This window comes from Clostridium swellfunianum (genome assembly GCF_023656515.1).
GTDB lineage: Bacteria > Bacillota > Clostridia > Clostridiales > Clostridiaceae > Clostridium_AT > Clostridium_AT swellfunianum.
The window spans coordinates 1,183,014-1,298,356 of sequence record NZ_JAMOFV010000006.1 but is presented as its reverse complement, the minus strand read 5'-3'; the positions used below and the strand labels follow the sequence as shown (position 1 = coordinate 1,298,356).

The 115,343-nt window shown below is 34.6% G+C and carries 97 protein-coding genes, 5 tRNA genes and 3 rRNA genes (2 of these 105 cut by a window edge); 71 read left to right on the top strand and 34 right to left on the bottom strand.

Going from position 1 to position 115,343, the window contains the following annotated elements; all coding sequences use genetic code 11:
* The 8 genes from NBE98_RS05900 to NBE98_RS05865 all read left to right on the top strand — a co-directional run.
* Positions 1 to 372, top strand: partial view of a hypothetical protein gene (locus NBE98_RS05900; RefSeq protein ID WP_250813555.1) — the 3' portion only. 15 nt of this gene lie to the left of the window's left edge; the window shows 372 of its 387 coding nt (coding positions 16-387); its start codon lies beyond the left edge, outside the window; the stop codon is at positions 370 to 372.
* A gap of 162 nt (positions 373 to 534) precedes the next feature.
* On the top strand, positions 535 to 1,437 hold the full coding sequence (locus NBE98_RS05895; protein ID WP_250813553.1) for an HD domain-containing phosphohydrolase: 903 nt from the start codon (positions 535 to 537) through the stop codon (positions 1,435 to 1,437).
* Between the two features lie 72 nt (positions 1,438 to 1,509).
* Positions 1,510 to 2,334, top strand: coding sequence for a hypothetical protein (locus tag NBE98_RS05890; RefSeq protein ID WP_250813552.1), 825 nt, complete (start codon positions 1,510 to 1,512; stop codon positions 2,332 to 2,334).
* A gap of 254 nt (positions 2,335 to 2,588) precedes the next feature.
* Positions 2,589 to 4,865: an ATP-dependent Clp protease ATP-binding subunit gene (locus NBE98_RS05885; RefSeq protein ID WP_250813550.1), complete on the top strand. Its 2,277-nt coding sequence runs from the start codon at positions 2,589 to 2,591 to the stop codon at positions 4,863 to 4,865.
* Between the two features lie 57 nt (positions 4,866 to 4,922).
* Complete coding sequence (gene speD, locus NBE98_RS05880) at positions 4,923 to 5,741, top strand: adenosylmethionine decarboxylase (RefSeq protein WP_250813548.1); 819 nt, start codon at positions 4,923 to 4,925, stop codon at positions 5,739 to 5,741.
* Between the two features lie 286 nt (positions 5,742 to 6,027).
* Entirely contained in the window at positions 6,028 to 7,125 is a 1,098-nt protein-coding gene (locus tag NBE98_RS05875; RefSeq protein WP_250813546.1) for an RNA ligase RtcB family protein, read from the top strand.
* A 154-nt stretch (positions 7,126 to 7,279) separates the two neighbouring features.
* Positions 7,280 to 8,545 (top strand): helix-turn-helix domain-containing protein, encoded by a 1,266-nt coding sequence (locus tag NBE98_RS05870; protein WP_250813544.1) that lies wholly within the window; start codon positions 7,280 to 7,282, stop codon positions 8,543 to 8,545.
* A gap of 95 nt (positions 8,546 to 8,640) precedes the next feature.
* Positions 8,641 to 8,781, top strand: coding sequence for a hypothetical protein (locus NBE98_RS05865; protein ID WP_250813542.1), 141 nt, complete (start codon positions 8,641 to 8,643; stop codon positions 8,779 to 8,781).
* 143 nt (positions 8,782 to 8,924) lie between these two features.
* Here the strand turns inward: NBE98_RS05865 and NBE98_RS05860 are convergent, their stop codons facing one another.
* From NBE98_RS05860 to NBE98_RS05845, 4 genes are all read right to left on the bottom strand, one after another.
* Positions 8,925 to 9,419: a dihydrofolate reductase gene (locus NBE98_RS05860; RefSeq protein WP_250813540.1), complete on the bottom strand. Its 495-nt coding sequence runs from the start codon at positions 9,417 to 9,419 to the stop codon at positions 8,925 to 8,927.
* Between the two features lie 20 nt (positions 9,420 to 9,439).
* On the bottom strand, positions 9,440 to 10,675 hold the full coding sequence (locus NBE98_RS05855) for a sensor histidine kinase (RefSeq protein WP_250813538.1): 1,236 nt from the start codon (positions 10,673 to 10,675) through the stop codon (positions 9,440 to 9,442).
* Positions 10,668 to 11,351: a response regulator transcription factor gene (locus NBE98_RS05850; protein ID WP_250813537.1), complete on the bottom strand. Its 684-nt coding sequence runs from the start codon at positions 11,349 to 11,351 to the stop codon at positions 10,668 to 10,670. The genes NBE98_RS05855 and NBE98_RS05850 overlap by 8 nt, the downstream gene beginning before the upstream one ends.
* A 268-nt stretch (positions 11,352 to 11,619) precedes the next feature.
* Positions 11,620 to 12,855 (bottom strand): aminopeptidase, encoded by a 1,236-nt coding sequence (locus tag NBE98_RS05845; protein WP_250813536.1) that lies wholly within the window; start codon positions 12,853 to 12,855, stop codon positions 11,620 to 11,622.
* A gap of 191 nt (positions 12,856 to 13,046) precedes the next feature.
* Here NBE98_RS05845 and NBE98_RS05840 point away from each other — a divergent pair, with 191 nt between their 5' ends.
* The 8 genes from NBE98_RS05840 (at position 13,047) to phoU (ending at position 22,198) form a co-directional block, all read left to right on the top strand.
* On the top strand, positions 13,047 to 14,819 hold the full coding sequence (locus tag NBE98_RS05840) for an ABC transporter ATP-binding protein (protein ID WP_250813535.1): 1,773 nt from the start codon (positions 13,047 to 13,049) through the stop codon (positions 14,817 to 14,819).
* A 48-nt stretch (positions 14,820 to 14,867) separates the two neighbouring features.
* Positions 14,868 to 16,595, top strand: a complete 1,728-nt coding sequence (locus tag NBE98_RS05835; protein WP_250813534.1) for an ABC transporter ATP-binding protein — start codon at positions 14,868 to 14,870, stop codon at positions 16,593 to 16,595.
* A gap of 89 nt (positions 16,596 to 16,684) precedes the next feature.
* Positions 16,685 to 17,866: a 30S ribosomal protein S1 gene (gene rpsA, locus NBE98_RS05830; protein WP_250813533.1), complete on the top strand. Its 1,182-nt coding sequence runs from the start codon at positions 16,685 to 16,687 to the stop codon at positions 17,864 to 17,866.
* A 210-nt stretch (positions 17,867 to 18,076) separates the two neighbouring features.
* On the top strand, positions 18,077 to 18,958 hold the full coding sequence (locus NBE98_RS05825; RefSeq protein WP_250813532.1) for a phosphate ABC transporter substrate-binding protein: 882 nt from the start codon (positions 18,077 to 18,079) through the stop codon (positions 18,956 to 18,958).
* A 10-nt stretch (positions 18,959 to 18,968) separates the two neighbouring features.
* Positions 18,969 to 19,871 carry a phosphate ABC transporter permease subunit PstC gene (gene pstC / locus NBE98_RS05820; RefSeq protein ID WP_250813531.1) on the top strand — a complete coding sequence of 301 codons (903 nt, stop codon included), beginning with the start codon at positions 18,969 to 18,971 and terminating at the stop codon, positions 19,869 to 19,871.
* Complete coding sequence (gene pstA, locus NBE98_RS05815; protein ID WP_250813529.1) at positions 19,871 to 20,758, top strand: phosphate ABC transporter permease PstA; 888 nt, start codon at positions 19,871 to 19,873, stop codon at positions 20,756 to 20,758. The genes pstC and pstA overlap by 1 nt, the downstream gene beginning before the upstream one ends.
* Positions 20,759 to 20,769: 11 nt before the next feature.
* On the top strand, positions 20,770 to 21,519 hold the full coding sequence (gene pstB, locus NBE98_RS05810) for a phosphate ABC transporter ATP-binding protein PstB (protein WP_250813528.1): 750 nt from the start codon (positions 20,770 to 20,772) through the stop codon (positions 21,517 to 21,519).
* Positions 21,520 to 21,541: 22 nt separating this feature from the next.
* On the top strand, positions 21,542 to 22,198 hold the full coding sequence (phoU, locus tag NBE98_RS05805) for a phosphate signaling complex protein PhoU (RefSeq protein WP_250813525.1): 657 nt from the start codon (positions 21,542 to 21,544) through the stop codon (positions 22,196 to 22,198).
* A gap of 233 nt (positions 22,199 to 22,431) precedes the next feature.
* Here phoU and NBE98_RS05800 read toward each other — a convergent pair whose 3' ends face one another.
* The 5 genes from NBE98_RS05800 to glgB form a co-directional block, all read right to left on the bottom strand.
* Entirely contained in the window at positions 22,432 to 24,873 is a 2,442-nt protein-coding gene (locus NBE98_RS05800; RefSeq protein WP_250813521.1) for a glycogen/starch/alpha-glucan phosphorylase, read from the bottom strand.
* An 88-nt stretch (positions 24,874 to 24,961) separates the two neighbouring features.
* Positions 24,962 to 26,392 carry a glycogen synthase GlgA gene (glgA, locus tag NBE98_RS05795; RefSeq protein ID WP_250813519.1) on the bottom strand — a complete coding sequence of 477 codons (1,431 nt, stop codon included), beginning with the start codon at positions 26,390 to 26,392 and terminating at the stop codon, positions 24,962 to 24,964.
* Between the two features lie 21 nt (positions 26,393 to 26,413).
* Positions 26,414 to 27,529, bottom strand: a complete 1,116-nt coding sequence (glgD, locus tag NBE98_RS05790; RefSeq protein ID WP_250813517.1) for a glucose-1-phosphate adenylyltransferase subunit GlgD — start codon at positions 27,527 to 27,529, stop codon at positions 26,414 to 26,416.
* Positions 27,530 to 27,553: 24 nt separating this feature from the next.
* On the bottom strand, positions 27,554 to 28,696 hold the full coding sequence (locus tag NBE98_RS05785; RefSeq protein ID WP_250813513.1) for a glucose-1-phosphate adenylyltransferase: 1,143 nt from the start codon (positions 28,694 to 28,696) through the stop codon (positions 27,554 to 27,556).
* A 3-nt stretch (positions 28,697 to 28,699) separates the two neighbouring features.
* Positions 28,700 to 30,613: a 1,4-alpha-glucan branching protein GlgB gene (gene glgB, locus NBE98_RS05780; protein WP_250813512.1), complete on the bottom strand. Its 1,914-nt coding sequence runs from the start codon at positions 30,611 to 30,613 to the stop codon at positions 28,700 to 28,702.
* A 332-nt stretch (positions 30,614 to 30,945) separates the two neighbouring features.
* On the opposite strand from glgB, the gene surE reads away from it, so the two are divergent.
* From surE to NBE98_RS05765, 3 genes are all read left to right on the top strand, one after another.
* Positions 30,946 to 31,698, top strand: a complete 753-nt coding sequence (surE, locus tag NBE98_RS05775) for a 5'/3'-nucleotidase SurE (RefSeq protein ID WP_250813510.1) — start codon at positions 30,946 to 30,948, stop codon at positions 31,696 to 31,698.
* 159 nt (positions 31,699 to 31,857) lie between these two features.
* Positions 31,858 to 32,019, top strand: a complete 162-nt coding sequence (gene rd / locus NBE98_RS05770; RefSeq protein WP_250813508.1) for a rubredoxin — start codon at positions 31,858 to 31,860, stop codon at positions 32,017 to 32,019.
* Positions 32,020 to 32,125: 106 nt separating this feature from the next.
* Positions 32,126 to 32,737 (top strand): glycerol-3-phosphate acyltransferase, encoded by a 612-nt coding sequence (locus tag NBE98_RS05765; RefSeq protein ID WP_250813504.1) that lies wholly within the window; start codon positions 32,126 to 32,128, stop codon positions 32,735 to 32,737.
* Between the two features lie 29 nt (positions 32,738 to 32,766).
* On the opposite strand, the gene NBE98_RS05760 is transcribed toward NBE98_RS05765, so the two are convergent.
* From NBE98_RS05760 to NBE98_RS05750, 3 genes are all read right to left on the bottom strand, one after another.
* Positions 32,767 to 33,702 (bottom strand): DMT family transporter, encoded by a 936-nt coding sequence (locus NBE98_RS05760; RefSeq protein ID WP_250813502.1) that lies wholly within the window; start codon positions 33,700 to 33,702, stop codon positions 32,767 to 32,769.
* A 69-nt stretch (positions 33,703 to 33,771) separates the two neighbouring features.
* Positions 33,772 to 34,248 (bottom strand): DsrE/DsrF/DrsH-like family protein, encoded by a 477-nt coding sequence (locus NBE98_RS05755; protein ID WP_250813500.1) that lies wholly within the window; start codon positions 34,246 to 34,248, stop codon positions 33,772 to 33,774.
* 112 nt (positions 34,249 to 34,360) lie between these two features.
* On the bottom strand, positions 34,361 to 35,692 hold the full coding sequence (locus NBE98_RS05750; RefSeq protein ID WP_250813498.1) for an aminotransferase class V-fold PLP-dependent enzyme: 1,332 nt from the start codon (positions 35,690 to 35,692) through the stop codon (positions 34,361 to 34,363).
* A gap of 397 nt (positions 35,693 to 36,089) precedes the next feature.
* Between NBE98_RS05750 and NBE98_RS05745 the strand changes: the two genes are divergently transcribed.
* The 7 genes from NBE98_RS05745 (at position 36,090) to NBE98_RS05715 (ending at position 42,178) form a co-directional block, all read left to right on the top strand.
* Positions 36,090 to 37,592, top strand: a 16S ribosomal RNA gene (locus NBE98_RS05745).
* A gap of 378 nt (positions 37,593 to 37,970) precedes the next feature.
* Positions 37,971 to 40,876: ribosomal RNA gene (locus NBE98_RS05740) — 23S ribosomal RNA — on the top strand.
* Between the two features lie 50 nt (positions 40,877 to 40,926).
* Positions 40,927 to 41,001: transfer RNA gene (locus NBE98_RS05735), tRNA-Asn, on the top strand.
* A 4-nt stretch (positions 41,002 to 41,005) separates the two neighbouring features.
* Positions 41,006 to 41,122, top strand: a 5S ribosomal RNA gene (gene rrf / locus NBE98_RS05730).
* Together the 16S, 23S and 5S rRNA genes with 3 tRNA genes alongside form the textbook arrangement of a ribosomal RNA operon.
* Before the next feature lie 9 nt (positions 41,123 to 41,131).
* Positions 41,132 to 41,207 (top strand) — tRNA-Phe (locus NBE98_RS05725).
* Between the two features lie 12 nt (positions 41,208 to 41,219).
* Positions 41,220 to 41,294, top strand: a tRNA-Cys gene (locus NBE98_RS05720).
* A gap of 179 nt (positions 41,295 to 41,473) precedes the next feature.
* Positions 41,474 to 42,178, top strand: coding sequence for a S24 family peptidase (locus NBE98_RS05715; protein ID WP_250813496.1), 705 nt, complete (start codon positions 41,474 to 41,476; stop codon positions 42,176 to 42,178).
* Positions 42,179 to 42,223: 45 nt separating this feature from the next.
* Here the strand turns inward: NBE98_RS05715 and NBE98_RS05710 are convergent, their stop codons facing one another.
* Positions 42,224 to 44,011 carry a SpoIID/LytB domain-containing protein gene (locus NBE98_RS05710; protein ID WP_250813491.1) on the bottom strand — a complete coding sequence of 596 codons (1,788 nt, stop codon included), beginning with the start codon at positions 44,009 to 44,011 and terminating at the stop codon, positions 42,224 to 42,226.
* A gap of 205 nt (positions 44,012 to 44,216) precedes the next feature.
* Between NBE98_RS05710 and NBE98_RS05705 the strand changes: the two genes are divergently transcribed.
* Genes NBE98_RS05705 through greA form a run of 3 tightly spaced genes read left to right on the top strand, consistent with a single transcriptional unit; the run spans position 44,217 to position 47,412 of the window.
* On the top strand, positions 44,217 to 46,016 hold the full coding sequence (locus NBE98_RS05705) for a heme NO-binding domain-containing protein (protein ID WP_250813481.1): 1,800 nt from the start codon (positions 44,217 to 44,219) through the stop codon (positions 46,014 to 46,016).
* Positions 46,017 to 46,021: 5 nt separating this feature from the next.
* A complete protein-coding gene (locus NBE98_RS05700; protein ID WP_432432677.1) occupies positions 46,022 to 46,921 on the top strand; it encodes a radical SAM protein in 900 nt (299 codons plus the stop codon).
* Between the two features lie 2 nt (positions 46,922 to 46,923).
* Complete coding sequence (greA, locus tag NBE98_RS05695; protein ID WP_250813472.1) at positions 46,924 to 47,412, top strand: transcription elongation factor GreA; 489 nt, start codon at positions 46,924 to 46,926, stop codon at positions 47,410 to 47,412.
* A 14-nt stretch (positions 47,413 to 47,426) separates the two neighbouring features.
* Here greA and NBE98_RS05690 read toward each other — a convergent pair whose 3' ends face one another.
* Positions 47,427 to 48,479, bottom strand: a complete 1,053-nt coding sequence (locus NBE98_RS05690; protein ID WP_250813471.1) for a YkvI family membrane protein — start codon at positions 48,477 to 48,479, stop codon at positions 47,427 to 47,429.
* Between the two features lie 140 nt (positions 48,480 to 48,619).
* Between NBE98_RS05690 and NBE98_RS05685 the strand changes: the two genes are divergently transcribed.
* The 5 genes from NBE98_RS05685 to NBE98_RS05665 all read left to right on the top strand — a co-directional run bounded on the left by NBE98_RS05685 (position 48,620) and on the right by NBE98_RS05665 (position 54,197).
* Entirely contained in the window at positions 48,620 to 49,750 is a 1,131-nt protein-coding gene (locus tag NBE98_RS05685) for a hypothetical protein (RefSeq protein WP_250813470.1), read from the top strand.
* A 102-nt stretch (positions 49,751 to 49,852) separates the two neighbouring features.
* Positions 49,853 to 50,788 carry a tRNA modification radical SAM protein MnmL/YtqA gene (mnmL, locus tag NBE98_RS05680; RefSeq protein WP_250813466.1) on the top strand — a complete coding sequence of 312 codons (936 nt, stop codon included), beginning with the start codon at positions 49,853 to 49,855 and terminating at the stop codon, positions 50,786 to 50,788.
* A gap of 107 nt (positions 50,789 to 50,895) precedes the next feature.
* A complete protein-coding gene (locus NBE98_RS05675; RefSeq protein WP_250813462.1) occupies positions 50,896 to 52,005 on the top strand; it encodes an ABC transporter ATP-binding protein in 1,110 nt (369 codons plus the stop codon).
* Between the two features lie 56 nt (positions 52,006 to 52,061).
* Complete coding sequence (locus NBE98_RS05670) at positions 52,062 to 53,009, top strand: PucR family transcriptional regulator (RefSeq protein WP_250813459.1); 948 nt, start codon at positions 52,062 to 52,064, stop codon at positions 53,007 to 53,009.
* Positions 53,010 to 53,183: 174 nt separating this feature from the next.
* Positions 53,184 to 54,197, top strand: a complete 1,014-nt coding sequence (locus NBE98_RS05665) for a LacI family DNA-binding transcriptional regulator (protein ID WP_250813457.1) — start codon at positions 53,184 to 53,186, stop codon at positions 54,195 to 54,197.
* 18 nt (positions 54,198 to 54,215) lie between these two features.
* On the opposite strand, the gene NBE98_RS05660 is transcribed toward NBE98_RS05665, so the two are convergent.
* From NBE98_RS05660 to NBE98_RS05650, 3 genes are read right to left on the bottom strand one after another with little or no spacing between them, the layout of a single operon-like run.
* Positions 54,216 to 55,322 (bottom strand): GerAB/ArcD/ProY family transporter, encoded by a 1,107-nt coding sequence (locus tag NBE98_RS05660; RefSeq protein ID WP_250813454.1) that lies wholly within the window; start codon positions 55,320 to 55,322, stop codon positions 54,216 to 54,218.
* 23 nt (positions 55,323 to 55,345) lie between these two features.
* The gene (locus NBE98_RS05655; protein WP_250813451.1) at positions 55,346 to 56,539 is read right to left on the bottom strand and encodes a Ger(x)C family spore germination protein; all 1,194 of its coding nucleotides are present in this window, start codon (positions 56,537 to 56,539) and stop codon (positions 55,346 to 55,348) included.
* Positions 56,540 to 56,594: 55 nt separating this feature from the next.
* Positions 56,595 to 58,091 carry a spore germination protein gene (locus NBE98_RS05650; RefSeq protein WP_349305980.1) on the bottom strand — a complete coding sequence of 499 codons (1,497 nt, stop codon included), beginning with the start codon at positions 58,089 to 58,091 and terminating at the stop codon, positions 56,595 to 56,597.
* 326 nt (positions 58,092 to 58,417) lie between these two features.
* Here NBE98_RS05650 and NBE98_RS05645 point away from each other — a divergent pair, with 326 nt between their 5' ends.
* The 5 genes from NBE98_RS05645 (at position 58,418) to NBE98_RS05625 (ending at position 63,177) form a co-directional block, all read left to right on the top strand.
* Positions 58,418 to 59,902 (top strand): spore germination protein, encoded by a 1,485-nt coding sequence (locus NBE98_RS05645; RefSeq protein ID WP_250813448.1) that lies wholly within the window; start codon positions 58,418 to 58,420, stop codon positions 59,900 to 59,902.
* A 14-nt stretch (positions 59,903 to 59,916) separates the two neighbouring features.
* Entirely contained in the window at positions 59,917 to 61,077 is a 1,161-nt protein-coding gene (locus tag NBE98_RS05640; RefSeq protein ID WP_250813446.1) for a Ger(x)C family spore germination protein, read from the top strand.
* Positions 61,074 to 61,298 (top strand): hypothetical protein, encoded by a 225-nt coding sequence (locus tag NBE98_RS05635; RefSeq protein WP_250813444.1) that lies wholly within the window; start codon positions 61,074 to 61,076, stop codon positions 61,296 to 61,298. The genes NBE98_RS05640 and NBE98_RS05635 overlap by 4 nt, the downstream gene beginning before the upstream one ends.
* Position 61,299: 1 nt before the next feature.
* Positions 61,300 to 62,388 (top strand): GerAB/ArcD/ProY family transporter, encoded by a 1,089-nt coding sequence (locus NBE98_RS05630; RefSeq protein ID WP_250813442.1) that lies wholly within the window; start codon positions 61,300 to 61,302, stop codon positions 62,386 to 62,388.
* An 81-nt stretch (positions 62,389 to 62,469) separates the two neighbouring features.
* Entirely contained in the window at positions 62,470 to 63,177 is a 708-nt protein-coding gene (locus NBE98_RS05625) for a 2-phosphosulfolactate phosphatase family protein (protein ID WP_250813440.1), read from the top strand.
* Positions 63,178 to 63,273: 96 nt separating this feature from the next.
* On the opposite strand, the gene NBE98_RS05620 is transcribed toward NBE98_RS05625, so the two are convergent.
* From NBE98_RS05620 to NBE98_RS05610, 3 genes are all read right to left on the bottom strand, one after another.
* Entirely contained in the window at positions 63,274 to 63,468 is a 195-nt protein-coding gene (locus NBE98_RS05620) for a cold-shock protein (RefSeq protein ID WP_250813435.1), read from the bottom strand.
* Between the two features lie 85 nt (positions 63,469 to 63,553).
* Positions 63,554 to 64,780, bottom strand: coding sequence for a hypothetical protein (locus NBE98_RS05615; protein WP_250813433.1), 1,227 nt, complete (start codon positions 64,778 to 64,780; stop codon positions 63,554 to 63,556).
* A gap of 104 nt (positions 64,781 to 64,884) precedes the next feature.
* Positions 64,885 to 66,060, bottom strand: coding sequence for a class I SAM-dependent rRNA methyltransferase (locus tag NBE98_RS05610; protein ID WP_250813431.1), 1,176 nt, complete (start codon positions 66,058 to 66,060; stop codon positions 64,885 to 64,887).
* Between the two features lie 174 nt (positions 66,061 to 66,234).
* Between NBE98_RS05610 and NBE98_RS05605 the strand changes: the two genes are divergently transcribed.
* The 4 genes from NBE98_RS05605 to NBE98_RS05590 all read left to right on the top strand — a co-directional run bounded on the left by NBE98_RS05605 (position 66,235) and on the right by NBE98_RS05590 (position 72,001).
* Complete coding sequence (locus NBE98_RS05605) at positions 66,235 to 67,791, top strand: ABC-F family ATP-binding cassette domain-containing protein (protein WP_250813428.1); 1,557 nt, start codon at positions 66,235 to 66,237, stop codon at positions 67,789 to 67,791.
* A gap of 529 nt (positions 67,792 to 68,320) precedes the next feature.
* Entirely contained in the window at positions 68,321 to 69,799 is a 1,479-nt protein-coding gene (locus NBE98_RS05600; protein ID WP_250813426.1) for an Lsa family ABC-F type ribosomal protection protein, read from the top strand.
* 88 nt (positions 69,800 to 69,887) lie between these two features.
* Positions 69,888 to 71,156, top strand: coding sequence for a GTPase HflX (gene hflX / locus NBE98_RS05595; RefSeq protein WP_250813422.1), 1,269 nt, complete (start codon positions 69,888 to 69,890; stop codon positions 71,154 to 71,156).
* A 296-nt stretch (positions 71,157 to 71,452) separates the two neighbouring features.
* Entirely contained in the window at positions 71,453 to 72,001 is a 549-nt protein-coding gene (locus tag NBE98_RS05590; protein WP_250813415.1) for a flavin reductase family protein, read from the top strand.
* Between the two features lie 86 nt (positions 72,002 to 72,087).
* Here the strand turns inward: NBE98_RS05590 and NBE98_RS05585 are convergent, their stop codons facing one another.
* Both NBE98_RS05585 and NBE98_RS05580 read right to left on the bottom strand, forming a co-directional pair.
* A complete protein-coding gene (locus NBE98_RS05585) occupies positions 72,088 to 73,161 on the bottom strand; it encodes a 2,3-butanediol dehydrogenase (protein WP_250813413.1) in 1,074 nt (357 codons plus the stop codon).
* A 291-nt stretch (positions 73,162 to 73,452) separates the two neighbouring features.
* Positions 73,453 to 75,414 carry a sigma-54-dependent Fis family transcriptional regulator gene (locus NBE98_RS05580; protein ID WP_250813408.1) on the bottom strand — a complete coding sequence of 654 codons (1,962 nt, stop codon included), beginning with the start codon at positions 75,412 to 75,414 and terminating at the stop codon, positions 73,453 to 73,455.
* Between the two features lie 289 nt (positions 75,415 to 75,703).
* Between NBE98_RS05580 and NBE98_RS05575 the strand changes: the two genes are divergently transcribed.
* The 9 genes from NBE98_RS05575 (at position 75,704) to NBE98_RS05535 (ending at position 90,144) form a co-directional block, all read left to right on the top strand.
* Positions 75,704 to 76,549 carry an AraC family transcriptional regulator gene (locus NBE98_RS05575; RefSeq protein ID WP_250813406.1) on the top strand — a complete coding sequence of 282 codons (846 nt, stop codon included), beginning with the start codon at positions 75,704 to 75,706 and terminating at the stop codon, positions 76,547 to 76,549.
* 195 nt (positions 76,550 to 76,744) lie between these two features.
* Positions 76,745 to 77,617 carry an AraC family transcriptional regulator gene (locus NBE98_RS05570; protein ID WP_250813405.1) on the top strand — a complete coding sequence of 291 codons (873 nt, stop codon included), beginning with the start codon at positions 76,745 to 76,747 and terminating at the stop codon, positions 77,615 to 77,617.
* A gap of 374 nt (positions 77,618 to 77,991) precedes the next feature.
* Entirely contained in the window at positions 77,992 to 79,281 is a 1,290-nt protein-coding gene (locus NBE98_RS05565) for an ABC transporter substrate-binding protein (RefSeq protein WP_250813403.1), read from the top strand.
* A 12-nt stretch (positions 79,282 to 79,293) separates the two neighbouring features.
* Positions 79,294 to 80,211 (top strand): carbohydrate ABC transporter permease, encoded by a 918-nt coding sequence (locus NBE98_RS05560; protein WP_250813402.1) that lies wholly within the window; start codon positions 79,294 to 79,296, stop codon positions 80,209 to 80,211.
* 13 nt (positions 80,212 to 80,224) lie between these two features.
* Positions 80,225 to 81,079 (top strand): carbohydrate ABC transporter permease, encoded by an 855-nt coding sequence (locus NBE98_RS05555; RefSeq protein ID WP_250813401.1) that lies wholly within the window; start codon positions 80,225 to 80,227, stop codon positions 81,077 to 81,079.
* A gap of 98 nt (positions 81,080 to 81,177) precedes the next feature.
* Entirely contained in the window at positions 81,178 to 82,941 is a 1,764-nt protein-coding gene (locus NBE98_RS05550) for an FAD-dependent oxidoreductase (protein ID WP_250813400.1), read from the top strand.
* Positions 82,942 to 83,081: 140 nt separating this feature from the next.
* The gene (locus NBE98_RS05545; protein WP_250813398.1) at positions 83,082 to 84,293 is read left to right on the top strand and encodes a response regulator transcription factor; all 1,212 of its coding nucleotides are present in this window, start codon (positions 83,082 to 83,084) and stop codon (positions 84,291 to 84,293) included.
* An 8-nt stretch (positions 84,294 to 84,301) separates the two neighbouring features.
* Positions 84,302 to 86,110 carry a sensor histidine kinase gene (locus NBE98_RS05540; RefSeq protein WP_250813393.1) on the top strand — a complete coding sequence of 603 codons (1,809 nt, stop codon included), beginning with the start codon at positions 84,302 to 84,304 and terminating at the stop codon, positions 86,108 to 86,110.
* Positions 86,111 to 86,175: 65 nt separating this feature from the next.
* Positions 86,176 to 90,144 (top strand): FIMAH domain-containing protein, encoded by a 3,969-nt coding sequence (locus NBE98_RS05535; RefSeq protein ID WP_250813391.1) that lies wholly within the window; start codon positions 86,176 to 86,178, stop codon positions 90,142 to 90,144.
* Between the two features lie 208 nt (positions 90,145 to 90,352).
* Here the strand turns inward: NBE98_RS05535 and NBE98_RS05530 are convergent, their stop codons facing one another.
* Together NBE98_RS05530 and NBE98_RS05525 are read right to left on the bottom strand one after the other, a co-directional pair.
* Positions 90,353 to 90,871 carry a DUF2812 domain-containing protein gene (locus NBE98_RS05530; protein ID WP_250813389.1) on the bottom strand — a complete coding sequence of 173 codons (519 nt, stop codon included), beginning with the start codon at positions 90,869 to 90,871 and terminating at the stop codon, positions 90,353 to 90,355.
* Between the two features lie 11 nt (positions 90,872 to 90,882).
* Positions 90,883 to 91,194 (bottom strand): PadR family transcriptional regulator, encoded by a 312-nt coding sequence (locus NBE98_RS05525; RefSeq protein ID WP_250813387.1) that lies wholly within the window; start codon positions 91,192 to 91,194, stop codon positions 90,883 to 90,885.
* Positions 91,195 to 91,545: 351 nt separating this feature from the next.
* On the opposite strand from NBE98_RS05525, the gene NBE98_RS05520 reads away from it, so the two are divergent.
* From NBE98_RS05520 to NBE98_RS05495, 6 genes are all read left to right on the top strand, one after another.
* Positions 91,546 to 92,577, top strand: coding sequence for a YeiH family protein (locus NBE98_RS05520; RefSeq protein WP_250817481.1), 1,032 nt, complete (start codon positions 91,546 to 91,548; stop codon positions 92,575 to 92,577).
* 520 nt (positions 92,578 to 93,097) lie between these two features.
* Positions 93,098 to 93,658 (top strand): helix-turn-helix domain-containing protein, encoded by a 561-nt coding sequence (locus tag NBE98_RS05515; RefSeq protein ID WP_250813384.1) that lies wholly within the window; start codon positions 93,098 to 93,100, stop codon positions 93,656 to 93,658.
* Positions 93,659 to 93,759: 101 nt separating this feature from the next.
* Positions 93,760 to 94,662 carry a trans-4-hydroxy-L-proline dehydratase activase gene (locus tag NBE98_RS05510; RefSeq protein WP_250813380.1) on the top strand — a complete coding sequence of 301 codons (903 nt, stop codon included), beginning with the start codon at positions 93,760 to 93,762 and terminating at the stop codon, positions 94,660 to 94,662.
* A gap of 42 nt (positions 94,663 to 94,704) precedes the next feature.
* Positions 94,705 to 97,080, top strand: a complete 2,376-nt coding sequence (gene hypD, locus NBE98_RS05505) for a trans-4-hydroxy-L-proline dehydratase (RefSeq protein WP_250813376.1) — start codon at positions 94,705 to 94,707, stop codon at positions 97,078 to 97,080.
* 14 nt (positions 97,081 to 97,094) lie between these two features.
* Entirely contained in the window at positions 97,095 to 97,901 is an 807-nt protein-coding gene (gene proC / locus NBE98_RS05500) for a pyrroline-5-carboxylate reductase (protein ID WP_250813374.1), read from the top strand.
* 37 nt (positions 97,902 to 97,938) lie between these two features.
* Positions 97,939 to 98,829, top strand: a complete 891-nt coding sequence (locus NBE98_RS05495; RefSeq protein WP_250813367.1) for a sulfite exporter TauE/SafE family protein — start codon at positions 97,939 to 97,941, stop codon at positions 98,827 to 98,829.
* 114 nt (positions 98,830 to 98,943) lie between these two features.
* Here NBE98_RS05495 and NBE98_RS05490 read toward each other — a convergent pair whose 3' ends face one another.
* The gene (locus NBE98_RS05490) at positions 98,944 to 99,648 is read right to left on the bottom strand and encodes a FadR/GntR family transcriptional regulator (RefSeq protein WP_250813365.1); all 705 of its coding nucleotides are present in this window, start codon (positions 99,646 to 99,648) and stop codon (positions 98,944 to 98,946) included.
* 326 nt (positions 99,649 to 99,974) lie between these two features.
* Between NBE98_RS05490 and hypB the strand changes: the two genes are divergently transcribed.
* From hypB to NBE98_RS05470, 4 genes are read left to right on the top strand one after another with little or no spacing between them, the layout of a single operon-like run.
* A complete protein-coding gene (hypB, locus tag NBE98_RS05485; protein ID WP_250813364.1) occupies positions 99,975 to 100,646 on the top strand; it encodes a hydrogenase nickel incorporation protein HypB in 672 nt (223 codons plus the stop codon).
* Between the two features lie 28 nt (positions 100,647 to 100,674).
* Positions 100,675 to 103,353, top strand: a complete 2,679-nt coding sequence (locus NBE98_RS05480) for an FAD-dependent oxidoreductase (RefSeq protein ID WP_250813363.1) — start codon at positions 100,675 to 100,677, stop codon at positions 103,351 to 103,353.
* Positions 103,354 to 103,392: 39 nt separating this feature from the next.
* The gene (locus NBE98_RS05475) at positions 103,393 to 103,734 is read left to right on the top strand and encodes a hydrogenase maturation nickel metallochaperone HypA/HybF (protein WP_250813360.1); all 342 of its coding nucleotides are present in this window, start codon (positions 103,393 to 103,395) and stop codon (positions 103,732 to 103,734) included.
* Positions 103,735 to 103,766: 32 nt separating this feature from the next.
* Positions 103,767 to 104,747 (top strand): DUF5692 family protein, encoded by a 981-nt coding sequence (locus tag NBE98_RS05470; protein ID WP_250813359.1) that lies wholly within the window; start codon positions 103,767 to 103,769, stop codon positions 104,745 to 104,747.
* Positions 104,748 to 104,829: 82 nt separating this feature from the next.
* Here the strand turns inward: NBE98_RS05470 and NBE98_RS05465 are convergent, their stop codons facing one another.
* The 5 genes from NBE98_RS05465 to NBE98_RS05445 all read right to left on the bottom strand — a co-directional run bounded on the left by NBE98_RS05465 (position 104,830) and on the right by NBE98_RS05445 (position 109,416).
* Positions 104,830 to 105,696 carry a PLL family lectin gene (locus NBE98_RS05465; RefSeq protein ID WP_490016182.1) on the bottom strand — a complete coding sequence of 289 codons (867 nt, stop codon included), beginning with the start codon at positions 105,694 to 105,696 and terminating at the stop codon, positions 104,830 to 104,832.
* Positions 105,697 to 106,333: 637 nt separating this feature from the next.
* Complete coding sequence (locus tag NBE98_RS05460) at positions 106,334 to 106,570, bottom strand: hypothetical protein (RefSeq protein ID WP_250813355.1); 237 nt, start codon at positions 106,568 to 106,570, stop codon at positions 106,334 to 106,336.
* 153 nt (positions 106,571 to 106,723) lie between these two features.
* Positions 106,724 to 107,377: an HAD family hydrolase gene (locus NBE98_RS05455; protein ID WP_250813353.1), complete on the bottom strand. Its 654-nt coding sequence runs from the start codon at positions 107,375 to 107,377 to the stop codon at positions 106,724 to 106,726.
* Between the two features lie 141 nt (positions 107,378 to 107,518).
* Entirely contained in the window at positions 107,519 to 108,868 is a 1,350-nt protein-coding gene (locus NBE98_RS05450) for a [Fe-Fe] hydrogenase large subunit C-terminal domain-containing protein (RefSeq protein ID WP_250813352.1), read from the bottom strand.
* A gap of 107 nt (positions 108,869 to 108,975) precedes the next feature.
* Complete coding sequence (locus tag NBE98_RS05445; RefSeq protein WP_250813351.1) at positions 108,976 to 109,416, bottom strand: 4Fe-4S dicluster domain-containing protein; 441 nt, start codon at positions 109,414 to 109,416, stop codon at positions 108,976 to 108,978.
* Positions 109,417 to 109,601: 185 nt separating this feature from the next.
* Here NBE98_RS05445 and NBE98_RS05440 point away from each other — a divergent pair, with 185 nt between their 5' ends.
* From NBE98_RS05440 to NBE98_RS05415, 6 genes are all read left to right on the top strand, one after another.
* Positions 109,602 to 109,808, top strand: a complete 207-nt coding sequence (locus NBE98_RS05440) for a DUF3789 domain-containing protein (RefSeq protein ID WP_250813350.1) — start codon at positions 109,602 to 109,604, stop codon at positions 109,806 to 109,808.
* Between the two features lie 112 nt (positions 109,809 to 109,920).
* The gene (locus tag NBE98_RS05435) at positions 109,921 to 110,106 is read left to right on the top strand and encodes an asparagine synthase (RefSeq protein WP_250813348.1); all 186 of its coding nucleotides are present in this window, start codon (positions 109,921 to 109,923) and stop codon (positions 110,104 to 110,106) included.
* A 138-nt stretch (positions 110,107 to 110,244) separates the two neighbouring features.
* Positions 110,245 to 111,021: a nitroreductase family protein gene (locus tag NBE98_RS05430; protein ID WP_250813346.1), complete on the top strand. Its 777-nt coding sequence runs from the start codon at positions 110,245 to 110,247 to the stop codon at positions 111,019 to 111,021.
* Between the two features lie 144 nt (positions 111,022 to 111,165).
* Positions 111,166 to 111,306, top strand: coding sequence for a hypothetical protein (locus NBE98_RS05425; RefSeq protein WP_250813345.1), 141 nt, complete (start codon positions 111,166 to 111,168; stop codon positions 111,304 to 111,306).
* Positions 111,307 to 111,376: 70 nt separating this feature from the next.
* Entirely contained in the window at positions 111,377 to 111,529 is a 153-nt protein-coding gene (locus NBE98_RS05420; RefSeq protein WP_250813344.1) for a hypothetical protein, read from the top strand.
* Between the two features lie 197 nt (positions 111,530 to 111,726).
* Positions 111,727 to 112,152 carry a hypothetical protein gene (locus NBE98_RS05415; protein ID WP_250813342.1) on the top strand — a complete coding sequence of 142 codons (426 nt, stop codon included), beginning with the start codon at positions 111,727 to 111,729 and terminating at the stop codon, positions 112,150 to 112,152.
* A gap of 46 nt (positions 112,153 to 112,198) precedes the next feature.
* Here the strand turns inward: NBE98_RS05415 and NBE98_RS05410 are convergent, their stop codons facing one another.
* On the bottom strand, positions 112,199 to 112,384 hold the full coding sequence (locus NBE98_RS05410; RefSeq protein ID WP_250813338.1) for a hypothetical protein: 186 nt from the start codon (positions 112,382 to 112,384) through the stop codon (positions 112,199 to 112,201).
* Positions 112,385 to 112,632: 248 nt separating this feature from the next.
* On the opposite strand from NBE98_RS05410, the gene NBE98_RS05405 reads away from it, so the two are divergent.
* Positions 112,633 to 112,821, top strand: coding sequence for a hypothetical protein (locus NBE98_RS05405; RefSeq protein WP_250813336.1), 189 nt, complete (start codon positions 112,633 to 112,635; stop codon positions 112,819 to 112,821).
* Positions 112,822 to 112,918: 97 nt separating this feature from the next.
* Positions 112,919 to 113,461 carry a GNAT family N-acetyltransferase gene (locus NBE98_RS05400; RefSeq protein ID WP_250813335.1) on the top strand — a complete coding sequence of 181 codons (543 nt, stop codon included), beginning with the start codon at positions 112,919 to 112,921 and terminating at the stop codon, positions 113,459 to 113,461.
* Between the two features lie 4 nt (positions 113,462 to 113,465).
* Here NBE98_RS05400 and NBE98_RS05395 read toward each other — a convergent pair.
* From NBE98_RS05395 to NBE98_RS05385, 3 genes are all read right to left on the bottom strand, one after another.
* A tRNA-Pro gene (locus tag NBE98_RS05395) sits at positions 113,466 to 113,541 on the bottom strand.
* A 203-nt stretch (positions 113,542 to 113,744) separates the two neighbouring features.
* Positions 113,745 to 113,820: transfer RNA gene (locus NBE98_RS05390), tRNA-Pro, on the bottom strand.
* A gap of 287 nt (positions 113,821 to 114,107) precedes the next feature.
* Positions 114,108 to 114,428 carry a hypothetical protein gene (locus tag NBE98_RS05385; RefSeq protein ID WP_250813334.1) on the bottom strand — a complete coding sequence of 107 codons (321 nt, stop codon included), beginning with the start codon at positions 114,426 to 114,428 and terminating at the stop codon, positions 114,108 to 114,110.
* Positions 114,429 to 114,756: 328 nt separating this feature from the next.
* Here NBE98_RS05385 and NBE98_RS05380 point away from each other — a divergent pair, with 328 nt between their 5' ends.
* Positions 114,757 to 115,343 carry the 5' portion of a transporter substrate-binding domain-containing protein gene (locus NBE98_RS05380; RefSeq protein WP_250813332.1) on the top strand. The gene runs 214 nt beyond the window's last position, so only the first 587 of its 801 coding nucleotides appear in the window; the start codon lies at positions 114,757 to 114,759; its stop codon lies beyond the right edge, outside the window.

Here is a 115,343-nt window from a genome sequence, read left to right as displayed (position 1 = left end):
AGTGGAATTACTACAATGATGCTGGTAATTGGTTTGTTCACAACAGGTGTACAAGCTAAGGAGCTAAACACACAAGAACTTAAACAGATGATTGAACAGACTAACAAGGAAATCTACGAATTAATTAATGAGGCAGATGATAAAGGGGATGCTCTTGTTATAAGCTATGAAGCCAACAAGATAAGTGAAAAACAGCTAAATCATAAATTGGACCAGATTATCGGGCAATTAATAGATTTCACAAGCAATAAAACAGAGAAGGTTATAAAAGAGGCTGCTAAAAATGGAGTTGAATTGGAAGCTCAATGGATTGAAGTTGAGATTGGTGGAAGAACTGTACTGGTAGATCCTTTAATTACTGGTGGATTTTAAATTAATATTATAATAGATTTTAGGAGATTATAAAAACTTAAATTAGTAGTTATAGTCTCTTTTAATTTTATAATTATGGAAAACCCTTGAAAGGAAAATTAAAAGTAGGTAGAATTAAATAAGAATATGTAATATTAGTGTTGAAATAGAGGTTGAAGCATTATGGGTTTATATTTAGGAAAAAGTGATAGTTGTATAGAAAGAGTTGAGAAAAAAGTAGAGAAACTAAGTCTCCTAGCCAGGGGTGATGGGATTGAAATAATGAAGGAAGTAGTGCAGCCTAATGTAATATTTCATGTTGCCCCAGGAATTGATGAAGGACTAATGGAGTTTTTTTATATTATTAGCGGAACAGTGGTTTGTGAAAAAGGAGAAGAAACTATAACTTTAGGTGCAGGAGAATACTTTTATGTTAAAGACTTGAAGGAATCGGTATACCTTAAGACTATAACTGAGGTGTCTATGCTTTATGTAGCAAATCAGCCAGTTTTCCATTTTCTTAGTGACGTAATAAAAAATATTACTGAAATGAGGCAACAGGTTGAAAAAAAGGATATGTATACTCATGATCACGGCTTAAGACTTGAAGGTTATGCTATAAGGATTGGGCAGAAACTAAATATGACTAAAGCAAGATTGTTAAATTTAGGCTATGCGGCAGGCTTTCACGACTTAGGAAAGATAAATGTACCAGATGAAGTCTTGAAGAAGCCAGGTAAGCTTACTAACGAAGAGTTTGAATATATTAAAAAGCATCCAGCTGATGGTGCAGTTATAATTGAAAACACTTTCATAAAGGATTGTGCTATGGCAATCCTGCAGCATCATGAGAGATTGGACGGCAGCGGATATCCTAATAAATTAAAAGGTGATGAAATTTCTTTAGAGGGAAAAATAATCGCTGTAGTTGATACCTACGATGCAATGACGTCTGATAGGCCATATAGAAAAGGTATGGATCCTAAAGTTGCCTTTGCAGAGATAAAAAGCTTAGTAGGGAAGCATTATGATGAGAAAATAGTAGCCTGCTTTGAAGAGGTTTTAAAGGAAGAAGGATTATTATAATATTTAAAGGCTTAGGTAGAATATATAATACCTAGGTCTTTATATTTTATAAGATTGTATGAGGTAAAAAATATGAAAGTAATAGAGAGCTTTATTATGTCAAAAACGGGCGTTCTTGAACAGTGCGAAGACAAGATATTTATAAGTAATGATTTTTTAGCAGTGATAGATGGCGCAACTAGCAAGTCAAGCTTTAGGTGGAATGGAAAAACCTCGGGAGCAATTGCAGGTGAGATTATAGGTGATACCTTAAAACAGTCAGAATGTGATATAACCTTGGATTTATTAATTTTCAGAATAAATAATGCCATTAAAGATATATATGAAGAATCAAAGGGAATTAATTATTTTATTAATAATCCAGTAGATAGAATTACAGCGTGTATGATTATATACAGTAAATTTCATAATCAGATTTGGATTATTGGAGATTGTAAGTGCAGCATTAATAGTGTTCAATACGAAAATGTAAAAAAAGTAGATACAATACTGGCAGAAGCAAGAGCTTTGTTTATAGAGCTTCAGTTGCTAAGGGGAAAGAGCATTGAAGAGCTTATAGCCGAAGATTTGGGAAGAGGTTTTATAATGAATTTATTGAAGGAGCAGTATATACTTCAAAACAATTCCTTAAGTCAATATTCTTATGGGGTTATAGATGGTTTTGAGATTAACTCTGAAAGCATTAAAATTATTGATGGTATAGAAAAAAGTAGTATGATAATTTTAGCATCTGATGGATATTTTTCTTTAAAGGAAGACTTATTTCAAACAGAACAACATCTAAAAGCTGTACTTGCTGAAGACCCGCTTCTTATAGGAAAGTATAAATCTACAAAGGGTTTAGTAAAGGGAAATGTTTCTTTTGACGACAGAGCTCTAATTCGATTTATAACCTAGAAACTGGATTTGGAGAATTTTTAGAAGTCTTAGTATAAGAAATTTTAAGGATTTCTTAATGGATTAAAATCTAAAACAAGAATATAATACATTTATGCCCCTGTATTGGATATGCGGGGCTTTTTATTTGAAAGAGTTTAAAAATAATAAATATTTGTTAATTTAATTTTATAGTTAATTTTGCAGTAGATAATTTGTTAAAATAAATTATAATATAGTTAACTTACTAATTTATTTATTACGGAGAGGCGATTATGAAATTATGTTCAATATGCAATAAAAATATAGCTACAATTTTTACAGCTAAAATGGTGGAAGGCAAAACAGAAACTGTTGGAGTATGCCTGCCTTGTGCAAAGAAGATGGGACTTCCTGTTATAGATCAGCTTATGCAGCAGACAGGAATGAGTCCTGAAGAAGTTGAAAATCTTACAGATCAGATGAATGATATGATGAAGGACATGAACTTTGATGAACTTGGGAAAAGCGATATGTTTATGAACCTTATGAGTGGATCTTTTCCAGAATCTATGGATTTCAACAAAGAAGAACACAAAAAAGAAGCTGCCTTTGATACTAATACAAAAGATAAGGAAAAAGATAAAGACAAAGACGGTAAGAAGAAAGCAAAGAGAAAGTATCTAGATACCTATGGCATTAATTTAACTGATAAAGCTGCAGAAAAGAGAGTGGATAAGGTTATTGGAAGACATAGGGAAATAGACAGGGTTATACAAATTTTAAATAGAAGAACTAAGAATAATCCTATATTGATAGGTGAGCCTGGTGTTGGTAAAACAGCTATTGCTGAAGGTTTAGCCGTTAGAATTGCTGAAAAGGAAGTACCTGCAAAGCTTTTTGATGCCGAAGTATATTTACTGGATTTAACTGCCGTAGTTGCTGGAACTCAATTCAGAGGACAGTTTGAAGGTAGAATGAAGTCCATAATAGATGAAGCAAAGGAAAACGGAAATATAATACTAGTTATAGATGAGGTTCATAACATAATTGGAGCTGGTGAAGCTCAAGGTGGTGCTATGAATGCTGCAAACATCCTTAAGCCAGCCTTGGCTCGAGGTGAAATTCAGGTTATAGGTGCTACAACCATTGAAGAATACAGGAAGCATATAGAAAAGGATTCAGCTCTTGAAAGGCGTTTTCAACCTGTAATTGTAGAAGAACCAACTATTGAAGATACAATTGAAATTTTAAAAGGTATAAGACACTATTACGAGGATTATCATAAGGTTCAAATATCAGATGAAGTAATAACAGCAGCTGCAACACTTTCTGAAAGATATATTACAGATAGATTTTTGCCAGATAAGGCAATAGACGTTATAGATGAAGCCAGCTCTAGAGCAAATCTTAAAAATAAGGGCTTAGTAGAACTTAAAGCTTTAAGAGAAGAATATAAAGTTTTAGAAGAAAAAATTAAAGAAGCTGCTGAAAACACTGATTATGAAAAAGCTGCTCAGTATCGAGTTGAAGAGTTCAGATTACTGGATAAGATTTCTAAGCTCGAGAAAGAAACAAGTGAAGTAAAGCTTTCAGCTGAAGATATAGCATATGTGATAGAAGCGTGGACAAAGATACCTGTAAAGAGCATAACTGAAGAAGAAGCTCAAAAGCTGTTGCAATTAGAAGAGAGACTTCACAGAAGAGTAATTGGACAGCATGAAGCTATAGTTGGTCTTTCCAGGGCTATAAGAAGAAATAGATTAGGATTTAGAAAAAAGAGAAAACCAGCATCCTTCATATTTGTTGGCCCAACAGGAGTAGGTAAGACTGAGCTTGCTAGAGCACTTGCTGATGAACTCTTCGGAAGTGAAGATGCACTTATAAGAATAGATATGTCGGAATACATGGAGAAGCATACAGTTTCCAAGCTTATTGGAGCGCCTCCAGGATATGTAGGATATGATGAGGGCGGACAATTAACAGAAAAGATTAGAAGAAGGCCATATTCGGTAATCTTAATGGACGAAATAGAAAAGGCTCATCCAGACGTATTTAATATGCTGCTTCAAATTCTTGAGGATGGAAGGCTTACTGACAGTCAAGGAAGAACTGTTTACTTTGAAAATACAGTTATAATAATGACTTCTAATGCGGGAACTAACTTTAAAGGCAATAACATTGGTTTTGCTCAGGCAAACTACAATGCTTTAGAAAATAAGGTTAAGGAAGCTTTGAAGGAATTCTTTAGACCAGAGTTTTTGAATAGGGTTGATGAAACTATAGTATTTAAGCCTTTAACTAAAGATGAACTTATTAAGATAGTAGATTTAATGCTTAAAGAAGTTCAAGAGGAAGTAAGAGAAAGAAATATTACCCTTGATATAACTGAGGAAGCTAAAGAATTTATCCTTAAGGAAGGATATGATGAAAAATACGGGGCAAGGCCACTTAGAAGAGCTATACAAAAGTATGTGGAGGATGAGATTTCTGAAGCTTACCTTCACAAGAGATTCCATGAAGGTTCAAATATAAAAATATCTTTACAGAATGGGAGCATTGTTTTAGAATAGAAAAAGCTATATACTATATGATATGGGTATTTTCATAAATAGAATCGAGGGATGAAATTGGAGCAACACAAAGAAGATAAATTAAAATTGTATGGGTTTAATAACTTAACAAAGTCATTGAGCTTTAATATCTATGATATCTGTTATACGAAGACTGAAGAGGATAGAAAAAAATATATTGATTATATCGATGAACAGTATAACTCTGAGAGACTTACGAAGATTTTATCAGATGTTACAGAAACTATTGGAGCCAGTGTGCTAAATATTGCAAAGCAGGATTATGACCCACAAGGCGCAAGTGTTACTCTTTTAATTTCTGAGGAAGAAGTGCCTCTATACGTGCTTGATCCATCCTGTAATAGAGGAATTCTAACTCCTGTTCGTGAAAATATTGTTGGACATTTGGATAAGAGTCATGTGACAGTTCATACTTACCCTGAAAGTCATCCGCAAAATGATATTAGTACTTTTAGAGTTGATATTGATGTTTCAACTTGTGGAACAATATCGCCCCTTAAGGCGTTGAATTATTTAATTGACAGCTTTGACTCAGATATTATAACAATTGATTATAGAGTTAGAGGATTTACAAGAGATATTCATGGTTATAAGCATTTTATAGATCACGATATAAATTCCATACAAAATTTTATTGATAAGAAGACTATCGAAAGATACAATCTTATCGACATGAATATATATCAGTCAAGCATCTTCCATACAAAGATGAGAGTGAAGGATATAGACCTTCCAAATTATCTTTTTGAAATAAAAGAAGAAGATTTAAGCGAAGCTGAAAGAAAAGAAATAATTAAGAAGATTGATAGAGAAATGACAGAAATATTTTTTGGTATCAATGTGCCTAATGTTTAATGATAGACCTCATGCCTAATCTTAGGTGTGAGGTTTTATTTTTATTTAGACAAAACTATACTGATAGTATATAAATTTGAAAGGTTGTGGTTATAATGTTGTTTAGTAAGGTTTCGATGAGGGAATAAATATAGAGATTAGTTTAGTTTTGCAGCGCTCCCTCGCATAGGAATATAACAATATAAAAACATAAGAATATAAGAATACAACAATATAAGAATATAACAATATAAGAATATAACAATATAACTTGTTATCTAGATAACAAGTTGAGCGAGGAGAAAATATGGAGAATAAAGTTAAGGTTATTCAGACCGAGAAGTCCTGGATGGAGAGCAACGCCATAGAGCAGCTTGAAAAAGTTTCTGAACTTAAGGGCGTTATTAAAGCTGTTGGATTTCCAGATCTTCATTTTGGAAAAACTCCTGTTGGGGCAAGTTTAGTTACAACTGATATAATATACCCTCATTTGGTTGGTAATGATGTTGGCTGTGGGATGGCATTATTTAGCACAGGTATAAATAAGGGTAAATTTAAATTTGATAAGGTTAGAGGAAAGCTTCAAAGGCTGGAAGGACTTGAAAATGTAGATATATCTCACTTGCTTGAGCAGGTAGAGCTTCCGATGAAGGAAGCGCTTGGAACAATCGGAGGAGGTAATCACTTTGCTGAGTTTCAGCAGGTAGATAAGATATATGATGAGGCTGCTCTAAAAGAGATAGGCTTAAACAAAAGTGAAATATATCTTTTAGTTCACAGCGGTTCAACAGGCTATGGAGAATATATTTTAAGAAAATATATAGATAAGTATTCTTGCCAGAATGGGCTTAGAGAAAACAGCGAAGGCTATAAGGAATACTTTGAAGAGCATGATAAGGCTGTTAATTTTGGAAAAACAAACAGAGAAATGATTGCTTACAGGCTTTTAACTACTATAGGTGCAAAAGACAGCAATAAGCTTTTAGACAGTACTCATAACAGCATAGCTATAAAAGAGCATGAGGGAAAAAGATTATATGTTCACAGAAAGGGAGCTGCTCCAGCTGATATTGGCTATATCATAATTGCTGGTACTAGAGGATCCAATTCCTATATAGTTAAGCCAAAAGCAAATAATTTAGAGTATGCTTACTCAGTTGCTCATGGAGCAGGTAGACGATGGAATCGTTTTTCCTGCAAGGAAAGACTTGAAACTGTATACCCGGATAAATCAAAAAGAGAAAAGCTTTTAGGAAGCAATTTAATTTACAATGATAGAAGAGTACTATATGAAGAGGCTCCTGAAGCCTATAAGAGCATAGATAAAGTAATTGAAGATATGCTCGGCGAGGATATGATAGAGCTTGTGGCTTCGTTAAAACCACTAATAACTTACAAAGCATAAGGTAAAGCTCGGCAGTTTTTGCCGAGCTTTAAACAATATTTTTCAAAATTCTCGTATTTTAGAGCAAAGATATGAGAATTTTTGTTTAAAAATTTAAAATATTGCAGTATAATTAGAGATAATATTTATTTTATATCAGAATCGGGTGATGTAATTGTATTTTCAAACTCCAGGCGAAAAAATTAAAGAGATAAGAAAGCTTCTTGGGATTAGACAAAGTGACCTAGAAAATATAGGTGTTACACGTAATTTCATAAGCATGGTAGAAGGTAACAGGAGGAGGCTGGGAGAAGAACAAGCTAGGGTTATGTTTCAGATATTCTTGAAAAAAGCAGATGAATTGGGATTAACGCTTGACATAGATTGCGATTATCTGTCTACAAGCCCTAAAAAAGCAGCGTTAATCTATTGCAGTAAAAAATTATTAGAGGATTTATCTAATGATGAAATTGACTATATTTTAAAAATATCCTTAGAATATAGTTTGCATCAAATTCAGGCAGAAGCTTATATTTTAAAAGCAAATAGAGTATTTGACAAGGGAATATATAAAGAAGCCTTTGTATACTACTATAACGCTCTTGATTTATATAATGAAATAAAAGAGCATGATAAGAATGCTTTTCTGTATAACAAGCTTGGAAAATGCAAGGGAAACACCTTGGATTATTTAGAAGCCTTAAAGTACTTTGAAAAGTCGTATCAAAATGCTTTAGATATAGGCGACATAAGCACTCAAAACAATTCTCTCTACAACATTGCTCTCTGTAATAAAAAGCTAGGTAATATAGAAAATGCACTTAAATCCATTAATGAAGTTATTGATGTGTTTTACAAGGAAAATGACTTTACAAATTTTATTAGCGCGATAATAATAAAAGCAAATTGTCTTCTTGCAATAAAAGAGTATCAACAGGCTATAGATTTGTATAATGAGATTATTCCTGTATTTACAGATGAAACCCATTGTCTTTTAGGTTATGTATATCATAACTTAGGGCTCATATATTTAGAAAAGGGTATGCTTGAAGAAGCTTTGCTATGCTATAATCGGGCAATTACTATAAGAGAACTATCTAATCCATCAAAGTTAGCACGTACTCAGATTGAAAAAGCAAAAGTATTTATGAAATTTAAAATGTATGAACAGGCTACTAACATGACAAAAAATGCAATAGAAACGGCCAAGCAGTATAATGATACAGAATTTATAATAGACGGATATTATCAGCTGGAGAAAATTTATGATGAGACAAATAGATTAGACTTGATGGAAGAGGTTTATCTAAATTTAATAGAGCTATTAGAAGGTATCGACAAAAAAGATGATAAGATAAAAATATATATTAAATTATCATTACTAACTAAATATGACCCCTATAAGTATGAGGAATACTTAAAAAAAGCAGTAGATTTATAATATCCTAAATATATATATTTATAAATCGTGTTTACAAAATTTATTTGTTATGGCAAAGTATAGGTATAATTTATTTTAAGTGGGGTGGGATACAAATGAAAAAAAGAGTCTATAAGTTTTTAATTTTGTTATCTGCTTTAATGGTGTTATCTGCTAGTTTTATAGCATCTACTAATAAGGATGATGATCCTCCTTTTATTGGACAAGAAACAGTAAACAACACAATAAACATTTAAAATAAACAAGTTCTAGATGACAATACAATAATCAAAAAAGGATGCCTCAAAATGATTTTTTATATCAATTTGAGGCATCTTGTTTTCATTATAAATAAGTCATAAAAACAGAGAAAAGTAGAAATAAATAGGCTAATTTATTATTAGAGCTTTTCTAGAGTCATATAAGTATGTCTGTATATATTATTTTCATCAACAAGTCCTTCGTAGGAATCAACAATCTTCCAGTCCTTCATATCAAACTGAGGCATATAAGTATCTCCTTGAAAGTGGTGATGAAGAACGGTCAGATATATTCTTTTAGTGTAAGGAAGAAGTATGCTAAAAAGTTTTCCTCCGCCTATAACAAAAAATTCTTCCTCACTATCAATATAAGGCTTTAAAGATTCAATGCTGTGAATAACCTCAACCTGTCCGTTGTCTATCTTAAAGTCTTTGTTTTGGGTTAACACTATATGTTTTCTTCCAGGAAGTATCCTTGGAAGGGATTCGAAAGTTTTTCTGCCCATTATCATTGTTTTGCTACCAGATAAGGTTATTTCCTTAAATTTTTTCAAATCCTCGGGCAAGTGCCAAGGGAGAGTTCCGTCCTTACCTATAATATGATTTTCTGACATTGCTACGACAAAGCTTAACATTTCTTATCACTCCAAATAAATTAATTTTTTAGCGGCAGCACTAGGCTTATCTTAGTTCCCCAGCCAAGCTTGCTCTGAACCTCAATATTTCCTTTGTGTTTTAAGATAATCCACTTGGCTATAGATAGGCCAAGCCCAGTCCCACCTGTTTCCTTTGTTCTCGATTTATCTGCACGATAAAATCGGTCAAAAATATGAGAAAGATCTTCTTTTGATATACCTGAGCCTGTATCTTCAATTTCAATAATAAGATTTTTATTTTTACTGAAGGAATTTATTTTTATAACTCCGCCTTCTTCAGTATATTTGATACTATTGTCTATAAATATTCTTAGAGCTTCCTTAAGCAGATTTCTGTCCCCGCTTATGGTTAGTGGTTCATTATATTTGTTAAGTATTTGATGCTTGCTGTCAATCATCTTTGTTTCTTTTACTACTTCATCAATAAGCTCATTTATGTTGAAATCTACTATTTCAACCTTTTGGGTGCTTTTATCACTTCTAGCTAGAAACAAAAGCTGCTCAACTAATTTTTTCATGCTTTCTGCTTCAGATTTTATAGCAGTAATAGATTCTTCAAGCACAGCTTTATCTTCTTTTCCCCATCTATCCAAAAGGTTTGCATAGCCTTGAATAACGGCTATAGGAGTTCTGAGCTCATGAGAAGCATCAGATACAAATTGATTTTGAAGCTCATAGGATATCTGAAGCCTATCCAGCATATCATTAAAAGTCTTTGACAGGTCTTTAAGTTCATCCTTGGAGCCGCTTACGTCTAGCCTTGTATTCAAATCCTTAGCAGATATGTTTTTGACTGTTTCGGTCATCTTCCTAACAGGCAGCAAAAGTCTTCGGCTAACTCTTGAGCCTATTGGCAGCATCATAAATAGGAGAACTATATCGGACAATATTATAAATAGGGCAATAGCAGCAATATAGTTTGTTATTTCTATTGTATTATTAGAAAATTGAAGATATAAAAGATTTTGGTCTACCCTAAAATCTACTACCTGTTGTCTTAAAAAGTATACAAATACACCTGCAACAGCTATATTTGAAAGGAGAAGTAAAGAAGAAAAAATAAAGGCATAAAAGGTTGTTATCTTAAAGCTTATAGAAAAACGCAGTCGGTCGTTAATATAGTTAAAAAGCTTTGATATTAGCCTAGGTAAAATAACAATCAGCAGCTTAATGCCTTTAAAAATTGTCATTAATAAAAAACCAACTGGATTGTTAGTTTCATTTTTTTTATTCATACTTTATCATGTATCCCACCCCTCTAATGGTGTGAATAAATTTTTTGTTATACTTGTCATCTATTTTACTTCTTAAATATCTAACATAAACATCTACTACATTAGTATCACCAAAATAGTCGAAGCCCCAAACAGTTTCTAGAATTTTATCTCTTGAAAGTACTATATTTTTATTTTCAAGCAAGTACTTTAATAAATCAAATTCTCTTTTAGTTAAATCAATAGCATTATCATCATAGCTAATAGTGTATTTTTCTAAATCTACAACAAGCTTTTCAAGCTGTAGAGTTTTTGAAGAAACAGCTTCAACTCGTTTTCTCTTTAAAGCAACTCTAATTCTAGCTAATAGTTCTTCAATTGCAAAAGGTTTTGTTACATAGTCGTCTGCACCGTTATCAAGGCCCATAACTTTATCCATAATATCATCCTTGGCTGTCAGCATAATAACTGGTATCTCGGAATGTTGTCTAAGCCTTCTTAAAACTTCCATACCGTTTAATGAAGGCAGCATTACATCAAGAATTATTAAATCAAAATTTCCTTCAAGTACTTTTTGAAGTCCTTCTCTGCCATCATGGGCTTGTTCAACCTCATAGCCTTCATATTTAAGCTCTAGCTCCACAAAGCGAGCTATCTTAACTTCATCCTCAATAATAAGTATTTTATAACCTGGCATTTCATAAATCCCCTTTGTATTTGTTATAGCTTAATTATAGCCAATATTTAATATTTTGTAATTAACTATCTGAGGAAAAGCATTAGACACTGCTTCTTGTAGCTCTGCTATAAATTTTGGTCATTGAGTAGTTGTATATTTTTTCAGTGTTTTATTTTCATTGTAACAAGGAGAAATTAGGGAACAGTTAAACAGAAATTAAAATTTGATTAGAAAACTAAAGAAGGAGTTCTATTAAAAACTCCTTCTAAAAAACTTTTTATTAGATTTAAAATACCCAATTGCCATTTCTAAATATTGGCTCTACTTTTCCATCAGCTGTTTCGCCATCAATACTTAAATCTGGTGAACCAACCATGAAATCAACATGAGTTAAACTCATATTAGCTCCATGTTCTATTAGTTCCTCACTGCTCATCTCAGCTCCGCCTTCAAGGTTTGTAGGATAAGCCTTTCCTAAAGCAAAGTGGCAGGACGCATTTTCATCAAACAAGGTGTTGAAGAAAATAATATTGGTATTTGAGATTGGTGAGTCAAATGGAACTAAAGCAACTTCACCTAAGTAATGTGAACCTTCATCAGTTTCGATAAGTTTCTTTAATGTTTCATAGCCTTGCTCTGCTGAGAAATCAACTATCTTTCCATTTTCAAACTTAAGAGTAAAGTTATCTATTAGGTTTCCACTGTAGTTTAATGGTTTTGTACTCTTAACGGTGCCGTTAACTCCATCCTTCTTAGGCATTGTAAATACTTCTTCTGTTGGCATATTAGCTACAAAATATGTACCCTTGCCTTCAACTGTTGAACCCCCGCCTGCCCAAACATGTTTCTCAACAAGTTCTACAGTTAAATCAGTTACAGCAGATTTGTAATGGAGTTTTTTAAATCTCTTTTCATTTAAGTAATCAAGCTTCTTGTTTAGATTGTCAGTATGTTCCTTCCAAGCAGCAACAGGGTCTTCTCTATCAACTCTTGTAGCCTTAAAAATGTTGTCCCAAAGCTTTTCCATGCTTTCTTCTTCGTTTAAGCCAGGGAATACTTTATCAGCCCACTCTTTAGTAGGCACTGCGATTACGCACCATGGAGCCTTATCAGCCATAACATAATTCCTATAGCCCTCTAGCGCTTTTGAAGCAGTCTTATTTGCTGTAGAGATTCTTTCAGGGTCAACTCCTTTAAATAAATCAGGGTTTGAACCTGTTATGCTTATAAAACCTGCTCCGCCCTTAGCCATTTCTTCAAGACCTTCAGCTCTCCACATTGGATATTCTGTAAAAGCTTCATCAGGAGCATTCATGTACTTAATTTTTGCAAGCTGCTCATCAGCCCATTCAACATGAACATTTTTAGCACCAGCTTCATAAGCTTTTTTAGCTGCTGCTCTAACAAATTCAGCAGCTGTAATAGGTGCATTTATTACAAGAGTCTGTCCCTTTTGAATGTTTATGCCTATTCTAACTGCCAAGTCTGCATATTTTTCTAGATTTTTATTAAAATTACTCATAAAATTAACCTCCATTTAGCAATATATATTATTTTATCATTATTCAGAAATTTAATGAAGGTAAATTTTAGCTTTATTTTTTTGGATTTTTAATATGAATACAAACTATTCTTTGCAAGTATAATAAATTGTTAAGCTGTTTTTTTAGGTGTAAAATATATGTGGGGAATTAATTTGAAAGGGGGCTGAAAATGGTTAAGAGATGGATATTCAAAGAATTTTTTAGAGACAATCTATTAAAATACATAATAGGTATAGCAGCGCTTGTATCCTCAAGCTTGCTGCAGCTTACCTTGCCAAAACTTCTAGGTTATATAACAGATAGTTTAAAGGATAAATCACATAGCTATAACACTATAATGTGGCTATCTGCTGGCATGCTTGGCATAGCTGCAATACTTTTCTGCTTAAAGTTCATGTTTAGGTATTTTCTCATGGGAAGAGCTAGAGATCTTGAGTGTTTTTTAAGAGCAAAGCTTTTTTCACATCTTCAAACACTTCCGCCAAAATTCTATAATAATAAAAAAACTGGAGAGCTTATGGCTTACGCAACTAATGACTTGAACGCTATAAGAAGAGCCTTTGCCTTTGGTCTTGTATTCTTGATTGACGGAATAATTATAAATCTAACTTCACTTGTAGTTATGGTGGAAACTATAAATCCAGTTCTTACGATAGCTGCGTTGATTCCCATAGTTATATCCATATTTATAATTTTAACACTTAAAAAAAAGATGAGAGAAAAATTTATAAAAGTTCAAGAAAGTTATTCAAATATATCTGAAAAAATTCAAGAAAACATATCTGGAATTCGCGTAATTAAGTCATACGGTCAAGAGGAAAAAGAAATAGAGAAGCTTACTGAGGCAAGCGAACATAGAAGAAAAATGCAGATGGAGTATACAAGACTTTCGGCAGCCCTCCAGCCAATAGTTCAAATCAGTTTTGGAATAAGCTTTACTTTAAGCCTGGTGCTTGGAAGCACTCTTGTTAAAAGAGGTACCATCACCCTTGGAGATTTTATTGCATTTAACACCTATCTTGGCATTTTAATAACACCAATAAACCATATAGGAAAGCTTGTGGAGGTTTGGCAGAGGGCTTTGGCTTCAATCAAGAGACTTGATGGTATTTTTGAAGTGAAGACGGACATTATTGAGGAGAATTTGAGCTTTGAAGGAAGTGAGTTTAAAGGACAAGTTGAAATTAAAAACTTGAATTTTGCTTATCCAGGAAGCAAAAAAAGAGCCTTAAAGGATATAAGTATAAGCCTTAAGCCAGGAAACACTCTTGGAATTATAGGAACTACGGGAAGCGGGAAAACAACTATAGTAAATCTTTTGCTTAGACTTTTCAAAGTTGAAAGAGGGCATATTTTTATTGATGGTGCGGATATAAATGAAGTACCTATAACAACCTTAAGAGACAGTATCGGCTGCGTGCCTCAGGACAACTTTTTGTTCTCTGCAAGTATTAAAGACAATATAGAATTTTTTAATGAAGACTATACTGATGAAGAAGTTGAAATAGCCTCTAAAATATCAAGTGTATATGAAAACATTGTGGAGTTTCCTGAAGGCTTTGAAACAGTTGTAGGGGAGAGAGGTATTACTTTATCAGGAGGGCAGAAACAAAGGATTTCTATTGCAAGAGCAATAATAAAAGATCCATCCATATTGATTTTGGATGACAGCCTTTCAGCAGTTGATACAAAGACAGAAGAAGAAATACTCGCTAATATTAAATCCATACTAAAGGGTAGGACAGGAATAATAATAGCTCATAGGATTTCAACGATAAGATACGCTGATGAAATAGTAGTTATGGATAAAGGCAGGATAATAGAAAGAGGAAATCATGAGGAGCTTTTAGCTAAAAGCGGGGAATACTACAAGCTCTTTTGTGCACAAACAACTGAAAGCAAACAGAAAGGAATGGAGGTTGAAGCTCTAAAAGGGCTTTAACGGGCAAGTTAAAACTGAACAGTGTTTCCAGTGAAAGGAGATGATAGGATGAGAAAGAGTAGTTTTTTAAGAATTCTAGGCTATTTTAAGCCACACATTCCTTTTTTGTCTTTAGGTCTGATATTTGCACTGCTTGTTAATGCTGCAGAGCTCTTAAGTCCTTATATAACTAAAATTGTAATAGATGAGTATATAATCAAAGGAAACGAAAGTATAAGAATTGAGCTTATGGGGATTTTATATTTGGCCGCTGTAGTAGGGGGTGCAGTATTTAACTTTTCTCAGGTCTACTTGCTTAATTCCGTTGGACAAAAGATAATTCATTTTATAAGAGTAGAGCTTTTTTCACATATTCAGCATATGCCAGCAAGCTTTTTTGATAAGAACTCCTCAGGAAGGATTATGACCAGAGCAACTAACGACGTAGAAGCTTTAAGTGAGCTTTACTCAGGGGTTATAGTGGACTTGTTCAAAGACCTATTTATGATTATGGGAATTGTAGCAGTAATGCTTCAGATGAATTATAAACTCGCTTTAATAAGCTTTATAATTGTTCCAATAATAGTTTTGATAACTTACTTTTATAACAAAAAGGCTAGATGGAATTTTAAAAGAGTAAGAGGACTTATAGCGCAAATAAATGGCTTTCTTGCTGAAAATATATCTGGAATGAAGCTAGTTCAGATATTTAATAGAGAAAAAGAAAAGTATAAGGAGTTTGAAAAATTAAATAATGATTACAATGAGGCCAGTATTTTTGAAGTTGTTCTAATGGCGTTTTTCAAGCCTGGCGCAGAGCTTATCAACTCCTTAAGCATATCTATTTTAATTTGGTACTGTACAAGAGGCGTTCTAAACAGTACCTTAGAGATTGGTGTTTTATATGCATTTATAAATTATGTTAAAAAATTCTTCGATCCAATAAAGGATTTAGCTGATAAGTATAACACTATTCAGTCAGGTATAGTTTCTGCAGAAAGGATATTTGAGCTGTTAGACAACAATGAAGGAATAGAGACTTTAGATGAGGGATTTAAGATAGAAGAACTAAGAGGAGATATAGAATTTAAAAATGTGTGGTTTTCCTACACAGGAGATGAGTGGGTTCTTAAAGATGTAAGCTTTAGTATAAAAGCAGGAGAAACAGCGGCTTTTGTTGGTGCCACAGGCTCTGGGAAATCAACAATAATAAGCCTAATAGGAAGGTTTTATGAAATTCAAAAGGGTAGTATTACAATAGATGGGATTGATATAAAAGATATAAGCTTAAGAACTTTAAGAAGTTTTATTGCAGTTGTCATGCAGGATGTATTTTTATTCTCCGGTGACATAAAGTCTAATATAAGCCTTCAAAATAAAAAGCTATCCTTTGAGGATATAAAAAATGCCGCCGATTATTCTAATGCCAGCGAATTTATTAATAAGCTTCCAAATAAATTTGATGAAGAAGTAAAGGAAAGAGGCTGCACACTATCTTCAGGACAAAGACAGCTTCTAGCTTTTGCACGGGCTATTGCGTTTAAACCTTCAATTTTAGTACTAGATGAGGCTACTTCAAATATAGATACTGAAAACGAAAGAATAATTCAAAAAGCTTTATCAGAAAACTCTATTAGCAGAACTACTTTAATCATAGCCCATAGATTGTCCACTATAATTGATTCCGACAAGATAATTGTAATTCATAAAGGCAGAGTGAGAGAAATTGGAAGACATGACGAACTTCTAGAGAAAAACGGCATATACAAGCGGCTTTATGAGCTCCAATATTCGTAAAGCTTGTATGTTAACATTTTCAGGTTTGTGGTAAAATAATGTTATCTAGTAAAGCACAAGTAAATTTATTGACAAAAGGAGAGAGAAACATGAGCAATTTTGAAGAAGCTTCAATGCAGGAATTGATGGATTCCTTTGATGGAGGTATCAAAACAATACACAGTGGTGATGTTGTTAAAGGAGTTGTTATTTCAGTATCAAAGGATGCTGTATTTGTTAATATTGGCTACATGGCTGACGGAGTAATAACAAGAGAAGAATTCTCACACGACCCTATGGTTAGTCTAAAGGATGAAGTTAAACCTGGGGATGAGCTTTATGTGTACATATTAGAAGTGAATGATGGAGAAGGGAACGTGGCTCTTTCAAAGATAAAGGCAGAAGAGTACAAAGTTTGGGATGAGTTTGAAGAATCTTTAAAGGAAGGAAAAACTATTGATGTAAAAATTAGCGAAGCTGTAAAAGGCGGAGTTACTGCAAATGTTAAAGGTGTAAGGGCCTTTATACCAGGTTCACAGCTATCTTTAAAATATGTTGAGGATTTAAATAGTTTTGTAGGAAAGACTTTAACAGTTAGAGTTGTAGAACTTGATAAGGATAAAAAGAAGGTTGTACTTTCAAGAAAGGGAGTTCTTAAGGCCGAAGCAGAAGCTAAGAAGAATGATGTTTGGGAATCACTTAAAAAAGGTGAAAGAAGAACTGGTACAGTTACAAGACTTGCTAAATTCGGTGCCTTCGTAGACATTGGTGGTGTGGATGGACTTTTACACAACCAAGACCTTTCCTGGAAGAGAATTTTTGATCCATCAGAAATTGTTTCTGTAGGAGATAAGGTTGAGGTTTATGTAATAGATTTTGACAAGGCTAAGGGAAGAATATCTCTAGGACTTAAGGAAGTATCTGAAAATCCATGGAACAGCGTAACAGCTAGATTTAAAGTTAATGACATAGTTGAAGGAATAGTAGTTAGAACCACAGATTTTGGAGCTTTTGTTGAGATTGCCGAAGGTGTAGAAGGACTTGTTAGAAATTCTGAAATAGCAGAAGAAAGAGTTACTAAAGCTTCAGCTGTGCTCAATATTGGAGACAAGGTAAAGGTTAAGGTTCTTGAAATAGATTCAAAAAATCAAAGGCTTGGTCTTAGTGTTAAAGAAGCTAAGAATACTCAAGAAAGAGAAGAAATTAAAGACTTCCTAGGTGATAAATCTGAAGGGGTAACCTTAGGAGATTTGTTAAAGGATAAGTTTAAGAATTTTAAGTTTGAAGAATAAGGCTATAATTTAAAGAGATTACTGATACATACTTCACTTGTATCAGTAATCTCTTTTTTATTTAGATATTCCCCTCAGAATAAAGTATGTTAATTTTAATTAACATTGGGATAATACTGCATTAACTTTGATTAATTATAATCTAAAATGTAAACACTAGATATGATTACATAGAATGGAATGTTTACGATTCGAAGGGGGAAAAAATACATGAAGTTAAAAAAATCTTCAGTAGCTGCAGTTTTTTTATCCATAGTTTTTTCCGCAGGAGTACTTACAGGCTGCGGTAGTGAGCTTAATAAAGAAAGCAGTTCAGAGCTGTCAGGAACTATAACAGCCTCAGGTTCAACGGCATTGCAGCCTCTTGCAGAACAGGTAGCTAATAAATTTGTTGATCAGCATCCTGAGGTTACTATAAATGTCCAAGGTGGAGGAAGTGGAACAGGACTGGCACAGGTGCTTCAAGGTGCAGTTGATATAGGAAATTCAGATATATTTGCGGAAGAAAAACTAAAACCGGAGCAGTCAAAAACTTTAGTAGATCATAAGGTAGCAGTTGTAGGTATTGCAGCAGTTGTTAACAATAAAGTAAACATCGATAACATAAGTAAAGAAAATTTAATTAAAATTTTTACGGGTCAAGTAACAAACTGGAAAGAAGTAGGCGGAAGTGATATGAGAATTCAGTTAATTAACAGACCTAAATCATCAGGAACTAGAGCAACCTTTAAAAAATATGGGCTGGACAATAAGGAGGAAGCTGAAGGATCACAGCTTCAGCAAGATTCCAGCGGAGCAGTAAGAAAAGCCATTGAAGCGACGGATGGCGCCATAAGTTATTTAGCTATACCTTATTTAACAGAAGAGGTTAGAAAAACTATAAAGGTAATAAACCTTGATAATGTGGAGCCTACTAATGAGAATATAGCTAACGGAAATTACCCAATTTGGTCTTATGAGCATATGTACTCGAAAGGACAAGCAACGGGGCTAGCAAAATTATTCTTGGAATATATTGTAAGCGACGAGGCAAAGCCGATTATTAAGTTCATGAAGTATGTACCAATTTCTGAAATGAAGGTTACTAGGTAGGGGGGAAAATATGCAGAATAAAAATTTGATGAGAAGGATTAAGAATGAATATTTAGGTAGAAGTTTTGCAACCTTTTGCGGATTATTTATAATCATACTTACAGCAGCTATAATTTTCTTTGTTGCATCAAAAGGTTTAAACTTGTTCACTAAAGATAAGTATTCAATACTAAGATTCTTATTTTCAAGCAATTGGAAGCCGGATTTAGCTGCAGACAAAGGTGGACCGCAGTTTGGAACCTTAGTTTTTATATTAGGCTCCATATCTGTATCAATTGGTGCAGTTATAATTAGTGCTCCAGTTGGAATAGCTTTGGCAGTTTTCATGAATCAAATTTCTCCAAGGCTTGGGAATAAGGTTTTGCAGCCAGCTATGGAAATATTCGTTGGAGTACCTTCCGTGGTTTATGGTTGGGTAGGAGTAACAGTGCTTGTGCCATTCATAAAAAATAGCTTTGGAGGGCTTGGCTTTAGTCTGCTGGCTGGTATCTTAGTTTTAAGTATCATGATACTACCTACAATAACAAGTATTGCTTCGGATGCAATAAGAACAATTCCAAGGGATTATGTAGAAGCCTCTTATGGTTTGGGTGCTACAAGATGGCAGACTATTAGCAAGGTAATAATACCAGCGTCGAAGAGTGGAATCATGACAGGTGTAGTTCTTGGTATAGCAAGAGCCTTTGGTGAGGCTTTAGCAGTACAGATGGTTATTGGAAATTCCTTAGGGATGGCAAAAGGTTTAACTAGTACCTCAACAACTCTTACAAGCATATTAACAATGGATATGGCTAATACTGTAGCGGGTTCTCAGTGGAATAACGCTCTGTGGTCTATGGCGCTGTTATTAATGATTATATCGTTTTTATTTATACTGTTAATAAGAAGAATTGGAAAGAGGGGTGAGGTATAATGAACGCTAAAGCAAAGGATAGAATTGCTACCATAGTTTTGTATATTATATCCGCTCTTGTTATAGCTTTACTAGTTTCCCTTATAGCGTACATTCTATACAGCGGAAGGAAATCCTTAAATCCAAGCTTCTTGTTTGGCAGCCCAAAGTTTGGTGAAGCAGGAGGTGGAATAGGGCGTCAATTATTCAACTCCTTCTATCTTCTCATAGTAACTCTCATTATAACTATTCCATTAGGATTAGGTGCAGGAATATATCTTGCTGAATATGCTAAGGAAGGTAAACTCCTAAATGCTATAAGGCTTAGCATTGAAACTATGGCTTCGCTTCCATCTATAGTTGTAGGGTTGTTTGGCTTGTTAGTTTTTGTTCAGCTTACAAAGTGGGGATATACACTTTTATCAGGAGCCTTTGCAATAGCTATTTTGAATCTCCCTTCCTTAACAAGAGTTAGTGAAAATGCTATTAGAGAAGCTTCGAAAAAAGTCAAGGAAGCAAGCCTTGGACTTGGAGCAACTCAGTGGCAGACGATAAGAAGAGTGATTTTACCCTCTGCAATACCCCAAATACTTACAGGTATAATACTAGCAGCCGGAAGGATTTTTGGAGAGGCAGCAGCGCTTTTATATACTGCAGGTATGAGCGCTCCAAGATTGAGATTTAATTATATAAGTTTAGTAGATAAAAAGTCACCTTTTAGTTTGTTCAGGCCTTCAGAAACCTTAGCGGTTTATATTTGGAAGATAAATTCAGAAGGAATGGTTCCTGATGCAGCTCAAATAGCTGCAGGAGCAGCAGCGGTTCTAGTAATAATGGTGTTGATTTTTAACCTGCTTGCTAGAATGCTTGGCAAATGGTTATACAACTCTTTCACAGGAAGTAAATAGGGGGAAGCGATATGAGCATAATTGAAACTAAAAATCTTAAATTATACTATGGAAATAATCAAGCCTTAAAAGGAATAAATATTCACATACCAGAAAAATCAGTTACAGCATTTATAGGACCTTCAGGCTGTGGAAAATCTACATTTTTAAGAACACTAAATAGGATGAATGATTTAATAGAAAATGTTAGAATAGAGGGAGAAGTTCTTTACGAAGGTAAGAATATATATAAGGATTATGACGTAATTGAATTAAGAAAAAAGGTAGGAATGGTGTTTCAAAGGCCAAATCCATTTCCAATGTCCATCTATGATAATGTTGCATATGGTCCTAGAATACATGGTGTAACAAATAAGAACAGGCTTGATGAAATAGTGGAAAGCAGCCTAAAAGGTGCAGCACTTTGGGATGAAGTAAAGGATAGATTAAAGAAAAGCGCTTTAGGCATGTCAGGTGGTCAGCAGCAGAGATTGTGTATAGCAAGAGTTCTAGCAGTTGAGCCTAATGTACTTTTAATGGATGAACCTACTTCGGCTCTTGATCCAATTTCTACAGCTAAGGTTGAAGAATTAGTGCATGAACTTAAAGAGAAATATACTGTTGTTATAGTTACACATAATATGCAGCAGGCAGGTAGAATATCAGATAATACAGCGTTCTTCCTAACTGGAGAGTTAGTTGAATACAATAAAACAGAGGATATTTTCTACAAGCCAAGGGATAAGAGAACCGAGGATTATATAACAGGTAGATTTGGTTAAAAAATAGAGGAAGGTGAAAGTAATGACTAGAAACTCCTTTGATACAAATTTACATGAGCTTCACAATGATTTATTAAGAATGGGAAGTGTAGTAGAAAAACAAATATATAAGTGCATTGAAGGCTTAGTAAATCAAAATTGTGATTTGGCAGAGCAGGTAATGAAAGACGATGACATAGTTGACAACATGCAAAAGGATATCGAGAATAAATGCATAAAGCTTATTGCAACGCAGCAGCCTTTAGCTCATGATTTAAGAAACATATTCACTATAATTAAAGTTGTAACGGATCTTGAAAGAATGGCAGACTATGCAGTTGACATAGCGAAAATAACTATAAGGCTTAAAGGCGAAAAATATATAAAGCAGCTAATCGATATTCCTAGAATGGGAGACATAGTTAAAGAAATGATTAACCTTGCCCTTGAGGCTTATGTTCAACGCGACGTTGAGAAGGCATACTCAACCTGCAAGATGGATGATCAAATTGATGGCATATACAGACAGATTTTCAGTGAGCTTTTAGTTCTAATGATGAGTGATTCATCAACTATAAAGCAAGCAACGCAGTTTTTATTCATTTGCAAATTCCTAGAAAGAGCAGCAGACCATATAACAAATGTTTGCGAATGGACTATTTATTTAGTAACTGGCGAACATGTTGATTTGAATGAATAAAAAGAAGGTTAAAGTCATAAATGGAGGAATGACATGTGAGTGTTTCATGTACATTCCTCTTTTACTTGTAATATATAAATATAAAAACAAATAAATAAAACAATATATAAATAAAGCAACATATAAATATGTAGGGTTAATGAGGGTTAACAGCTATTTACCCAATAGATTCCTTTAATATATTAAATGCAGAAAAGACAGCTCATCGGCTGTCTATTCTGCATTTAAGTATGCTAATCCATTTCAGGAAGAAGCTTCAATTCTCTAGTGCCCCAAATATCCTTTGAGTACTGCTTAATAGTATTATCACTGGAGAAAACACCTGAATGAGCTATATTCATTATGCACATTTCATTCCATTTAGTATTATTTCTATACAAGCTGTCAACTCTTTCATGGGCTTTAGCGTAAGCATCAAAATCTTTTAAAACAAAGTACTCATCATTAAACATTAACAGTGACTCATAAATATTTTTGAATTCTGCCCTAGAATGGCTTAGGGTTCCATCTACAAGCTGGGTTATCAGCTTGTTAACTCTCATATCATTATTATAAACATCCCAGGATGAGTAACCGCCGTATTTATTATAACTAATAACTTCATTAGCCTTTAATCCAAAGATAACTATATTGTCCTCGCCAACGGCATCCTTCATTTCAACATTAGCGCCATCAAGTGTAGCTACGGTAACAGCTCCATTCATCATGAACTTCATGTTTCCAGTGCCAGAGGCTTCTTTAGAAGCAGTAGAAATTTGTTCGCTAACATCAGCGCAGGGGATAATTTTTTCAGCAAGGGATACACTGTAATTTTCAAGAAATACAACTTTAAGCTTGTCATTTATACTTGAGTCATTGTTTATCTTCGTTGCAACACTGTTAATAAGTTTTATGGTTTGTTTAGCCAGGTGATAGCTTGGTGAAGCCTTTGCTCCAAAGAAGAAGGTTCTAGGGAGTATATCAAGGCTTGGATTTTCTTTAAGTTTATTATACAAATGCATTATATGAAGTACATTAAGTATTTGCCTTTTATATGCATGAAGCCTTTTAACCTGAACATCAAAAATTGAGTTAGGGTCTATAACTATGCCATACTTATTTTTAATTAAATTCGAAAAATTAGCTTTATTTGCTTTTTTTATAGAAGCAATTTTATTTTGGAAAGCAGGGTCGTACTTATATTTAGCAAGGCTATTTAATTCAATAGGAGCTTTAATCCAAGAACTGCCTATAGTATCGGTAATGAGATTACTAAGCTTTGGGTTACATTTCATAAGCCATCTTCTATGAGTAATTCCATTGGTCTTGTTGTTAAATTTTTCAGGATAGAACTGATAAAAATTTGAAAGCTCTTGATGTTTTAGTATTTCTGTATGAAGTTCTGCAACACCGTTTACTGAGTGGCTTCCAACTATAGCAAGGTGAGCCATCTTTACAAGTCCATCGTTTATGATGGACATGTTATTTATTCTCCCCCATTGACCAGGCCATTTTCTGTTTAAAGCTTCGCAGAAACGCCTATTTATTTCTTCAATAATCATATAAATTCTTGGCAGAAGATTCTTGAACATATCTACTGGCCACTTTTCTAAGGCCTCTGAAAGTATTGTATGGTTTGTATAAGCCATAATATCTGTAGTTATGTGCCAAGCCTCATCCCAAGAAAGCAACTCTTCATCAATTAAAATTCTCATAAGTTCAGCAACAGCTACAGAAGGATGGGTGTCATTGATGTGTACTGCAATATGTTTGTTAAGTTCATTTATTGGAAGACCGGACTTCTTATAGCTTCTTAAAATACTTTGAAGACCTGCGCTCACAAAAAAATATTGTTGCTTAAGTCTTAAAAGCTTTCCTTCCCAGTTACTGTCATCAGGATACAAAACTTGAGATATAGCTTCAACAGAGGCTCTATAGGCTTCGGCTTTAACATAATCTCCGCGGCTAAAGGTGTTAAAGTCAAATTCCCAGGCTATAGGCTCAGCGCTCCAGAGCCTTAAGGTATTTACCATGTTTTTATCATAAGCAACCACTGGAGTATCATAAGGAACGGCTCGAACTGGTTCGTAGTCTTCATGTATAAAGGTCATCCTATTGTTTATATAATCAATTCGTATCTTACCGCCAAAACGTACTTCTATAGCTTTATTCTCTTTTCTAATTTCCCAAACGTTACCGTCTCTAAGCCAGTAGTCAGGAACTTCAACCTGATAGCCATCTATAATCTTTTGTTCAAATAGTCCGTATCTATAGCGTATGCCGCAGCCATGACCAGGAATTCCTGAGGAAGCCATAGAATCTAGAAAACAAGCAGCAAGCCTTCCAAGGCCACCATTTCCAAGACCGGCATCATTTTCAATCTCTTCAAGCTCCTCTAGAGATATTCCAAGTTCAGTAAGACCGTCTTTACAAACCTGCCTAATACCTAAATTTAGAAGATTGCTTCCAAGAAGTCTTCCTATTAAAAACTCCATTGAAAAATAGTAAATCTGTTTTTCTCCGCTTTCTAAATAATATTTATTTGTGTTCACCCAATTTTCAGTAACATAATCTCTAACTAGACCACCTAAAGCAAAATACTTATGAAGCTTAGAAGCCCCTTCTATTTCTTCAGCAAAGCTGTTCATTAATTTTCTTACATAGTCTGATTTAAACTTTTCTTTATCTAAAATCATTTTACCCTCCATTTAAATTAATGTATACGTTTATATACCCTCATTAACACAATAGACAGCAAAATCTGCTGTCTATCAGTTAAAATAATTATAAGAGGGATGCATAAAGATTTTTATATTCTTCTGCTGACTTCCTCCAACTATTGTCTTCCATCATAGCTCTTGTAACAATATTGTTCCAGAGATTTTTGTCTTTATAGAAACTAAGAGCTCTCTTTATAGTAAAAAGCATATCGTGTGCATTATAGTTTGCAAAGGAGAAACCATTCCCCATATTAGTATATTCGTTATAAGCTTGAACTGTGTCTTTTAAACCTCCGGTTTCCCTAATTATTGGAAGGCTTCCATACCTAAGTGCCAATAACTGACCAATTCCACAGGGTTCGAATAGGGAAGGCATAAGAAAGAGGTCGGAAGCTGCATAAATCCTTTTAGCTAAGGTATTGTTAAAGGTTATATTAGCTGAAAGCTTATCTGGGGCAATGGCGGAATAATATCTAAACATGTCTTCATACTTTTGTTCTCCAGTTCCTAGCACTACAAGCTGAAGATCTTGTTGTAAAAGTTCTTCTATTATATGGGATATTAAATCCAGTCCCTTTTGGCTAGCTAGTCTTGTAACCATTCCTATCATAGGAATATTTTCATTAATAGGGAGGTTTAAGCTTTCCTGAAGTTCAGTCTTATTCTTAAGTTTTTCAGCTAAATTATTGTAATCATAATGATAAGATAATTCCTTATCTGAACTAGGATTAAATAATTCGGTATCAATACCATTCACGATACCACATAAATCATTTTCCCTAACTTGAAGCAAACCATGAAGTCCTTCTCCATAAAATGGAGTTTTAATTTCCTCGGAATAGCTTTGACTTACAGTAGTTATTTTGTCAGCAAAATTTAATCCGCCTTTTATAAAGGAAACGCTGTCATAATATTTAAGCTTATCCTCAGAGAAGTATTCCTCACTTAAATTTAATAAATCACCAAGTGTTTCTTTTGGAAATACTCCTTGGTATTGAAGGTTATGTATAGTAAAAATCGTCTGTATACTATTAAAACGGGGGTTATCTTTAAAGTGCTCTTTCATGAGTGGAGCAATCATTCCGCTATGCCAGTCATTCAAATGTATTACATCTGGAGTGAAATCAATCATGTGGTTTACACCCTCAAGCACTGCTCTGCAAAAGAATGAAAAGCGCTCACCATCATCTCCGTACCCATAGGAGCTAGGCCTCTTGAAGTAATATTCATTATCTATAAAGTAAAAAGGTATATTATCGTATTCTAAGTATTGCAATCCGCCGTATTGGTTTCTCCATCCCACTGGAACATTAAAGTTTGAAAGTGTTAGCATTTTACTTTTAAACTCTTCCTTGATGTCAGAGTATTTAGGAATTATAACTCTAACATCAATACCAAGTTTTCTTAGAGCTTTAGGAAGAGCATATGCAACATCACCCAGACCTCCAGTTTTTATAAAAGGATGTGCTTCCGAGGAAACAAATAGTATTTTCATTATTGTCAACTCCTTTTTTAGTTATTCAAAACTCGACTTTTTTTCAATAACCAGTGGAAAATCTAAATCTCCTTTTAGTTCCTTTCCTTCTTCAATAATTATATGTTTGTCTATTATTATGTTCGAAAGCTTTGCTCCACCCTTAATTTCACTATTTTGCATTATAATGCAGTTTTTAATTTCTGCATCCTTATGAATTTTAACTCGTCTAAAGATAATACTGTTTTCAACGTTTCCTTCAATTAGACATCCATTAGCAATTAGAGAGTTAGAAACCTTTGAATCTACTGAGTAATGAGTTGGAGCTTCATCTTGAGATTTTGTGTAGATAAGTCTGTCTTTATTAAAGAACAATTCATTCCTTATTTTCAAATCTAATAAATCCATATTTGTATCGTAATAAGAATTTATTGAGTTTATACAGCTTAGATATCCTTTAAATTCATAAGCTTTTACATATAAGCTATCAAGCTTTTTAAAGATTGCTTCTTTGATTGAGGAATAGTACCCTGTCTTAATACATTCAAGGATTAAACTTACAAGTGTTTTCTTTTTCATTATGAACATTTCCATACATATATTGTTATTATCTTCTGTGCCTATATTTCTTCCGACGCTTAAAACATTGTTGCTTTTATCTAGATTTAGCGCATTGCAGTCTATAAAATTTACTCTTCCATCTGTAATTTTTTTATAGACTACTGTTATATCAGCATCTGAACTTTCATGAAATTCTGCCGCAGCTTTATAATCAATGTTGCAAATCATATTTGAAGAAGACAGTATTGCATACTCTTCCTTGCTTTTATAGAAGTATTCTATGTTGTTTTTCAAGGTCTCTATTTCATTCATATAAATATTTGAATATCCAAAATTGAATATATATAACCCGTTTAATTTTCTTGCTAAATCCCAAGGCTTGCCTGAACCAAGATGATCCATCAAGGAACGAGTTTTTCCATCAGTAAATATTCCTATGTTTGTCATACCTGCGTTAACCATGCTTGAAAGTACAAAGTCAATTATTCTATATCTTCCACCGAAAGGTATGGAAGCTAGAGGTCTGTGTCTTGTAAGTCTCTTCAACAAATCATCATTTTCATTTAGCATTAATACTCCCATGTAGTCTTTTAACATTTTATCACCAAGCCCCCATCCGCATTAAATATTTGTAGTGGCATCAACAACTGAGCCTTCGCTAATAACTATAATGTTACTATTATCTACAACCCTGGTGTTTTCCTCTATTATAACATCACTTCCAATTATTGCCTTATCAACTAAAGCATTAGCCTTAATTTTGGTATTAGGCATTATAACAGAATCTTTAATTTTAACGCCAGCACTAACGTGTACCCCTGAAAACAATACAGAATTAGTAACTTCGCCCAGTATCTCGCAACCATCAGTGATAAGGGAGTTCTTAACAACTCCACTGCTGCCGATATATTGAGGAGGCATTGTGGGGCTGGTAGAATATATTTTCCAATTTCTATCATGTATATTAAGCTCGTTATTTTCATCTAATAGATCCATATTTGCCTGCCATAGGCTTTCTATAGTACCAACGTCCTTCCAATAGCCTTTGAAAGGATAAGCAAACATTCTCTTGCCTTTCTTAAGCATATTAGGTATTATATTTTTTCCAAAGTCATTGTCTGAATTTTCATCAGCTTCGTCAATTATTAAGAAGTGCCTTAGCACACTCCAATTAAACATATAAACCCCCATAGAAGCAAGCTGGCTTTTAGGGTGTTTTGGCTTTTCTTCAAACTCATAGATTTCATAATTTTCTCTAGTATTCATAATACCAAAACGACTTGCTTCTTCCAGTGAAACTTCAATTACGGCTATTGTAGCATCTGCATTATTCTCTTTATGAAAATCCAGTAGTTGAGAATAGTCCATTTTATATATGTGGTCTCCTGAAAGTATAAGCACATATTCAGGATCGTATTTATCTATGAAATTTATATTTTGATATATGGCATTGGCTGTACCTTTGTACCAGTCTCCGCCGGTTTCTCTCATGTAAGGAGGCAATATATTTACCCCGCCGTTATTTCTATCTAAGTCCCAGGGAGTACCTATACCAATGTGTGAGTTTAAAGCAAATGGCCTATACTGTGTTAAAACACCAACAGTATCTATTCCTGAGTTAGAGCAGTTGCTTAAAGGAAAGTCGATTATTTTGTACTTGCCTCCAAAAGGTACAGCAGGTTTAGCTATTTCTTTAGTAAGCACTCCAAGCCTGCTTCCTTGTCCACCTGCTAGTATCATCGCTATCATTTCTTTTTTCTGCATTCTTCATTCCCCCTTTTTATTGTCCAATTTGTAATTAAATTCAGGTTTTATAAAAATAGTCGCCAAAGGCGGTATTGTTATTTCTATATGGTAGGGCTGATTATGCCAATTTTCTAATTCAGGCTTAATCATACCTTTGTTTAATTGGTTTGACCCACCATAACATTCTTTATCACTATTAAAAACTTCCTTATAATGAATGAAGTTTGGAACCCCAATCTTATAGTTATGATAAACTACTGGTGTAAAATTACAAATTACAATAATAAAATCATCTTTTTTAGTCCCAATTCGCATAAAAGATATTATGCTTTGATCGTAGTTTTGATGATCTATCCATTGAAAACCCTTATAGCTATGGTCAACTTCCCATAAAGAAGAATGTTCTTTATAGAAGGAATTTAATTCTTTAACACAGGTATGAATAGCTGTATGCATTGGATAATCTAGCAAATGCCAATCTAATTGTTCATAAAATCTCCATTCAATAAACTGACCCAATTCTCCACCCATGAATAAAAGTTTCTTGCCAGGGTGAGCCATCATATACCCATAGAATAATCTGAGGTTTGCAAACTTCTGCCAGTAGTCACCGGGCATTTTGTCTAGAAGAGAACTTTTGCCGTGTACAACTTCATCGTGAGAAAGTGGAAGGATAAAATTCTCTGAAAAAGCATACATAAAAGAAAAGGTTATAAGATTATGATGCCATTTTCTATGTATAGGATCCATCTGCATATACTTTAGCATGTCATTCATCCAACCCATGTTCCACTTATAGTTAAAGCCTACACCTCCTAAGTAGGTTGGTGTTGTAATACCTGGAAAGGTACTTGAATCCTCTGCTATCATAAGTACATTAGGAAAATCTTTAAAAACATTAGAATTTAGCTTTTTAAGAAAGTCTATCGCCTCTAAATTCTCATTACCACCGAATTTATTTTGTATGTTCATTCCTTCTTTTTTTCCATAGTTAAGATAAATCATGTTTGCAACTGCATCTACCCTTAGCCCATCGATATGATATCTGTCAAACCAGAAAAGGGCATTAGCAGTTAAATATCTTCTAACTTGAGATTTGCTTAAGTCAAAATTAGCAGTACCCCAATCATAATTTTCAGCTATATCAGGATTTCCATTTTCATAGAGGGTTGTTCCATCAAATCTATAAAGACCATGTGCATCCTTGCAGAAGTGACCAGGAACCCAATCCAGTATAACTCCTATATTATTTTGATGAAGCTTATCCACAAAAAACATAAAGTCTTCAGGGGTACCATATCTGCTGGTTAGTGCGTAATATCCTGTGCTTTGATAACCCCAAGAAGCATCAAGAGGATGTTCTGAAACTGGAAGCAGTTCTATGTGGGTGTAGCCCATATCAGATATGTAAAGTAAGAGTTCCTCGGCAATATCCCTATAATTTAAAAATGTACCGTCTTTCATTCTCCATGAGCCGAGATGAACTTCGTATATATTAAGCGGCTTGTCATATAGAGAGGTATGACTTCTTTTTTGCAGCCATTCTGAGTCGCTCCAAGCATAATCATCCAATGAAGTTACTATGGATGCGGTGTTAGGCCTAAGTTCCGAATAGAAGGCATAGGGATCTGACTTAAGAGTTAGTGTGTCTTCTCTAGTCAAAATTTCATATTTGTAGATGGTTCCGAGTTTTAAACCAGGAATAAAAAGAGTCCATATACCAAGCTTTTTAGTTTTTTTCATTGAATGCTCTTTGCCAGACCAGTTATTGAAATCTCCAACTACTTGTACTGACTTTGCATTAGGCGCCCAAAGTGTAAATCTTATACCTTTTACTCCGCTAATAATAGCTTCATGACTTCCAAATATATCGTAGCTTTTAATTTTAAGTATATTTTTAAGATTAAGTTTTATTGTCTTTTTCAGCTTATGCATAGATACACTTCCTTTAGTTTTATATGAGAAAAGGCAGAACTATATTTGTTCTGCCTATTTTAAATTGAATGATCAATGCTGTAATATTGCAATAATAAGTGGAAGAAAAAGTATAAATATATAGTACATTTTTTCGAATTAAACGTCAATAAGCAATATATTTTGAATAGTATCAAAGAATTTGAATGTTGTGTAAAATAACCTAAAAAAACAAGATATCTATTCTAGATTTGTTGAAAAATGAAGAAATAATACATGGTTTTTTCATATTTATTATTGTAAAATACATATAATAAAAATTAAGAATGCTATGAGAAGGAGGAAAAGAGACAATGAAGGTACTTATAACCAATGACGATGGAATTAATGCAAAAGGTATATATGTTTTAGCAAAAGAAATTGAAAAGGAACATGAGGTTATTATTGCCGCGCCAGATAATCAAAGAAGTGCTTGTGGACATTCTATAACCTTAACAAGGCCGCTTATTATTAAAGAGGTGAAGCTTGAAGGTGTAGAATCTAAGGCTTATAGCGTGGACGGAACTCCAGCAGATTGCGTAAGAGTTGCAGTAGATAAGCTGGTAGATGGAAAAGTAGATATAGTTATATCTGGGATAAACAAGGGGGTAAATCTAGGTACGGATGTTATATATTCAGGAACTGTTTCTGCAGCTATAGAAGCTGCTATATACAAAACACCATCTATAGCAATTTCTTCTGAATTTAAAGATGAAAAGGAAAACTACGAAATTGCTGCTAAGACTGTATTAAGTGTTTTGAAAAAACTTCAGGTAAAAAAAATCAAAAAAGATGTTGTTTTGAATATAAACGTTCCTCTTGCTAAAGAAAAGGATATTAAGGGGATGAAGATATGCAAAATAGGAAGTAGAACTTATAACAACTGCTTTATAGAAAGTAAAGATGCAGAAGGGAATATAGTTTATGAAATAATCGGCACGGTAAATGATGCTTTTGATGTAGATACCGATGTAGACTACTTTAAGCAAGGATACATTACCCTAACGCCGCTTCATTATGACCTAACCAACTTTAACATTATAAAAGAAGCTGAAAGCTGGATATAATAATCTGATATTAGGAATAATAAGATTATATGTAAGGATATAATATAATCGATACAATAATTTAACATTTATATTTTATATAAAACTTTACATTTCATATGTTAGTTGATAAAATATAATTAATATTAATAAGTAATTAATTTTAGGAGGAATGAAACTATGAAAAAGTACGTATGTATAGCTTGTGGATATATATATGATCCAGAAATAGGCGATCCAGACAATGGTGTTGATGCAGGAACAGTTTGGGAAGATGTTCCTGAGGATTGGGTTTGCCCACTTTGTGGAGTAGGTAAGGATCAATTTGAAGAAGTTGAATAATAACTTTGAAAAAACAGCCTTGTAAAAGAGGCTGCTTTTTTTATGTCATAAACAGTGCATCCTATGATATAATATATTAAATACTGTAATATGGAGGATGTATTACATGGGGGTTTTAGATATAATAATCACCATTTCCATTGGATATATGCTAGGATGTTTTCAAACAGCGTATATAATTGGACGAGTTGTTAAGAAGATTGATATAAGAACACAAGGTAGTCAAAATGCTGGTGCCTCAAATGTAACTATGGTATTGGGATGGAAGTTTGGGGCTATTACTGCTTTTGCTGATATTTTTAAGGCGGCTTTGGCTGTAATACTGGTGGGAATTATCTTTCCTAACTCAAAGGAATTAGTTTTTATTGCAGGTGCTTCTACCGTACTAGGTCATATATTCCCTTTCTTTTTGAGGTTTAGAGGAGGGAAGGGAGCTGCTTCTCTTATAGGGATGCTGCTTGCCATAGATATAAAGATAGCTGCTATAGCAATTTTAACCATAGTAATAATAACTATAGCTATAGACTATATAGCATTAGGATCAATTGGAATGTTTTCAGCCTTGCCAATAACAACCTATGCATTTAACTATCCTATGATATGCACAATAATTGGTATTGGTCTTGCTTTTCTTTGTATATATAAACATATGATAAACATCAGAAGGATAATGAACAAGGAAGAGTCAGGGCTTAGAAAGGTAGTGAAAAACAAATAATAAAGATGACTTTTTTAAGCCATCTTTTATTATGCTTCATGAGTTGTAGTATCTACAACTCTTTTTATTTCGTAATTATTTGTTCCCCACACACCAACTATTATAAGTATTGATCCAACAATATGATAGTAGTAGAAGGGCTCCTTCAGGATTACTACACCTGCAATTATAGACACTATAGTAGCTAGATTTGAAACTACTGCTGACTTTGAAGCCTCAAGCTTTGAAAGTGTGAAATTTATGAGGAAATATGCAACTATAGAAGACAATATTCCTAAGTACCCTATAGATATTAAGAAATTTGCATTTTTTAGTGGTGCAAAGTAGCTCAATAAACTACCGGTCGAAATATGGTTTATTATAGATATAGCGTTGAAAAATACAGCTCCTAAAAACATCATGGAATATGTTAATTCCATGGGTGTAAAGTCTGAAGAAAGCTTTCTTGATATAATAGTGAAGAAAGCTGCCGACATTACAGCTCCTAATAAAAGAATAATTCCAAACAAATTTCCTCCAGTTGAGCTTGAACTTCCCATAACACCTATAAGCGCAACTCCAAGTACAGACATTATTATAAATATCAGCTGGACTGCTGAAGGTTTTTCTTTTAGGAAATAAGCAGACAGTATGACTACACCAATAGGGATTAGGGCTATCATAAGTCCTGCAATGGAAGAAGAAGAGTATTTAATTCCATAGGTCTCAAAAATGAAGTATATTATTGGTTCCATAAGGCCTAAGAGAAATAAACCTTTCAAGTTTTTCCCTGTGTAATCTACCTTAATAAGTTTTAAAACTATAAGTGAAGACATTATTAAAAAAGCGATTAAGAATCTAAAAGATAAAAGTTCAAAAATTCCTGCAGAATTTAAAGCCATCTTGGAAAATAAAAAACTTAAGCCAAAGATTGTTGCTGCACCTATACCAGAAAGAACTGGCAGCATATTATGTTTTTTTTTCATGAGAACCTCCACCAAATTTAATCTATGATAATTCTATAATAAATAAGGTGGTAATGCAATTGGAACTGATTAGATAAATAGCTGCATGTCTGATTCTAAGGCATCTTTAAGGTATTCTTTTGCATCTATTATTTCGAGTTCAGGTATAAGTTCTTCATTTTTAAAGCCCATCACGTCAACAGACAGTTTACAGCCGTAGAATTTAACTCCTTTCTTTCTTGCACCCTTTAGAAAATCGGTGAGTTCAGGGGCATCTTCTTCCTTCATCATAGCCTTAAGCATCTCTTTGCCTATACCACTAAAATTCATTTTAGACAGTGGAAGTTCTTCAGGACCTTTAGGTGTCATCATTCCAAACATTTTTTCATAAATGCTTTTGTCATCAGAAATTGATGTTTCTGGGTTTCTTACTAAAAGGAGCCCCCAAAAGGCAAAAAACATAGTAACATCTGCACCTAATTCTTTTGCTGAATTAGCAATTATTAAGGCTGCAAGCGCTTTATCATACTCGCCACTGAATACTAAAAGATTAATTTTTTTATTCATAAGTATTCCTCCTGCTGCTAATTGGTTTTATAAAAATCTCATCTTAGTTTGAGCATAATAAAAAGTTTTATACAAAACAAAAATGCCATCCTTAAAAGGATAGGCATTAAGTTCAAGGCTTAGCGTATTTGCGCTCAAGTCGTTTATAATCTTTTACTATATATTCTAAAGCGCTGATAAGATAGTCTATTTCATTTGTATCATTATATAAGCCAAAGCTTAAGCGTATCATTCCTGGTCGTTTATCCTTTGGAAGTTGTGAATAATTTGCTACTTGTTCATCAGTAATGTTTAAAAGTTTTTGCACATAGGGTTGGGCGCAAAAACAACCTGTTCTAACTCCTATTCCTGCTTCTCCAGATAGTATTTTGGCTACTGTATTATGATGTAACTTCTTAATATTAAATGGAACAATACCTACTCTGTTTCTAAAGCTTCTATTAGTTCCATATAGTTCAATATCTTTTATTGACATTAACCTGTTTGTTGCGTATTGGGCTAGTTTTTTTTCATACATATCTATATTGTGCATACCTAAGGATTTTAATGTTCTTATAGCAGCTGCGAGAGCTACAACTCCCATAACGTTTGGGGTTCCGGCTTCCTCTTTTTCAGGAGGATCACTCCAATATACATAGTCATGGGTGACAGTATCAACAGTTCCTCCACCTTTATAGTCTGGTTCTCCATATCTAAAATTATCTTTCGGTCCTATAAGAACCCCAACTCCGAATGGAGCATACATCTTGTGCCCTGAAAACACAAGATAATCAATGTGTTCTATAGAATTTACAGGCTTCATATCGATAGGTACATGTGGAGCGAGCTGTGCGCCATCAACTAACAATTTAGAATTATACTTATGAGCAAGAGTAGCTACCTCATGAATAGGATTAATAAAGCCTGTGACGTTAGAAGCGCCTGATACTGTAACTAGCTTTACTAGACCATTGTAATGAATTAGTTTTTGTTCTAAATCTTCTAAAGATAATCCACCATATTTATCTAGTTTAATATAATCTACCTTATACTTTCCTCTCCATGGAAGGTCATTAGAGTGGTGTTCCATATCTGTTGAAAGAATAACACATTTTCCTTCGCCGTTGCAGAGTCTAAAACTGAGTTTATTAATGCCTTCAGTAGTGTTTTTCACATAAATAACTGTATCGTTATTAGGGTCTGCATTTACGAAATCTAAAACTAACTTCCTTGAATTTTCATATACATTAGAAGAAACTTGAGACTTATACCCATCCCCTCTGTGTATTGAGGAATACCAAGGTGAAAATTTATTTATATCGGAAAGTACTGATATAAAAGGCGGAGTAGTAGCAGCATTATCAAAGTTAACATAAGGAACACTTCTGCCTCCAAGTATAGGGACTTCAGTATCCACTCCTACTACTAAGTTTCTGTATGGTGATTTCTGATATTCATAGTTCATTTACTTCACCTGCACACTTCTATTTTGTATTAGTATATGACAGGCTTACTATGTTGTGATTTTAACAATGATTTTTAAATTAATGAGCTTCTAAAGACTTCGTTAAATAGCTAATAAAAAGTAGTTTATAAATACAGTAAAGTATGTGCCCTGCCAGATACTTGTTTTATAAATTATTTCATCGACGCTGAGATTACATTTGGGATTAATTTACTTGCAAAAAAATCGTTGACAAAGAAAAAAAGAAATGATAATATTAAGAAGTTGTCGGATGACGGCGAACAAATTGGTCTTTGAAAATTAAACAGAGAATATAAAGGTAAATGACCAGCGATTCTTTTGAAGTTGAAAAACTTCTAAAAATAAGTAAGCGATGAGCTTAAAAGATTCAAACTTTTAAATTGAGAGTTTGATCCTGGCTCAGGACGAACGCTGGCGGCGTGCCTAACACATGCAAGTCGAGCGGGGAACTTCGGTTCCCAGCGGCGGACGGGTGAGTAACACGTGGGTAACCTGCCTTGTAGAGGGGGATAGCCTTCCGAAAGGAAGATTAATACCGCATAACATACATGCTTCGCATGAAGAATGTATCAAAGGAGCAATCCGCTACAAGATGGACCCGCGGCGCATTAGCTAGTTGGTGAGGTAACGGCTCACCAAGGCGACGATGCGTAGCCGGCCTGAGAGGGTGAACGGCCACATTGGAACTGAGACACGGTCCAGACTCCTACGGGAGGCAGCAGTGGGGAATATTGCACAATGGGCGAAAGCCTGATGCAGCAACGCCGCGTGAGTGAAGAAGGCCTTCGGGTTGTAAAGCTCTGTCTTCTGGGACGATAATGACGGTACCAGAGGAGGAAGCCACGGCTAACTACGTGCCAGCAGCCGCGGTAATACGTAGGTGGCAAGCGTTGTCCGGATTTACTGGGCGTAAAGGATGCGTAGGCGGATGCTTAAGTCAGATGTGAAAATCCCGAGCTTAACTTGGGAACTGCATTTGAAACTGGGTATCTAGAGTGCGGGAGAGGAAAGTGGAATTCCTAGTGTAGCGGTGAAATGCGTAGAGATTAGGAAGAACACCAGTGGCGAAGGCGACTTTCTGGACCGTAACTGACGCTGAGGCATGAAAGCGTGGGGAGCAAACAGGATTAGATACCCTGGTAGTCCACGCCGTAAACGATGAATACTAGGTGTGGGGGTTATCATGACCTCCGTGCCGCAGTTAACACAATAAGTATTCCGCCTGGGGAGTACGATCGCAAGATTAAAACTCAAAGGAATTGACGGGGGCCCGCACAAGCAGCGGAGCATGTGGTTTAATTCGAAGCAACGCGAAGAACCTTACCTAGACTTGACATCTCCTGAATTACCGGTAATGCGGGAAGCCCTTCGGGGCAGGAAGACAGGTGGTGCATGGTTGTCGTCAGCTCGTGTCGTGAGATGTTGGGTTAAGTCCCGCAACGAGCGCAACCCTTGTCGTTAGTTGCTACCATTAAGTTGAGCACTCTAGCGAGACTGCCGCGGTTAACGCGGAGGAAGGTGGGGATGACGTCAAATCATCATGCCCCTTATGTCTAGGGCTACACACGTGCTACAATGGTCGGTACAATGAGACGCAATACCGCGAGGTGGAGCAAAACTTATAAAACCGATCCCAGTTCGGATTGCAGGCTGCAACTCGCCTGCATGAAGCCGGAGTTGCTAGTAATCGCGAATCAGAATGTCGCGGTGAATACGTTCCCGGGCCTTGTACACACCGCCCGTCACACCATGAGAGTTGCCAACACCCGAAGTCCGTGAGCTAACCGTATGGAGGCAGCGGCCGAAGGTGGGGGTAGCGATTGGGGTGAAGTCGTAACAAGGTAGCCGTAGGAGAACCTGCGGCTGGATCACCTCCTTTCTATGGAGAAATCCAGATTGTTCAATGAACAACTGGTAGCTGGAAATCCTTAAATCTCTGTTTAATTTTGAGAGACCAATGGTCGAAAGACTGTAGGTAAATCTCAATTGTTCTTTGAAAATTGCACAGATTAAACAATTAAAATTGTTATACTCAAACTAACTACTATATAGTAATTAAAAGGGTATACAATTTCGCAAATGAAGTAATGATTACTCGCGTTTTAATTACTTCATAAATAAAAGTCTTAAGTTTAGTGATAGATTTAAGCATGTTCTAAAAGTGCAACAAAATCTAATATTATATCTGCGTAAAGTTCGGTAAAAACATCCGAACATTACTTGATACAACATAAGATTTAGTAAAGCATTTTAGATTGGTCAAGCTACGAAGAGCGCATGGTGAATGCCTTGGCACTAGGAGCCGATGAAGGACGCGATAAGCTGCGATAAGCTTCGGGTAGGCGCAAATAGCCTGTGATCCGGAGATTTCCGAATGGGGCAACCCCCACAGTTAAAACTGTGGATCCTGCATTGAATACATAGGTGCAGGAAGGTAACTCAGGGAACTGAAACATCTAAGTACCTGAAGGAAGAGAAAGAAAAATCGATTTCCTAAGTAGCGGCGAGCGAAAGGGAAAGAGCCCAAACCAGCAATTTATTGCTGGGGTTGCGGACAGTTCATAAATGGAAGCAGGAACTAACTGAAGAGAGCTGGAAAGCTCCGCTATAAAGTGTAATAGCCACGTAAGTGAAAGTGGAAGCTTTTAGAACTGATCCAGAGTACCACGAGACACGTGAAACCTTGTGGGAAGCAGGGAGGACCACCTCCCAAGGCTAAATACTACCTAGTGACCGATAGTGAAGAAGTACCGTGAGGGAAAGGTGAAAAGAACCCCGGGAGGGGAGTGAAATAGAACCTGAAACCGTGTGCTTACAAACAGTCGAAGGGCATTAAAGCCTGACGGCGTGCTTTTTGTAGAACGAGCCAGCGAGTTACGATGTGTAGCGAGGTTAAATACTTAAGGTATGGAGCCGAAGGGAAACCGAGTCTGAATAGGGCAAATAGTTGCATGTCGTAGACCCGAAACCGGGTGACCTATCCATGGACAGGTTGAAGCGGAAGTAAAATTCCGTGGAGGACCGAACCACGTTGGTGTTGAAAAACCATGGGATGAGCTGTGGATAGCGGAGAAATTCCAATCGAACTCGGAGATAGCTGGTTCTCCTCGAAATAGCTTTAGGGCTAGCGTCGGGTAATTGAGTAATGGAGGTAGAGCACTGAATGGGCTAGGGGTCTTTTAGATTACCGAACCCTATCAAACTCCGAATGCCATATACTTTTATCCCGGCAGTCAGACTGCGAGTGATAAGATCCGTAGTCAAAAGGGAAACAGCCCAGATCATCAGCTAAGGTCCCAAAGTGTAAGTTAAGTGGAAAAGGATGTGGGATTTCTAAGACAACTAGGATGTTGGCTTAGAAGCAGCCACTCATTTAAAGAGTGCGTAATAGCTCACTAGTCGAGAGATCCTGCGCCGAAGATGTCCGGGGCTAAAACTTACCACCGAAGCTATGAATGTACCGTAAGGTACGTGGTAGAGGAGCTTCCTGTATGGGCAGAAGTCATACCGTAAGGAGTGGTGGACTGTACAGGAGTGAGTATGCTGGCATAAGTAGCGAGAAATGAGTGAGAATCTCATTGGTCGAAAACCTAAGGTTTCCTGAGGAAGGCTCGTCCGCTCAGGGTTAGTCGGGACCTAAGCCGAGGCCGAAAGGCGTAGGTGATGGACAATCGGTTGATATTCCGATACCACCAATGGCGTTATTAGAGATGGAGTGACACAGAAGGATAGGATGTGCAGACTGTTGGATTAGTCTGTCTAAGCATTTAGGTATTCAGGTAGGCAAATCCGCCTGGATTAGCTGAGGTGCGATGGGGAGCGAAATTTAAGTAGCGAAGTATCTGATTCCACACTGTCAAGAAAAGCTTCTATCGAGGTAATTGGTGCCCGTACCGCAAACCGACACAGGTAGGTGAGGAGAGAATCCTAAGACCAGCGGAAGAATCGTTGTTAAGGAACTCGGCAAATTGACCCCGTAACTTCGGGAGAAGGGGTGCCACAGCAATGTGGCCGCAGAGAATAGTCCCAAGCAACTGTTTAGCAAAAACACAGGTCTCTGCTAAAGCGAAAGCTGATGTATAGGGGCTGACGCCTGCCCGGTGCTGGAAGGTTAAGGGGATTGGTTAGCCGTAAGGCGAAGCCATGAACTTAAGCCCCAGTAAACGGCGGCCGTAACTATAACGGTCCTAAGGTAGCGAAATTCCTTGTCAGGTAAGTTCTGACCCGCACGAATGGCGTAATGACTTGGGAACTGTCTCAACAACGAATCCGGCGAAATTGTATTGCGAGTGAAGATGCTCGCTACCCGCGATTGGACGGAAAGACCCCGTAGAGCTTTACTGTAGCTTAGCATTGAGATTCGGTATTGTCTGTACAGGATAGGTGGGAGACTGGGAAACAGGGTCGTTAGGCCCTGCGGAGTCATCCTTGGGATACCACCCTGACAGTACTGAGTTTCTAACTGGCGGCCATGAATCTGGTCACAGGACATTGTTAGGTGGGCAGTTTGACTGGGGCGGTCGCCTCCTAAAATGTAACGGAGGCGCTCAAAGGTTCCCTCAGAGCGGTTGGAAATCGCTCGAAGAGTGTAAAGGCAGAAGGGAGCCTGACTGCGACACTTACAAGTGGAGCAGGTACGAAAGTAGGACTTAGTGATCCGGTGGTTCCTCGTGGGAGGGCCATCGCTCAACGGATAAAAGCTACCTCGGGGATAACAGGCTGATCTCCCCCAAGAGTCCACATCGACGGGGAGGTTTGGCACCTCGATGTCGGCTCGTCGCATCCTGGGGCTGAAGTAGGTCCCAAGGGTTGGGCTGTTCGCCCATTAAAGCGGCACGCGAGCTGGGTTCAGAACGTCGTGAGACAGTTCGGTCCCTATCCGTCGCGGGCGCAAGAAGTTTGAGAGGAGCTGTCCTTAGTACGAGAGGACCGGGATGGACTAACCTCTGGTGCACCAGTTGTCACGCCAGTGGCACGGCTGGGTAGCTATGTTAGGACGGGATAAACGCTGAAAGCATCTAAGCGTGAAGCCCACCTCAAGATAAGACTTCTCATAGCGTAAGCTAGTAAGACCCCTTGAAGAACACAAGGTTGATAGGTCAGAGGTGTAAGTGTGGTAACATATTTAGCTGACTGATACTAATAGGTCGAGGGCTTGACCAAATATATTTTAATCTGTGCAATTTTGAAAGAACAAAATTCTTTCTACATATTCCGTGGTAGCTCAATGGCGGAGCATTCGGCTGTTAACCGAAGGGTTGGAGGTTCGAGTCCTCTCCACGGAGCCATTTATCTGGTGATGATGGCGAGAAGGTTACACCCGTTCCCATACCGAACACGATGGTTAAGCTTCTCAGCGCCGATGGTACTGCTCGGGAGACTGAGTGGAAGAGTAGGACGTTGCCAGGTCATTTATTTGGCTAGATAGCTCAGTCGGTAGAGCAGAGGACTGAAAATCCTCGTGTCCCTGGTTCGATTCCTGGTCTAGCCACCAAAAAGTGAATAAGGCGCTATAGCCAAGTGGTAAGGCAGAGGTCTGCAAAACCTCTATTCCCCAGTTCAAATCTGGGTGGCGCCTCCATATACATAGAACGTTCTGGATTTTTCAGAGCGTTTTTTATATTTTATTTAACACTTAAAAATAAAATAATTTAGATAATTAAAATATCACATAGAAAATTTATTTAGTTTATAATAAAATGTATGTAGTGGCTATTATTTATTTTACGTGTACATGAGAAAGGCAGGAGAGATTTACTTATGAGTAGAGCAGGAGAGAGATTGCAAAATATAAGAACACAACTTGGATTAAGCCAAAAGCAGCTAGCTAAGAAGCTTGGTGTAGCCGAGAATTTTATAAATGAAGTAGAGCAGGGAAGAAAGATTCTAAGTGAGGCACTTATAAATAAGCTTTCTAAGCTTACAGGAAAAGATATAAATGATATAACTATGTCCATCGAGGAAGAAGCTTCTAGAGAAGAAGTTGATATAAAATCAGATGCAGTAAGAGTCAATAGAGTTGCATCAACAAAAGCATCAAACAAAGAGTTGCCTAAGGTAAATGATGTGTGGAGCGACGCTTTAAATTCAGTATTAAAAACTATACCTGTATGCAAATATGACTTAAAGGAAACAGTAGGCAGCAGACAGCTTCCAGTAGTATCTAACAAGGTGGAAGGTCATGCCCTAGATAAAGTAATATATCTATTAATTGAAGAGGACGACATGATAGGTTTTAGAATAGGTAAAGGAGATATAGCCTTTGCTCATTTAACCCATGAAGCAGAAAATAACGCTATCTGCCTTCTTGAAATTAATGGAGAGAGGGTTATAAGACAAATTAAAAAGCTTGACAACAGCAAGGTGCTTTTAATAAGCAATAAAGGAAGCTTGAGGACTGAGACAGCATATATCAAAGATATAAATGTTATTGCAAGACTTGATAGGGTTGAAATAAAGTTATAGTAAAGTAGGGAGGATTAACAGTTTTTATTGTTAATCCTCCCTATTTTAGTATACTGTCTCTAGTTTTACATTTTTATAAAAAGTATTAAGAATTTGATCAAACTTTACTCCATTTTTAGAAAGCTCGATTGCTCCATATTGACTCATTCCTGCACCATGTCCAAAGCCACCACCGTATACGATAAACTTTCCATCTTTTTTCTCTACAGAAAAGAAGGCTGAAGGAAGAGAACTTACTGTTGTGAGAGGGTTTCCTTTATGCCGTACCAATGCAGTAGGTTCATTTGTATATTCTTGATTACACTTTATGGAACTTCTTATATAAGAGTCGCTTCTTACATTAACTGTCGCATTTGAGAATATGAAAGAAATCTCCATTACTATGCCGCCAGCTCCTCTTTTAAGTATCTTAGTGTCTTGAAGCTCTTTAAGCTCTGGCATGTCTTTAACCTCTTTTGAATTTTCATAAACAGTTATGAAACTCTTGCCTCTCTCGCTAGCATAAAGGCTTTTTAAAGTCTTATTTAGTGCTGTAGTAAAGCCTAAAGATGAGTATTCTATTTTCCATCTAAAGTAGGGGTAATCGCTATCTATTGCCTTTATAGAAGTACTTTTATAAAAATTTAACCACTCCTCTTCAGATTTTGGAAGCTGTTGGTTAGAAGTCAGGTAATTGTTTGTTGCAATATAGGGTTTATCTTCACTGCTGCCGTCTGGATTAAACCATACATCTTGATAATCAACGCCAGTACCAGCAGAAGTTGAATAATATTTGGCATCAATAGGTAGATTATTATAAGTCATTATCATTCCTTTTGTAGTGTTAACGGCTTGGGTTGAAAGCGACTGCATAGGAGTATTGTTGTAAACCTGGCTTCTTGTACTGTCATCTACATAAAAGCCTAGGTTTGCAAATCTATTTGCAAGCATGTCGGATATAGCATAGGTTCTTGCTGCTATTGCTTGGCACTTTAGTGACTCTAATCCTCCAGTAGCCGGCATTTCAGAGGGAACTACTTTTCTTAAATAATCCTCAAGATCGACCTCATTAATTACATTCATTCCATTTTCCAGTATATTAAACTCTAGAACACCACTGTAGGTTGGATTAAAGTTCTCTGAGCCTCTTTTTACTGATTGTATGGTAAGTGCATCACCTTTCAAATAAATTCTATCTTTGTAAGCTACAGTTTTATTGTTAATAGTCAGCTTTAGATTTTTTCCTTCACGTTCAACTATTAAAACAGTGTTTTTAGGAATATCTGTGGCTAAGTTTTCTCTTAGACTGTAAAGCTTAGCTACAGAGTCGGTTTTTAATTGAACCTTATCATGATATGTAGAGCTAAAACCAGTGTTTGAGAGTCCAACTCTCATGGTAGAATAATTGCTTGGAAAAACTAAAAAGGTTTTTAATTGATTGCTCTTATCTTTAAAGTACTTTACGTTTGGTTTTCCAACTATAAGGTTCTTGCTGCTGGAGATTGTAATGTTATTAGAATTATCTAAAGAATAAAAGTTAGCTTTATTGGAAACAGTTGCTTTTCCCAAGGTTTCTAAATCATATTGATAATTATCTTTAATCATAATCCTATCTGATATGGGGGCTACTTCTTTAAAGCTGTAGGCTCTTAATAGATTATATTTAAAATTAACAACAGTTAATTTGGGAAACTTGGTAGATGCCTTAAAACTTTTTGTTTTGTTATTAATTAATAACTTAATAACAGTAGGATTTTGATTAATAACAATTCCATGTTCTACTTGACGAGGGAAAAATATTACTAATACTGCTACTATTAAAAGCAGTATAAAAACTCTAAGTATATTTTTCATTATATAACCCCTTTCATTTTGTTAGTACATACATTATATTATATTATATAACACTTACTGCATTTCTAGCATTTTTGCAGTATAAAAACTTAAAAATAGTTATAGTTAAAATTGTTCTATGAAGATATTAATAAAACCTGCTTAGTAGGCGATAATTATTATTAGATATAAAGCTAGGAGTCAAGAAAAGAGGGAGAGTGCAAAAATGAAAGGGACAGTAGTTGCAACTTGGATAAGAACCTGCAGAAGGTTATATGGTGACATCGTAGTGGACAAGGCTATGATTGCAAATGGTTGGAGCAGTGGTAAAATCTTTTCACCAGCAGAAAATGTTGACGATGAAAAGATCATTTCTGTTATAGTTCAAATAGCTAGGAGTCAAAACCTAGAAGTTAAGGATTTATGGAGAAATATAGGAAAAGATAATTTAAAGTCTTTTGCTGAGGACTTTCCTGCGTTTTTTGAACATGAAAATTTATATTCATTCTTAAAATCTATGTACGATGTTCATATTGTTATGGTTAAAAGGCTTCCAGGGGCAGTACCTCCACTTGTTGGAATAGAAGCAATATCAAACAAAGATGCTATTTTTTCCTATAAATCCAAGAGAGCTATGTTTGATTATTTTCTTGGGATGCTCGATGGCAGCTGCGAGAGATTTAATGAGAAAATTAAAATTCAGGAGCTTGAAAGGACAAGCGATTCTTTAAAGCTTAAACTCACCTTTGAAAAAGATATATTCTTCAAGAAAAAATATCATTTTAGTAAGTTATTATCTTTAGGGTTTATAAGAAATTTTGGTGCTAAGGTTTCGGTATTTACTTTTATTATATCTGCTTTAAGCTCAGTGTTATTAATGGGTACAGATAATATAGCAAGGCTTTTGTTGGCAGCTCTAGTGCCAGCAGCAGCATCCTTTATTGCTTCATCTGTATTAGTTGCACCGAAGCGTCTACTAGAGGAAACTTTAAACAAAATGAGTGCCAACAATTTTGTTGAAGATATTGAGATTGATACAAAAGACTTCTTTGAGGAATTGTTTAAATGTGTATCAGGACATAAGAAGACTATTAGGGCTGATTTCGTTGGCTTTAAAGGCATAACTGATGAAATGAATACTTTTGCCGATAGAATTAATATAATTACAGATTCTATGAATACTACTTCAGTTGAGATAACAGACGTAGTTGAACAGGTAGCAAATAGCTCGGTTGATCAGGCCCAAAATACTGAGAGAGCTGTTTCCATACTCAACGATAATATTCAGGCTCTAAGAAGCATTGTCAAGAATGAAAATACTAATAAGGATGAGCTGCAGCAAGCAATAGACAAGATTAACAACAGCTATAGGAATGTTGAAAATACAAGCAAAAATATATTAGGAAGTCTTGAAAAATTCCAAGAGGTTAAGGACAAGGGAGAAAATCTTGAGTCTAAGGCTAAGGATATAACAAATATTGTTTCTATTGTTTCTGGTATCTCAGAACAGACTAATCTGCTTGCTCTTAATGCATCGATAGAGGCTGCTAGGGCTGGAGAGGCAGGAAGAGGATTCTCTGTAGTTGCTGAAGAAGTAAGAAAGCTTGCAGAACAGACTACAGGAGCTGTACAAGAAATAAACTCCAATCTTGCTCAGTTTGTTGATGAGATAAAGGTTTTAGTAGATAAGATAGAGGATCAATATGGTGTACTGGAAAGCGAGACTGGTAATCTTCAAAGGGTAAGAGATATAAGCTATGAAGCAACTACTTCGATACAAACCGTTTCAGAATCAACCATAAGGACAATAGAGGAACTTAATAAGGAAACAGATTCTATAGCGAGTATTTACGATACTCTAGAATCCCTTGCTGCAATTGCTGAGGAGAATTCTGCTTCTTCAGAAGAGGTTAGTGCAAGTGTTGCTAACTATACAAATGAAATAGGTAAATTAATTGATAACATTCAAGAATTTAAGAAGATAACTCAAAGCTTTAAGTCTGACTTAGGAAGGTATAAGATTTAATAATGATGGACTTATTAAGAAGTTGCAGGCTTTGCCCTAGAAATTGTGGTGTAAATAGATTTGATAATAGGGTTGGATTTTGCGGTTCTGGTAAAAATATTAAGGTTGCTAGAGTTTCTCTACATCATTGGGAGGAACCCTGTTTGTCTGGCGAAAAAGGATCAGGAACTATATTCTTTTCTGAGTGTAATTTAAAGTGCGTATTTTGCCAAAATTATTCTATTAGCCATAAGGGCGTGGGTAAAGAAATAACAGTTGAGAGACTCTCAAGTATTTTTTTAGAGCAGCAGGAAAGAGGAGCTCATAACATAAATTTGGTTACACCAACACATTTTGTTCCTCAGATAGTAGAGGCCTTGAAACTTGCTAAGAATAACGGGCTTAAGCTGCCTATCGTTTATAACAGCAATGGATATGAAAATGTAGAGACTGTAAAGGCACTTAGAGGATATATAGATATATATCTTCCAGACTTAAAATATTATGAGGATAAGTATGCTGTAAGGTATTCACATGCTCCAGGTTATTTTAAGGTTGCCTCACAAGCAATAGAGGAGATGTTTTCTCAAGTTGGAAAGCCAAAGTTTGATGAAGATGGTATGATGACTAGCGGAGTTATTATTAGGCATTTAATGCTTCCTGGACTTTTATTTGATTCTAAAAAAATAATTGATTATATTTGGCAAACCTTTAAGCATTCTATTTTTATAAGTATTATGAATCAATATACTCCTGTAAATAATGTTTCTCAGTATCCAGAAATAAACAAGCCGCTCAATCAGAAGCATTACGAAAGCTTAATAGATTATTGTTTATCTTTAGGAATAAAAAATGCCTTTATTCAAGATGAAGGAACTGTGTCTGAAAGTTTTATTCCGGATTTTGATTTAAGAGGGGTTGAGTAGTATTGCATAATTACCTTACGGAAGAAGCAATTAACAAGCTTAAAGAGGAAATTGAGCATAGAAAAGTTGTTGTTAGAAAACATATTAATGAGGACTTAAAGGAAGCTAAATCTCATGGGGACCTTAGTGAGAACTTTGAATATAAGTCAGCTAAGAGGGATAGGGCACGAAATGAAAGCAGAATAAGATATTTAGAGAGAATGATAAAGACTGCTAGGATAATAGAAGATACTACTGCTAATGATGAGGTTGGCTTAGGTAAAAAAGTTACTTTAAGGTTTTTAGATGATGATGATACAGAAGAATTTAAGATAGTAACTACCATAGAAGCAGACCCTATGAACAACATGATAAGCATAGAGTCGCCAATAGGCAAGGTTATTTATAAGCATAAAATTGGAGATAAGGTTAATGTTGTTTCTCCTGAAGGAGAATATAAGGTTAGAATAGAAAAAATTGAATTAGCAAATAAAAAGTCAGCTGAGGAATAATCAGCTGACTTTTTTTATTTGCATTTTTTAAAATAAAAGAATGTACATTGAATCATAAATAAAAGGCTTATCACTCCAAAAGCAGGATAAATGACTCTTATTAAATTAACAAATCCAATCTGAGATATTGGGATAGCTATTAAGATTACTAACACTACTGCTGTTTTATAAGGAATATCAAAAATTTGGGTAATAGCTTTTCCCACACTGTAAACATCCGAAACTTCTGTTGAAAACATTTCTAGCCATATTATAAACATAAGCATCATTTGAAGTAGGGTGCCAAATCTATGGGATATGTATAAAAGTGGTATTTCATATTTAAATATGTAAGGAACGTTTAATAGCAGCATGAAGTTTATTATAAAGGTAAGTCCGGTAAGGACAAGAGCACCCATTACAATACCCCATAACATGCTTTTTCTATTTCTTATCTCTGCACTGAGCGGAACTATAACTCCGCTGCAGCCTAAAATATTAAAGCCGCTGTACAGCAAGGATGATATAAGCCAATTAGTTTTATAAGTTGGAGCGCTTTTAACAGTATTAAGGCTTACAATATCCTTATTGAAAAATATGAACATTGCAAAAATAGTTAAAAGAACTATTATAAGTGACGGTACTATAAAGGAATTAACTTCGATAAGTCCTTTTGTATCTCTAAGCAGTACTAAGAGTGAAATAACAGCCATAGCTATAATTCCTATCCATTTGGAGATACCAAAATATTGATTAACTAAAGCTCCACTGCCGGCTAATATAATTGCTGCTCCGCTTATTAGGAATAAGCTTGTTATTCCATCGGTAAAGTTTGCAAATAATTTTGGTCTGATTACTAGATTTATTAGCTCATTATAGGATTTTAGATTAAATTTAAGACTAATAGAAGATATCATATATCCCATAGCTATGTATATAAGACAGCATAATACTATTCCTCCAAAGCCCTTATAGCCATATTCAGTAAAGAATTGCCTTATTTCCTGCCCAGAGGCAAGTCCAGCACCAACGATGGTTCCAATAAAAACCGCTGCAATTTGAAATGCAAGTCCAACACCACGTCGCAAAAAAATTCCTCCTCTATACTTGTTCGTTCTATATAAATATATAAAAAAAATTTAAAATAATGTATTCGCAAATTAAATTTTTATTTTTTGGGAAACTATATATAAGAAAAATGCTAGATATTGCTTTGAGGAGGATACAAATGATGAGACGTATACATATAAAAAAGCTTATGTCCTGTATTTTAGCGTGTTGCATTATAACAACTTTTTCAGCGTGTAAAAGTGAAAAGAAAAAAGGTCAAACTGAACAGGGAAACGAATTTGAAATTAAAGTAGCTCAAAATGTAGTAGATGTCTATATGAAAGCCTTAATGAAGGAAGATATGGAGAATGCAAAGAAACTTTATACAAAGGAACTAGCTGAAAAATCAAAGGAAGCAGGTAAAAGCGATTTAAAGGTTAAGGGTTATAGTGTTGAGGAAACAAGTGAAGTTGGAAGGAGCGGGTTCTTTAAAATTAAAGTAACAAGAATGAGTTTGGATAAGCCTGTTGCAACTTTGGAAGAATGCAGTGTAAAGGTTGTTAAGGAAGGTACAGACTACAAGATAGACGAAGTAAAAAATGAAACAGAAAAAGAAGCTTTTCTTGAACAAGACACTATTAGAGTTAGAAGTAAAAATAATATTAAAACTAATTTGCTTATAGATAGCAGCAGTTTTCCTCAATATGCTTTTTCTAAGGATGATAAAGGGAACCTATCAAAGCAGATAGTTCCTAGAAACAAGTTTTCAGTTATGAACTTTGGATATGAAGGTGAAAGAATAGCCATATCCTCTTATGATAAAGATTCATACATCGGTATAATCAAGATTGATGAAAGCATGGCCACCCAAGGCGGTGGAGGCGGCGGAGGTGGAGAAGGTCAGGGCGAAGGAGATCAAGGTGGCGGAGGCAATAAAAAAGGCTCACAAGGCTCTATGACCAGAGAAAAGCCAATAGGAAAAGAAATGACTTCGCTGGATTTATTAAAAGATGCAAAAATAGAATTTATGACATTTTCCAATGGAGAGAAATTTTTGGTAGTTCAATATAATAAATCTAACCTAGGAAGATGTATAAGGATTTATAATACAGACAGCGGAGAACTTATAAAAGAAAAATTTGAAGAGAAGTATCCTTATGGGAAGGTTGAAATTGTATTTTCCTCTTTTGATAAAGATGTGGTAAACTTTGAAGTGGTTCAAAAAGATATGAATGATAAAGCAGCTGCTGAATTAGCAGGTAAGTATCAAATGAACCTGAAGGAAGAGTTTAAGATAAAGAGACTTTAAGATATAATATAAGTAAAATAAAAAAAGAATATAACTAGAAAAGAATATAACTTCTTAACTTCTTATGTTGTTATATTCTTTTCTTTTGAAAGGAAGATACTAATGAAAAAGGAATGGGGCGATAAAAGATATTATAGTCTCAATTATTTTTTGAGAGAGAAGTTTGGCGAGAAGGTGTTTAAAATTTCACTAGATGCAGGATTTTCTTGCCCAAATAGAGATGGGACTATAAGCAAGGGTGGCTGTGTATTCTGCAGCGAAAGAGGTTCAGGAGATTTTGCAGGAAATAGATGCTTTTCAATAACTCGTCAGTTTGAAGATATAAAGGAAATGATGAATAAGAAGTGGAAGGAAGGAAAGTATATAGCTTATTTTCAAGCTTATACTAATACCTATGCTCCAATAAGGGTTTTAAGAGAGAAGTATGAGGAGGCTATAAATCAGCAGGGGGTTGTAGCTCTTGCTATAGCTACAAGACCTGATTGCCTTGATGATGAGGTATTAGATTTACTAGAGGAGTTCAGCAAAAAGGTATATGTCTGGGTGGAATTAGGGCTTCAAACCTCAAACGATAAAACAGCAAGGCTTATAAACAGGGGTTATAAGATTGAGGTGTTTGAAACAGCTTTAGAGAAGCTAAATAAAAGAAACATCGACGTAGTAGTCCATGCAATTTTTGGACTTCCTGGAGAAAGTAAAGAGGATATGCTTAATACTATTGATTATATAGCTCACAAAAAAGTTAAAGGTATAAAGCTTCACTTGCTTCACCTTATGGAACAAACCCCAATGGTTAAGCTATATGAGACGGGGGTATTAAAGTTTTTGGACCAAGAAGAGTATATAGAATTAGTTTGTAAAGCTGTAACTATGCTTCCAGAAGATATAGTAGTTCATCGCCTCACAGGGGATGCACCTAGAGAACTTCTGATTGGGCCTATGTGGAGTCTTAAAAAATGGGAAATACTAAATGCAATTGATAGAAAGTTTATAGAAAATGATTGGTACCAGGGTTTGTACTTTTCTACAAAAGGATAGTTTTACTTTTGTAAAGTTTACGAATAGATTTAAAAAGGTTTACATGTTAAAATAACATTATGATTATTGAACATAATAAACCTAACGATTAGAGGGGGAAATATAAAATGGCAAATTTATCACTAAAAAGCATTTATAAAATCTATCCTGGTAACGTAACTGCAGTTAGAGATTTCAATCTGGATATAGAAGACAAAGAGTTTATAGTTTTCGTAGGACCATCTGGTTGCGGTAAGTCCACAACTCTTAGAATGATAGCTGGTCTTGAAGAAATATCACAAGGTGAGCTTAATATAGGAGACAAGTTAGTTAACGACGTAGCACCAAAGGATAGAGATATCGCGATGGTTTTCCAAAACTATGCGTTATATCCACATATGAGTGTTTTTGATAACATGGCATTTGGTCTTAAGTTAAGAAAAGTTCCAAAAGCTGAGATTGAAAAGAAGGTTAGAGAAGCTGCTAAGGTTCTTGATATCGAGCACTTATTAGATAGAAAGCCAAAAGCACTTTCCGGAGGACAAAGACAAAGAGTTGCTCTTGGAAGAGCGATAGTTAGAGAGCCAAAGGTATTCTTAATGGACGAACCATTATCAAACCTTGATGCTAAGCTAAGAGTTCAAATGAGAACTGAAATATCAAAGCTTCATAAGAAATTACAAACAACTTTCATATATGTAACACACGACCAAACAGAAGCTATGACAATGGGAACAAGAATAGTTGTTATGAAGGACGGAGTTATTCAGCAAGTTGATACTCCACAATTCATATATGACCATCCAGCTAACATATTCGTTGCAGGATTCATAGGGTCACCTCAAATGAACTTCATAGATGCAAAGGTAGAAGAAAAGGGTGGAAAGATTGTTCTTGCATTCGGAGAAGAATCAGTAGAACTTCCAGCAGACAAAGCAGCTGTTATTAAGAAGGCTGGTTATGTAGGCAAGGATGTTATAATGGGTATTAGACCAGAAGATATAGATGATAGTGAAGAGTTTATAGCTAAGCACCAAGAAGCTATAATGACAGCGTCAGTTGAAGTTACAGAGCTTATGGGAGCTGAAACTTATATCTACCTTGCAAAAGGAAAGTCAAATATCGTTGCTAGAGTAAACGGAAGCTCAAAGGCTAAACCTGGAGATGTATTAAAGCTTGCTTTAGATACAACTAAGATTCACGTATTTGACAAAGAAACAGAAAATACTGTAATCTAGATATAGAGCTTTATAGCAATATATACAAAAGAAACAACGTGCGAGGTGGAAGTTTAATGTACAATTTTCAGAGTTTTCTAAGTGACTTGGATTTGAATACGGGCATAAGCTTCAGCATTAGGCTTGAGGATGATACCGTACTATATTCAAGTATTAAAGATGACCAACGCTCTGACAGGGTATCTGAAATGATAAATCTTGGAGCTTCAAAAGCAATTTTGGAGTTAACAGAGGAATATAAAAATTGTACATCGCTTCTAAGATATACTATTGAAAATAAATACAGAGAAATATTTTCAATGAGGGAACAATCCCTCATTGATATCTTAGAAGGAAAGGATATTTCAGCTGATAAGCTTGAAAGGAACTTTCCTTTTCTTGCAAAAGGATGTACACTTTTTCTTGTAAGCGTTGATGGAAGTAGATATGAAGCACTTAATATTGTTAGGCAGCTTTATAACGAAAGTGAAGCAGTGAGTATGATTTACGATGATAGAATTATAGTGCTCGGTGTTTTTGAAGAAGTAGATGAGCATGCAAGAAGTATTAAAGATTCCATAGTATCTGATCTTTATTGCCGCTGCAATGTTAGCTATGGAAGTACTATTTATAATATAAAGGATATAAAAAAATCCTATGAGCAAGCTAATGAATGCTTGATTTTAAGCAAAAACTTTGGTATAAAAGAAGAAATATATTTTTATGATCGAATGCTGTTTGAGAAAATAGTTTATAATATAACTGAAAATGTAAAACAAGAGCTTTTACATAGATTCAGAGACAAATTCAATTTTTTTGATAATGAAATTATAAATACTATTGAAGAGTTTGTTAATTGCGGCTTGAATATAAGTGATGCGGCTAGAAGACTTTATGTACATAGAAACACTCTTATATATAGGCTTGACAAGATAACAAAAGAAACAGGCTTTGATATTAGAAACTTTAAGGAAGCAACAGTTTTTATAATTGCTTTCCTAGTTTGGAAGGAAGATAATATGTAAGGCGTAAAGATTATGAATCTTTACGAGCAGAATAAGGAATTCAAAAGGCGTAAAGATTATCAATCTTTGCGAACAGAATAAGGAATTCAAAAGGGGTAAGAAATTACCCCTTATTTTAAGCATAAAGTGTCTAAACGTTTGCACGTATATCTTTATAATAAAGAGGTTATGGATATGAATGTCACAATAAAAGAAGTAGCAAAATTGGCAGGTGTTTCACCTTCTACAGTATCAAGAGTAATATCTGATAGTCCTAGAATAAGTGATGAAACAAAGAGAATTGTAAGAGATGCAATGAGTGAATTAGGTTATCACCCTAATGCTATAGCAAGAAGCTTGGTAAGTAAAGCTACAAATACCATAGGTATAGTTATGCCTCAATCCACGGAAAGAGCGTTTTTAAATCCGTTCTTTCCGCAAGCACTAAGCGGTGTTTCAGCTGCAGCTCATGAGCAGGGCTACTGCATCCTTCTATCTACAGGAAATACCGAAAAAGAGCAGCTTGATTCTTTGCAAAGCATTGTTACTGGTGGAAGAGTAGATGGAGTTATCATAATGTATTCCCCTGTAGATAATTCTCCTATGGAAATACTTAAAAAGTTTGGAACGCCATCTGTAGTTATAGGAAAGCCTTTAAAGTCTAAGGACGTGCTTTATGTAGATAACGACAACGTAGAAGCTTCCTTTAAGGTTACTGAAAAGCTTATAAGTAACGGTCATAAAAAAATTGCTTTCATAAGTGGGTCCTTTAGGTTTGTAGTATCCCTAGACAGACTTGATGGATATATGAATGCTCTTAAAAGACATGATATACCCTTTAGAAAAGAGTATATACTAGAACTCTCTGAGTTTATAACACAAGGCGCATATGAAAAGACTAAACAGCTGTTGACTCTTAGTGAAAGACCTACAGCTTTAGTTGTAACTGATGATGTTATGGCGTTTGGAGCTATGGATGCTATTAAGGAATGTGGCTTAAGAATTCCCGAAGACATTGAAATTATGAGCTTTAATAATGTACCTTCTTCAGAGCTTACTAATCCAAGCTTAACATCTGTGGATATAGATGCCTTTACCTTAGGATACGAAGCTTCAAAGCTTATTATTGAAAAGATTAAGGGAGAAGCTAATAGGGAAAAGGTTATTGTTCCTACTAAAATTGTATATAGAGAGACTTCTCGTCTCTAATAAAAAACTCCTAAGTCTTTAGTTTGTGACTTGGGAGTTTTTGTTTTTATTTTTAAAGTAAGCAAGTGCTAATGCCAAAAGTGGAATAATAATCTGTATTGGAAGATGTATGTACTTAACCGTAAAATCTAATCCAAGTTTAATATGTTGGGGATAGTTTCTGGCTATAACCTCTGAAAGTATTAGAGCTATTGCAGCAAAAGGAAAAGCTAAAAATCTAAAATTATTGATTTTTAACAACTGTGAGGTTCCTAGGATAGAAGCATACATGAGAATACTAATCTTCATAAATCCTCCAACAACTAATGTAACAACTATAATAATATCTAACCTGTCTAAAAAGCCTCCAACCTGTATAAGCCTTAAGGTTTCCAGGAGAGGGAAGTTAGTGCTTGAAGCAAAGGTTACACCAAGACCAGCGATAAACATTATGGTAATAGCAGATAATGCTACCCCTTCAGTTATAATAGACCAGGTTACTAATTTTCTAATCTTATAAGGTTCATTTACCGTGCTGTAGAGCATAGAAAAGACTATAGGCTCGCCAAAGGGAAAAGTTATGAGTTTCCATCCTTTTTGAATAACATTTAGAAAACCTTTCTCAGCTATAGGTTCAAGTCTATCAAAAAAGAATACACCCTGTGTTATAAGCAGTAGTATATAAGCACCAACTAGGCCAAGCATCATTAGAGGAAAAAGTATCTCAGCAGCTCTGCTAATAGTTTCAAAGCCAGTCATCACTCCATAGGCTACAGTTAGTATAAGTAGTGAGCCTATAAATACTCTAGGTGTTTGGGGCATAGAGGATATAGATATAAGTCCAGTGAAATCTCTAAGTACTCTTGCAGACAAGTAAAGGAAATATAGGGTGTAAATTATACTTATAAGAGTACCTAAATATTTACCAAATATTTTTGGCATATAAGTTACTATAGTATCCTTAGGATAGTATTTGAAAAGTGCAATATATACATATTGCAGCAGAATACCTGGAAGTGTATAGATAAGTATAGCAATCCAGGCATCCTGTTTAGTATCAGCTGCCAGAAAAAAAAGGACAGCACTTCCATAAGGGAGTATAAACAGAGTTGTAAACAGCTGATAGCCTGATATTTTTCTTTCCATAGGATTAATCACTCCTAGACGATTTACTCTTCTTCCGTAGCTGACTTATTATTTAAGCCTGCACTCCTAACTATACTTTCTACATTGATAATAACATTTAAATTTTCATATATAGTATCCCAATCCTTTTTTATGCTTTTCCAGATCTTTGGATAACTTTTATGTATACTTTCTCCAAAACCGAAGATATCTGCTTTATACTGACCTTTGGCCATATTTAATACAAGCTCAATTTCATCTTTTACAGCTTTACTTTGAAAGATACCTATTTGATCTAAAACTTCAGGATTTTTAACAGGATCCGCTGGATTAGGAAGCTGCCTTAAATCTGTAAAAACCTTAACATTTACCTGGAGGCTAATACCATTTTCATCTATAATAGGCTTTATCTTGCTAGAACCTCTTAATATCTCAGCTGAAACTATCCCAAAGTTGTCAGCAGGAAAGGTTATATTCCCTACTTTTACTGTGCCCATAATCCAAGACAATCCTCTTGTTTCCTTAATATTTAAGTATCCTATAAGTTTATCTTTTTTAAATACTGCTGTCCCAGCTAATTCAAAGTTCATGTCTAGGCTATCCTCTGAACCTCTTTTTGTATTTATAACGGCTGCTACTGCAGCAGAAGTTGGATTAGTTAATGAATTTTGTACATCTATAACATAACTAAAGGGCCTATAGCCAACATCCTTTTGCCTAAGAAATAAGTTTTCTATAACAATGGATGGTATAGGGCTCTTAGAAGTTTGGGCTTTCACAATTTCAGAAGCCTTTCCTTTAGTGACAAGAAAAGGTGTGTTAAGCCTAAATTCCTGTATTCTAATAATGGAATCAAATACATCTTTAATTCCATTTCGAGCAAGACTATCGCCAACTACTATGTATTTTACATGGCCAAAATGCTGTGCTCTGCTCATAGTTTTTGAAGCTTCAAAAACTGCATCAAACAAAGTGTATCCAACACCAGAAATAATTATTATATCTTTTCCAGAGCTACCTGAAGAACTGCCAGACTGGGAGGTAGGAACATTTGGATTTAATATCTGCATAGTAACTTCAAGTTTGTTGTCAGGCATCAAATCAATACCAACTGCAAGTACCAAAAAAAGCCTTTGTATATCCTTCCTTTTTCCAGTACAACCTGTAAGATTTATAACAAAAATTATAATGAGAAGATATATAACTGTCCTTTTAAAATATTTTGCGAAATTTTTCATTAAAATCACCGTACTATTGCCCTCAAAATATTAAAGTAAATTATCTTGAGTTGCACTAGGAACTATTTTCATTATTTTTATCTTCTTGAGTTATAGGATTTGTAGCTGGTCTTCCTACTCTTCTGGTTGAATCTCTCCAGGTAATAGTTTTGGGCATCTTCTTTAGACTCCAAAGAGGAGCCCGTATAAATATATCTTTGAGCTCTTTAGGTCTTAATGGGCCTACAGGAGCTAGAAAAGGAACTCCAAAGGAGCGAAGAGACAAAAGGTGCATAATTATGGCAATAAGCCCACAGGTAAGACCAACCATTCCTCCCAATCCGCCAAGGACTAAAAGACCAAAGCGAATATATGCCAGCGGCATTTGAAGTTCAGGAGTGGGTATTGCAAGAGCAGATACCGCAGAAAAAGCTACAACTATAATCATATGTGCGCTTACAATACCTGAGTTTATTGCTGCCTGACCAAGGACTAAACCACCAACTACGCTTACAGACTGCCCCATAGTTTTAGGCATTTTTATGTCTGCCTCCTGAAGAACTAGATAGGTAATAAGCATAAATACTGCCTCAAAAATTGGAGGAAAGGGAATTTCTGCTCTGCCGCGGATAATACTTATAACAAGTGATGTTGGGAGCAATTCCTGATGGTAGCTTATTAAGGAAACATAAGCTGCAGGAAGAGCCATAGACATTGAAAAAGCTAGCATTCTAATCCACCTGGATAAAGTAGCTACATAAAATCTTAGATAATAGTCATCTGGAGACATAAAAAATTCCCCAAAGATACAAGGAAGAGATAAGACTACAGGTACATTATCAACAAAAAGTACAATACGTCCCTCTAGTATCTTTCCTGCTGCTACATCAGGCTTTTCAGTTCTAAATATAGTAGGGAAGAAGCTAAGAGGACTATCTTCTATATACTCTTCTATATAGCTAGCTGCAATAACTGAATCAATTTCAATTTTTCTAATTCGCTTTCTCACCTCATCTACAATTTTATTGTTTGCGATATTATCCATATAAACCATGGCAACATTGGTTTGTGTTTGTTTTCCAACCTTAAATAATTCTGCTTTAAGATGAGGACTCTTTATCTTTTTTCTTATAAGGCATACGTTAGTGCCAAAGGATTCCGTAAACCCTTCTCTAGGGCCGCGAATAACACTTTCAGTAACTGGTTGTTCTACAGTTCTTGCCGGTGGCTTTTTCATATCTATAGTGAAAGCTACGTTTATACCACTAACTAGAATTATAAGCTCACCTTCAATAATAGAACTTGTAATTTTTTTCATGTCATCTAGTACGTCATCTTTAGCAATTCCTAGTAAAGACATTAAGTAGGTTTTAATATCTCCTATAGGATGCATTGGTGTATAGGTTAGCCTCTTCAGAGCAATATTCTCGATAAACTCTGTTGGAATCATATTCGATATGTAAATGCATATGGCGGAGTACTTAGGGTCGCCGGCAATATTAATTTCTCTAATTAATAAATCACCACATTTATTAAAAACTTTTTGAAGATACTGTTTGTTTCTTTGTAAAATCTTGGAAGGAGCAAGCTTTTTATTTTGATTTGAAGGTGGATTGCTTGAAGGATTATTAAAGCGATTATCTATTGCTGTCTCTATATCTTTGTATTGTATTCCTTCAGACTTATCATTTTTATATAATATTTTCTTTACAAAATCAAATATGGTAAATCACCTGCTTTATTTATGAAATATAAAGACCATAAAATTATATCTCACTATAAAAACCTTTTTATAATTTATTTTGTGTGAAAATTAAATACTTATACCTTATTAAACTAAATAAGTATATGCTAGAAAAAAATACAAATAATAATTAAAAATAAAGGTAAGGTGAGCTTATGGAGTTTTCAAATAATCTAAATAAAAATGTAACTATGCTTAAACAGATATTTAATGGAGATGACACAATTAAATTTAGGGAATTTGAAAATAGATATAACAGGAACTTGAAATTTTGCATTGTGTTTGCTGATGGGATGATAAATAAGGAAATTGTTGATGAACATATTATAGAAAAGCTAATGAATATAAACATGGAGAATATAAACATTAGTGGACCTGTATCTCCACAAACAATTATAGATACATTAATTAAAAAAGTTGTTATTGCTGGAGATTTAAAAAAGAACTCCAGTCTTGATGAAGTTTTAGATGGCATGCTGTATGGAGATACAATTGTATTAATAGACGGTATGGCAGAGGCAATTATTGCTGATACAAAGGGATGGCCTGTAAGAGCAATAGATGAACCGCCATCCGAAAAAGCTGTTAGGGGATCAAGAGAAGGTTTTACAGAAAGCATAATGACAAATACAACTTTAATAAGGAGAAGAATTAAAAATAAAGATTTGAAGTTTAATTTTATGGAAATAGGGACAAAAACTAAGACGAAGATAGCAATATGCTATGTAGAAGGATTAGCAAGAGAAGAGATTGTTAAGGAGCTTAGAAATAGGCTTTCGAATATAGATATAGACGGGATTTTGGAGTCTGAGTATATAGAGGAATACATAAAAGATGCTCCATTCTCTCTTTTTAAAACTATAGGCAATACCGAAAGCCCAGATGTAGTGGCTGGAAAGCTTCTCGATGGGAGAGTTACTGTGCTTTGTGATGGAACCCCCTTTGTACTTACTATTCCATTCATTTTCTTAGAATATTTTCAGGTATATGAAGATTATTATAACAATTACATATATTCTTCTTTTAACAGAATGCTAAGGTTTCTAGCATTTTTCCTAGGAGTAAGTGTGCCGGCATTATATGTGGCCGTTACAGCTTATCATCAGGAACTAATACAAACCTCGCTGCTTCTTAGCATATATTCCTCAAGACTTGGTATTCCTTTTCCTATAGTTGTTGAAGCGGTAATAATGCTTATAGGATTTGAAATATTGAGAGAGGCTGGAACGAGGTTGCCTAAGCCTATAGGTCAGGCTGTTAGCATTGTAGGTGCTCTTATACTTGGGGATGCAGCAGTAAATGCAAGAATTATTAGTGCACCAATGGTAATCGTGGTTGCGGCAACAGGTATATCCTCTTTTTTAATTCCAAAGATGATCGGGGTATTTATTGTAGTAAGGTTTATATTTTTGATTCTTGCAGCATTACTAGGGTTGTATGGATATATGTTTGGTGTCATGGGGCTATTTATATATCTAGTCTCCTTAAGATCCTTTGGAGTGCCTTACATGATTAGTATTTCAGACTTGAAATTACATGACATAAGAGACACAGCAATTCGTGCTCCTATGTGGCTTATGAATGTTAGACCAAAACTAATAACTAAGAATAAAATACGACAGGATAAAATCAGGAGTTAGAAAAGAGGGTATTAATGAAATTAATGAAAAAATTTATGCTTGTTCTATTAATTATTATCAGTAGTTTTGTTAACACTTCCTGTTGGGATTATAAGGATGTAGAGAGACTCAATGTTGTTATGAGTTTTGCCATTGATAAGGACACAAAAAGCAATGAATATATCTTAACTGTTGAAGTTGCCAGACCCGAGTCAGGTCAGAATCAAGCCAAGTATATGTCAGACATTTATGAAAGCAGAGGAAACACAATATTTGAAGCCATAAGAAATTTAATTCCAAGGATAGGCAAAAAGGCTTATTGGAGCCATGTAAGCATTGGTATTTTGGGTAAAGCTGTTGCAGGGGAGGATGTTGGGTCTGCTATAGATTTTTTCTATAGAGATCCTGAAGCAAGAGGTGATATGTATATATTGATATCAAAACGAGAAACAGCAAAAGAAATCTTACTAACTAACCATAACCCGCAGGAACTAAGGGCTATAAAGCTTAGATATGTAATGGAAAATCAAAAAAGCTCTAAAAAATTTCCTAAAACGCAGCTAAGGGAGATTATAGAAAATTTGCAATCTAAGAATAAGGCAATACTAGTTCCTACTATAGATTTTAGAGCGTCAGACGATGGGCTAGTTACAGAAATTAATGGTAGTGCTGTATTAAAACAAGATAAGGTAGTAGGATACTTAACACCAGAGGAGACACAATATGCTCTTTGGGCTATGGGGAAGATAGATGGAGGAGTTCTGGTGGTTCAAAATATAATTGGAGATAATAATATAACCTTTGAGATATTTGGTAATAAAACAAAAATTAAAACTGATTATATTGACAATAATGCCAAAATAAAAGTTGATATAGCTGCTGATGTATCCATTGGTGAGGTCAGTAATGATGTGAAATTTGAAAAGGAGGAAGTAAAAGAACAAATAAGGAATGAGGCGGAAAGGTATTTTGAAGATAAAGTGCAATATATAATTAAAAAAATGCAGAATGAATGCAAGAGTGATGTATTCTCTTTTGGGAAAAAATTCGAGATACAAAATAGAGGCATCTGGAAAAAAATAAAGCCTACCTGGAGCGAGGAATTTTTAACAGCAGCTGTTGAAGTTAATGTTAAATTAGAGATAAAGGGAAGTGCCATGACTTCACGACCTATTAAGGAGGAAAGTGGCAAATGAGAGTTATATCTATAATAATAATCTATGTTTCCTTATCAGCTATAGAGATGATTTCACTTAGAGGGAAGAAACAAAAGAAAGAAAGCATAATTTTTATTTTTGCAATGATTATGCCATTTATACTAAGTATAAATATAGCAGTAGGCACAACTGTACCTAATATTAATTCAATTATAAGAAAACTAATTTGGCCGGCCATAATGCAGTTTTGGGGGAAGTAGAATGAGGAGAGAGATAATTTCAAGTAAACAAGGGGTTACTTTGTTAATTTTATTTATTTTCGGGAGTACATTTGTAGTAGGAACTGGAGGAGAGGCAAAGAAAGATATGTGGCTTGCAGTTATAATAGCTATAATTGGAGCCCTACCAATGTACTTTATTTATGCAAAGCTTTTAATGAGTTTTCCTGAAAAGGACTTATATGATATTGTAGAACTAGTCTTTGGAAAGCTTTTAGGAAAAGCTATAATACTTTTATACATATTCTATAGCCTGCATTTAGGAGGATTAGTAGTTTATAACTTTAATGAGTTTATAGGCACAGTTGGATTAGAACAAACCCCTATGATAATACCAAGCAGTATAATGATGGTTTTATGCATTTGGATGCTAAAACAGGGAATTGAAGGGCTTGCTAGGTGGGGAGAATTATTTTTCCCAATACTGATTAGTATAGTTTTTTTAGCAGCTATGTTCTCCATACCCAATCTGGATATAAATAATATATTACCCATAGCCGCAAATGGAATTAATCCTATAGCTAAGGGAGCTTTTGATACATTTTCATTTCCTTTGACAGAAGCAGTTTTGTTTACCGTTGTATTTTCTTCTCTAAAAAATAGTAAAGCGGCTTTAAAAACTTATATATTAGCGCTTATCATTGCTGGTGGTACACTAGTTATATCAGTGCTGAGAAATATATTGGTATTGGGTGAATATGTAATATCCATAAATTATTACCCAACCTTTGTTGCTGTGGCTAGAATCAATATTGGTAACTTCCTTCAAAGATTAGAATCAGCATTATCGATAACTTTTTTGATTGCAGGTTTTGTAAAGATATGCATATGCTTATTAGCGGCTTCTAAAGGATTTGCTAAGGTGCTTAACTTTAAAGATTATAGATTTATTGTCATTCCACAAGCGTTAATGATATTAAATTTTAGCTTTATAGTAACTAAGGATGCAATGGATTTAAGAATATGGAGTCAGCAGGTATATCCTTATTATGCATTTATATTTGAGGTAATTCTGCCGTTAATAATATTTATCTGCGCTAAACTAAGGTATAAGGAATTAAAAAAGTTATAATCATGAATAGGCTCTTCTTAAATATGATATAATGCTGTTAGAAATAATAGATATAAACAGTGATAATTTTGGAGGCGCCCAATGAAAGTAGATATAATAATTTCAGCAGGAGATATAAAAGAAAAAAAGGTTTTAGATAAAACTGTAATTGTGATAGATATGTTGAGAGCAACGTCAGTTATAACAACAGCAGTTGCTAATGGCTGTAATGAAGTAATTCCTCTTTTAACTATTGATGAGGCTATGGATTTAGTTAGAGAGGAAAGATCAAGATACATACTAGGTGGAGAAAGAAAAGCTTTGAAGATAGAAGGCTTTGATTGCTCTAATTCACCTCTTGAATACACCTCGCAGCTAGTTAAAGGAAAGAGTATTGTTCTCACAACCACCAATGGGACTAGAGCAATTAAAGGATGTGAAGGTGCAAGGAATATTTTAATTGCAGCAATGATAAATGGAGCATCAGCTGCAATTAAAGCAGCTGAGCTTAATAACGATTTAGTTATAGTGAATGCTGGAACTTATGATGAGTTTTCAATAGATGATTTTATTTGCAGCGGATATATTATTGATTGCTTAAAAGACCAGTGTGATGTTCTTTTAAGTGATATAGCCACAACTGCTCATTATATATATAAAAACAATGAAGATATCTTTGGTTTTATAAAGTTTGCAAGTCACTATAAGAGGATAGAAGAATTAGGTTTACAGGAAGACTTAGAATACTGCTGTAGAAAAAGTATAATCGATGTGGTTCCAGAGTATAAGGACGGAAACATAAGAATATAACAATATAACAATATAAGAATATAACAATTTAACAATTTAAGTGGTTTTAAAAAATAAAGAGGAGAGTGTGGAGGTGCCATCACTTTCCTCTTTATTTTAGTATATACTTACATTAGCAGCTTGGGGTCCTTTTCTGCCGCTTACTATTTCAAATTTAACTTCCTGACCGGCTTCTAATTGCTTATCCATAGCTACAGCAGTATGATGAACAAATACATCTTCTCCGCCATCTTGAGCTATAAAACCAAAGCCTTTTTCAGGATCGAACCATTTAACTACACCAGTTTCCATTATATTACCTTCCTTTACTAAGCTTATTATCTCAAATTTATTATGCAACAAAGTAATGATAATAATACGTTAAGAATAGATTCTTCTATAAGTCTAACTTACTTACACCAAGGGCATGATGTTGCCAAAGCACATTTTGGACCATATACATTTGATTTTCTTGGCATTCAATAATTAAAACTACTTCTGTATTTTTTAGACCTGGTTGTTTTCTTAGCTCATTTCTAGTCATAAATAATTTTATAATAAGACCAATGCTAAAGCCAATTGCCATTGCTATAAGCCCCCATAACAGAGGTCCCCAGGTTAAAACAAAGCCATAAACAGCACCAAATATCATAAAGAGGGTTGCTAGTATCATAGGCAAGTCAAACAGGCTTACCCCATCAGAATGATGTATGGTATCAAAAAGCCTCCTTTCCTCTTGTCTTTTATCCATTGGAACTGCAAGAATATTTTCTTTTGGGATTCCCTTCATTTCTATTTCTGTTACTGCTAGTTCCAGGTAATTAGAATATTCAAAGGTAGATACAATATGCATTTTATCTGTTCTCCTTATTATAGAAGGTAATTTGAAGAATTTATTTTGGTATTCCGTTCTAAGGAATTTTGATTGCTCCCAATCATATAAATTATTGTATTCTACACAGTTTGCATAAGCATCATATATAGCAAACATATATATTGAAGGAACATTTAAGAACCAATGAGGGTTAACAATAGCTCTTGCGGCTTCAAAGTCTCCAAGCAGAGTATAGTGTATGCAAGGAAGAAGCTTTGAAAAATAAGCTGTTGCAATCCACCAAGCCAAGACAAAGAATGCAGTAACAATCCTGTGAAGATACAGTTGACCAGCTCCGGGCGTCAACGCTGTCCAAGCAGCAGCAACCCAAGGACTTCTCTTATCTAAATAATTAAATCCCATTCCGTTGAACTTTATTGGAGTTATTGGACAATCTTCTCGTGCTGCCAATCTATATATATTATTAATAGTTATTGTTGATCTGTAACTGTCCCAAATTGCAAACATAAAAGTCGGAAGATATAAAAGTGCCCATTCTTTGTGCATAACACCTTTAGCCATCTCAAATCTTCCGGTAAAGGAATATAAAATAGCAAGGTTAACGTTAGATTTTAAATTTATAAACACTTCCCAAAGAAATAGAACAGTGCCTCTTATATGCTTATTTATTAATATATGTCCAAGACCAGGAAACATAATGGACCAGAATGATACGATAAAAGGATTTCTAAGATGCAGTTGTGTAATTCCAACCGTGCTTACATATGCTCTAGGACGACGCTTAATCATGATACTCTCCTGAATTACTTTCATTTTGTTAAATTTTATTAGTAATTTTAGATTATCCTTATAAGCTGAATTGTATGTAATAAAAAAATCCCCTAGGGGATTTTTTAAATTACTTGGAAAATTATAAACTTTAAATAATAGGATTCGTCAGAATTCCAAAGAATTGGATGGTCTGCGGCTTGGGTTCTAAACTCTACCTGCCTTAAGGTTCTTTTAGCATCTCTTGCAGCATCTGCAATTGTTTGCCTAAATAAGTCCTCTTTCATAAAATGAGAGCAGGAACAGGTTACAAAGAAGCCGCCTGGTTTAACCATTTTTAGACCTCTTAGATTTATATCCTTGTAGCCTCTTATAGCTCCCTTAACGCTTTCACGCGATTTAGTGAAGGCTGGAGGGTCTAAAATTACTACATCAAACTTTCTTCCTGCTTTAGACCATTCTGTTAACACATCAAAAGCATTGTGGCATTCAAACTTAACTCTGCCTGAAAGTCCGTTTAGTTCAGCATTTCTTGTGGCGAAATCTACTGCATGCTGTGATATGTCTATGCCAAGAACACTTTTAGCTCCAGCAATTCCTGCATTTAAAGCAAAAGAACCTGTGTGAGTAAAACAATCTAAAACTTCTGCATTCTTGCAGATTTTATGTATGGCAGCTCTATTTTCCTTTTGATCTAAAAAGAAGCCTGTCTTTTGTCCGTTTTCAATATCTACATAATATTTAACACCATTTTCAACAATTTGAACCATAGTATCAAAGGGTTCTGAAAGGAAGCCTTTTGTTTGCTCCATACCCTCAAGCTCACGAACAGCAGCATCGCTTCTTTCATAAATACCTTTTGCTCCATATTCTTCTTTAAGAATTTTCACTATTATATCCTTGTATTTATCAATGCCCAAAGCTAAAGATTGAATAACATAGTAGTCCTCAAACTTATCAATAGTTAAGCCTGGAAGAAAGTCAGCTTCTCCAAACACAAATCTGCAGCTTGAAGTATCAATAATCTTTTTTCTATATTCCCACGCATCCTTAAGTCTTCTTCTAAAAAAGTCTTCGTCTATTTCTTCATCAATATTTCTTGTAAGTATTCTTATGGAAATCTTGGAAACGTCGTTTATGTAGCCTTTGCCAATAAAATCATGTTTAAAGTTATAAACTTCAACAATATCTCCGTTAGTATATTCGCCATCATATTCTTCTATCTCATCAGTAAAAATCCAAGGGTGACCACTTTCAACTTTTCTGCCTTTTCCTTTATATAAATAAAACTTGCATGCCATGTGTATTACACTCCCTTTGTTAAATTCATTATGTAGTATACCACATTTAGGCATTATATAGTATAAGTCTGCTATTAATCCACCTCATTTAAGCAAAATTTCCTTTGACACAAGCAGCCTCAATATCTTAAACTATACTATGTGTAATTAAACGGCTAAAAAGGAGAGAAACTAATGAGTATATTAACAGTTAAAAATATAAGTCATGGTTTTGGAGATAGAGCTATATTTGAAGATGTGTCCTTTAGACTTTTAAAGGGGGAACACGTTGGACTAATAGGCGCAAACGGAGAAGGTAAATCTACCTTTATGAATATAATCACAGGAAAGCTAATGCCTGATGAAGGACAGATTGAATGGTCTAATAGAGTTAGAGTTGGCTACATGGATCAGCATACAGTACTTGAGAGCGGTCAAAGTATAAAGGATGTATTAAGAGGAGCCTTTCAGTATTTATTTGATGCAGAAGCTGAAATGAACGAGCTTTATGGGAAAATGGGTGAAGTTCTGCCTGAAGAGCTTGATAAGATGCTTGAAAGAACAGCAGTAATTCAAGATATGCTGGATCACAATGGCTTTTATGTTATTGATGCTAAAATTGAAGAAACTGCTAAGGGTTTAGGACTTTTAGATGTTGGTCTTGATAAAGATGTTTCAGATTTAAGTGGAGGTCAAAGAACTAAAGTACTACTTGCTAAGCTTCTATTGGAAACTCCGGACATCCTGCTTTTAGACGAGCCTACTAACTATCTAGATGAAGTTCACATAGAATGGCTTAAGAGATTTTTAATAGCTTACGAGAATGCTTTCATTCTGATATCTCATGATATACCATTTTTAAATTCAGTAATAAACCTGATATATCATGTAGAAAACAAAAAGCTTACAAGATATGTTGGAAACTATGAGGAATTTGAAAGAATATATGAAGCTAAAAAGAAACAGCTAGAGCAGGCCTACGAAAGACAGCAGGCAGAAATTGCAAGACTGGAGGATTTTGTTGCTAGAAATAAAGCTAATGTTGCTACTGCCAATATGGCTAAATCCAGACAAAAGAAGCTAGACAAAATTGAAAGAATCGAGCTTACTCAAGAAAAGCCTAAGCCAACCTTTAATTTTAAGTCTGCAAGAACCTCAGGAAAGGTTGTTTTTGAAACTACAGACTTAGTTATAGGATATGATACTCCTTTATCTAAGCCTCTAAACCTTAGAATGGAAAGAGGAGATAAAATAGCTTTAGTTGGAGCAAACGGTCTTGGAAAATCAACTCTATTAAAGAGTCTTCTAGGGTTACAAACAGCTATATCAGGTAATGTCCATCTTGGAGATTATCTTCACTTAGGATACTTTGAGCAGGAAATAAAGGAAGCCAACTATAACACCTGTATAGAAGAGTTTTGGAATGAGTTTACTGGATATACCCAGTATGAAGTTAGAGCAGCTCTTGCTAAGTGCGGACTTACTACAAAGCATATAGAAAGCAAGGTTGTAGTACTAAGCGGAGGAGAGCAGGCAAAGGTAAGATTAGCTAAGCTTATTAATAAGGAGACAAATTTATTAATCCTTGACGAGCCTACGAACCACTTGGATGTAGATGCAAAAGAGGAGCTTAAGAGGGCTCTTAAGGAGTACAAAGGAAGCATACTGCTTGTATGTCACGAGCCAGAGTTTTATAGAGATGTTGTTACTGATGTATGGAACTGTGAGCAGTGGACGACAAAAATTGTTTAGAAACTTAATGTTTCCAAGTTAGTAAATAGTTCAATTTAGATAGCAGTAATATTAACAAGTATTGCTGCCGTTCTTTATTTATCCATCATTGTTGATTTTTTCGACAAATAGTGTTACAATGGCAACATATTTGAAATTGAGGTGAAAAAATGATTAAATTTTCTTGCTAGTTTTAAAAAGCATAATAAAATTGTGGATTCGTTTAATACCGCTTTTTTTGTTGTGCTTATGCAAGAAAGTTAATTTATTTTTTCACTCAGACGGTATATCCTTACCTTACCCTAATTGGGGTTTGGCTTTGCTGTATTTATGAGCTGCAAGAAATAACTTTCTTGCAGCTCTTATTTTTTTATAGATTATGAAGATAAGGAGGATGATTAATATAATGAACATTAAAGATCTTTTTATAACACATGATAATCTTCATATAGAGCCGGATACTTCGGGCGACATTTATATGGAGTAATACCAGTCGCCTATTGTTCCGACTTTGGTATTTGTACTACTAATTTCAAAGGAGGACAAGAATATGTCTATAATAAACGTTACAAACCTGACCTTCGCTTATGAAGGCAGTTATGATAATATTTTTGAAAATGTAAGCTTTCAAATTGATACGGATTGGAAATTGGGCTTTACCGGAAGAAATGGACGAGGAAAAACTACCTTTCTGAACCTTTTACTTGGAAAATACGAATATACTGGTAATATTTCAGCTAATGTAACTTTTGAATATTTTCCTTATGAGGTGCAGGAACCAGAAAATTTCACCATAGATATCATAAAGGATATCAGTCCGAATTCAATGGATTGGGAAATAATGAAGGAATTATCCCTGCTCTCTATAGACGACGATGTTTTATACAGGCAGTTTTATACACTATCAAAAGGTGAGCAGACAAAAGCTTTGCTTGCGGCTATGTTTTTGAAAGAGAACTCCTTCTTGCTTATTGATGAGCCTACAAATCATTTGGATGCTGAAGCTAGAAAAAAACTCAGTAATTACCTCAAAAAAAAGAAAGGATTTATCCTAATTTCGCATGATAGGTTCTTTTTGGATAATTGTATTGATCATGTTCTTTCAATAAATAAGACAAATATAGAAATACAAAAAGGTGATTTTACCAGCTGGTGGGAAAATAAAAAAAGGCAGGATGGTTTTGAACTGGCAGAAAACGAAAAGCTGAGAAAAGATATAAACCGTTTATCTAAGTCTGCTAAACGAACAAGCAACTGGTCAGATGAAGTGGAGAAATCCAAAAAAGGAACCACAAATTCAGGTTGCAAGCTGGATAAAGGATATGTTGGCCACAAGGCTGCAAAAATGATGAAGCGCTCAAAGTCCATTGAAAACAGACAACAAGCCGCTATTGAAGAAAAGTCTAAGCTTCTTAAAAATATTGAAAGCTCCGACAGCTTGAAGATGTCCCAACATGCTTATCATAAAAACAAACTTGTGGAACTTGACAATGTTTCAATCTTTTACGGTGATATCATGGTTTGCAAGGATGTTGGCTTCAGTATTGAACAAGGTGATAGGATTTCACTCAAAGGTGAAAATGGTTCAGGGAAATCAAGCATTATCAAGCTTATGTGTGGTGAAGAAATAAATTATACAGGCACTTTTAGAAAAGGAAGTAATCTAAAAATATCCTATGTATCACAGGATACATCGCATCTTAAGGGTAACTTAACCGATTACGCCTTTAAAAACAATATTGATGAAAGTCTTTTTAAAGCTACTTTAAGGAAGCTTGATTTTTCAAGAACTCAATTTGAAAAAGATATGTCATCCTTTAGTGGCGGTCAAAAGAAAAAAGTGCTTATTGCAAAGAGTCTTTGTGAGGAAGCTCATTTGCATATTTGGGATGAACCGCTTAATTTTATTGATGTTATATCCCGAATGCAGATAGAAGAGTTACTGCTCGAATATTCACCAACTTTATTATTTGTTGAGCATGACAGCGAGTTTTGCAAAAATGTTGCAACAAAGGTGTTTGAGCTCTAGCTGAAGGGGCGAGAGTGTGTTAAAGGGGGTAGTGATAATCTGCCTCCTTTTTCCTCGTAATAAGATGGTGATGAACGGAGGAAGCTGTATGGAGCATAGAAAAAGAGCAGTAATTGTGGGGTGTAATATCAATAATGATAAAGGATTTTTTAATATGATGGAGGAATTGTCCGGGCTAGCTGATGCATGTGATATTGAGATAGTTGGTGAGATTACTCAAAAATTAGAGCGAACGTATTCATCGCATTATATTGGAAAAGGAAAAGTCCAGGAAGTAATCTCGCTAGTTCGCGATAAGGACTCTGAAATGGTTATTTTTTATGACGAGTTATCTCCTACACAAATTCGTAATCTGGAAAAAGATTTAAAATGTAAGGTAATAGACAGAACGGTTCTGATTTTGGACATCTTTGCTAAGAGGTCTAAAACAAAAGAAGCGCAGCTGCAAGTAGAAATAGCGAAATTACAATATATGCTGCCGAGGTTAACAGACCTTGGAGAAGTATTAGGCCGTAAGATTGGCGGTGCCGGGTTTATAAATGGAGGTCCAGGAGAAACAAAATTTGAACTGGATCGCAGAAAGATTAGAGCTAGAATTAGTGCATTGAACGCTGATCTGGAAACGATTGGGGTTCAACGTCAAAATCAAAGGAAACAGCGTAAAAAGTCAGGAATACCAGTGATTGTTTTAGTAGGATATACAAACGCAGGTAAGTCAACCATTATGAATACTATGATTGATTTGTATAGTTCCTCAATTGGTAAGTACGTATTTGAAAAGGATATGCTATTCGCTACGTTAGAAACTTATGTAAGAAGCATAAAGCTGCCTAATAACAGGTCGTTTTTGCTAAGCGACACAGTAGGGTTTATCAGCAAACTACCCCGCCAGCTTGTTAAGGCATTTCAATCGACTTTAGAAGAAATTACTGAAGCTGATATGTTAATTCATGTGGTTGACCGCTCAAACCCTAATTATAAGCAGCATATCGTAGCTGTAAAAGAGACACTAAAAGAAATAGGTGCGGATAATATCCCTACTATCTATGCTTATAATAAAGCAGATTTAGTAGGGGATGAAATTATAAAAGAAGAAAAAGACCGCATATATATTTCTACTAAAAGTAAAACTGGAATAAACAATCTGGTAAATGAGATATGCAAAAGGGCGTTAGAGCAGCATGTTTGCTGTCAGCTGTTAATCCCTTATAAAGAAGGTAGTGTACTGTCATATCTTAAGGATAATGCAGATATAAAATCAACTGAATATAGTATTAATGGAGTGTTGATATCTGTAGAATGCAAGGAATCAGATTATATAAGATATAAGCAATTTGAAAGCCTGATTAAAAAATAGGCCTATAGCAACGAAGTTAGGTTAGGTAGCCATGATACATCCCATGTAATCTTTACTAGACAACGAAAATTGTTTAGCAGTTACATGCATTATAGAGAATAATAAATACTAGTATTAAAACAGATTTGGGATTGTATAAATATAAAGTTTTTACAAATAAAAAAGAGTATGCCTCGCAAGGGGCGTACTCTATCTATATGATAATTCATATGAAAGAAAAAGTCTATAAATTTGTTGATTTTTGTCCTATAATTTTCTTTGTTGCAACAAGAATATGATTATATAGGAGAAAAATTATGACAAAGAAAAAAATCGCAAATATTCCTTTTGGACCATATATCACTGTATTAGCAGGAGCTACTGTTAATGGAAAACCTAACTATGCTACAATTGGAGCCTATGGAGTTGTAAGTCAAAAGCCTGTACTTTATATTTCATTAAAGAATTCTCATTGCACAACAGCTGGGGTAGTTGAGAATGGATTTTTCACTGTAAATATTCCTACTTCTGATGAAATTGAGAAAACTGATTATTGTGGAACTGTTTCTGGCAATAAAGTAGATAAATCAAGTGTTTTTGAATCCTTCTACGATGAAGCAGGAAATGCACCAATGATTAAGGAGTGTCCTGTAAATTATCTTTGTAAAGTAATACAAACTATCCCTATATTTGATTTTACAATGTTTATAGGGGAGATTGTTGCTGTATATGCAAATGAAGAGTGTTTGGATAACGGAAGGCCAAATGCACTAAAAGTTAAGCCAACAGTGCTAATGGACACAGGTTACTTTGATTTGAATAATAAAGTAGGGTCAATATTTAAGGTGTGTAGTGGTAATAAGTAAGAAAATTATTAATTAAAGTTAAAATAACAAAAACAGCAATAATACCAAAAAGTATTATTGCTGTTTTTTATTTTACTATTAATTTTTTATAAGAGAGATTTATCTGGAGTTACTAGGATTTTTACATGTTTTTTCTTTTCAGGTCCTGTTAATGCTCCAAAACCTTCTTCTACTATGTCATCTAAATGTATTTTTTTTGTTATATAGCCTTCAGCCTTTACTCTTCCATCACTCATTTGAGCAATAGTTGCTGGGAACTCATGTCTATAAGCTAAGGTTCCTATAATTTTCTTTTCGCTAAATACTAAAAGATTTGGATTAAAGCTTACTTCATTTTCCCATATACTAGTTACTACTAGGGTGCCTTCGAATTTCAAGCTGTTTAGTCCTGCATCAAAGCCTACTTTAGCTCCTGTAGTTTCGAAGGCTGCATCTACACCAACACCATCTGTAAGCTTTTTAACTTCTGTAGCAATATCTACTTCATTTGGGTCAAGTACTATATCAGCACCGGCTCTTTTTGCATACTCTTGCCTTATGGATTTTCTTTGAAGAACTATTACAAGCTTAGCACCGGCAGCTTTTAAGCATTCAATAGTAGCTAAGCCTATAGGTCCAGAGCCTAGCACCAAAGCAGTATCCCCAGTTTTAAAGTTAGCAATCCTTATGGAATGTAATGCTACTGCCATTGGCTCTACTAAAGCAGCTTTTTCATAGGACATAGTATCTGGAATTTTATGAATATATTCTTCAGGGAATACAGTGTATTCAGCAAATCCACCACCGCTTCCGCAAAGTCCATGGAAACCTAAAGAAGAACAAAGGTTATATTTGCCTTCTAAACAAGCAGGACATTTACCGCAAGCTACAATAGGTTCTACTATCACTCTATCTCCAGCCTTGAATTTAGTTACGCCCTCACCAACCTCTACAACCTCTCCTGAGAATTCATGGCCTAAAACTACAGGTGCTGTATTGCCACTTAGTGGATGAGGTTGTCCAACTGGTATGAATATTGGTCCTCCTAAATATTCGTGTAAGTCTGAGCCGCAGATTCCACACCATTTGACTTTAATTTTTACTGAACCTTTTGTTACCACTGGTTCACTAATTTCTTCAACTCTTACATCATTCTTTTTATACCATAATGCTGCTTTCATAATTTAGCCTCCTAAAAATACATTGTTGTGTTAATTTATTCACAATAAATAACAGCAATAATCTTGCCAACTTTTTTATTAGGCATAGAATATGTTGAAAAGTGCTATGAAATAGCCCGGATTATGCAGACAAAACAGCAATACATATGCAATTACTTGATAAAGTTTATACAAGTGTAATCTAAACACTTTTCTGATGAATAAAAAAATGTAGCATAATGAAACAATAATTATGTGTCATTATGCTACAAAAAAGATTTCAATCTCATTTTGATACATTTTTTAACTATATTACTCGATTTGGATATTATATTTTTTAATTTTTCTATATAGGGTAGATCTACTTATGTTTAAAATTGTAGATGCTTTAACTATGTTTCCTTTACACTTAATTAATGCCTGCTCAATTCCTTGTTTTTCTAAGGATTGCATGGAGATTAATGTGGTATTTTCTTCTACTTTATGTATTATAGGATTTTCTGCAATAACATTCTCCATATTATTATCCTCTATATTAGTATCCTCTATGGCATAAGCGGACACTAAGTCTCCATCACTTAAATAGTAGTCCCTTTCTACTACATTTCTAAGCTCTCTTACATTGCCAGGCCAAGGATATTCTATTAGTTTATTTATATAATCTTTTTTCACGGCTTTGTTCAAGTGACCATTTTTAATAGATAAAATCTTTACAAAATGTTGAACTAGAACCTCTATATCTTCCTTCCTATCTCTTAAAGGGACAGTATTTATGTTCATAACATTTAATCTATAATAAAGATCTTCTCTAAAATTTTTCTTTTTTATTTCTTCTTTTAAAACTCTATTAGTAGCGCCTATAACCCGTACGTTAAGCTGTTTTTCATAGGTACTTCCAACCCTTATAACTTTATTGTTATCCAGAACTCTGAGAAGCTTTGTCTGTATATCTAAAGGCAATTCGCCTATTTCATCTAAGAATATAGTTCCTCCGTCTGCTAGTTCAAATTTTCCTGGGTGCCCATCCTTAGATGCACCTGTAAAGGCTCCTTTTTCATAACCAAAAAGTTCACTTTCGACTAATTCTCTAGGAATAGAAGCACAGTTTACAGCTACAAAGGGTCCAGAGGCTCTTTTGCTATAATTGTGTATGGATTGGGCTATTAGCTCTTTTCCTGTTCCACTTTCTCCTTGAATTAGAATATTACAATCACTTTTTGCTGCTTTTTTAGCAAAGCTAATCATAGCCTTCATTTTTTCATTTTTAGTTATTATATCTTCAAAATTATAGGAAGCCTTATAGCCAACTACTTTGTTAACAAGCTTATGAACATATTGAGACTCCCTAAAGGTTATGACAATACCTACAAGTTTTTCATTAACCTTCATTGGTACAGCATTTATAATGCACTTAATTCTATTTCCTTTTATATAAAAATCGCATTCTACATTATTAAAGGCTTTGTGATCGTTATATATAATTTCATCAAAATTAATATTGGACAAAGTGTGGACAATATCCATTTTTATTGCTTCCTCAGCCTTTATATTCAAAATCTCCATGGCTCTATCATTGATTCTTTTTACTCTTAATTGGTCATTCAAGACAATCATACCTTCTGAAATAGAGTCAAAGGTTGTATTCATAAGATTATAAGATATTATAAGAGCTAATTGCTTTTGTATGGATTGAGCTGCTGAGGTAACAATACCTAAGGTATGGGAATGGGCACTATAAAAGTTACCTGACATATTAATACATCCTATTAAATTATCATCCTCATCATGAATTGGGGAAGCTGAACATGTCCAGGAATGCTGTTTAATTCCAAAGTGTTCTGCTCCAATAGTCTGTATAGGCTTGTCTAAATAAAGTGCTGTGCCTATAGCGTTAGTTCCAACGCAGGCTTCTGTCCATAGCTCGCCTTTAACAAAGTTTAACTTATCAGCTCTTTCCATTATTTCTTTATCGCCAATTACCTCAACGATATATCCATCTTTATCAGTTAAGATTATAGAAAAACCAGAACCAGCAACTATGCTATATATACTTTCCATTATAGGTTTTGCCACAGATATAAGCTCAACATTTTCACCTGTTAAAATCTCAGGATGCTTATAGTTGTTAATACCTCGGCCATTCATGGGATCTACACCATAGCTTTTGCATCTTCTCCAAGAATCTGCTATTTCACTTCTTACTTTAGGATGTATGATACCTGTAGCTATAAACTCTCTCCAAGCTTCGGCTATAAAATTAATATAATCCTCCATGATTGTTACCTCCTGTAGCAAATGAAATTATATATACTTAAATTATATACTATAGTTAAACTTTGGTGATACAAGATAATGCTATTTTGGAAGTATAATAAAAGACTGCCTTAAAGATTAAGTTTTATTATTAGTAAATTGAATTTCGTACATAAGTAAAATATAATATAAATTACATTGTCAACGTCTCAAAATTAATATTATTAAAGTTGGCCTACATTTCCGTGCATGAGAAATCGGTTATGTAATTTTTATTTCATGTAAAATAAATATATAAAGAGGTGAGAGCATGGATTGGCTGGAGAGAATGAATTATGCTTTGGATTACATCGAAAATCATTTGGAGGATGAGATAGACTATACTCAAATTTCAAGAGCAGCGTATTGCTCAGAGTATCATTTTTCAAGAATGTTTTCGTCTATCAGTGGTATTTCCCTTTCGGAATATATTAGACGCAGACGGCTAACACTAGCAGCTTTTGAGATTCAAAAAACTGATGCTCGGATAATAGATGTTGCCATTAAATATGGATACGAATCTTCTGATGCATTTTCAAGAGCTTTTCAGAAGCTACACGGAATAAAACCGTCTGAAGCTCGCAATAAAGGAGTACAATTAAAAGCCTTTCCACGAATCTCTTTTCAAATATCTATAAAAGGGGATGTAGAAATGGAATATAGGATTGAGAAGCTTGATTTTGAATTAAAAATAATAGGTAGAAGTAAATCAGTAAAAACAAGCAGAGCATTTAAAACTATTCCAACACTCTGGAATAGTGCTAAAAAAGATGGATTTATGCAAAAGTTGATTGACATGTCATGGGAAAATCCAAAGTGTAAGCTTGAAGGCCTTCTAGGAGTTTGCGGCACGGAAGCAGCAATTACAGATGAAGATTTTAATTACTTTATGGGAGTAAGATATGAAACGGAGGCTCCAACTGATATGGAAACTCTTATAATCCCACAAAGTACTTGGGCAGTTTTTCCTAATGTTGTAGATGCTTGGAAGCGTTTATATACAGAATGGGTTCCAACTTCAGGCTATGAACTTGCAAGTTTACCATGTATTGAATGTTATTATGGACCAAAACATAAGCCTAGACATGAGCTATGGGTTCCAGTGGTTCCTAAATAATAAATAAAAATTTATTAGACAAAAATCGTATGTTAATTTAATATAAAATCTATAAAAAACAGCAATAATATTTACATATATGATTGCTGTTTAATTTATATAGGGTATAAAGAGTTAACCCCACAAAATCGTACAGAAAAAGTCGGACAATCAAATTTAATTTCTGATATTCTATTGATGAAAGGAGGTCATAAAATGGATTCACTTAAAAGCATGAATGACGCATTGAATTATGTTGAAGAAAATCTTGCTAATGATATTGATTTAAAAAAAGTGGCCAGATTAGCCTTATGTTCTGAATATCATTTTCAACGAATGTTTTCTTTCCTTGCAGGTATTTCTCTGTCAGAGTACATTCGTAGAAGGCGCCTTACTATGGCGGCTTTTGAACTTAATAATAGTAATGTTAGGGTAATTGATATAGCCGTTAAATACGGATATAGTTCACCCGATTCATTTACAAGAGCTTTTCAAAATTTACACAGTATAACGCCTTCAGAGGCAAGATTAAATGGTAAGTCTTTGAAAGCATATCCAAGAATGACCTTTCAATTATCAATTAGAGGAGGAAATGAGATGAATTATAGGATAGTAGAAAAAGAGGCATTTAACATAGTCGGTATAAAGAAAAGAGTTCCAATTATTTTTAATGGAGTTAATTCAGAGATTGCAGAAATGTGGAAAAGCTTAAACGAAGAAAGGATTCATCAGCTTAAGGAACTTTCTAATACAGAGCCTAAGGGGATAATAAGTGCATCTACTAACTTTTCAGAGGAGAGAATGGAGGAAAAAGGGGAGCTTGATCATTATATTGGAGTTGCTACAACAAAAGAGTGTCCAGCTAACTTAACACAGCTTAAAGTTTCAGCATCAACATGGGCTGTATTTGAAGCTGTAGGTCCATTTCCGGCTGCACTGCAGGATATATGGGGCAGAATATATGCAGAATGGTTTCCAGCTTCAAACTATGAACAAGCAGAAGGTCCAGAAATTTTATGGAACGAAAATAAAGATGTATCTTCACCAACTTTTAAAAGCGAGATTTGGATACCAGTTAAAAGAAGATAACAATTGAATTGAATAATTGGTAAATAAAAAGCTCTTGCCTAATCGGCAAGGGCTTTTTCGATTACAGAGAAAAAGTTAACTTGTTTTCTTTTTATATTTATAACAAGTTAAAAAGTTAACTTGTTGGCCTGCAAGAGAATTAGCCGTAGGGGACTGCAGATAAATTGTTTTGTTTACTTATAGATAATAAAACATGACTTTGAGGATAAAAAAGTATACTTTTTATTTTTTAAAGTTTATTTTTTTGTATTATGTTAAAATTGCAGTACCAAGTTAGAAAAGTAGTACCATTTAATTAGTGAGAGTAAACATTTACAATAAGCTTAGACAAGAGATTAGGACTAATAAATAGATAAAATTTATGGAGGGATAAAATGAAAAAGATTAAAATTTTAGTTTCAGGTCTTTTAGTACTTAGCATGCTTGCTGGTGTTGGTTGCTCCAGTAAGACAAATGAAGTAAGCAATAAGCCTGATGAAAAGACTAAGTTAGTTTGGGCAGGCTGGACAGGCGAAGAAGAAGCAAATAAAGGAATAATAAAAGATATTATAAGTACCTACAACACTTCAACAGATAAGGCTGAGATTTCTTGGGTAGGTTGGCCATGGGCTAATACACTTCAGCAGCTTATAATAAGAACCCAGAGCAATCAGGACCTCGATGTGGCACAGGTGGATATGGCTTGGGTAGCAACACTGGCAAAGATGGACGTGTTAGTAGATTTGAATGAAGTATTAGGCGCGGATTGGATGAAGGAAAATGTTTCTGAAGCAGCTTTAAAGTCTGGAAATATAGGTGGAAAACAGGTTGCTGTACCTTGGACCCAGGCATCTATTGGCATGGTTTATAATCCTACAATATTAAAAAACGCAGGAGTTGCTAAGGTTCCTGAAACTGTAGATGAATTTGAAGCAGCTCTTAAAAAGATAAAAGAATACGATAAAAACATAATTCCTTATGCAGCAGCAACTAAAGAAGCAGGAAGTATAGCAAAGGACGTAAATGCTTGGTTCTGGACCTTTGGAGGTCAATATATAAATGATGAGGGGAAGGTTGTTATAAATAGTGAAGCAAATGAAAAAGCTTTAACCTGGTATAAAGGCTTAAAGGATAAGGGCTATATAGCAATGGATTTAACAAGATTTGATGCAAGACAGTTATTTGCTCAAAACAAAGTTGCTTTCTATGACGATGCTATCTTAGCAAGAGGTATAGCTAAGAGCAATGGTGTTGCAGCAGATAAGCTTGATACTACAATACAGCCAATGCCAAGACCAGTTTTAAAGGCAGGGGATAAACCTCAGTCCACCTTATGGGGTCACCAGTTAGTAATATTTAAAAGTGCCAAGGATAAAGCAAAGGCTGGAGACTTTATAAAATACTTAATCAGTAAAGATACTTCCTTAAAATACTTTGGAGCAACAGGCTCAGTACCAGTAATAAATTCAGCTATAAATGATGATAAAGTTAAAAATGACAAGTGGTCAAGTCAGTGGCTAAAGATTACTGAAACAGGTAAAAAAGCTGAAACTCAAAAATATGAGAACGATAGCCAATTAGCAACTATAGTTACTGAAGAAATTCAAAATACACTGCTTGGAACAAAAACTCCTAAGAAGGCATTGGAGGACGCACAAAACAGACTTCAGCAGAATATCAACTAGAGAGGTGACTATATGCAATCAAATTTGTTTGTAAGAAACAAAGCTGATGATCAAATAAAAAAGAATAAACTAACAGACAGCCAATTTGGCTTTCTGTTAGTACTTCCAGCTATAATAGTATTTTCTTTAATAGTTTTATATCCCTTTGTATCATCGGTTTCACATAGCTTTTATAAGGCTGGAATGTTAACTACTCAAAAGAGTTTTATTGGGTTAGATAACTTCAGAAAGATTCTTTCTGATCCTAACTTTACCAAAATACTTGTGAATACGTTTATATTTGTTTTTGGAACCACACTTCTTTCCTTTGTACTTGGATTTATATGGGCAATTGTGTTAAACCAAGGCTTTAGAGGATCAGAAATTTTAAGAGGTATTACCCTTGTTAACTGGATAATACCCGGAACGGCTATAGGATTTTTATGGATGTGGATATTCCACGGCCAATTCGGAGTTTTAAATTATGTATTGAGAAGTACAGGAATAATACAAGAAAATATTACATGGCTTGCGGATCCAAAGTTTTCGATGATGGCGGTTATAATAGCAAGAACCTGGCAGTACATGCCCTGGTTTATGGCTCTTCTTATAGGTGGATTAAAAGGAATATCCTATGATATTGTTGAAGCGGCAAGAATAGATGGTGCAACCAACTTTAAAGTATTTACTAAAATAGTTCTTCCATCTATGAAAAATATCATATTCTTCATTTTGCTTTTAGGTATTATAGCAGGTCTTCAGCACTTTGATATTATATGGGTTATGACTACAGGAGGTCCAGGAATATCAACAACTACACTATCAGTAGAAGTATACAGAACTGCATTCCAAAACTGGAACTTGGGTAGAGCATCTGCAATGGGAACCATATGGGTTGCTATATTATCAGTGTTCATGTTCTTATACCTAAAAATGCAGGGAGAAAAGTAAAGGGGGGACTACTATGCCAGAAAATAAGTTGTTTGACAGTAAAAGCACAGGGTTTAAGATATTCTTTATAATTTCCTTAGTTATAGTAGGACTATTTGTACTATTCCCACTGTACTGGATAATCATAACTGCACTAAAACCAGCAAAGGATGCCTTTAACGTAAACCCAAGTTTGATTCCTAAGTCTATAACCTTTGATAACTTCAAGTCAGTAATAACAGATAAAAGAATACTAACATACCTTAAAAATAGTTTGTTTGTATCATTCACCAGTTCTTTTGTAACTACAGCTTTGTGCACCTACGCAGGCTACAGTTTTTCAAAATTTCGCTACAGAGGGAGAAAGTCCTTCATGATGCTTGTAATGACAGCACAAATGTTTCCTTTTGCAGTGCTGCTTCTTACAATCTACACAGTAATGAGACAATTTAATCTATTGGATAATTATATATCACTAATTTTATCCTTTGTAACCTTCACTTTGCCAATGGGGACACTCACACTGAAATCCTACTTTGATGAGATTCCAGACTCACTAATAGAATCAGGCAACATAGATGGGGCTTCAAGAATGACTATAATGCATAAGATTATATTTCCACTTGTAGTGCCTGGGATAATATCTACCGCGATATATGGATTTGTATGGAGCTGGAATGACCTTTTATATTCATTAACTCTTGTCACTTCAGCATCGAAAAGAACCTTAGCACCAGGATTGTCACTAACTTATATGGGGGAGTTCCAGAACAATTGGTCTAATATGATGGCAGCATCTATATTTGTATCCATACCTGTGGCACTCATCTTTATATTCCTTCAGAGATACTTTATTCAAGGAATCACTTCTGGTTCAGTAAAAGGTTAAAGTTGCGAGGTGCAAAATCTAAATGATCTTGTACGGGTAGTTTGCGAGTGTGAACAAGCGTTATAAACTACCCAGTGTTTCCACTGAAAGGAGAAAAAATGGATAAGAAAATAATAATTAAGGATTATGAAGTAATTGTTATTGGCGGAGGCATGGCTGGTGTATGTGCGGCCATAGCCAGTGCCAGAGAAGGTGCAAAAACTGCTCTTATAAACAATAGACCTGTACTAGGAGGTAATGCAAGCTCTGAGATAAGAATGCATATATGCGGAGCGGATTATCATGGTTTTAGGCAAAATGCTAGAGAGACAGGAATAATAGAAGAAATTTTACTAGATAATAAAAGAGTTAATAGAAGCAACTCTTTCTCAATACTTGATACAATACTATGGGAAAAAACAAGATTTCAAGAAAATCTTGATTTATATTTAAATACTCATATTACAAGCGTAATTAAAGAAGAAGATAAAATTGTAAGGGTTATGGGAGAACAATTAACCACAGAAAAGGTATTTCAGCTTAATGGACAATTATTTATAGATGCTACAGGTGATGGTACTATTGCCTATTTATCTGGAGCTGAATACATGTGTGGAAGAGAGGGAAAAGAAAGGTTTGGAGAAAAATATGCTCCAGATGCCCCTGATAATCATACTATGGGTAACACCTTGCTGTTTACAGCTATAGATATGGGTAAAAAAGTGGACTTTGTAAAACCAGAGTGGGCTAATACTTATAAAGAGGAAGACTTAGCCTACAGAGAACACCATGAAATCAACAGCGGGTACTGGTGGATTGAAATTGGTGGAGATGACTTGGAGGTTATACAGGATGGAGAGCAAATAAGAGATGAGCTCTTAAAGGCTGTATATGGTGTATGGGATCACATCAAAAACTCCGGACACCACTACGCAGATAATTTTGCTCTTGACTGGGTAGGCTTTTTGCCAGGGAAAAGAGAAAGTAGAAGAATAGTTGGAGATTATATTCTTAGGGAGCAGGATCTGTTTGCAGGCAGAATATTTGAAGATGCCATTGCTTATGGCGGCTGGCCAATGGATATGCATACGGTAGGAGGCATAAGGACTAGAAGAGAGCCAACTGATTTTATTATGATGGAGGATTTATATACAATACCTTATAGATCAATATACTCAAGGAATATTAGCAATTTAATGCTGGCAGGAAGAGATATAAGCGCTTCTCACATGGCTTTTGGCTCTACAAGGGTTATGGCAACCTGTGCTGTTATCGGTCAGGCCGCTGGAACTGCGGCTGCTATGTGTATAAGTAAAAAAATATCACCAAGAGGACTTAACGAACATGTCCACGAACTTCAGCAAAAGCTTATGAAGGATGACTGTTTTATACCAGGCTTTAAAAACGAAGATAAAAATGACTTAGCTTTAACTTCAAAGGTTAGTGCCTCCAGCTTTGTGGAAAACTGTGAACCTGAGAATATAATAAATGGATTTCCAAGAACGGTTAAAGATCAAACAAATGCATGGATAGCTGATAGTAATGATAAAGCTCCATGGATTGAGTTAGCATTTGAAAATCAAATTTCACCTAAGGAAATAAGAATGAAATTTGACTCTAATCTTTCTAAGGAGATAATGGTTTCCTTAACTCACAGCGTAAGAAACCGCCAGCAGGAAGGCACGCCTAAGGAAATAGTAAAAGACTATGATATTGAGTTCTACAACGGAGAAGAGTTAGTAGCTATTAAAGAAATTAGGGATAATCATAGGAGACTTAGCTGTACTATGGTGGATAACATCAGCTGCGACAGAATTAGGGTTAAGGCTTTAAGCACATGGGAAGCTGAGCAGACTTGCATTTATGAGATTAGAGTGTATTAAATAATGGACAATTGACTGCAGACAATTGTCCATTGTCTGCTATCTATAATAAAAGCTGTTTTAGAGGATTTTACTGGGTGAGTGCAGAATAATATAAGAAAATATTAAAATACAAAGTTGCTGATTGGCTGGTGATGTGTATGTATAATCTTGTTATAGCAGATGATGAAAAGAATATTAGGGAAGGCTTGAGCCGCTTTATTGACTGGGCCGAGCTGGGCTTTAATGTTGTAATGAAATGCGAAGATGGTGATGAAGTAATAGATTATATAAATGCCATGTCAGTAGATGTTGTGCTTTGCGACATTAGAATGAGCAGAAAATCAGGGCTGGACGTAGCCAAATATATATTTGAAAACTCTCTGAATATAAAAGTTGTTTTAATGAGTGGATACCAGGAGTTTGAATATGCTAAGAAAGCTTTGGAGTACAATGTTGTTTCCTATATAGTAAAGCCAATTGAGCTTGAAGAGATTAAAGATAAATTTGCAAAGGTAAGAAACGACTTTGATCGCACGAAAAATATCAAAGAGAAAATGCAGCAGGAAGAGAAAAAAGCTGTAGAAGCTCAAAACATAATACTTAAGAAAGAGGGCGGCGTATACAAAGATGTATATGAATTGCTGGAAGAAACAAGAGTAGAAGCAGAGAATAACAAAAGTGCTCAGCATGACTACAAGACTCTTATAGAGCAGCAATCTCACTTAATAGAGCATTTTCTAGAATTTAATAAGACTTCTATTTACAATACCTTTAAGGATATCTCCAGTAAGATAGTGAATATACCTTTTAATTCTGGGCTGAAATTTTTGGACAATACATTAGTTCTTCTGTTAAATAGGATAGCCAATTCTTATATAGGTCTCATTATAAAGGAAGAGTTAAAGTCAGAAATTAGAAATATCAGAAACGCTGAAAGCTATAGTAGTGCGCTACAGGCTTTTGAAGAATGGATAAATAAAGCTGTTAATGCTATTGAAGAAAATAACAACAGCAATACTGAGCTCATTATAAAAAAAGCTAATAAATATATTGAAGAAAACTATATGGATGATTTAACTTTGGAGAAGGTTGCTGAAGTTGTTTTTTTAAGCCCTGTATATCTAAGCAAGGTTTATAAGAAAAAGATGGGTATTAATTTTATTGATTATGTTACAAAGATAAGGATAGAGAGATCCAAGGAACTATTAAGCAATAAAAACCTAAAGGTTTATGAGATATCAAACCTTGTAGGCTATAAAAATCTAAAGTATTTTTATAAGCTATTCAAAAACTATACTGGCTATACTCCAAATACTTATAGAGAAATGCTTATGAAACGCAAATCAACTAACTGCAAAGAAGATAAATAGGTGTTGTTATGAGGAAATTTAAGAGCTTAAATATATGGAAATATATAAAGGAATATAGATTCAACAGTATTTTAGTTAAGTATTTTATAACCATAAATCTTTTTATAACTCTCCCTTTATTTTTATCTATACTCTTAGCTTTTAATTATTTAAATAACATCTATAAGGATCAGATGATGAGTGCGAATCTTGCTGCGCTTTCCAGAACAAAAGACAGCATAGATATGATAAGCAGACAGGTGGAAACTACCCTTTTGAGTATGGCTACGGATCTAGAGGTAGAAAACATATTAAGGTACAGCAGCAAAAACTATGATGAAAAAAATTCTGATATGCTTAGAAGTATAAACAGTATAGAGAAGGCTATGAATACCTATGTGTACTACGGAGATTTTATCAACTCCATATGTATTTATGCGGATAAAAGTAATTATAAGGTTGTTAGCAGCAACCTGGACTATTCAGATTGGAAGTACAGCGATACTCTTGAAAAAGAGTTTAAAGAAAACAAAAATAAGAAGTACTGGACCTCGGTGCTTCCTGAAAAGAATACCATATCTTTTTTTAGAGCTATACCATTATACTCAAATGAGAAAAGTGGACTAGTTGCGGTAAGCATTGACATTGATAGAATCAATAAGCTCATAAATCAGAACAAGGACGTTACTATTAAAGATTTCTATATATTTAACAACAATTCAGTTGTATTTAATAAGGATAAAAGCTTGCTGAATAAAGATATAAGCGGTGTAAAAGCTCTGCAGAGTATAGATCTGTCGAGATTAGGAAAAGGAAGTACAATAACCATAGATGGAAAAGAATACTTCATAAATAATATTCATTCTGACTACAATGACTGGAGTTTTGTCGCTCTAGTAAGTACCAAAGACAATAAATTGAAGGTAAATAGAATAAGAGATTTAATGATTGGATTTTTAATTTTCAGCATAAGTATAGTACTTATTATTTCATTTCTTATAGCGGTTAAGCTTTTTACTCCAATAGAAGAGATACTTGGAATACTGGAGAAGAAAAATCTAAACGATACTAAAGTTTACAGTAAGACAAAGATAAATGAACTTAAAATCATATCCAGAGGTTTGGAAAGCTCTATAAGCGACGTACAACAGCTTAAGGAAGAGCTTAATAATAGAATGAGCCTTTTAAAAAAAGCAAGATCTATAGCCCTTCAGTCACAGATTAACTCTCACTTCCTGTTTAATACTTTAGAGAACATAAAGTGGAAGGTTATGGAGTTTACTAATGGAGAAAATGAAGGAAGCCATATGATTTCCAATCTTTCAAAGCTTCTCAGAATAGGCCTTGATACAAAGGAATATATGAACACTTTAAGAAATGAGCTTGAGCATGTAAGGATATACCTGGAGATACAAAAGGTAAGATATGAAGACAAGTTCCAGGTTGTGTACAATATTGAGGAAGAAACTCTGGAAACAGTACTTCCAAAGATAACTCTACAGCCTATTGTAGAAAATGCAATCTATCATGGGATAAAACCAACCAATAAAAAATGCACCTTAACAATAAAATCCTATACTTCAGATAACATGGTTCTAATAGAGATTAACGATGACGGAACAGGAATTGAAGAAGAGAAGTGCAGCGCCATTAACAACGAACTTCAGACAGAATATATAAAGGAAGAAAACCATATTGGAATAAAGAATGTTAACCAAAGAATAAAGCTTAGTTTTGGAGAGAACTACGGCATAGAGATAAAAAGCAGGGTTAATAATGGAACAAGTATAATTATAGCAATACCTTCAGCTCATAAAAATAATTCTGATAATATTTGATAATTTTTGATGATATCCATATTAACCATAACACAAGTTATATATGTATTATGGAGGGATAGATAATGAAGGGAAAAATAAAAATACTCAGCACTGCTATGGCATTTGTAATGCTTTTCGTATCAGTGCTTTCGACCATGCCCGTAAAGGCTCTGGCAGCAGAAGGTATGGTAAGTGAAGACAGCAATTACATTATAATTAATAAAGCAAACTACAAAATTGTAATAGCTAAAGAAGGTTTTAAATATGCATTCAAAGGTCCGGATGGGACAGTAATAGCAGATGCTCATAGAATATCGGGGCTTCGGTTCACAGCACCAGGAGGAACTGCACTTTACGATGCAAAATCAACAACACTTGTAGCTTATAATGACAAAGAAGTACATATGGTGGTTACCAACAGCAATGGCAACGAGGCAGATGTTTATATATACCCTAACGAAAGTTATGCAAAATACAAGATAGTTCCAAGAGTGCAGGAGGGAGATACCTCCGGTAGCACCGAACCAGTTGAGGAAAGTATTTATATAGGTACAAACAATGCTGGAGAAGGCCTTACTTGGACAGGAGACAAGTCATGGACAGACTATTCCGTTGAAGGTAAGGTAAAGCCATCTAATTCAATTATTGGCTCCAGTGCATCAGGGTTGTTATTCAGATATAAAGATGTTAATAATTACTACCATTTAAGGCTGAGTTCCAGCGGAAAGTTGGAGCTTTTTAAAAAAGAAAATGGTATTACTACCTTCCTGAAGCAATTAGATGAAAAAATAAGCAAGGACACTTGGTATAAGTTAAAAGCTGAAGTTGCAGGCAACACAATTAAGTGTTATCTAAATGATATTGAAAAGATTAATATTATTGATAGCGGTTCAGGGCTTACAAGTGGTGCAATAGGTCTGAGAACTTATAAAGATGTCTGCAGTTTTGATGATATTACTGTAAAATCTGATTTAAGTATACTTCTAAGTGAAGATTTTCAAGGTGGGGGCACTGTCTTATGGAATAAAGTAAACGGTTCATGGGCAATCAATACCTCTACCATTACTAAATCTACTAAGGTAACAATAGATGCAAGGACAGCTCCCATGAGCCCTGTATATGGTTTAGGTGATCAGGGAGGCTACGGAAGTAGTACAAATGTATTTGGAATATCGAATTCTGATTTCCATGATACTGATAATGCAATGCGTTTTGAATCCAACTTTGCCGTATTTCCTAAACAGAACTTTGCTGAGGTTTTATTTGAAGATGGCAGGAAAAGGGTATATATAAATTCTAATGAAAATACCCTTGGGGCTGCGAATGTAGATAATGTAAGCAGATTATATTATTTTATGGGAAGCATGGAACAGATATATAAGGATTACAAGGAGGCAAGAATAAACGAGGGATATCCTGACTATAAGCCTAAGTATGAGTTCTTTGAGGTTGGATACGAAGCATTTGGATCACTTGGCTGGAATACTTATCAGGAATCTGTTATGAATGATTTAAAGAGTTACCTGAATAAAGGATACAACCTAAAGTGGGGGGTTATAGGGTCAGGCTTCTGGAAGGGTGATAGAAATAAGAATGACCAAGGCTGTACGACAAGTTTTGGAATATGGGACGATACCTACGATCCTTTAGGTAGGACTGACGCTTTGCCAAACCCAAGATATCCTGATGTAGAAGGCTTAAAACAATTTTTTAGCAGTAACGACATAAAACTGATGTTGGGACTAAGAACTAATTTTAAAGCAACCACAGCAGATGGTGGTAATTATAATCCTTCTAATGATGGGAACTTTCCGCTAGAAGGCTTGAAGAATGGATATTTTATGAAGGATGCCTCAGGTAAGGCTAGTACATTTAATGTGAATTTTCCTAAGGGTAAAGTCTATCTGTTAGATAATAAGAATCCAGAAGCTGTGAACTGGTATACATCTCTTGTGGATACTTGGGGAGTGGATGGGTTTAAAGAAGACACCATGCTTGGTGATGGAAGTCAGTTGTACAATGATGCAAAGACTAATGAAACAAATGGCAAGCTTATGGAAAGTGGATATTATATGATGGTGAGAAATTCTGCATACTCAGTACCTGGTGATATTATAAGGCTCGAGGACACTCAGTATGGCTCCGACCAGGACAGACCTGTAATAAACGGTCTTAACTATGCTGCCGGCGGTGCACCTAATTTTTATCCTGATATAGTTGCTGGTAAATATTTGCCTAATACTTTAACTGCCGATCAAAAAGAGTACTTTGTAAGAAATGCAATGTTTGCAGCTGTTAGTCCGGCAATGTCCATGGGCCTTGGTCCATGGAAAATGAATAATACTCAATATGAAGCAATAGTAAAGAAGGCCGCAGATTGGCACACTAAGTTTGCACCATATATTTACAGCGCAGCTGTTGACAGCTTTAACACAGGGTATCCTTATACAATGACACCACTGCCTATCGCATTTTCATCTGATTCTAATACTTACAATCTTGCTAACAAGACAACTAAACAGTATGAGTGGATGCTTGGGCCATCAATGCTTGTAGCACCACTATATGGCAATGACTACGCAAGTGCTACTTCAAGGGATATTTACTTGCCTGCTGGTAAATGGATAGACTTTGAAACGGGACAAGTCTATTATGGACCTAAAGTACTAGATGATTTTAGTCTTCCCAAGGATAAGATACCTGCATTTATTGGTGGGAAAGGAGTAGTTGTATTCCAAAATTCAGAAGAAGCCAAATTTTATGTAAAAGTTTATCCTATAGCTAACAATGGTTCGCAGTATAGATATACCTATATAGATGGCAATACGACTTCCACTATAACTAATGATAATACAGGTTGGAATCCAAGCAATATGGTTATTAGAGATGTAACAGCAAATACAAATGTTGAATTTAGTTATGAATCAAAGACAGGTTCTTTTAAATTTCAATTGACCCCAGGCCATGATTATAAACTTACAGGCGGAAGTCCAGTTTCTATTACAACTCCTTATAATAATCAAATAATAAAGCAACTTCCGTTTACTATATCAGGTACCAGTGTCAATACCAGCAATATAAATCTTACAATTGGTGAGCAAAGTGCTCAAATAAAAACGGCACAGGATGGCAGCTGGAACTATGATATAGAGGATATAACTGATGGAAAGTATACTATAAAGGCTGATGCAGAGTCATCCGATGGCAAGGCAGAAGAAGCTATAGATATAATAGTCGACAGAACCGCACCAACTACCAAGGTAGAGATTGAGGGAACAAAAGGAGAGGGGTGGTATTTGTCAGAAATAAATTTGATACTAAGCGGTGAAGATAATTTATCAGGTTTGGCTGGTACAGAGTATAGATTGGGAGATAGTGTAGACTGGATAGACTACACAAAACCTATAGACATAACAGAAGAAGGGACGCAGGACATACAGTATCGTTCTATAGATAAGGCAGGTAATATAGAAGAAACCAGGACAGAAACAATAAGAATAGATAAAACTAGACCTGTCTCTACGTTGACAGTGGATGGGAATCCACTGGACAAAGACGGCTCATTTGAAGACTCGCAATTATTGACCTTCCAGGCTAGGGACAACCTGTCAGGTGTTTGTGAAGCTAAAATAACTGTCGATGGAGAAACCTACAATATAAGCAAAGGGGAACAGTTTACAAACATAGATATGGCAGGAAGGGTTGGATATTTTTCTGCAAATATTACTGTTAAGGATTATGCTGGTAATTCCTTTGAAACAGTATTATCGTTTAATGTTACAACAAGCGTTGCATCAATGAAAATACTAATAGATCAGTACGCAAAATCAAATAAGTTAGACGGCCCACTGCCAGCCCAGCTTAACAATAGCCTTGACCAAGCACAGCACCAGATTAATAAAGGTCAATCAGACCAAGCGGCAAAGCACATGGAGGATTTCATAAAGCATCTTAACAATGAAGCATTAAGAAATCACTCAGAGGATAAAGTTAAGACAGTTTTAAATGCTGATGCTCAATTTATGCTTGAGAACTTGGTAAGAAAGAAGTAGAACAAATTAACCACGATATTTAAGGTTTGTTTAGGTTTTAGAAATTACAATTTAGCGAACGTTATCGACATGTGGGACTAGAGACAAAAATTCAAGGAAGCAGACTAGCATATAAGAAACTCGACCAAACTAATTAATATGGCGAAAATCTAGTAGCCGCAGGATCCCCCCTATCCTGCGGCTTTTGCTTTAATTTTTCTTTATATCATCACATATCTTTTCCGTATTTATATTGTTCAATTTTCCACCTGCATTTCCAAATTACTTTCAATATTGTTAAAGTTATCGCCGCAAGCAGTAATGTGAAGATACCGAAAATATAAGAATGAGTGTTAATTGTTGCAATCAACTCTATTAAGAAACAGAGTATTTCTATAACCAACGCTACCTTGAAAAAGTTCTTAATTTTACTGTATTGAGCGATTTTTGATTCTGCATCTGTATACATTTCAAAGGGACCATCTGATGCCTTTTTCTGTAGATATACCCATCTCCACCATTGACCTACCACTTCTACGCCAGCATCCTTCATAAAATCTGCATAGTCATGTTTTTTTCCATTCCAATTATCAAGCAAGTCTATTTGATAATTGTATTCTCCAGGCTTACATTCTTTAAAGGTATAAAAGCCAAGCCAGAATTTTTTAAAAGCCCAACCGCTTAAACTCATTTTCTTAAGCCAAGCTTCTTCTTCATCCTTGTCATAAAATAATCTGAATTTTAACATATATTTACCTCCTAATATTCCATCTTTTTTGCATTTTCTATGAGCTCATTTAATCTGTTTACTTCATTTTGAAATATCTCTTTACCTGCATTTGTAATGAGGTATTCCTTTTTCTTTCTAGATTCTTTATCCTCGCTATACAAGCTAATCCATTCTTTTGTAAGCATTGAATTAATAGCTCCATATAAGGTTCCTGGTCCTAAGGTTACCCTTTTATTAGTCATTTCACTTACATCTTGAATAATTCCATATCCATGGTTTGGTGTACGTACAGCCAATAAGATATAAAATAAAGCTTCAGTTAAAGGTGTATTATTATCCAAATGTATCAACCTCCAATATATCGCATGATGATATATACAATATATCATCATGCGATATATTTGTCAATGATATATTGGTAATTATACATAAAACTTGGAAAATAATAAAATAGCTGTAGATTAGAATAAAAATCAGCAGCAATACTTTTTCTATTGCTGCTGAAACAACCTTTGTCTTATTTGCTATTCTTCTGATAACAGTAAGCGCCGTTCTCTTCTATAATCATTAAAAATTTTAATGATTATCATGATATATATGTATTTTACTTATGACTGTTTACTTATTATACTCGAATATGTAAATGAAATTAATCAATATAAAAAATACGATTTGAAAGGATGATATAATTGCTGTCGAATTTATTTACAACTGGTTCTACTAATTGTAAAAGATTAAATGGACTATTAGAAATTTTACCTGGTCTTGTTATATGTATAATCATAGCTTTCATAGGAAAGTTTATCGGAAGGTATATACCTAGCGTAGGGGGAGCATCTATAGCGATTTTTTTAGGTATGCTAGTTGGAAATACATTTGGAAATAAACAGATATATGCAAAAGGGTCTAAGTTTGCTGAAAGCGACTTACTATCTTATTCCATAGTTCTGCTTGGAGGAACTTTAAGCGCTCAGACTTTGCTAAAGTTAGGAGTCTCAGGGGTAACTTTCATAATACTACAAATGATTATAACAATTATTTCTGCAATACTAATTGGAAAAAAGCTTGGTTTTTCCGAAAACTTTCGTTTTTTAATGGCAAGCGGTAACGCGGTATGTGGATCTTCTGCAATAGCTGCTACAGCTCCTGTTATTGATGCAGACGACAACGAAAAGGGTATAACTATAACAATAGTAAATGTCACTGGAACAGTTTTAATGCTGCTGCTGCCATTTATAGCTAAAGTAGTATTTGAAACAGAAACAGTAAGAACTTCTGCTTTAATAGGAGGTATACTTCAATCTGTAGGACAAGTTGTTGCAAGTGGTAGTTTAGTAAATGAAAATGTAAAAGACCTAGCTACTTTATTTAAAATCGTTCGTATAATATTTTTGGTTTTTATTGTACTAAGCTTTGGAACGATTAAAAATAAGGCTTCACAAGCAAATTGTAAAAAATCTAATACCAAGGTAAGAGTACCTTGGTATGTAATAGGGTTCTTTATTATGTGTACTTTGTTTACAATGGGTGTGTTTTCAATAGAGTTGTCTAAGGTGTTTAAATTGGTAAGCAATAACTTTGAAGTAATTGCCCTTGCGGGAATAGGAATGAGAGTGAACTTTAGACAGCTTATAAAACAAGGGCCTAAAGCTTCAATTTATGCACTGGGGATTGCTGCAGTTCAGATTTTATCTGCTATTGCGCTGATAATGATTTTTATATAAATAGTTACAAACTTTATTTAAAAGAAGAATTATCCTTGTTTAAATTAGCAAAACATATTACTCTCATCTTTTTATATAGCTTAAGATATCTAAAGTAAGTATGTATATACAAAGATTACAAGGTCTAGTTTTGGACTTCTTAATTCTCTAAAGATTTTAACATTAAAGATGCTAAGTAAATAATCTTAAGAAATTTTTAGTGCTATATAGCATAAACGAATATGATTTATAGTAAAATAACAATTAAATTTTATAATAGTAAAATTAATTCAGCAATTAAGTTTAAATTTATATAATAATATAAAAAATAACGATATAAATTTTATAAATATGAAAATAATTTCATGAAGACGAAAAAATAGTTTACTTTTTAACAATGATGAAATATAATCATATTGTAAGTGATGTAAATGTTAACCATAAGCTGAATGAAGTTAAATTTAGTGTTACAAACTGAAAACTCTGATTTTATAACTGTGATATAATTGATTTATTACATTATAAAAAAGAGGTAAGAACAATGAAAGATGATGTTGGAAAGAAGATAAAGGATTTAAGAAATAGCAGAAATTTAACTTTAAAAGAGCTAAGCTTTGAAACAGATTTATCAATAGGTTTTTTATCGCAGCTGGAAAGAGGCTTAACTACAGTAGCAATTGATTCGTTAGATAAAATTGCTAAGGCTCTTCAAGTTAATTTATCATACTTCCTCGAAGAAAAAGCAAGTAATCGGATGCCTGTACTTAAGGAATATGAAAATGAAGTGTTTCAAATTGTAAATAATCAATTTATACATTATCACTTGACTAACGATGGAAAAGGGAAAAACCTTCTTCCAAGGTTAATTAAGATTTTGCCCACAAAAAGTGAGGAAGAAGTTACTGTTTATCAACATGAGGGAGAAGAATTCGTATATGTTTTAGAAGGTATACTTACCTTATTTATTGATAATCAAAGGTATGAGTTATATCCTGGAGATAGTGCCCACTATGAGTCAACTGTTGTCCACAACTGGGCAAATTATACTAATAAAATGGTTAAGATTCTAACTGTTCATACTCCTAATGTTTTCAAGGATTAGGATATAAAAAATATATAAGCTTTATAAGCTTATATATTTTTATTGATATTGTTAAAGAAGTAACAATAGGTGGTTAGCTTGGTATAAAGGGGAGGGTGCGTATGAATAAAGGCACAATATTTAACATTCAGAAGTATTCTGTTCATGATGGACCTGGAATTAGAACTACTGTTTTTTTAAAAGGATGTCCTTTAAAATGCTGGTGGTGTCATAATCCAGAAAGCCAAAATCCAAGGCATGAGATAATGTTCTTTCAAGAACGATGTACAGGCTGTGGAGTATGTGTTAAAAGGTGTCCTAATGAAGCTATAAAGATAAGTGATAATAAAGCTTTGACAGATGAAACAAAGTGCAGGCTTTGCGGCAAATGCGCAGATTTTTGTCCAAACAAGGCTAGAGAATATGTAGGAAAAGAGATAACAGTTCAAGCTTTGATGGATGAAATAATAAAAGATGAAGTTTTTTATGATGAGTCTAACGGAGGGGTTACCTTTTCTGGGGGAGAGCCAATGCTTTATGCAGATTTTTTAGCAGAAGTATTAAAGGCCTGCAAGCAAAGAGGTATTCATACAGCAATTGATACTAGCGGTTTTGTAGCCTTTGATAAATTTGAGAAAATAATCGATTATGTAGACTTGTTTCTATATGATATAAAGCTTATGGATGATAGAAGACATACTAAATATATAGGCTTTGAAAACGGTTTGATACTTGACAATTTAAAAAAGCTTTCTGATAGGGGGGCTAATATTTTTGTCAGAATGCCTATAATCGCTGGTATAAATGATGATTTTGAGAATATAGAAGAAGCTATAAGCTTTCTTTCAAGTCTTAATATTATACAAGTTAATCTTTTACCTTATCATAAAATGGGGATGGACAAATATAGAAGGCTTGAAATGGACTATAAGCTATCAGGAATGGAAAAACCTACAGATGAAAGAATGAAAGAAATTGCAGATAGATTTTTAAGGCGTGGAATTAAAGTTAAAATAGGTGGCTAACTAGTATTTGCTAGTTTAATTATAGGATGGAGGTTGATAAGTATGATGAGAGAAAGAGTTAAAAAGCTAAGGGATCAAAGTTTAAAGGCTGTTCCAAGGATCTCAATGGAAAGGGCTAAAATTGTCGATGAGGTCTATAAAAAATATGAAGGAGCAGTTCCAACTCCAGTATTAAGGGCAATAGCTTTAAAGGAGTTAATGTCTAAAAAGAAGCTTTGTATTAATGATGGGGAATTAATAGTTGGAGAAAGAGGAGAAGAGCCTGCAGCAACTCCAACTTATCCAGAGCTTTGCTGCCACACTGTAGAAGATTTTGAAATAATGGATAAACGCGAAAAAATATCTTTCAAGGTTGACGAAGAAGCTAAAAAGGTTCAAAAGGAAGTTATTATTCCGTATTGGGAATTAAGGTCTATGAGACATAAAATTTTGGATAGAATGACCCAGGAGTGGAAGGATTGCTATGGTGCTGGTATCTTTACAGAATTTATGGAGCAAAGAGGACCTGGACATACAGTATGCGATGATAAGATCTATCGAAAAGGTTTTGTAGATTTTAAAAAAGATATAGCTGAAGCTATAAAGAATTTAGATTACCATAATGACGATGAGGCTGTTGATAAAAAACATCAGCTTGAGGCTATGGATATAGCATGCGATGCCGTAATGACTTTAGGTAAGAGATATTCGGAATATGCAAGAGAATTAGCATCGAAAGAAAGTGACGAGCAAAGAAAACAAGAACTACTTGAAATTTCTGAGGTATGCAGTCATGTTCCAGCTTATGCACCAAGAAATTTTAGAGAAGCGCTTCAAATGTATTGGTTTGTTCACCTTTGTGTTATATCAGAATTAAATCCATGGGATGCATATAATCCAGGAAGATTAGATCAGCACTTGTATCCTTTCTATAAAAAGGAAGTAGACGAGGGAAGCTTGACACGTGATGATGCTGAAGAACTGCTGCAATGCTTCTGGGTTAAGTTTAATAATCAGCCTGCACCTCCTAAAGTTGGAGTAACCCTTAAGGAAAGTGGAACTTATACGGATTTTGCAAATATCAATATAGGCGGAGTTACTCCGGAAGGCTTAAATGGAGTTAATGACGTAAGCTATTTATTATTAGATGTAATTGATGAAATGAGACTGCTTCAACCAAGTTCTAATGTGCAAGTTAGCAAGAAGAGTCCTCAGAAATTTGTTAAGAGAGCTTGCGAAATTTCTAGAAAAGGATGGGGACAACCATCCATGTTCAATGCAGATGCAGTTATTCAAGAGATGCTTAATGCCGGAAAATCCTTAATTGATGCTAGATGCGGTGGAACCAGTGGGTGTGTTGAAACAGGAGCTTTTGGAAAAGAAGCATATATACTAACTGGCTATTTTAATTTACCTAAGATATTAGAAATAACCTTAAACAATGGCGTGGATATAATGACAGGAAAGAAACTTGGACTAGAAACCGGTGATGCTTCTAAGTTTGAAAGCTACGAGCAATTATTTGAGGCTTATAAGAAGCAGATTAATCACTTTATTGAGATAAAAATGAGAGGAAACAGGGTAATTGAGAGATTGTACGCTACCATGATGCCAGTGCCATTCCTTTCAGTAGTAACTGATGATTGTATATCAAGAGGAAAAGATTATAACGCTGGCGGAGCAAGATATAATACTAATTACATTCAAGGCGTTGGTATTGGAACTATAACAGACTGTCTTACAGCTATAAAGTATCAGGTCTTTGACAAGAAAAATATAACCATGACTGAGCTTATGGAAGCTATGTCTAGTAATTTTGAGGGTTATGAGGATGTATTTAACCTAGTTAAAAATAAGACTCCTAAGTATGGAAACGATGATGATTACGCTGACAGCATTATGAGAGAAATATTTGAAGCTTACTATAACACAGTTGAAGGAAGAAAGAATACAAGAGGAGGATATTATAAAATTAATATGCTTCCAACTACCTGCCACGTTTATTTTGGTTCAGTTATGGGGGCGAGTGCAAATGGAAGAAAAGCCCATACTCCACTTTCAGAAGGTATATCACCAGAAAAAGGTGCTGATACAAATGGACCTACAGCTGTAGTTAAATCAGCTGCTAAGATGGATCACTTAAAGACTGGAGGTACACTGCTAAATCAGAAATTTACCCCATCAGTAGTTGAAGGAGAAAATGGCCTTGATAATATGGCTAGTTTAGTAAGAGCTTATTTTACGATGGATGGACATCATATTCAATTTAATGTAATAGATAAGGCAGTGCTAATAGAAGCTCAAAAGAATCCAGACCAATACAGTGATTTAATTGTGCGTGTAGCAGGCTATAGTGATTACTTCAATAACTTAGATAGAGTACTTCAAAATGAAATAATCGAAAGAACAGAGCAGTCTTTTGAAGGATGCGGCTGCTAATAGGAGGAGCTAAATTGGATAAAATAATTGGATTTATAGGAAGCGGCAATATGGGGCAGGCCATGATAGGCGGAATTATAAAAGCTGAGTTGGTTTTGCCACAAAATATTATAGTGTCAGATTTAAATGAAGATAGTTTAAAGGCGGTTACTGAAAAATATGGTATTAATATAACGAAGGATAACAAGGAAGTTGCTAAGAAAGCAGATATATTAGTGTTATCGATAAAGCCTAATTTATACCCGATAGTGATTAATGAAATTAAAGATTATATAAAAGAAAATATAATAATAGTTACCATAGCTGCTGGAAAATCCTTAAACAGTACTGAAGAGGCTTTTGGAAAGAAAGTTAAGGTTGTAAGGGTTATGCCTAATACGCCAGCTCTTGTGGGAGAAGGTATGTCTGCTGCATGTCCTAATACTATGGTATCCAAAGAAGAAACTAAAGAAATAATGATGATTCTGGAAAGCTTTGGTGAAGCAGAACTTGTAAGTGAAAGATTAATGGATGTTGTAACGGCAGTTAGCGGCTCTGCACCAGCTTATGTATATATGTTTATCGAAGCTATGGCAGATGCGGCAGTATTAGGAGGGATGCCAAGAAATCAAGCCTATAAATTTGCTTCACAGACTGTACTTGGTTCTGGAAAAATGGTGCTGGAAACTGGCATGCATCCAGGAGCTCTTAAGGATATGGTATGTTCCCCGGGTGGAACAACTATAGAAGCAGTTGCTAAGCTTGAGGAACAAGGATTAAGAACAGCGGTTATATCAGCTATGAAGAGTTGCATTGAAAAATCAAAAGAAATGTCAAAATAGAATTAAAAATAATTTATAAAATAGGGGTGTTTTATTTATGGTTAAGGCTATTTGGATAGCGCTTATAATATTAGCAATAGGGTATGGGGTATTATTTTTTAAGGATTTTATCAAACATAGAAATCAACTTGAAGATTGTTCTTGGACAAAGGTAGGCTTAATAGGGTTTGGAGTTAATTTTTTTGATGTGCTTGGTATTGGAGCTTTTGCACCACAAACTGCTCTACTAAAATTTACAAAGCAAACAGAAGATAGATTAATTCCAGGAACTATGAATGCTGCTAATACAATTGCAGTATTGCTGCAAGCTATAATATTTATAAAAGTTATTGAAGTTGAAGCTGTCACACTTGTATTAATGCTGGCGGCGGCTACAGCAGGAGCTGTAATTGGTGCGGGTATAGTGTCAAAATTGCCAGAAAGAAAAATTCAATTAGTTATGGGAATAGCTTTGCTTGTAACAGCCTCGTTTATGTTTGCTGGTAAAATGGGTTGGATTCAAGGAGGCGGAAATGCTATCGGACTTTCAGGGGTAAAGCTTGTAGCTGCAGTAGTTATAAACTTTATTTTAGGCGCTTTGATGACAGCTGGAATAGGACTATATGCACCATGCATGGCGCTGGTATTTGCACTTGGCATGTCACCTAAGGTTGCTTTTCCAATAATGATGGGTTCTTGTGCATTTTTGATGCCTCCTGCTTCAGCTAAATTTATAAAGGAAAAGGCTTATAATAGGAAGGCAGCTGTAGGAATGGCTATACCTGGAGCTATAGGGACTTTAATTGCTGCACTTGTAGTAAAATCACTTCCTCTTGATATATTAAGATGGGTAGTTATTGCAGTTGTAATTTATACTTCAATAACAATGTTAAAAGCCTCTGCAAAAAATAATGCAGAAGCTAAAGTTTCAAAAGTTGCAGAAATATAATAAATAAACTTAAAACCTCCTTATGTTTGATGAGATTAAAAAAGAAGTCAAACATAAGGAGGTTGTTTTTTTAGTAAGAGCAAGATAGATGATAGAATGCAGTGAATTGCAAAATTAATAGTAAATTTGTGTGCTGCCATCTATTATATCGTTAAGAGAAGTCTTTAACCATTCTAGAGCTTTTTCTTTATCCCTTTGCTCAATAAAGTGATATAAAGTAGCTGCATTTTTGCGCAAGGATTCCAAACCGTGTAATATGCAAAAGCGTTCCCATAATGAAAGGATAGGGATTTTAAAGGATGAAAAAATCATAGGTGTAAGGGTATTTCCGGAAAGGAAAGCTAGCTCGTGATAAAATTTAAAGGCTAATTCGGAAATCTCTCTAGTAGAGTTTGTTTCATCCATTTGTTTTACATAGCCTTTTAAAATTGCAATTTCATCATCTGTAATCTTAGGAATACATGATTCCACAGCCATAGAATCAAATGCAATACGAATTTCTATTATTGAACGAATATCTGATTTTCTTAATATTCCTCCGTTATAATTCATAATTGAAATTAAGGTGTCCATAGTTCCATTTCTACGATAATCAGCTACAAATGTACCTATTCTTGGTTTGATGGTTAAGAAACCTTTTCGCGCTAATTCAGAGATTCCAGAATTAACTACAGCTCTGCTGACCTGCATTGATTTAGCAAGCTCTCTTTCAGGAGGAAGTTTTTCGCCAATCGGAAGTTTTCCAGATAAAATCATAGTTTCTAGTTCACGTATAAATAGGTCTTTCAATGAAGGTGAAGTTAGTTTTGTAAATTCCATGTATGTTCACTCCTTTAAACTGACACTGGTATAGCCACATACCAATAATAATTATATTGTAATATTAGCCAAAAATCAACTATATATAAATAACTTAAAACTTTGATAAGTATTGATAATAGTAGATAATTGCTATAGTTAAAGGAAAACATTGACTTATATAATAAGCTGTGTTAAAGTTTTATCAAGAACGTAATTATGCTGGTATGACCAGAAAATATTAATTTAAAAATACCAATAAAAGTTTTACCTAGATGTAAGTAAAATGAGGATAGAAATTTTTATTTATGTCTGAAAATTCTTGATATTAGTGATAGGGGGAAAGCATGAACAATTTTAGAATTCTTGAGATTAAGCAAAGTGTTTTTGAGGACAATGATAACCAGGCAAATGTGCTCAGAGAGAGGCTAAAAGAAGATAAGACATTTTTGTTGAATTTAATGTCATCTCCTGGTTCAGGAAAAACCACAACTCTTACAAAAACAATTAATACCCTAAAGAATGAAATGCGTATAGGGGTTATGGAAGCAGATATTGATTCTGATGTTGATGCTCATACTATTTCAAAAACTGGTGTTAAAGTTATTCAATTACATACAGGTGGAATGTGTCATCTTGATGCAGATATGACTAAACAAGGCTTGGAAGCACTAGGGACTGAAGATATCGATTTTGCTATTTTGGAAAATGTGGGTAATTTAGTATGCCCAGCAGAATTTGATACTGGAGCATCAAAAAATGCCATGGTTTTAAGTGTACCTGAGGGAGACGATAAGCCACTTAAATATCCTCTAATGTTTTCAATTGTTGATGTTTTATTAATTAACAAAATTGATGTTTTAGAACACTTTGATTTCGATTTGGAAGTCTGTAAAGAGCGAGTTAAAAAGTTAAATCCAAATGTTGAAATTATTCCTATATCTGCAAGAACAGGAGAAGGTATAGATAAATTTGCAGATTGGATTCGAGAAGAAGTGAGAAAATGGAATCAAGTTTAATATTTATATAAAATTGGGGGATAAAGGCATGGTAAAGGAAAAGGTATTAGATCTTGCTAATCATATCAGCAGAAAAAAACGTGGGTCGAAAAATGAGATAAAGGCTACTGATCCAGAATACATGATTTTAGAACCAGTTGTCACGGAGGAAATGGCAGAAGTTGCACTTTGCATGGAAATCCGCAAAAAAGCTACCGCCGAAAAACTTGCCCCATTATGCGGTAAATCTGTAGAAGCAACTGAAAAACTTTTGTGGGAATTGGCGGTTGCTGGGGTATGCTTTGTAAATAAAATTGATGGTGTTGATAATTATTGGTTTGATACTTGGGTTCCTGGCATAATGGAGATGATGGTTAACAATGTAGAAAACGTTAACAAATATCCACAAATTGCAGAAGCCTTTGAAGCTTATGGAAGAGTAAGAGGACCAAAGACTACAGGAGCTTTCCCAGTAGGTGTAGGGCTAATGCGTGTTATTCCAATAGAACAAGCTATTGATGGTGAAACAAGAAGGGCTTCCTATGAAGAAGTTTCTAAATACCTTAACGAAAATGATATTTTTACAGTTTCCGATTGCTCTTGCCGTACAGCAAGAAAAGTAATGGGGGAAGGCTGCGGCCATTTGGCAGAAGATATGTGTATTCAAATGGGTCATGCTGCTGAGTATTATATTCGTACAGGAAGAGGACGTCAGATTACAAGGAAAGAAGCTTTTGAAATAATTAAAAGAGCAGAAGAAAATGGTTTAATGCACCAGATACCAAACCTTGATGGCTCAGGAAAAACCCATGCAATTTGCAACTGCTGCGGATGTTCATGTCTTTCTTTAAGAACTGCTAGCATGTTTAAAAATGTTGATATGGTACGTTCAAATTACGTATCTCATGTAGACAAGGATAAATGTGTTGCCTGTGGAGAGTGTGTTGCAAACTGCCCTGTTAATGCTCTTCAACTAGGTCAGAAATTATGTTCAATAAAACCGATTGCAGCTAAGAAGATTGAAACTCCACGCGATACAGAGTGGGGACCTGAGAAGTGGAATCCAGATTATAGAATTAATAGAAAAAATGTTGTTGAAACTGGAACCAGCCCTTGTAAGACAGAATGTCCTGCTCACATTGCCATTCAAGGTTATATAAAATTAGCTTCTCAAGGAAGATATAAAGAAGCCCTTGAACTAATTAAGCAGGATAATCCTCTTCCTGCAGTATGCGGACGTATCTGTCCAAGAAAGTGTGAATCAGTTTGCACAAGAGGAGATATAGATGATCCAATTGCTATAGATGAAATTAAAAAGTTTATAGCAGAGCAGGATTTAAATACAGAAAATCGCTATGTACCTAAAAAGAGACACGAGTATGGCAAAAAAATTGCTATAGTAGGCTCTGGGCCAGCAGGTCTTTCCTGTGCCTTTTTCTTAGCTATAGATGGCTATAAGGTAACGGTATTTGAAAAGCAAAAGGTGCTTGGGGGTATGCTGACACTCGGTATCCCATCCTTTAGATTAGAAAAAAATGTAGTTAACGCAGAAATTGATATATTAAAAGAGTTGGGTGTTGAATTTAAGACAGGCATTGAAGTTGGGAAGGACGTAAGCCTAAAGGATCTAAGGGCTGAAGGTTATGAAGCATTTTATCTTGCAATTGGAGCTCAAGCAGGAAGAAAAATAGGAGTTGGAGGCGAAGACTCTGAAGGTGTATTTGCAGGAGTAGATTTCCTGCGCAGAGTTAATTTAGGAGAAGATGTGAAGCTTAAAGGTAATGTAGTTGTCATTGGCGGTGGTAATGTTGCTATAGACGTTGCTAGAACAGCAGCAAGAGTAGGAGGGGAAAGTGTTAGTATCTTCTGCCTTGAAAGTCGTGAGGAAATGCCAGCACTTGATGAAGAAATTGAGGAAACCTTAGCAGAAGGAATTGCAATTAATAATTCCTGGGGACCAAAAAGAATTATTACAGAGGGTGGACGAGTTACAGGAATAGAAATTAAAAAGTGCATTTCTGTATTTGATGAAAATAAAAGGTTTAATCCTAGCTATGATGAGAATGAAACGATTGTTGTAAAGGCAGATACTATACTTCTTTCAGTTGGCCAGTCAATTTACTGGGGAAACCTTTTGGAAGGAAGTAATATAGAATTAAATCCTAATAATACGATTAAAGGAGATTCTTTTACTTACCAAACAGGAGAAAAGGATATTTTTGCCGGCGGCGATGCTTTTACTGGCCCAAGATTTGCAATCGATGCTATTGCAGCAGGCAAGGAAGGTGCAATTTCTATACATCGTTATGTCCAGCCAGGACAAAGCTTAATAATAGGCCGTGACAGGAAGGAGTATCATTCCTTAGATAAACAAAATATTGAATTCGAAGGATATGATAATCTTCCAAGACAAAAAGCATGTCATGAGGATGGAATGAAGGCAAAAGAAACCTTTAAGGATTTACGGGGTACCTTTACTGAAGAGCAAATTAAGAAAGAAACTGAGCGTTGTTTAAGCTGTGGTGCAACAGTTGTAGATGAATACTTATGTGTAGGCTGCGGAGCCTGTACGACAAAATGTAAATTTGATGCGATTTCACTTGTAAGAAAGTATGATGGTGAAGGCGTTGCTTTTGAAAATTTAAAACCAGTAGTTGTTAAACAGGTGCTTAAACGCAAGGGGAGAATTACAATTAAAAAAGTTAAAAATATTTTTAAAATAAGTTAGAGATATTAGAATTTATGATCTATAAAGAGGGGAGTTTGTATGCACGAAATAGGAGTTCTGTTTGAAGTTATTAAGAGTGTAGAAAAACTTGCAAAAGAAAATAACGTAAAGAAAATTGAAACCTTAGTTTTGCAAATTGGAGAACTCTCTTCAATGATTCCTAAATATATGAAAAGTCTTTATCCAGCAACAATTGAAGGGACTATATTGGAAAATTCGAAACTTGAAATAGAAATATTGCCTGCTAATGCTTTATGTAAGGAGTGCAATAAGGTATTTAATTTGGTTTCAAATAAGGGGATATGTCCAAAGTGCGAAGCAAGAAATTGGGAGATGCTAAGCGGTAAAGAGTTTTATATAAAGGAAATTGTTTGCTATTAATAAAAAATAATAATGATAATTGGGGGATAAAAATGTTTAGTTTTAATTTTGAAGCAGGAGCTTCTGCACTTTCCGTGTGGCTTGTTTGGATTGCGGTATTTATAATTTTATTTTTACTTAATGAAGTATCAAGGCGTTCTAAAGTTTGCGGCTTTGTATGCTTTGTAATATTGCCTGTAGTGCTTTCGGTTTTATGGTTTACTGTATTAAAGGATACAACTTATACAGATTGGTTTCATTTAGCGAAGGTTTATTCTGCCACAGCAGGATGTATTGGATTCTGGTTTATAAGGCATTTGAAAGGCAAAAACAAGAAGACGGGAAAGGAATGGAGATTAGCTGACAATAAGATTGCGCTTTGCTTCCCACCTTTAATCTTAGCAATCAACATTCTTGAAGCTGTAGCACGTGATATCCAAGTTGGAGCTCAATATGCTGGGGGAGGTATTCTAGCAGATGGCTCTATGTATGTACTTGGCGGTCCATGGAATTATATGAATGCTATTGCGGGCATCTTAAATATTATAACAATTACAGGCTGGGCAGGCATTTGTATTCGTAAAAAAACAGATAAAGATGGAAGCCAAGATATGTTGTGGCCTGACATGTTGTGGTTCTGGATTATAGCATATGATTTATGGAATTTTGCCTATACTTATAATTGTCTGCCAGGTCATTCTTGGTATTGTGGTTTTGCATTATTGCTTGCACCTACTGTATGTGCATTTACTGTAGGAAAAGGCGCATGGCTTCAACATCGTGCACACACTTTGGCATTATGGTGTATGTTCGCACAGACGTTTCCAGCATTTATCGACAAAGGTAAGTTTGCTGTTTCATCAACTTATAATGAAACTCCATTGTTTATCTTTAGCTTATTAGCTCTTGTTGCCAATGTTTTAGTTACTATCTATATGATTAATAAAACTGTAAAAACAAAACGTAATCCGTATAAAGGAGAACTTTATATTGATTTAAATAAATATAAAGAAGTAAGACAAATATCTGTATAGTTGAATAAGAAAAAGGATATCAAAAAATGATATCCTTTTTTAAAGCTTATAAGATTATTGGAAATATTGTTTTGTTATAGCATTAATCTCTCCAAATGTGCCACATAGCATTATTTCTGCCTCTAGCAAATACATCTGTTCTATTTGGCCCCCAAGATACTGCCGCAGGGTCAGAGGTGATATTTCCGCCAAGATTGTTCCAGTTGCTCCAACGAGAACCGTTCCAAGACATTGTCATTAACTGATTATTTTGTCCTCTAGCAAATACCTCTAGCCTATTTGTTGCTCTAGAGGAAACAGCAGGCGCAGAAGTTAAGTTGCCGCCAAGGTCTTCCCATCTGCTCCAGCGAGCACCATCCCACCATAAATGGAATAATCTATTTCTTTGACCACGAGCGAATACATCGATTCTATTTGGTCCCCATGAAACAGCAGCAGGAGAAGAGGTTAGGTTTCCGCCAAGATTTTCCCAATCACTCCAACGAGAACCGTTCCACCATTTATGATAAAGAGCATTATCAGTACCTCTTACAAAAGTGTCTATACGATTTGGTGCCCAAGAAGCAGCGGCAGGAGCGGAGGTTAATACACCACCCAGGTCTTCCCAATCACTCCAACGAGAACCATCCCACCATTTATGCCACATTGAATTATTAGTACCGCGACCAAATACATCGATTCTATTTGGTCCCCATGAAACTGCACCAGGAGCAGAAGTTAGGGTGCCGCCAAGGTTTTCCCAATCACTCCAACGAGAGCCATTCCACCACTTATGGTACAGAGCATTATCACTGCCTGCAACAAAGGTATCAAGTCTGTTAGGTGCCCATGAGGAAACAGCAGGAGCAGAGTTTAAAACTCCACCAAGATCTTCCCATTGACTCCATCTATCACCTGGTGATGGGCCAGGTCCAGGTGGAGTGCTTATATTTCTTAAAGTGAATTCAATTACTTCTCTAAAAATTCGGTTAGATACATTGGCAGGCACTCCTGAAGCACGAAGAGTAGCAAATATCCAAATATTGCTTCTCCTAAAGCTATCAAATATAGCATTTGTTCTTTGATTTATGTTGCCAGTGTATCTTGAAGCATTATCTATTGTATAGGCAATAGCAATTCTAAAGTAAGTATTAACTATGGCTGGTCTTACTCCGTATCTTTGAAGCTCTCTGCTAAGTTCAGGTCTCTGGCGATTAAGCTGTAATAGTATTCTGTTCACCTCTTGCTGAGGAGCTCTATAAGGCGAGTCGAATTCGTAAAAGTCGTCAGAATCATCGTAATCATCGTAATCCTCAAAGTCATCAAAGTTTCTCATTTGGTCGTTCATAAAGGGACATGCAGATGCCTGCATACAATAAGGACAATAGAAAAATGGGGTGTTATACATTTTAAACCTCCTTGTTTCTCTTAGTATGTAATAGAATACCATTACTTTTAGTTTATGATTAGGTTTCAAAAGTGTTACAGAACTTGGGGAATATTAATAAGTTTTACTCAATGTTATTAAAATAAAATGGATGTTAAACAATCTCATCAAGCTTTTTAAAAGCATTAAAGATTGTTTAACATCCATTTTGATATATGCTTTAGAGGTCATCCTCCATAGCTTCACTTTCTTCTTTTGGAAGGTCTAGAAGAGGAATATTATTTGTTTTTGGGGATGAATTATCATATATAAGCTTATTTAGTTTTCTTTTTAATTCAGCGTTCTGATTCATAAGAAGCATAATGCGTTTACGCTGTGAGACAATTTGATTTGTTAAGTATACATATACAAAGAAACATAGACCTATTAGAAGTATAAACACTAGAAAAGTAAACAAAGCAATCCCTCCTTTAACTGTGGAGCATTCTATAATTTAGAAAGTTTGTTTAAGCATTTAATTTTTATATAAGCTTAAACTTATTATTTTATAATAGTATATTCACAATAAAACTAAGGTTTACAAAAAAAATAATCCTGCAATATTGCAGGATTAGCAAGCTTCTATAAGCTCTTTATATTCATAAATAAAATAGTCGGCAGTTTTAATTATATCTTCCTTTTGATGTTCTGAATATATATCGTATATAGCAGCTACTGTCATACCGGCAGCTTTTGCTCCTAGCACAGCAGGATATATATCCTCAAAAACTATACAATTGTCAGGAGATACATTCATTTTTTTAGCGGAAAGCAGATATATATCAGGATGATTTTTTCCCTTATCTACTTCAATTGTAGTGGTTATGGAATCAAAGTATTCAAACACTCCATTGTTTTTCAATACAGCTTCAAGAAGCGGGTGAGAATTGCTTGTAGCTAGTGCAAGTTTAATTCCTTTTGCTTTTAAGCAGTTCAAATATTCTTTAGCTCCAGGTTTGAGAGTAATTGTATTTGAATATTCATAATTAGCCATGTTGTTCCATTCGGCCATTATCTCTTCCACGGTTTCATTTAAGTTGAATCTATCTTTAAAATATTTAGCGGTATCAATAAAACTTAAATGTTCTATATGATCTCTTAAATCAGAAGGAACCTGGAGTCCTCTTTCTTTTAAAAATTCTATATCAATCTTTTCCCAGATACCCATAGAATCTACTAAAGTACCGTCCAAATCAAAAATTGCAGCCTTAATGTTGTTTAGCAAATCCTAGTCCTCCTTATATTTATAATTGTAATACTAAGTATATCATAAACATAAAGAAAAACGGAACAACATAAGAAGAAAAGAACATAAGAATATAACTTTTTATATTCTTATATTCTTATGTTTATTTATTTATAAGGGTTAAGAAAAATCTCTTTCAAATATCTGAGCTTTTTCTTTGTGCATAAAATCTTCAACGGAATCTATGTCAAGCTTGTTAAGAATCTTGTTCATGGTGTCGCTATCTACAGCTACTTTTATATCTGAGTTATAAGCAAAAGCATTAACTCTTTCTCGACCTTCTTCCTTTGGAATGATTGCTTTAGGACCACCTACGCAGCCGCCTATGCAGCCCATTCCTTCTATGAAGTTTGCCTCTATATGACCTTCTTTTGCATCAGCAAGCATCTTTTTACACTCAACTACTCCATTTGCTTGAGTAGTAGTAAGCATTTTGAATTTTTCTGGGAAGATTCTTTCTATAGCATCACTAACAGCTTTAGATACGCCTCCAGTTCTAGCGTAAAGTCTTCCTCCCATGGAAGCATATTCGGTAGAATAATCCTCAGGCATAGCAGCAGGATTTATATCAAGGGCTTTAAAAATATCCATAACCTCTGCAAAGGTAAGTACAAAGTCTATATCTCCAAGCAAATCTTTTTCCTTTGCCTCAGCTTTTTTAGCTATGCATGGTCCGATGAAAACAACTTTACAGTTGGGATTTAGCTCCTTCATAACTCTCCCAGAAGCAATCATAGGAGATACAGAAGGGGAAACGTGTTTTACCAAGTCAGTATATACTCTCTTAAGCATTGCAACCCACATAGGACAGCAGCAAGAGGTAATCATAAAATCATCCTTAGTATGAACATGCTCATCAAATTCTACGGCTTCTTTTAAGGTAAGCATATCTGCAAAAAAAGCTACCTCCACCATTTCGGTAAACCCTATTTTTTTAAAAGCGCTTCTTAGTTTATAGATTGATACATCTGGACCAAATTGACCTTGTATTGCAGGAGCAACTGCAGCAATTACAGGCACTTTTTCTTTTAACAAATTGACAAAAGGAATAAATTCAACCTTATCTAATATTGAGCCAGTGGGGCAAGCCTCAACGCAAAAACCGCAATCAGTACACTTATCTTCATCTATTGAAGAGGTGTGTGTTTCTTCATCTATAAAGATAGCGTCAAATGGACAAGATCTTTCGCACATAGTTTTTCCTTCGATATCAACACAATCCATTGAGCAAGTCTTAACTTTATTTACAACCTTATGATCAATGTGATAATTTTCAATAGATTTTTTCAAATCATTTACATAATTATCAGTAAAGTCTAATTGAACGCCGCATAGAGAGGATATTACTCTAGCTAAGTCTTCCTTATTAACCTCTGGATCTGAAAGAACGCTTTCGAGCTTTGTTTCAAAACCGCCTTCATAATAAACCTTCACAAGCTCCTTGAATAAATTGCTATATTTAGCCTTCAAAATACCATCTCCTTAACAAATGGGGCTACTTTAATATACTAGTATATTTTGTGAAAATAGTATCTTTTTATACAAAAAAACGAGCCGTAAAGGCTCGTAAAATTCTTTTATAAGGATTTAAGCAATGGAATAAATTCGATCTTGTCCATATAATTGCCATAAGGACACGCATCAACACAAAAGCCGCAATCAGTGCACTTTTCATCATCTATAAAGGTAGTATGTTTTTCTTCATCTACTACTATTGCATCAAAGTGACAAGCTTCCTGGCAGCAGGTCTGCTGATTGTCTTTTTTACATTCCAGGCTGCAGGTTTTAATTTTTGTAACTACCTTATGATTTGAGCTATAGCTTTCGATAGCTTTTTTAAGTTCCTCAGCATAAGCTGTAGTAGAATATTTAACTTCTACTCCACAAAGAGCTGAAATAATCTGAGCTAACTGTTCTTTAGAGTTCTCGTTTTCTTTTAGTAAATCATTTACTGTTTCTTCAAAACGATTTTCATAGTAACTCTTCACAATAGCCTTGAATAAATAGTTTTTATTCATAATAGTGGCTCCTTTTGTTTTTGTAGAATTGTAAATATATTATAGCATAACGTTTACATAATTTCTTTTATTTCTGCAAATATTATTGAGATAAATAAAAAACATTTTGGATAAAAAGATATAATTATGCAAATAATAAGATAAAAGTATGTGATTTTCGCGGTTTCAATAAAGGAGGCAGTACTATGACAACATTGCTTTTAGTTATGGTTGGCGGAACAATTGGATTTTTTACAGCAGCACTATGCAAGGCGGCAGGAAGGGCAGATAGAAATATAGAAATATTAGAAGAACAGGAGCACAGAATTGCAGATGGAATAATACCTGAAGCACAAAAGGTGCCAGATTTGGTTGAAGAAAGTATAAGCATAGAAAAAGAAACTTTAATATAATAAATGGCTATTAAGCCAAATAGATAGCTTCTATGAAATAGTTCACTCGGATAAAAGAGCGATATTAATAGCATTATAATAATGTAATACGTTTTTAAAAGGAGGCTATATTATGAAAAATCGTGAAGGTTTAATTCCAACTTTATTGGGAACAGCTGTAACAGCAACAGCAGCAACAGCAGCAGCTACAAAATATAAATCAAAAGATACAGCTTCAATGTTAGCAGCAGGAGTAGCAGGGTTTGGCCTTGCTCATATAGTTTTAGGTGCAATAGATTTAGTAGAGCATAGAAAATAAATTCCTTTAAAAAAACATACACAGATTGGATTTTTACTTCAATTTGTGTGTGTTTTTTTTATTTTAAAGGAATTTAGTATTTTTTGTAGAACTTTATAATATATAATAGAATAGATAGTTATTGAGTTAGGAGGACAAATGGAAACAATAGATTTGCTAAAAAATCGCATGTCTCTCAGAAAGTATGCTGAAAAACCCATTTCAAGGGAGGACTTGAATATTATTCTTGATAGTGCTATGAGAGCGCCTTCAGCAGGAAACATGATGCTATATTCTATATTAGTTATTAAAGATGAAGAAAAAAAGAAAACACTGAGCAAGACCTGTGATAATCAACCTTTTATTGCCTCGGCGCCGGTAGTCTTAATTTTTCTTGCAGATATGCAAAGATGGTTTGATTATTATAATTACTGTGAGGTTAAGGAATATTGCAATAAAAAAGATTTAGAATTTGATGCCCCTGATGAGGGAGATTTAATGCTAGCAATAGCAGACGCTGTCATAGCTGCACAAAATGCTGTAATAGCTGGGGAAGCATTAAACATAGGTTCATGCTATATTGGTGATATAATAGAAAATTGGGAAATACATAGAGAACTTCTAAAGCTTCCTGAATGGGTTTTTCCAGCCGCAATGCTTTGTATGGGATATTATCCAGAGGGACAGAATCGAATAATAAGTCCTAGATTTGATAAAGAATATATTGTATTTGATGAAGAGTATAAAAGGCTATCTGATGAAGATTTTAAGGATATGTATATTGAAAGAGAAAAAAGAATAGCTCCTGATAATAAAGCAGGTGCTAGTAACTTTGGACAATTTATGTATGCAAGAAAAACTGGAGCAGATTTTTCTATAGAAATGACCAGATCTGTTAGAGAAATTCTGAAAAATTGGAGAGGGAACAAGTTATAAAGCTCAAGGCACAGTCTTGAGCTTTTTTTCATAGACTAATAGTAGACAACTATCAGATCGTAAATAGACTTTAATTTATAGCTTATAATATGAGTAAATGACCTTATGCTACTTAGTATTCCGATTAAAAGGAGGATTTTAAATATGATATTGGGGGCGGCAACTGTCATTGGAGCAGTAACGATAATTGTTATAGCAGCTTGCTTTAAGGCTACCGGAATATCAATAAATGCAACTAAAATAGAGTTTAAAAACACTGATAAAGATCACAGCAAATATATATGAATAAAACAAAGAACTCTTACTTATAATTAATATATTAGCATTAGTAAAATAGCGGCGGAGGAAAATAATAATGGACAATAGAAAGATTAATGGAAAACATAAGCTAGAAAAAGCTATTGTAGACATGATAGATGAGGGTTCTGAAGATGTAACAACTTTAAGCAGAGATACTGAAGCCAAGTACGAGTCTATAAGTGATAAGGAACTAGGCAGTGAGGAGTAAACTTAACAAAAAGTTTTAATAAAGTATATATTTACTTAATAATAATTATTTATAATAATATTATAGAAAAGCCCCTAATCCCAATTGACCCCCTAAATATAGGCAGCTAGATTTAAAATCTAGCTGCTGTTTTGTATTTAAGCTTTCTTTTTTGGATAAACTAATATTTGAAAATCATTGTAAAGGAGGAAGCTTCAATGAGGTTAAGACATAGACATAGAGTTCGTAACATAGCTATAGGAAGTGCTATTACTGCGGTGGCAGTAGGTGCAACCGCATATGGAATTTATAAATATATGAAAAGAAGCAATGATAATGAGGATTCGGAAAGCATCAAAAATGAAAACGAAAAAGTTGTTGAAAGTGCAAATGATGTTCTGATTAATAAAATTGGTGCTACTGATTCTGAGCTTCAAGAAGCTAAGCTTTTAAATTTAACTGCTTATGATTTGGCAAATGAAAAGGGCTTTAGCGAAGAACAGCTGAAGACGTTTATTAATCAGGAAAGAGTTAGACCAATAGATGAGCTTATACTTAATAGAAAAATAACCAGTGATATTGGAGAGCAGGTTAAAGAGAAGATAATTCAGCACACAAATTCATGGGACGGAAGTCTTAGCTAAATAATAAAAGCGTTCTTAGGAAAAAAACACCTAAGGACGCTTTTCATTATATGTTCTTAGGTTCTCCTGGCTTTCCTAAAACATATATGTTTATATGATCTTCAAACTCAACAGAAAAATTTCCCGTGTAAATATTTAAAAGTTTCCAACCACTTTCAAGAAGCTCATTAGCTTCTGACTGGCTGTGAGTTTCTTGAACTTTTGATATGTTAAGCAATTCTTCATTAATCATAAATAAAATCTCCTTTATAAAGCTTTAAAAATAGTTTTTACAATTTAATATAAAATATGTTGCCTATATTAACAAATTGTACAAGGAATATAGCTAGAAGCAGGAGGGAAATATAATAAAGAATAATATTTTAAAGGAGTTGCTTAAGCATGACTAAAGAAAAGAAAGCTAAAACTAAGGTTACACAGCCTAGCAACGTTCAAGAAAAACAAAGAAAAAATAGAAAAAATGATTAGGCGGGTGATGATATGATTAGAGAATTAGTTGGTGCAAGAACAATGGCGTCAGTATTTATGCCTAAAAAAAGAAGAAAGAAAACCATGCTCATTCCAAGTATGAGTACAGTGGGAATATTAGCAGGAGCAGGAATTGCTTATATGGCAATGAGAAAAAATAAAGGCAATAATGAAGGCAATAATGAAGAACAAGAAGAGTAAAGATTCTAAGGAACTTAGCTTAAACTGAGTTCCTTTTGCTTTGGATAATGAAATAATGTAAAATATTATTAATGTTATGATTTAAGGAGATTTACAAATGAAGAATTTATTGTTAGGTGAAAACATAAGATTAAGTTCCATAAAAGAAAAAGATATAGATATAATTATGGAATGGTTTGATGATTATGAATTTCTTACATATTTTGATATACTTCCAGCCATCCCGCAAATAAAAGATCAGGTTAACGATACCTTAGACTATTTTATAAAGCCACAAAACAGAGTTATATTTGCAATAAGACATAATGAAACAAAAGATATAATTGGTATTACTGGTTTTGATGATATTCAGTGGAATAACGGAACGGCAACTTTGTTTGTAGGAATAGGAGATAAAACACATACAGGAAAAGGATTTGGAAGAGAAGCGTTAAGAATGCTTATAAATTTTGGTTTTTATGAATTAAATCTACATAGAATTCAACTAAACGTAATAGCTTATAATGAAAGGGCAATAAGGCTTTATGAAAGTTTAGGCTTTGTAAGGGAAGGTGCCTATAGAGAATTTGTAAACAGAGGAGGCAGAAGAACTGATCTTTACTTATATGGACTGCTTGAAAACGAATGGAGCTTTGAATAGTTCTTGGTCGGGGTAACAGGACTTGAACCTGCGACCTCATGCTCCCGAAGCACGCGCGCTACCATCTGCGCTATACCCCGACTAAAGTTACATTATTATACAATTATTATATACAAGGCTAGTAATAAATTCAATACATACAATGGGAAAATTCTAATACATTAATGATGTCCTAAAAATCCTTGAAGACTGGATATTTTATGACATCATTAATATAAGGATTTTATTGCATTGTATATACATAGAAAATAAAAAAGAGTTATCTTGCGATAACTCTTTTTTGTGGTCGGGGTGACAGGGATTGAACCTGCGACCTCATGCTCCCAAAGCACGCGCGCTCCCATCTGCGCCACACCCCGTAGTACAGAAATAATTATATAAACTAATTGTATAAAAGTCAATGTTTTTTTGTGTAAATATTAAAAAACTAATTGCTATCTATATGGTTTTAACTGTGAAGCTTAACGTATATATGACTCAAAATAGTTGGGTTTCAACACTTTTTGAGTCATGTATACGTTAATAGTTGAATTTAAAACCTATATAATATTAAGCCAATAAGAAAAGTTAAAGACCTGAAGTTTTATATAAAACTTCAGGTCTTTAAAAATTTTAGGTCAACAAAGAAATATAAGAAACGGAAAAATTACTTTTTCTCTTCTTTTTCTTTGTCTCCATAACCTCGGGTAGGCACTGTTGAAACAACAAAGCCTACTAATATTGAAACAAGAGCAGGAGCAACAATGTTTATATACTGGATATATCTAGTTTTATAAAGAACTAAAGCGGTAATTCCTGTAATTATCAAAGATGCTAAGAATATAAGTATAACAAATTTAGCAAAGGAGCTTAAAAATTTTTCATAAAGTCTGTGTCTTGTTGGTCCGCTAACTATTCCTCTAAATATAAAATAGGACACAAGAATAAGTACGATATCTAAAACTGCAGCTATTAGAAAATTTCTCATAAAAAGGCCTCCATTTTTATAACTAATATAACATTTATAGTGTTGCCAAGTTTTATATTTTTACACAGCCAAATAAAAAAATATAAAATTATATGCACTGATTTCGAATTTCATGCATAAATATTAAATTTTCTGGATATTAACGTTTACAAAAATATAAGGATAGGTTTCTCAAGACACTGCCATTAAAGGTGTATATAGATTGGTATCGAAATAAAATAGATTATGGGTATATTTACCGCAAAAAACTTGTTGCATAAATATTAATATATATGTATAATAATTCGTGTAAGGTAAATATTTATAAAAATTCACGGGGGGAAATTAAATGAAAAAAAGATATACAAAATTAGTGGCTTTATTACTTACAGGTGTGCTTACATTATCACTTTCAGCTTGTGGCAAAAAAGAAACAACTATTGATAAAATAAAGAAAAACGGAAAGATAGTTCTAGGAACAAGTCCTGACTATCCACCTTATGAGTTTATAAATTCAAACAAAGAGGTTGTTGGCTTCGATATAGAAATAGCTAAAGAAATAGCAAAGGATTTAGGAGTTAAGCTTGAGATAAAGGATATGGAATTTAAAGGATTGCTTCCAGCTCTTCAAGCAGGAAGTGTTGACTTTGTACTTGCCGGTATGACTCCAGATGAAGAAAGAAAACAAAGCGTAGATTTCTCAAAGGTTTATTATACAGCAGTTCAAAATATCGTAGTAAGGGCAGAGGATAAAGATAAGATTAAGTCAACAGATGATTTAAAGGGTAAGAAGTTAGGAGTTCAAAAGGGAACTATTCAAGAAGATATAGCAAAAGAACAGGTTCCTGGTGCAGAGGCAAAGGCTCTTGGAAAGATTACTGATTTAGTTTTAGCAGTAAAGACTAAGAATATGGATGCTGCAATTATTGAAGGACC

Excerpts from the sequence above, each read along its gene's own strand:
- NBE98_RS05895 (WP_250813553.1), top strand. The coding sequence starts at position 535 with ATGGGTTTATATTTAGGAAAAAGTGATAGTTGTATAGAAAGAGTTGAG.
- NBE98_RS05890 (WP_250813552.1), top strand. The coding sequence starts at position 1,510 with ATGAAAGTAATAGAGAGCTTTATTATGTCAAAAACGGGCGTTCTTGAA.
- NBE98_RS05885 (WP_250813550.1), top strand. The coding sequence starts at position 2,589 with ATGAAATTATGTTCAATATGCAATAAAAATATAGCTACAATTTTTACA.
- NBE98_RS05875 (WP_250813546.1), top strand. The coding sequence starts at position 6,028 with ATGGAGAATAAAGTTAAGGTTATTCAGACCGAGAAGTCCTGGATGGAG.
- NBE98_RS05865 (WP_250813542.1), top strand. The coding sequence starts at position 8,641 with ATGAAAAAAAGAGTCTATAAGTTTTTAATTTTGTTATCTGCTTTAATG.
- NBE98_RS05860 (WP_250813540.1), bottom strand. The coding sequence starts at position 9,419 with ATGTTAAGCTTTGTCGTAGCAATGTCAGAAAATCATATTATAGGTAAG.
- NBE98_RS05855 (WP_250813538.1), bottom strand. The coding sequence starts at position 10,675 with ATGAATAAAAAAAATGAAACTAACAATCCAGTTGGTTTTTTATTAATG.
- NBE98_RS05850 (WP_250813537.1), bottom strand. The coding sequence starts at position 11,351 with ATGCCAGGTTATAAAATACTTATTATTGAGGATGAAGTTAAGATAGCT.
- NBE98_RS05845 (WP_250813536.1), bottom strand. The coding sequence starts at position 12,855 with ATGAGTAATTTTAATAAAAATCTAGAAAAATATGCAGACTTGGCAGTT.
- NBE98_RS05840 (WP_250813535.1), top strand. The coding sequence starts at position 13,047 with ATGGTTAAGAGATGGATATTCAAAGAATTTTTTAGAGACAATCTATTA.
- NBE98_RS05835 (WP_250813534.1), top strand. The coding sequence starts at position 14,868 with ATGAGAAAGAGTAGTTTTTTAAGAATTCTAGGCTATTTTAAGCCACAC.
- rpsA (WP_250813533.1), top strand. The coding sequence starts at position 16,685 with ATGAGCAATTTTGAAGAAGCTTCAATGCAGGAATTGATGGATTCCTTT.
- NBE98_RS05825 (WP_250813532.1), top strand. The coding sequence starts at position 18,077 with ATGAAGTTAAAAAAATCTTCAGTAGCTGCAGTTTTTTTATCCATAGTT.
- pstC (WP_250813531.1), top strand. The coding sequence starts at position 18,969 with ATGCAGAATAAAAATTTGATGAGAAGGATTAAGAATGAATATTTAGGT.
- pstA (WP_250813529.1), top strand. The coding sequence starts at position 19,871 with ATGAACGCTAAAGCAAAGGATAGAATTGCTACCATAGTTTTGTATATT.
- pstB (WP_250813528.1), top strand. The coding sequence starts at position 20,770 with ATGAGCATAATTGAAACTAAAAATCTTAAATTATACTATGGAAATAAT.
- phoU (WP_250813525.1), top strand. The coding sequence starts at position 21,542 with ATGACTAGAAACTCCTTTGATACAAATTTACATGAGCTTCACAATGAT.
- NBE98_RS05800 (WP_250813521.1), bottom strand. The coding sequence starts at position 24,873 with ATGATTTTAGATAAAGAAAAGTTTAAATCAGACTATGTAAGAAAATTA.
- glgA (WP_250813519.1), bottom strand. The coding sequence starts at position 26,392 with ATGAAAATACTATTTGTTTCCTCGGAAGCACATCCTTTTATAAAAACT.
- glgD (WP_250813517.1), bottom strand. The coding sequence starts at position 27,529 with ATGTTAAAAGACTACATGGGAGTATTAATGCTAAATGAAAATGATGAT.
- NBE98_RS05785 (WP_250813513.1), bottom strand. The coding sequence starts at position 28,696 with ATGCAGAAAAAAGAAATGATAGCGATGATACTAGCAGGTGGACAAGGA.
- glgB (WP_250813512.1), bottom strand. The coding sequence starts at position 30,613 with ATGCATAAGCTGAAAAAGACAATAAAACTTAATCTTAAAAATATACTT.
- surE (WP_250813510.1), top strand. The coding sequence starts at position 30,946 with ATGAAGGTACTTATAACCAATGACGATGGAATTAATGCAAAAGGTATA.
- rd (WP_250813508.1), top strand. The coding sequence starts at position 31,858 with ATGAAAAAGTACGTATGTATAGCTTGTGGATATATATATGATCCAGAA.
- NBE98_RS05765 (WP_250813504.1), top strand. The coding sequence starts at position 32,126 with ATGGGGGTTTTAGATATAATAATCACCATTTCCATTGGATATATGCTA.
- NBE98_RS05760 (WP_250813502.1), bottom strand. The coding sequence starts at position 33,702 with ATGAAAAAAAAACATAATATGCTGCCAGTTCTTTCTGGTATAGGTGCA.
- NBE98_RS05755 (WP_250813500.1), bottom strand. The coding sequence starts at position 34,248 with ATGAATAAAAAAATTAATCTTTTAGTATTCAGTGGCGAGTATGATAAA.
- NBE98_RS05750 (WP_250813498.1), bottom strand. The coding sequence starts at position 35,692 with ATGAACTATGAATATCAGAAATCACCATACAGAAACTTAGTAGTAGGA.
- NBE98_RS05715 (WP_250813496.1), top strand. The coding sequence starts at position 41,474 with ATGAGTAGAGCAGGAGAGAGATTGCAAAATATAAGAACACAACTTGGA.
- NBE98_RS05710 (WP_250813491.1), bottom strand. The coding sequence starts at position 44,011 with ATGAAAAATATACTTAGAGTTTTTATACTGCTTTTAATAGTAGCAGTA.
- NBE98_RS05705 (WP_250813481.1), top strand. The coding sequence starts at position 44,217 with ATGAAAGGGACAGTAGTTGCAACTTGGATAAGAACCTGCAGAAGGTTA.
- NBE98_RS05700 (WP_432432677.1), top strand. The coding sequence starts at position 46,022 with ATGGACTTATTAAGAAGTTGCAGGCTTTGCCCTAGAAATTGTGGTGTA.
- NBE98_RS05685 (WP_250813470.1), top strand. The coding sequence starts at position 48,620 with ATGATGAGACGTATACATATAAAAAAGCTTATGTCCTGTATTTTAGCG.
- mnmL (WP_250813466.1), top strand. The coding sequence starts at position 49,853 with ATGAAAAAGGAATGGGGCGATAAAAGATATTATAGTCTCAATTATTTT.
- NBE98_RS05675 (WP_250813462.1), top strand. The coding sequence starts at position 50,896 with ATGGCAAATTTATCACTAAAAAGCATTTATAAAATCTATCCTGGTAAC.
- NBE98_RS05670 (WP_250813459.1), top strand. The coding sequence starts at position 52,062 with ATGTACAATTTTCAGAGTTTTCTAAGTGACTTGGATTTGAATACGGGC.
- NBE98_RS05665 (WP_250813457.1), top strand. The coding sequence starts at position 53,184 with ATGAATGTCACAATAAAAGAAGTAGCAAAATTGGCAGGTGTTTCACCT.
- NBE98_RS05660 (WP_250813454.1), bottom strand. The coding sequence starts at position 55,322 with ATGGAAAGAAAAATATCAGGCTATCAGCTGTTTACAACTCTGTTTATA.
- NBE98_RS05655 (WP_250813451.1), bottom strand. The coding sequence starts at position 56,539 with ATGAAAAATTTCGCAAAATATTTTAAAAGGACAGTTATATATCTTCTC.
- NBE98_RS05645 (WP_250813448.1), top strand. The coding sequence starts at position 58,418 with ATGGAGTTTTCAAATAATCTAAATAAAAATGTAACTATGCTTAAACAG.
- NBE98_RS05640 (WP_250813446.1), top strand. The coding sequence starts at position 59,917 with ATGAAATTAATGAAAAAATTTATGCTTGTTCTATTAATTATTATCAGT.
- NBE98_RS05635 (WP_250813444.1), top strand. The coding sequence starts at position 61,074 with ATGAGAGTTATATCTATAATAATAATCTATGTTTCCTTATCAGCTATA.
- NBE98_RS05630 (WP_250813442.1), top strand. The coding sequence starts at position 61,300 with ATGAGGAGAGAGATAATTTCAAGTAAACAAGGGGTTACTTTGTTAATT.
- NBE98_RS05625 (WP_250813440.1), top strand. The coding sequence starts at position 62,470 with ATGAAAGTAGATATAATAATTTCAGCAGGAGATATAAAAGAAAAAAAG.
- NBE98_RS05620 (WP_250813435.1), bottom strand. The coding sequence starts at position 63,468 with ATGGAAACTGGTGTAGTTAAATGGTTCGATCCTGAAAAAGGCTTTGGT.
- NBE98_RS05615 (WP_250813433.1), bottom strand. The coding sequence starts at position 64,780 with ATGATTAAGCGTCGTCCTAGAGCATATGTAAGCACGGTTGGAATTACA.
- NBE98_RS05610 (WP_250813431.1), bottom strand. The coding sequence starts at position 66,060 with ATGGCATGCAAGTTTTATTTATATAAAGGAAAAGGCAGAAAAGTTGAA.
- NBE98_RS05605 (WP_250813428.1), top strand. The coding sequence starts at position 66,235 with ATGAGTATATTAACAGTTAAAAATATAAGTCATGGTTTTGGAGATAGA.
- NBE98_RS05600 (WP_250813426.1), top strand. The coding sequence starts at position 68,321 with ATGTCTATAATAAACGTTACAAACCTGACCTTCGCTTATGAAGGCAGT.
- hflX (WP_250813422.1), top strand. The coding sequence starts at position 69,888 with ATGGAGCATAGAAAAAGAGCAGTAATTGTGGGGTGTAATATCAATAAT.
- NBE98_RS05590 (WP_250813415.1), top strand. The coding sequence starts at position 71,453 with ATGACAAAGAAAAAAATCGCAAATATTCCTTTTGGACCATATATCACT.
- NBE98_RS05585 (WP_250813413.1), bottom strand. The coding sequence starts at position 73,161 with ATGAAAGCAGCATTATGGTATAAAAAGAATGATGTAAGAGTTGAAGAA.
- NBE98_RS05580 (WP_250813408.1), bottom strand. The coding sequence starts at position 75,414 with ATGGAGGATTATATTAATTTTATAGCCGAAGCTTGGAGAGAGTTTATA.
- NBE98_RS05575 (WP_250813406.1), top strand. The coding sequence starts at position 75,704 with ATGGATTGGCTGGAGAGAATGAATTATGCTTTGGATTACATCGAAAAT.
- NBE98_RS05570 (WP_250813405.1), top strand. The coding sequence starts at position 76,745 with ATGGATTCACTTAAAAGCATGAATGACGCATTGAATTATGTTGAAGAA.
- NBE98_RS05565 (WP_250813403.1), top strand. The coding sequence starts at position 77,992 with ATGAAAAAGATTAAAATTTTAGTTTCAGGTCTTTTAGTACTTAGCATG.
- NBE98_RS05560 (WP_250813402.1), top strand. The coding sequence starts at position 79,294 with ATGCAATCAAATTTGTTTGTAAGAAACAAAGCTGATGATCAAATAAAA.
- NBE98_RS05555 (WP_250813401.1), top strand. The coding sequence starts at position 80,225 with ATGCCAGAAAATAAGTTGTTTGACAGTAAAAGCACAGGGTTTAAGATA.
- NBE98_RS05550 (WP_250813400.1), top strand. The coding sequence starts at position 81,178 with ATGGATAAGAAAATAATAATTAAGGATTATGAAGTAATTGTTATTGGC.
- NBE98_RS05545 (WP_250813398.1), top strand. The coding sequence starts at position 83,082 with ATGTATAATCTTGTTATAGCAGATGATGAAAAGAATATTAGGGAAGGC.
- NBE98_RS05540 (WP_250813393.1), top strand. The coding sequence starts at position 84,302 with ATGAGGAAATTTAAGAGCTTAAATATATGGAAATATATAAAGGAATAT.
- NBE98_RS05535 (WP_250813391.1), top strand. The coding sequence starts at position 86,176 with ATGAAGGGAAAAATAAAAATACTCAGCACTGCTATGGCATTTGTAATG.
- NBE98_RS05530 (WP_250813389.1), bottom strand. The coding sequence starts at position 90,871 with ATGTTAAAATTCAGATTATTTTATGACAAGGATGAAGAAGAAGCTTGG.
- NBE98_RS05515 (WP_250813384.1), top strand. The coding sequence starts at position 93,098 with ATGAAAGATGATGTTGGAAAGAAGATAAAGGATTTAAGAAATAGCAGA.
- NBE98_RS05510 (WP_250813380.1), top strand. The coding sequence starts at position 93,760 with ATGAATAAAGGCACAATATTTAACATTCAGAAGTATTCTGTTCATGAT.
- hypD (WP_250813376.1), top strand. The coding sequence starts at position 94,705 with ATGATGAGAGAAAGAGTTAAAAAGCTAAGGGATCAAAGTTTAAAGGCT.
- NBE98_RS05495 (WP_250813367.1), top strand. The coding sequence starts at position 97,939 with ATGGTTAAGGCTATTTGGATAGCGCTTATAATATTAGCAATAGGGTAT.
- NBE98_RS05490 (WP_250813365.1), bottom strand. The coding sequence starts at position 99,648 with ATGGAATTTACAAAACTAACTTCACCTTCATTGAAAGACCTATTTATA.
- hypB (WP_250813364.1), top strand. The coding sequence starts at position 99,975 with ATGAACAATTTTAGAATTCTTGAGATTAAGCAAAGTGTTTTTGAGGAC.
- NBE98_RS05480 (WP_250813363.1), top strand. The coding sequence starts at position 100,675 with ATGGTAAAGGAAAAGGTATTAGATCTTGCTAATCATATCAGCAGAAAA.
- NBE98_RS05475 (WP_250813360.1), top strand. The coding sequence starts at position 103,393 with ATGCACGAAATAGGAGTTCTGTTTGAAGTTATTAAGAGTGTAGAAAAA.
- NBE98_RS05470 (WP_250813359.1), top strand. The coding sequence starts at position 103,767 with ATGTTTAGTTTTAATTTTGAAGCAGGAGCTTCTGCACTTTCCGTGTGG.
- NBE98_RS05445 (WP_250813351.1), bottom strand. The coding sequence starts at position 109,416 with ATGAATAAAAACTATTTATTCAAGGCTATTGTGAAGAGTTACTATGAA.
- NBE98_RS05440 (WP_250813350.1), top strand. The coding sequence starts at position 109,602 with ATGACAACATTGCTTTTAGTTATGGTTGGCGGAACAATTGGATTTTTT.
- NBE98_RS05435 (WP_250813348.1), top strand. The coding sequence starts at position 109,921 with ATGAAAAATCGTGAAGGTTTAATTCCAACTTTATTGGGAACAGCTGTA.
- NBE98_RS05430 (WP_250813346.1), top strand. The coding sequence starts at position 110,245 with ATGGAAACAATAGATTTGCTAAAAAATCGCATGTCTCTCAGAAAGTAT.
- NBE98_RS05425 (WP_250813345.1), top strand. The coding sequence starts at position 111,166 with ATGATATTGGGGGCGGCAACTGTCATTGGAGCAGTAACGATAATTGTT.
- NBE98_RS05420 (WP_250813344.1), top strand. The coding sequence starts at position 111,377 with ATGGACAATAGAAAGATTAATGGAAAACATAAGCTAGAAAAAGCTATT.
- NBE98_RS05415 (WP_250813342.1), top strand. The coding sequence starts at position 111,727 with ATGAGGTTAAGACATAGACATAGAGTTCGTAACATAGCTATAGGAAGT.
- NBE98_RS05410 (WP_250813338.1), bottom strand. The coding sequence starts at position 112,384 with ATGATTAATGAAGAATTGCTTAACATATCAAAAGTTCAAGAAACTCAC.
- NBE98_RS05405 (WP_250813336.1), top strand. The coding sequence starts at position 112,633 with ATGATTAGAGAATTAGTTGGTGCAAGAACAATGGCGTCAGTATTTATG.
- NBE98_RS05400 (WP_250813335.1), top strand. The coding sequence starts at position 112,919 with ATGAAGAATTTATTGTTAGGTGAAAACATAAGATTAAGTTCCATAAAA.
- NBE98_RS05385 (WP_250813334.1), bottom strand. The coding sequence starts at position 114,428 with ATGAGAAATTTTCTAATAGCTGCAGTTTTAGATATCGTACTTATTCTT.